A 113,544-nucleotide genomic window follows, 5' to 3' on the forward strand; every position below is an offset into this window, starting at 1 on the left:
GATACGCGCGGACCTCCACCTCGGACTGCTCCAACTCGCCTGCAGCATCATCTGCTTGAGACGACTCCGGACCTCATTCTGAAACGATCAGTAAGCCCGTGACTACGCGGATGGAGAGCACCATTCGCCGACGGTGAAGTCTGGGAGTGCCGCGCCAAGCTTCCGCTCCTGCGTAAACGGGTACTTCTCACCGCTGCCCGATGAGGGCCTGCTCAGGCAGGAAAACAACGTTGGAGTACGTACTCAGACGGCCAGCAGAGGGCCCGAACAACCATGCTGGTGACTACGAAGTACCCCGGGCTCACCCAACCGCCCTCTTTGCTCACAAGGCCCGGACCGTCCTCGCGGTAGTAGCTACGCAACATGCGGTGACGCAACGGAGCCCCAGCCACAAGCAGAACCGGAGCGACGACGACGGCACCAACCGACACGGCGAGCCGGACTGCCTGAATCCTGATGACGCTCTCTATCCGCATCGCTCCAGTCTGCCGATCAGAAGAGACTCGTCCACCGCTCTCACGGAATGTGTGCCAGAACTCGCTTGAGACCTACGCAGCCACTCAGCCGATTCCCTGAGAAAAGCACCGTGGAAAGCGGCATCAAATCACTGACGACTATTCACTCGTCGGCGCGGCCGCCGGTTCCGAGGGTCCGCCGCGGGGACGGGGGCGCAGCCGGGCGTGTGCCGAGTACGCCTCGGGCTCGTAGTTCGTCGAGGTCGGACAGGTGCTCTCCGGGGAGAGCGTCGAGGAGGTCGGCCTGGGCGGCGCGGATGCTGGGCGCGGGAGCCTGGGGGCCTGCGCCAAGGGCACGGCGGACGGTCACGCCGGTCATCGTACGGGCAGCACATCACCGGCCCCGCCGGCCGCCGGGCTCCTGTGCAACGGGGTGCCGGCGCGGCTGGCCGGGGTCGCGGTCCACAAAATGTGTTTGGCCTGGTCAGGCTCGCCTTCGGTCGTCAGTCCGTGGAAGGCGGTGTGTCGGCGTCGACACCAAGGGGCCACGCCGACATCGTCCCAGTTCAGGGGGCATCCGCGTCCTTATGTCCAGGCCCCGGACAGATCACTCATCGGTGGATTCTGGATCAGGCATCGCTCTGCTGATGAGCCGGTTGCGGTGCACGGAGTCCACACAGGCATCGATTGCAACGCCGCTGAGTAGGCGTGCACCGTCGAGTGCGGCCCGATCCCCTTCAGGGCCGCGCGCAGCTTTCGCGAACTCCCGGGTGTGCAGCACCAATCCTGCGTCGCCGAGGCCGATCATCGGGTGTATCGAGGGGAAGACCTGAGAGATGTTTCCCATGTCGGTCGATCCGCCGCGGGCCGCGACCCCGGAGGGGTTGCGACCGACCGAGCGTGCGTTGTCGAGATAGAGCTCAGTCAGCGGCCGATCGATTCGCAGGTCGTGGTAGGCCAGTTCGTCATGGGAGATGTAGACCTCGCAGCCTGCGGCCAGCGCCCCGCCGCGGAGGCAGTTCTCCAAGCGTTCACGCACCTCATGAAGGCTCGTGAGATCTGTGGCGCGGATCATCCACAATCCTGCGGTGGTGCCCGGGATGATGTTCGGTGCTCCGCCGCCGTCGACCACGGTGCCGTGGATTTGCTGCCCCGGTGCGAGCTGCTGCCGGGCGAGCCCGATGGCCGTGAGGGCGATGGTCAACGCGTCGAGCGCATTCACTCCCTCGTGCGGTGCGAGCGATGCGTGTGCCTCGCGGCCGGTGAACCGGGCCTCGACCACCGCGGAGGCATAGGGGTTCATGCTCGCCTCGTCGATGGGGCCTGGATGCACCATCATTGCGAGGTGGGTTCCCTCGAACGCTCCGGCTTGAAGAAGGCGGATCTTGCCGCCCTCGTTCTCTTCTGCTGGGGTCCCCAGAAGCCGGAACGTCGCGTCGAGGGCCTCCGCCATGGGAGCGAGTGCGAGAAATGCTCCGACGGCAGCGGCGGCGATGATGTTGTGCCCGCAACCATGCCCGACGCCGGGGAGGGCGTCGTATTCCGCGCAGAGAGTCACGACGAGCTCACCAGTGCCGATCTCAGCGACGAATGAGGTCGGCATCCCGGCAAGGCCGGCTTCGGTGCGCACCCCTGGGACGGTGCGCACCGCCTCGAGAAGCCAGGCAGCAGCGTGGACCTCTTGCAGCCCAATCTCTGGGTGATCGGAGATGCGGTGACTCAGTGCTAGGAGGGAGGCCGCCTCTCGTTCGACTGTTCCGTACGCGAGTGACTTCAGTTCCGCGGCTCTTCGCATCTGTTCCTCGTCTTCCACGCTGCATTTCATCATCGCCCGCATGTCCCTTTAGTAGAGGTAGGAGACCCAGCGCCTCAGCATGGGGATCCAGGTCTCGTCCAGTTCGGGATCGGCTGTCTCGAACGGCGCAGTGACAGACTCTGGGGTCAGACCGTTGCGCACGAGTGCAGCTTCATCGGCTGCAGCCCAGTTCTTCGCGCTCGTGGCATCGGCTTCAGGGTGGAATTGCAAGCCCCATGCTCTCGGCCCCACGCGGAATGCCTGGTTCGGGCAGACGTCGCTGGCCATGAGCGGCACGGAATTCGGGGGGAGTCTCGTGACTTCCTCGTAGTGCCACTGCATCGACCTGGTTTGCCGGGGCAGAGCCCCGATCAGCGGGTCCGTCTCTCCTGCGGGCGTCGTCCTTATCCGGCCGAGACCGAGCTCAGGACGAATCCTGACGGGGCCGACCGTGCCGCCAGACACGACGGCGAGCAACTGGCCCCCGAGGCAGATGCCGAGATAAGGCAGTTCCCGGTCCAGTGCTTCCTGGATGAGGCCACGGACTCGTGGCAGCCATGGAGCGGAGCCGTCGTCGTTCGGGCCGGGGGAGCCGCCAAGGACGATCAGGCCGTCCGCGTCGCCGAGGGTTGCAGGGACCTCGACTCCGACGCCCGGCCCCACGGCGGTCGTCGCGACGCCGAGTTCTTTCAGCGGAGCGGCGAATCGTCCGATTCCGGCGTCGTCTTCGTGCTGGACGATGATGACGGTGCGCTTCGTGCTGAAGGCTTGCGTGCTCTCGGCCGCTGGGATGGTCGTGTTGGTGCTCACAGTCGTCCTGCCTCCACGATCCGGTGAAGGAACTCGCGGGTTCTTTCCTCGCGCGGCGCAGTGAAGATCTGCTCGGGCGGGCCGCTCTCCAGGACGCGTCCCTCGTGCAGGAACGCGATGGTGTCGGCGACTTCGCGGGCGAAGCTCATCTCGTGGGTTGCCATCACGATGGTGAGCCCATCCGCGGCGAGGTCCTTCACGATGGTGAGCACCTCGGCGACGAGCTCGGGGTCAAGCGCTGAGGTCACTTCGTCGAGGAGGATGACGTCGGGGTTCATGGCTACAGCACGCACGATGGCCACGCGCTGCTGCTGACCGCCTGAGAGCTTGTCCGGGTAGGACTCCGCCTTGTCTGCTAGCCCCACTCGTGCCAGCAGCTTCATGGCGTTGGCGTCGGCCTCGGTCTTGGAGACCTCCAGCACCCGGCGCGGCGCGAGGGTGATGTTCTCGAGCACGCTCATGTGGGGGAAGAGATTGAAGCTCTGGAACACGATCCCGATCCGAGTGCGGATCGCGTTCAGGTCTACGCCTTCCCCGGAGACCACGTCGCCGTCGAGGGAGATGCTTCCGCCCTGGATCTCCTCCAGGCCGTTGATGGTGCGCAGCAGGGTCGACTTGCCGCACCCAGATGCGCCGATCAGGCAGACGACCTGGTGCTTCTCGACCTGCAGGGTGATGCCTTTGAGTACTTGGTGGTCGCCGTACGACTTGGTGACGTCGCTCAGTTCAAGGAATGTCATGGTCGTTCAGCTCCTGGTCTTCGCGCGGGAGTCGCGTTCGATCAGCCTGTCGACGAACCGGGTCTGCGGGATGGTGATGATGATGAAGATGATTGCGACGACCGTCACCGAGGAGAGGTTGAAGTAGTTGCCTGCGTAGATCTTCGCCTGGGTGAATGCCTCGACCGTGCCGATGATCGTGACCAGAGCGGTGTCCTTCTGGAGCCCGATGAAGTCGTTCAGCAGGGGCGGCATGACGCGGCGTACGGCCTGCGGTATGACCACGAAACGCATGGTCTTGCCGTAGCTCAGCCCGAGGGAACGAGAAGCAGCGACCTGTGACCAGTGCACGCTTTCGATGCCGGATCTGTACACCTCGGCGACGTATGCGCCGTAGATGAGCGTGAGTGCGAGCACCGCTGACCAGAACGGGCCGAGATCGCTGAGGAAGGGGACCTTCGCCAGCGGGAGGCCGAATCCGATGAGGTAGATCACGACGACGGACGGGACTGCGCGGAAGATGTCGATATACGTGGTCGCGATCCACCGGATCGGACGGCCTCCCGCGCCGGGAGTCAGCTTGGCCAGCGCAATCAGGAGTGCCCAGACAAGGATGAGGATCTCGGAGACGACTGCGATGCGGACGTTGACCCAGAACCCGATGAGGATGTCCTGGAAGCTGCGTGCCATGAACTGCACGTCGAAGAAGGTCGACTGCACTGCGTGATCGTTCGCGGCCAAGAACTGAGCGAAGACAGCGACTGTGATCAGGGGCAGCGACCAGCCAGCCGCCAGCCAGCCCGAGTGAGTGGCGCGCGATCGTGCTGCTCGTACTGCTGGGACGTCGCCGGCCGCTTGGGCGCGTGAGGCTTCCGTCCGGTAGCGGAGGCCGCGCAAGAGAAGCAAGCCGGTGACGAGGGCGAGCGCGACGACGAGCCAGAGGGCAGTTGCGGTCAGGATCCTCCAGCCCCCGGAAGCGATTTCCGGCAGCCCGAGCGCGGTCCATCCGGTGAACACGACGGTGAAAAGCCACACCAGGGTGCCAACCAGGATGGCCGATCCAGAGGTGTCACGGCGCGGAGAAACTGCGCGAATCTCTTGCCCGGAGCGGGTCAAAGTGTCCTGTTTCATCGGACGTTCCAGAGGGGGATGGTGGACGGATCGGTGCCGTAAGCAGCGCCGAGGTATTTGGAGGACAACTTGTCGAGAGTGCCGTCCTTCTTCATCTGCGCCAGGATCTTGTCGACCACGGCAGTGTTCGAAGAATCCTTGGGCAGCATCACGCCCATCGTCGCGCCGGTCTGGATCTGGCCGGGAACGGTGATCTTGCCGCCTGAGGCGTTCGCGGCACCCAGGGCGATCGAGAGGTCCTGGACGGCGGCGTCGATCTGGCCGGCGGCAACCGCGTTGTCCAGCTCGTTGTCGCCGGGATACACCGAGATCTGCTGAGTGGGCTTCAGCGTGTCCGTGACGAACAGCTGCTGGGTAGTGCCCTGCTTCACGCCGATCTTCGCCCCGGCGATCTGGTCTTCCGTCAGCTTGGAGCTGCTCTTGGTCACCACAGCTGTGGTGGCGTCGTAATAGGGATCGGAGAAATCGAAGATCTTCTCCCGGTCCTTGGTGATGGCGATCTGGTTGAGCGTGAGGTCCATCTCGCCGCCCTTGCCGGCGATGAGCGCATCGAATGAGGCGTTCTGCAGCGTGATCTTGTCGATGCCCGAGCGGTACGCGATGTTCGCGAGGATGCAGTAGTCGACACCCGAGTCGATCTCATCGATCGTGTCGCCGTTGTACCAGCCGGGGCTGGGCAGATCTGCTCGGACCAGAAGCTCATCGGGCTTGAGCGTCTTGAGGGTGAATTCGCCCTTCGTGCCGCCCAGTGGGCAGTCACCGTAGGGCTTCTTCGCCTCGGAGGCGGTGCCGGAGCTGCATCCGGACAGGGCGAGTGCGGCTGAGGCGGCGAGAGCGACGCCGGCCAGGAAGTGCTTCTTCATCGAAGTCCCTTCAGCTTGGGGAGTAAACCGGTTTACTTATGGGCAAGATCACTGGGGTGAACCGGTTTACTTGGGGTAGTTTTAACGGGGGGTTTACAAGGTGTCAACCCCTCCGGAGTGCACTCAGGGAGGGAGGGCGATGAAGGCGCAGAAGGTCACGATCCGCGATGTCGCGGAGGCCGCCGGGGTGTCGCAGGCCACCGTGTCTCTCGTCTACAACGAGAAGGGCAAGATCGCTGCGGAGACCCGCCGCAAGGTGCTGGAAGCCGGTGAGGGCCTGGGTTACAGGCCGGGGTGGATCAGCAAGGTGTTCCGTTCAGGTCGCACGCACGTGATCGGGGTCGCGGTCAGGCACAGCGAGAGTCCCATCTGGGAACAGACCTATCTCCCGTACTACCGCGGCATCATCGCGGGGGCCGCTCTGGAGGCTCTCAGGCACGGCTATTCGATCGCCGCCGTCCGCGCTGGCGGCTCAGGGCAGTTGGACGAGCCGATCCCTTTTGATGGGCTGATCGTGGTCGACCCGTCCCCGGCTGACCCGATCATCCGCCGGGCGCTCGAGCAGGGGCGAGCGGTAGTGGCCGACGGCGGATACGCTGACGCTACGCCCGGGGCGAGGCTGAGGTCCGTCAGGCCCGCACTGGAACAAGGCATTCCGACGGCGCTGGATGCTCTGGCGCGTCAGGGGTCATCCAGACCGGCGTTCTTCCGCGGGGAAGTCGATGACGAGTACACCACCAACTCTCAGCAAGCATATGAGGACTGGTGCATTCGGCAGTGCATCGAGCCCAATGTGTACCTTCTCGTGAACGGTCACAGCCCCATCGAAGGAGCCCGTGAGCTGATCGGTGGAACCCGAGGCGCTGTGGACGGCGTTCACTGCCTCAATGCCACCTACTCGAACGCGGTCACTGAGGCGGCAGCGGAGCTGGGACTCAGCGTCCCGGACGACCTCGCCGTTTCCATCGTCGGAGAGGCCGATGCTGCAACCGATCCGAGATTGGTCTACTTGAACCTAGATCCCATCGAAGTAGGAGAGCAGTGCGCCCGGACGCTCATCAGCCTCCTGGACGGAGAAGAGCCGGCGGATGTCGTGCTCCCGATGGAGGTCACCGTCCCAGGCGCTTGAGGTCTTGCGGGCACATCGCCGTCCGCGCACGGGTGCGAGGCGCCGCGTGGGCTCACCGCGCCAAGCCCCCCGCCGACACCTCACCAGTTGGCTGGCCTCGGACTGGAGTGGGCCACGGCGGCGCCCGTCCTGGGGATGTGTCCGGGGCGAGCGCCGTGTTCGTTGCTACGGCCAAGGGATCACGTGGCCGACCTTTTCGTGGCTAAGGGCTGTCCCGTAAATGATCTCCAAGCCGTCTCAGGCCTGGTCAGCTGCGGTGCGGCGCCAGCTGGTCTATCCGGCGAGGGCGAGGTTGTGCATCCGGGCGATGCCGAGCATGGCGTGATGGACGCCGTCGCCTTTGAGGCGGCAGTCGCGGAGGATCTTCCAGGTCTTCATGCGGGCGAAGACATGCTCGACGCGGGCACGGACCTGCCTGTGGGACTTGTTGTGTTCCTCTTTCCAGTCCGGGAGTTCGGCCTGGCCGCGCTGCCGGCGGTGAGGGATGACGAGTCCGGTGCCCGGGTAGCCGCCGTCGGCGATCGTGAGGGTCTTGCCGACTGCGGCCTTGGCTCCGGACTCCTCCCATGCCTTGCAGTCGTTGCGATTCCCGGCGAGCGGTCGGCCGACCACGACGACCAGGCGGGTGTCGGCGTCGATGACGACCTGGTGGTTGGTGGAGTACCGATAGTTCTTCGACCGCTCGGCGATCGTGTGGTCGCGGGTGGGCACGAGGGTGCCGTCGACGATGAGCACGGTGTCCTTGGCGAACCGCTTGCGGGAGCGCGAGCATCGGAGCGAGGTGGTCGATGATCCGGTCCGCAGCCGACTTCGACACCCCGAACAGCGGCGCGAGCTGCCGCATGGTGAGGTTCGTGCGCCAGTAGGTCGCGACCAGCAGTGCCCGGTCCTCCAGCGGCAGGCTCCACGGCCGACCCTTGCGGACCTCGTCCGCACCCTGGCGCCGCAGAACCGTCACCAGCTTCCCGAAGGCGCGAGGGCTCAGCCCGGAGAACGGGGCTATCCAGGAAGATTCCGACGCCGTGATCACACCAGCCATATCAAGATCGTTTCATGGGTGATCGGCGGCTCGGCCCGCCTCTCAGCTGCCGCTCAGCGGAGACGTCCACGTGGGGTCGTGGCGGGATCTCCTTGTGAGGTGGGCCAGAAGGTGTTCCGCCGCGATGGAGGCAGTGTCTTGCGGCGTGCCAGTTTCGGTCAGGGCGGTGATCAGCCTTGCTGATGCTGTTTCCTGCACGTCCGGGTCGGCGAGGAGGGGCAGCAGTAGCAGGAGGCGGGTGGCTGTGTCCTGGACGCCTTCGTCCGCAAGCGACGGATTGTCAGCGATCTGGGTCAGTTCGGACCAAGTCAGCCCAGAGCCCGAGAAGTCTCCGTCCCAGCTGGCGATCTGCTCGACACAGCTTCTGCCTGGATGGGTGAGGAGGTAGTCGGTGCCGTAGTCGCCATCCAGATTGCGGTAGATCACCACGGCTCCAGGGCCGTCATCTGCCGGCACCCTGAACACCGGCCAGCGATCAGGATCGAAGAGGACCTCGGACAGGGCATCGACATCGGCGCCGTCCTCACCGAACCACTCCGGAACCGGGCGCTCGGCACACCCCCCGTCGCTGCACAGCGCCAGGAGGTAGTTCGACCAGAAGCCCGGGTGGACCAGCAGCGACTCGCCCGGCACCAACGGGCCGACATCGTATCCCTTGATCAGCACCCCTCGATCCTGTCACCAGCCACTGACACGATCCGATCCGGGATCGGCAACGGGGCGCCGTCCAGTTACGGGACAGCTCTTACTCGATCCGAAGGGACGGTCAGACGTTCTCTTCGTTGCCGCTCACGCTGAGGGTCGAAGCCTAGACGGTGAGGGCCGGGCGGGGCAGTCCACCGCCCGGCCCTCTCACTGCCGTTCAGGCACTTACTCGTCCTCGCCGTCGTCCGTCTCATCGTCGCTGTTCGGGTCGCGCAGCCTTCGCAGGCCCGGCGCCGGCGGCCGGGTGAAGGCATACCGGCCCAGGAAATTGATGTGATCGAACTGGAGCGGGGAAAGCCGAGCGAGCAGCTCGTCGGTGACCGGGAAGCCGTCGGCAGCCAGCTGTTTGACGGCGGCGTCGATGTAGAGGCTGTTGAACAGCACCACGGAGTTCAGCGCCAGGCCGAGCGCGCCGAGCTGGTCCTCCATGCCCTCGCGGTAGTGCTGGCGCAGTTCGCCGCGCTGTCCGAAGAAGATCTTCCGGGCGAGGCGGTGGCGGGCCTCGGTGACGTTGAGCTGCGCGCCGATCATGCGCCGGTATCCCTCGTCGGAGACGAACTGGAGAAGGTGCAGGGTCTTGAAGATACGTCCGTAGTGGGCGAACGCGTCGCCCAGTCCGGTCGGTTTCCCGTCGCGGGAGAGCATGCGGATCAGGTCGTGTCCGCGGACTTCGCCCAGGGTCAGGGAGCCTGCCACACGGAGCATGTCGCCCCAGTGGGCGCGTATCCGGTCCAGGCTGATGGTGTGGTTGGAGACCGGCTGGAGCGGCCCGTAGTCGGCCGCGGTGTTCGTCCGCCACAGCCGGGCGTCGGAGATGTCGGCGGTCCTCGGCGAGAACTGGTAGCCGCAGATCGCGAACAGGCCGAAGACGATGTCGGAGTACCACGCGGTGTCGGTGATGACGGTCTCCGGCTTCGGGCCGCCGTCGCGGGCGTGGATGGCGTCCAGGATGAACAGCGAGTCGCGCAGCGTGCCCGGCACGACCACCCCGCCCAGCCCCATCACCTGGTCGTTTACCACGTTCAGCCAGGTGGCGCCCTTGTGCCGCAGCCCGAAATACCGGGGGTTCGTACCCGCGTACAGGGTCTTCACTGGCACGGTGAAGCGGCCCAGCTGAGGGCTGCCTGATCGGGCGAGCCGAGTCACCCTCATCGTTGCGGTGCGTTGGCGAGGGGGCACCCGAACCAGTGCTATACATTCCGTGATCAATCGGACACGAAGTGTGACCGCTTTAGTGGAGGAGTCCCTCATGCGCATCCGATCTGCGTGCGTCATGGTTGCCGTAGCGCTCAGCGCGACCGTACTCGGAGTGGGTACAGCCGACGCGACCGGGCCGCTGAGTGGCACCAAGGTCCGCACCTGGCAGACCGGTTTCGTCCTCGGTGTCGCCGGCAACTCAACGGTCGGCGGTGCACAGGTTCAATACCAGGCCGACACCGGCGACCTGGCCCAGAAGTGGGCCATCGATCCGGTCACCAGCGACACCTTCCTGCTGCGCAATCTGAACAGCGACATGTGCGTCACCGCTGTGGGCGGCGGCGACACGGAAGCCATCGAGCAGCGCCCGTGCGATTACCGGTGGGCGGAGCAGACCTTCACCATGGTGGACTCCGGCAAGCCCAGCCGGTACCTGCTGCGCAACCTGGGCCACAACAAGTGCATGCAGCAGTACCTGGCCACCGCGCCCACCTTCGCCCGCCTGGCCGCCTGTGCTCCCAGCAACAACTACCAGACCCAGTCGTTCGACGTCCGCTGACCCCTTCAGGGCGGTCGGGTACACCGGCACGAAGCAGCATCACGAAAACCCCCTGCCCCGGCCGAAGCCGGGCAGGGGGCGCTGTGACGATGACGGGAGTGGGACGGGTCGTAGATCGTGCCGCGCCCGGTGTGGCCACTACTACTTCACGAATTTGTCGACCTCAACGACCCCTTCACCGATGAAGTCGTCTACGGGCAAGGTGTCCCTGTCGTAGACCCGTGCTTGAACACGAGCACCGAGGGTCGACCGTGTCGTCACCAGGGCGTAGGCGCGGGCGAGTTCCGCCAGAGCCGCAGACGCCTGCCCCGCGGACTTCTCCGCGACGTGCTGGGCCTCTGCTCCGATGGCGGCCAGCAGCTTGTCCCGGGCCTCATCCGCGGCAGGCACCGGTGCTGCCACCTGGATCACTGCCGGAATCTGCTGGATACCCTCGTCGGCGGCGACGGGCGTGGGCTCTGCTTCATTGCTGGTCATGGGCGCCTCGTGAAATCGATTGGACTCGTTCTCGTCAGGCTAGAGCCACGACGGCTGCCCCATGGCGATCCTCGATCCATGCGCCTGGAACAGGCCATCACTCGGCGGGATACGGCGTGTTGCCATGCTTCTCATGTGGCGGCCTGGATCTCACGCAAGCAGCAGCAAACGGAGCGGACGAGGCGTCGTCCCATGCGCCGGGCTTCGTCCCAGGACCAGGCCCCGGGGAGCGGTGACTGCCGCAGCTGAGGGCTGCCTGATCGGGCGAGCCGAGTCACCCTCATCGTTGCGGTGCGTTGGCGAGGGACACCCAAACCAGTGCTATACATTCCGTGATCAATCGGACACGAAGTGTGACCGCTTTAAGTGGAGGAGTCCCTCATGCGCATCCGATCTGCGTGCGTCATGGCTGTCGTAGCACTGAGTACGACCGTACTCGGAGTGGGTACAGCCGACGCGACCGGGCCGCTGAGCGGCACCAAGGTCCGCAACTGGATGAACGGCTACGTTCTCGGCGTCGCCGGTAACTCGACAGTCGGCGGCGCCCAGATCCAGTACCAGGCCGACACCGACGACCTGGCCCAGAAGTGGGCCATCGACCCGGTCACCAGCACCACCTTCCTGCTGCGCAATCTCAACAGCGACATGTGCGTCACCGCGGTGGGCGGAGGCAGCACTGAAGCCCTCCAGCAGCGTCCGTGTGACCCCCGCTGGGACGAGCAGATCTTCAGCATGGAGGCCTCCAGCAAGCCCAACCGGTACCAGCTCAAAAACCAGGCCCACAACCTGTGCTTGAACCCCGGCTCCACCGGCGCCCCCGTCTACGCCCGAGTTATCGGCTGTAGCACCAGCAGTATCAACAACTACAACACCCACTCGTTCGACGTCCGCTGACCCCTTCAGGGGCGGCCGGGCCCACCGGCACGAAGCAGCATCACGAAAGCCCCCTGCCCCGGCCGAAGCCGGGCAGGGGGCTCTGTGACGATGACGGAAGTGCGACGGGTCGTAGATAGTGCCGCGCCCGGTGTGGCCGGAGCCACCGCACTCGGCACACCTGCCGTCAGCAGCCCAGACCGGCCCAATAGGCCAGGGGTGCGGGCACCGGCGCGCGCGGCCCCGCCGACGCGCGAAAGGGACTGGTCGGCCGGCGGACGCCGCGTCGACCATCACCATGCCGCTGACCGCCACCCTGGCATCACACAGGTCGTCCACCAGGGCGGCGGCGTGCTCCCGCGCCCGGCTCAGGGCGTCATGGGGACTGGCCAGCTGACCGTCTGTCTTATGAGCACCGTCCGTGCTCACCACCTCCCCGGTCACCTGGAGGTCGTGCAGCTGCTGAGAGATCTCGGCAGCTGCGCTCCGGACGTTCGCGGGCTAGCGCCCCAGCTGCCAGGCAGCCGCGTAGCCGACATCAAAGAGCCCGTGCTCCTCCTCATAGGTGAGGGCGTGGTCCGCGGTCGTGAAGGCCGCTCGTGCCTGCGGCTTCGTGATCGCTTCCGCGCTGTAGAGCGCGACCGGGTTCCCCTGCTCGTCCACCACCGTGACCTTTGGCGGGATCGCTGATCCACCGCTGACGGCGATCACGGGCTGACCGTCCTTGTACTCCAAAGCAAGCGTGCTTGCCTCCGTGCCTTCGGGCTGATTCTTCTCGCTCATGCCTTACCCCTCTCACCAAATGTCACTTAAAGGAATCTTGATGTTACGTACTGTCGCCTCGACTTGTTGGCTCTGTACGCGACAGGGAACAGCGTTTCGACAGAACGGATCCCCCGTGCGCCTCTCTGCATCGCGAACTCGGGCCGCCCCGGGCTAGGCGGGGATCCCAGTGCTCCGGCTCCGCCTCAGAAACAGCCGGGCACCAGACCCGGCCCGCGCGCGGCCCCGCCGACGCGCGAGAGGAACTTGGCCGGCCGCCGATCCCCGAGGCGCTCCCGCCCGCCCCGCCCCCACCCTCTCCATTTCGGCGGTTCGGGCGGCAGGGGGGTGCGCAGAGGGGACGTCAGCACCCCGACCACGCCTCTACAGGCATGGTGACCTGCATAAACACCCGACGCCCCGGGGAGAGGGTGCAACAGATACCGCAGGAGAACGTGCACGAGATCGCGCAAGGGATGTCGCAGGAGATCCAGGTCCGAGGATCCCGCCGGCCCTTCGCGCAGGCAGCTGCTCAGCGTCAGCAGTGCCCAGGAGCGCACCGTGCTCGATCCGCTCGGCGGACAGCAGCCGCGGGCGCGGCGTCGGCTCCGTGCTCCTGGTCGTGCTCGTCGTCGGTCCGGTGCCGGCGGGCGGCCGCGGCCCGGTTCAGGGGTGGCCCGGGCCGGGACCGGGCTCTTGGCCCGGGTCATGGTCGGGCCTGTGGTCGGGCCAGATGGTCCGACCACGGTCTGCTGGTCGGCCCGGCCACGGACCAATTGACCTGGACGGGTGAGCCCAGGGGCTCGCAGTACGCGGGCGCGGATTGGGAGCTCTCGCTTCTCTGACCAGGTAATCCTCACCCAGTGATCAGTCAATCCTCATTGCTTGTCCAGCAACAGCGCCCGGCCACCACTTCTCAACACCCCATGGAAACACCCGAATCGGCCCGCCCCACAGCGCCCAAGGCCGGACACCGAACTGAGAACCATCCCGGACACGAAAGCGAGAACTCCCAGCTCTTTTGCATGGATCCCTGTCAGAGGGAATTCGAAGTTGGACCACCGGAAATGTCGCCCGTGCGCCGGCCAGATCCGTGTTCAGGCCAAGGCTTTCGCGCCGGAGACCAGTTGACAGCAGGGGGTACGCGGGCGCGGGTGGCAGTGCGGGGCGCACCAGCTCCACCCATACCGCTGGTTTGGCCATAAAAAATAACAAAACAGGAGGTCGGGTTCCTACCGTGTGAGGTGTCGCTCCCCTGCTGAGCAAGGAGTAGCTAGTGGCCAATAGCTTCCAACTCGACCAGATCCCGCATGGCTTCGCGTTCACCGAGGCTGGTGGGCTCATCCATTACAAGCACACGATCATCCTGACCGTGCCTCCGCCCAACGCGGGCCCCTGGGGTGATTCGTGGCTCAGCTTCGGGTGCGCCTATGCAGACGTCAGGCTCGGCGTGAGCATCTACACCAGCGGCTCCTGGAGCGGGGTGACGCCTCGCAACGTCCCTGACAACGGCGACCGACTCGGGGAGAAGCTGCCGCCCGGCACCCGGAAGGTCCTCATCGGCCGCATGAAGACGGCTGCCGCCGACTCGGCGGACGACGTGCCGGTCAGCTGGCTCCTGGAATACCTCGGGACCTGACCCGCTCCGATAGCGCCCCGGCCTACCCCACTCCAGGGTCAGGCCGGGGCGCCTTTGCACACGGCCACCCATCTCCCACCGGCCGGCCAAGGAGCACGGGGCGGACGTCCGCGCAGGCAGTGCAGCGCGGGTCGTAGATGGTGCCGCGCCCGGCGCTGCCGGAGCCACCGCACTCGGCACACCTGACGTCGGCAGCCCGGACCGGCCCAACAGACCAGGGGTGCGGGCACGGCGCGCGGCCCCCGCCGACGCGCGGTGGGCGCGGCGGACGGGCCGGATCCGCGTGGTGCGGACCCGGCCCTCCGGGGCGGGGTTCGTCGGCTAGACGATGCCGGCGGCGCGCAGTGCGTTGGTGACCTGGGCGGTCTGGTTGGCGGCGCCGCGCTTGTTGGGGTGGAAGGTGGTGAGGGTCTCGTTGCCGCGGAAGACGCCGTCGCCGTTGGCGAGGATGCCCTGCATCCACGCTGTCCAGCCGGGGGAGAATGGCGGCATCTTCGCGCCGGCAGGGAAGCGGGCGGGCTTGTAGCCGTTCAGGGTGTCGTCGAACTTGTAGGCGGCGTAGAGGCCGAACATCCACTTGTCGTCGCCCTCGCGGCAGACGTGGTGGTCCCGGCTGGATTCGGCGATGTCGACGTAGGTGTGGCCCCACGATGTGGCGGCTTCGTGCACGATGCTGTCCACGAGGGCGAACTGTTCCTGGATGAAGGGCATGTCGCCCTTCTTGATGGTGATGTTCTCGTCCAGGCCGCCGTCGCAGCTGCCCTGGCCGGCGGCGGTGCTGGGGAAGAGGGTGGGGTAGCCGACGAAGAAGAACTGCGCCTGTGGGGCGCGCTCCCGCAGGACCGGCATCAGCTTCGCGAAGCCGTCGCGCAGGTCGGACTCCTTCTGCGCGAGGTCTTCCTGCCCCTCCTCGGTGTTGCGGTAGTAGTCGGTGCCGGGGCTGCCTGCGGAGGTGGCGCCCAGCGCGGCACACTTGGCGACGATCTGGCCGAGGTTGAACTGGTTGCCGCCGATGCCGACGGTCACCAGGGTGGTCGCATCGCTGAGCGCGTCGATCTGCGGCGGCCTGGGGGTGGGCGTGAACCGGGGGGCGCCGTTCTCGTCGACGGGCACGTACGGCGGACCGCCGAACACCGTCTGCGGGACGAGGAGCCCGCCCAGGCCCAGTCCGCGCCCGTCGATGTCCGCGCCGCCGCTGGTGGCGTCGATGAACTCGTAGCCGGCCAGCACCCCTCGGGACAGCTGCTGGGGGTAGCTGTCCTTGGACCGTCCGGTGTAGTCGCCGTCTTCTCCTCCGAGCCCGCCGTCGACGGGCTCGCGGACGAGGTTGGCGTCGCCGCCGATGAACTGGCCTGCGCTGTATGAGTCGCCGAGCGCGACGTACTCCATGAGAACCGCTCCTTTCCAGAAATACACACGTGAGGTAGTCGCGACGCTACGAAACGTGACGGCCTGCAACAAGCGCGGATCCGGCCGCACCTAGATCACAAAATGGCCAGACAGATCGCCGACGTGCTTGCCTCAAGGAGCCGCCCCTCGGGCCCAGGTCCGCTCTGCGTCGACCACCAGAATCGAACAGTTCGCTCGTCGCACTGTTGCGCCCCTGCCCCGGGGCGCCCGTACCTGTCAACGACCCAGTCTTGGCGACGGCACGCCCCGACGGGACAGCGGTTTCCCAAGCGTCCCGGCGACTGTCACGACCGCGCTGACAGCACTGCGAGATCGGTGAGGAGTCGTACTTCAGCTGCCCGGTCAGGCTCAGCTCGATCATCGGTCGCCCGGCCACCGTGCCGTCCCGGCCGGCGCCGGCCGTGGTCTTTTCGTACTCGTCAATCCAGGCGATGCCATGCCCTCGGTGTCCAGCAGCGGCACTGGGGTTGACGCGCTTGCGGTCAACACCGGCGGTCCGCCGTTGGCGGTCGGGGCGCGGGGCCGACCGGTAGCGCTGGTTCCGGTCGTCCCGAACATCCGTGGCGTTGTGTGCACGTTACGTCACGTTTAGTGTCGTTGATCGCCGTGTGCGGCGAACCGCACGGTTCCCACCACACCCCCAGGAGGCAGCCCGTGACCGACATCTTCGAGCCCGTGGGGCCGACCGCGTACGTCGTGCAGCAGAACCAGGCCGGTTCCGAGCAACTCCCGTCCGCTGATAACGACTTCCGGGACTCCCAGCACGGTCTGCTCGCCACCCCGCAGGAGTACGGCGTTTTCGCCCAGTACGGGGACCGCATGATCTGGGGCTTCAACTCCTTCGAGTTCCTGGAGGAGGACGCCCCGGGTTCGGCGGCGGCCGCGGTGTGGCGTCAGGGTCGACTGGACTCTCCCACAGGGCTGTTCTACGTGACCGAAGGCCTCTACCAGGTGCGCGGCTTCGACCTCGCCAACATGACGATCGCCGCCGGCCCCGACGGCCTGGTGGTGATCGACCCGCTGGGCTCGCAAGAGACCGCCCGCGCCGCGCTGGAGCTGTACCGCAGCAACCGCGAGGACAACCGGCCGGTGCGGGCCGTGGTCTACACCCAGAGCGGGGTGGACCACTTCGGCGGCGTGCGAGGGCTGTTCGACGACGACGCCGTACCCGCCGGCCTGAAGATCTACGCGCCGGACGGGTTCCTCGCCGACGCGGTGCTGCGCCAGGTCACCGAGGGCGCGCACAACGCCAAGCTGGTCGACTACGCCTACGGCACCCGGCTGGAGGCCTCCCCGCGCGGCCTGGTCGACTCCGGCCTCGGGCGCAGCGTCTCCACCGGGAACCCGACCTTCCTCGCCCCCACCGACACCGTCGGCGGCCCGCTCCCGGCCGCTACCGCCAAGGCCGGCTGGCCCGCCTCCACCGGCATCGCCTGGCAGGCGGGGCTGTATGTGGTCGAGGTGGCCGGGGTGCAGCTGGTTCTGCAGCCCGCCGGCGGGCACGCCTCCCCCGCCGAGCTGAACCTCTACCTGCCCGCGTTCAAGACGGTCCACCTCGCGGGCGCCGGGCTGCTCGGCACCCCGGGCAAGAACCGCGCCGACCTGCTGAACGCCACCATCACCGCCTTCGCCGCCGTGGCCGAGATCGGGACCAGCGCCTACGGGCACCCGGTGTGGCGCACCGAGGAGGAGCCGGACCAGGTGTCCGCGTGGCTGGCCGCCCAGCGCACCGCCGCCACCACCGTCCCCGACGCGGGCGCCGCCGCCCCGCTACTGGACACCCCCGGCTACCTGGACACCCCCTCCCGCACCGTGCGCGAGGTGTGGGCCCGCCTGACCGGCACGCCACTGGGCGCGGCCCAACCGGCCATCACCGCCCAGGAGGGGCTGCTGGCGTCGGGCAGCGCGGACAAGGCGGTGGACGCCGCGCAGCGCGCCTACGACGACGCGGTGCCAAACTACGCGGAGGCGGTGCTGCTGCTCGACCCGGTGGTCTCCGCCACCTCGATCCCGGCGGCCGTCCCCGCCGAGACCGAGCAGCAGGCCCGCGCCCTGCAGTCCAAGGCGCTCACCCAGCTCGGCTACCTCACCACCCACGCCAGGCTGCGCAACGCGCTGCTGACCGCCGCCAGCGACGTCCTGGACCCCGACTCGGCGGTGACCTACTTCACGCAGACCGTCACCGACCTGGACGCGTACATCAACACGCCCACATAACAGGGCCCCTGCGCGACCCGGCAAAGCGGCCTGGGGGGCGGCTCGGGCGAGGTGCAGGGGGCGGGGCAGGTGCTGGTCGGCGGTGAACCCGAGGAGTCGGGAGTGCGCGCACCAGACTCTGGCTTCTGGGCCGGTTCCGTTGGCGGCGTGGTACAGGGCCAGGACGTGGGCGGCGAGGGCGTTTTCGGCACCAGCTGCAAATCGCCACCAGTAGAGGGCGCTGTCGCGCCGGCCGAGGATGTAGAGCAGGCAGGCGAAGGCGCAGGCCCCGGTCGTGTACGTGAGCGCCCTGGTCACGGCTATGGCTTCGTGCGGCCTGCTGAGGCTTGCTGAGTGTCCGCGCCGGAGCCGGCGTCTTGCCGCTGGGTCTCCTGGGGGCCGTGCCAGTCCAGGCACATCACGGTGGCATCGTCTTCGAGCCGGCCGCCGGCGGCGTCCAGGACCGCGGACGTCAGCATCAGTGCGGTCTCCCGCGGATGCAGGTCCCGGGTGCGCTCCACCAGGGCGGACAGGTCGACATTCTCCCCATGCCGTTCGAGCATGCCGTCGGTCAGCATGAGCAGACGGTCGCCGGGGCGCAGATCAATGTCCTGGACGCGGTAGGGGTGGGGGGCGGGCACGGACAGGCCGAAGGGATGGTCTACCTCGCAGGTGATCACCTCCAGAGTCCCCTCGCGCATGCGCAGCGGCCAGGGGTGGCCTGCGTTGACGAGCTGGGCCTGGCCGGTGTGGAGGTTGATGCGCAGTAGCTGCCCGGTGGCGTGGCCGTGGGCGTGGTCGGCCAGGGCCTGGTCGGCCCGGTGGGCTTGCTCGGCCAGGTCGGTTCCTGCGCGGCGGGCGCTGCGCAGGGCGCTCACCAAGACCGTGGCGGCCAGGGCGGCGTCGATGTTGTGGCCCATGGGGTCGGTCACCGACAGGTGCAGGGTGTCGCGGTCCAGGGCGTAGTCGAAGGTGTCGCCGCTGAGGTCTTCGGAGGGCTCCAGGCTCCCGCACAGCGTGAACTGTGCGGCCTCGCACGACAGTGACATGGGCAGCAGTTGGTACTGGATTTCTGCGGCCAGGGTGGAGGGCCTGGAGCGTTTGCCCCAGGCGTAGAGGTCGGTGAACCGCCCGTTGGCGATCACGATGTAGGCCAGGATGTGGGCGGCTTCCCTGATCGCATCGAGGAAGTCCTCGCCGGGGTCGGCCGGCAGGAGCAATTCCAGCAGCCCGATAGCATCCCCTCGGTTGGTGACCGGCGCGATCACCCGCTGTCCCTGACCGGTCGCCTCCTGATGCAGCCGCTGGGTACGGATCACCTGCTCGTACACGCTGCCGAACAGGGGGACCCGCTCCGCTTCCCGCCCCACGGTGCCGGCGACGGACAGCCGCGCCACCGCCTTCCCCGTCAGGTCCACGATGAGAAAAGAGACCTTCGTAGCTTTGAAACGCCGCCGCAGGTCCTCCGCGACCACATCGACGGCCTCCACCGGCGCCGCCATCTCCGCAGCCGCCAGCAACCGGGCAAGTTCGCTGTGCTCAGCACCCACGACCACGCTCCCTACCAGCGCCCCTCATATCAGCTCGGGAACCGCCACAGGGAGCGTCAATCTGTGACCAGTCACAGTAAAGACCGCCCCGGCCTCATCCAGGCGCGATCAACACCCCGAAGCACAACAAGACACCCTGAAAGCCACAGGGCGCGCCGCCGACCGCGCCCACGGCGCGCCCCGGTCTGGACGATCCCTCGACCCCACCCACCTGCTATTGCCTTTGTACCTCTTGCCGATCTCGCCCTGCGGAGGGATCTCATCGTCGGTCCCGGGGGCCGGGCACGATGGCCGGGACACGTGCTGCGAGGAGCAGGTTCTCGTAGGTGTGGTGGCGGCGGGTGGTGGTGCGGTGGTGCAGCAGGCCGGCCGCGTGGGCGTGTTCGCCGGTGTCGATGAGGGCGCGGGCGAGGGTGTCCTGGATGATCTCGCGCTCTACCCGTACTCCGCCGATCCGCTCCGCTTTCTCGCCCAGGCCGCTGAGCAGGTTCACCGCTGCGCGGGGGCGGCCCGCGGTGATTTCCGCCAGTGCCTGCACCACGGGGGCCAGGACCTCGTGGAACTCGGGGCGTTCGTCGGCGGCGGCCCGGCGGGCCAGGGTGTACAGGTCGTCGGTCGCGCTCTCCACGGCCAGGGCGAGGGCGAGGTTGAAGGTGTGGAAGGTCTCCGCCATTGCGCCCGGTGCGGTGAGCAGTTCCCGGACGTGGTCCGGATCGCTGCGGCCGGCCGGTGACTGTCCGGCCAGGAGCAGGCGCCAGTTCGTCGCGGCCCGCATACCGACATCTGTACGCGCCAGTGCCGTATCCGCCCGGCGTCGCGCGTCGGGGAAGTTGCCGCAGGCGATGGACTGCAGAGCGGCGTGCCAGTTCAGGTGCCGTGCCTGCACCGCCTGCGGGTCCGTGCGCAGCCACTGGTCCAGGAAGTCGGTGCAGGCGTGGCCGGCCCCGAGTTCGTGTTCGGCGTGTGCCAGGGCGTGCACGGCCACGCCCGAGCGGGGATACAGGGCCAGTGCCCGCCCGGCCAGTCCGTGCGCCTCGCGTACCCGGCCCTGCTCCGCCCTGGCCGATGCCAGCCAGCTCATCCACGGCCAGCTCTCCGGGCCGGCCACCGCTGCCTGCTGCTCCATCAGAGCATCGCCGTGCGCGCGGTAGGCGGCGTCCCCGCACGCGGAGAACGCGCCGAGCATGAGGCCGGCCAGCTCATCGGCGGGCCACCGGTCGAAGTGCTCCACCAGGTGGTCGGCCGTCATCCGGTACTGCCGGTGCGTATGAAGGAACACCCCGTACACCAGGCTCGCCTCCCGCTCACCGGCCGCCGACGCGTCCCGGTGCGCGATCACCAGCTGTTCCTTCAGCACGGCGTCGTCCCAGCGGTCTCCGGTCGCCAACGCCAGCAGCGCCCGCGCCACACCGCAGCCCGGGTCCGACCCGACCCACTGGCGCAGCAGGGGCAGCGTCTGCCCGCTCAGGGAGAGCAGTGCTTCCACCGCCCGCTCGTCCACCGGCGTACACGCCGCTGCTTCGCTCATCGTGGTCCGTCCGGTCGCTGGCCCGTTCACCGGCCCTTTCACACGCTGGACATGAACAGGGCTGTGCAGACGATGCCGCTGTTGCCGCAGTGGTTGCGCGGCAGGCTCAACGGCAGCCCTGTCTGATTGCCGCTGCCCACCCCACTCCCGGCCACCGTGGCACCCACGGCCCGAGCGCCGCCCTGGTTGACACAGGTGTTGCCGAACACCGCGTTCCCGACCCCGATCACGCCGGCGTGAGCGGCACCGGCCGGGAGCAAGGCCGCCCCCGCTACCGCGCCCAGCACCGCGGCCCGCACACCCGCACGCCCCGCACCGCCGCCCACTCCCCGCATCTCCACAGCCATCGCGCTCCTCCTTTGTCCGGGACCAGTCCCGGTGTCCGTGCAAGCCCTTGCCCAGCCGGACGAACCCGGGCCGTACTCCCACCAACGAAAGAGTCCGGCTCCCGACACGCGCACTCCGTGACGTCTCGCCGCAGCCCGGCGATGTTGCCCGGTGTTCCGTGCCCGGGCGGGCCGCAATGTTGTGTCGGTGCCCACTGAACGGGTGAGTGGGCGTTGCCGGGGGTGACGGGTCCGGGTAGCTGTTCGTGATCAAATCGACGGCTCTTGCGCTGTAGCCACTGACGGGCCTTGATCGATGCATGTGCCCGGGTGGCGGCCTTGTGCCGCAGCAGTCAGCAGATTTTGCCCGCTCCAGCCGCCGTGGCCCGCAGCAGATCCCGAAGGAGCACAAAGTCGATCTTCTCCGGCTTACGGAAGCGCAGGCAGCCCTTGCCCATGTCCTGACCCGCCAGCCGCTCAGCGAATGCCTCGCGGACGTCGCTGCGCAGCAGATAGAAGGAGATGTACTGCTTCTGGCTCGCGAAGGCGATCTCCCCGATGCCATCCCGCTCATAGGCGGGCATCCCGTACGCCATCACCTCGGTGAATCCCTGCAGCTCGGCACGGCACAGCTCACGCAGCCGGGTCAGAGCCTCTCTGCGTTCCTCGGGCACCTCGGCGAGATAGCCGTCGACATCTTCCGCCTGGCTTTGCACCATGATCCGAGCGTAAGCGACACGAGGCATCGATCCACCGAGCACGGGTCGGAGATATCTGGAGCTGTTCGAACAGGTTCCCCGTGACCGCGGCCGTCCCGCATCCATCCGCCGCCGAGTGCTTGCCTGCATCAGGACAGCGCACGACCACCACCGTCACGACCAACTCGCCGTACTGCGTTCGCTGTTCAGCTGGGTTCCACAAGGTCGAGGACACCTAGTTCGGCGGAGAGACGGCTCGGCTCACCGACCCGCCCCGCGGCCGGCGAACAGCCCGCCGCACCAGGGCACAGGGCATCAGGTGCCACAGGAGATCGTCCGACAGACACCCCGGCTATTCAACTTTGACTAGAGTGACGGGTGTGAGCGAGAAGACCATTCCGATGCTGCCATGCCGGACCATCCAGCCTGTTCTCGATTTCTACACCGCCCTCGGATTCGAGGTGACCTTCCAGCAGCAGAGCCCCAATCCCTACGGAGTCGTGGAGCGTGGCGGCATTCAGCTCCACTTCTTCGCGATGAAACGGTATGAACCAGCAGAGTCGTACAGCACCTGCTACATCCAGACCGATGACGTCGACGGGTTGCACGCGGCCTTCCGCGCCGGGCTCAAGGCAGCGTACGGAAGAGTCCCAACCCGCGGGCTGCCGCGCATAGGGGCGCTGAAGGACACCTCGTACGGTGCACGGCAGTTCCTCGTGACCGACCCGGGCGGCAACTGCCTGCGAATCGGGCAGCAGACAAGCCAGGACCCCCACCACCGGCCTGCGCCCAAGGAAACTCTCGCCCGAGCCCTGCATCACGCGTCCCTTCTCGCGGACTCGAGGGACGATCCGGCCGGGGCGGCGTAGATCATCGACCGAGTGTTGCGTATGGAGGGCGAACGGCCCACCCCAGTGCAGTTGCTTCGCCTCCTGGTGCTCCGAGCGGATGTCGCCGGGCGCCTCGGTGACGATGAGACCGCGGCGTCCGCGCTCGCCGAGGCCGCCGCGATACACCTCACCGCGCGGGAGCGGGAATTGGTACACGACGACCTCGGGCGCCTTGAGGAGCTGAGGCAATAGGGTCTGGCACGAAGGTGCAGGTCACAGCCATTACTCGATGGAGGTGACCAGCCGTTGCTTCATGGCGGACGGCGCGAGTCCGTGATGCGCGCTCGCCGCAGCCATACGACGGTGCCTGCCACCGGGCGTGACAGGCGTGCGGGCCAGGACGGCCGGTCGCTCACGGGCGGCCCCGAGGACCTGGTGCGCGGACCGGGGCACCAACCTCCTCAACACCGCAGCCCGAGAGCGCCCCTGCCATTCCCGGTGGCTGTGATCCGCAAATGATCACGGCACTGCAAGACTTGGCTGTGGACCTGGTACCCCCATACCCAGTCGGTCGCACGTGAGGGTTGGACGGGCGATGAGTCGGCGCGCCCGCTGAGCCCACAGGGCCTGAGCCAGGCCGGCTCCCTGGCCGCGGTCATGCGGGACAGCATCGATGCGATCCATTCCAGCCCGGCGAAACGGTGTGTGCAGACGGTTGAGCCGCTGGCCCGGTCCTGGGCGCTACCGCGATGGCTTACGTCAAGATCCGCGCTCTGGCCGTCGCGGACGACTGCCGCCGCCGAGGCATCGCCTCCGCCCTCCTCGCCAGGGCCCTGACCGTCCACCGCGAGCACAGCGCGTTCTTCGCGTACGGGCAGTTCACCGACGGGGACGCCGCCCTGGCCCGGTTCTACCAGCGCCAGGGGTTCACCATCCACGCCCCGGGCGAGCCGGTCTTTCTCGCCGGCGGCTCCAAGCACACCGGCGTCGGTGCCTCGCCGCTCCCCGGCGAGCAGATGTTCCCGCGCATGCTCTGACCCCGTACCCGGCGGCTTCGGAATCCGGACCCGGGACCTCCCGGCCAGGCCGGCCCTGGCCGGGCAAGGACGTCCCGAGAAGCACAGCGGCGGCGCGCGGCGGGACGACGGCGCGGTGGGGAGCCCAGTACCGCATCGCTCGCCGGCCGGTCGCCGGGGTCCGGGCGAGGTCCACCTCCTCGGCGTTGATCACCGCCCCGCGCAGCCGGTTGGCGGCCGAAACTGCCGTTCCCCGCCCGGTCACACCCTGGCCGCCGCGCCGTGCCCGTGTGAGCCCGGTCAGTCGAACGCGCGCAGCACCAGGCGCGCAACTTCCGTGATTCCCCGCCCGATCCCCCCGAGCAGTCCCGTCTCCACCGCCACCTCGGCGGCATCCGCAGCCGCGTCCGCACGGTCCGGCCCGGAACGGCACCGCGAACAGGAACGAGGCCAACTGCGCTTTCGAGCACCGCACTTCTTGCACATCGCCATGCCCGCATTCTCCCCCGGCCGGGCTGCGGGCCTGCCGCCCCGGCACCGCGAACTCCTCGGCGCCGGCCACGGCAGGCAGCGTCACCAGGTCCTTCTCCGGTGCGACGGTCTGCTCGAACAGCACCGGGCCGCCGGCGCAACGAGGTCACAGCTCCCGCCCTGTACCCGCTCGTCCGCGAGCCGGCCGCCACCGTTATCCTGCATGCGCATCGGTAGAGCTCTCCTGGGCATAGCCGTGATCGCTCTCGTCACCGCGGGCTGCGGCGGGTCGGAATCGCATGACAACTCCTCCCGCCATGCGGACACCGCGCCGCCGAAGAGCCGCAAGGAACTCCCCGTCGCGATCACCTCGGCCGAGCCTGGACTCCTGACGGTGAAGACGCTGCTCGGCGCTCTGCCGCCGGAACCCCCCGACGACGCCGCGTTCACCGAGCGGATGCTGTGGACGATGCGTAAACACACCGTGGCCATGGCCGGGATACCCGGGAAGACCAGCGCCACGTGCGAGGGCGACAAGGTGAGTAAAAAGCCGGGCGTGACCACACGGTGCACCGTCACCTACAACGGCGTGAAGGTCCCCTGGTCATCCGTTTCGAGGAGCCGGCCGGTGAGTTGAAACCGCACGAAATCACCAACGCGGGCCAGGCCGCACTGACGGCGAAGTCTGTCTACGGCGAGTTCTGGAGGCAGTACAACCGGGTCAGCAAGCACCTACACTGTGGAAAGGTGCCGGGCCTCGAACTCGTCGCATGCGGCCAAGACACCGGTCACCGCTGCGAGTACGCCTCGCCCGTCGACGGCAAGGCCCGGTGGGTCAATGTCCCGGTGAGCGTGGGCGAGCGCGGGGTCATCTTCGACAACGGCCGCTCGCCGAAATCTCCTTGAGGTTGTTGACATGACGGGCCAGGAGCGGGACGGAAGCAGGGGACGGCGCGACGACGTCGCAACTGGGTGAAACACCGGCCACCTGGGCGCAGCAGAGGCGCTACCAGGCCGTCAGAACGCTACCGAAGGGCCGGTGGTGGTTCAAGCTCGGCACCTGGCTCGACAACGTCCGCAAACGCGCCGTCAGCTTCCCCGAACGCCTCCTCGGCCAGCCCCGGCTTTGCCGCCGCCGGCCCCGGTACGCCAGCGAGTCGAGCAGCGCCAGCACCCAGGCGTACGCGACGCCCAGCGCGGTGCCCGCCAGCAGCATCAGGCCGAAGCGGACCAAGAACGCCCGGACCCGCCGCCGGCCGATGCGACGGTCCGCCGCGGGCAGCCGCAGCCGCTCCCGGGACGGGACAGCCGTGATCCGGCCGAGCAGGGCCAGCACCGAGGCGTTACCGAAGGCGGCGGTCCCCAAGAGCAGTCCGACGAGCGCGCCCTGCAGCAGCACGATCCACGGGCCCGCGGATCGAGGAACCCGGTGGGCTGGGTGAGGAGTTGCACCAGCCAGGCGGCCGCCGCCATGCACACCGCGATCACCAGCGCGGCATGCAGGACACGCGTCGACACCCGCAGCGTGTGCCCGAGCCGCCACCAGGCCACGGCATGCCGGTCGTGCTCGCTGCGGGACAGACCGCGCGCCAGCTGGCCCAGCCAGTGCCGGGCCCGCAGCGGATCCCAGTCGTACCGTCGGAGCCCCGACTCGGCCCGCTCCGGCGCGCGCCGCTGGTTGAGGGTCGGTACGAAGCCCCCCAGCAGGTGCTCCTCCAGGTCGTGCAGGGTGGGGAAGCGCGCCGTGTCGAGGAGCTCCGCCGGACCGCGGCCGGAGGCCCCGCCGCCCGCGGTTCCCGCCCCACCGTTCGCCTCGTCGTGCAGGGTCCTGGCCAGGGTGACCATCAGCGGGGTGCGGAGGGCGTGCGCGAGTTGGCGCTCGCGGCAACTGCGGCCGTGACGATGACGCGTGAGCGGTCAGATCCCTACTGGCCGGCGTCGAGACCACCCAGACCTGATATCAGCTCGAAGCGACGTGCCCAGACCAGAGCAACTGAGACAGCACCCGGCATCCAACCGTCCAGGACCGGATCACCTGAAGTTCTCGGCCGCCCCGTGTCTCAGTTGAATTGGTCGCCGCAGCTCACAGCCCTACCCGCAGGCCAGATCATTTGAGACGGGACAGATGGTGACAGCTAACGTGCTTCGGCACAGCTGTGACTGAGCAGGATAGTTGGCCACCCTGGCGCTCAGTTTTGGCGTGGAGGCAGAACAGGGACCCGGTGCGGTGAATGCACCAATTTCAGGCGTACCTGGTCCGCTGAGGAGGCAGGAACGCGGAAGGCTGATCACCGGATCCTCTGTCAAGCCATTGGGGCCCCTCCCGGGAACCGGACCTGAGCGATGCCGTGGTGATCAAATCGTTGCCGCACCGTGTACAACCGCGTACAGCCCTCTCCTGTCCGACATTTCAGCCGCGAGGATGTACCTCCGGCCGGTGCGCCTACGCGTTCGGTCCAGGCTGCAGGGGAAAGGGCGAGCTCGAAGATGGGGAAGACGATGTGGAAAGCGGTGGTGGCCGGTGGAGCTGCGGCTGTGTTCACAGGGGTGGCGGCGGTGCCGGCTGGGGCAGCAGAGGGTGGGGTCTCCTTCACCCGGGTCTCGGTGAACGGCGGAAAGCCGATCGTGATCGGGGTCAAGGAGGAGGTCGAGGTGCATGCGGTCTTCCGGATGACGACCAAACTCAGATACGACTTCGGGCCGACGGCGTTCCCCTACCGGGGGAAGCCTGACACTGGGGACACCCTGCACAGCTCCGTCATTACCAGCGACTGCAAGGTCGTGGACAGGGCGAAAGGAATCTGCGACTTCGAGGAATGGCTGTACATCGACCCGCAGAACCATGACTTCGGGAACGAGGACGCCGGCACCTGGCGAACTGCTGCTCGGGTCTTTCTCGCCGGCGACGCCCACGACACTGACGACAAGGACCTCCCGCTGCAGGTCAAGCGGGCCACACGCGTCACTGTCAACGCCTCGCCGGAGCCGGTCGCGAAAGGGAAGACGATCACCGTGACCGGGCGGGTCACACGGGCAAACTGGGACACCCACACGTACCAGGGGTACGCGGGCCGCACAGTCAGCCTGCAGTTCAAGGCGGCGGGCGCCTCCTCGTACACGACGGTCAAGAAAGCGACGTCGAGTAGAACGGGGGCGCTCAAGACCACGGTGAAGGCCACCGGCTCGGGGACATGGCGGTGGACGTACTACGGGAACTCCACCTCCGGGGCGAAGTCGTCGACCGGGGATCACGTCGCCGTGCGGTAGGCGACGTGCGCGGACCGCCTCCCCCTCCAGAAGCGTCGTTTGGCGGTCTCTGCGATCTGCAGGGCGGCCTGGGCAGGCGTGAGAGGTGTGGTGTCGACGGCCTCGGCCTCGGCGTGCAGCTACGTGCGGGCCGCCTCGGCGTAGGGCTCGAGGTGTTCGAGTCGGAACCGCCAGGTGCTGGCGGGAGTGTCACCTTCGATGCGCCCGCGGAGGGTGCCCTGGTCGGTGTGGAGAACGAAGTGCCGTACCGGAATGGTGTGTCGGGCGAGGCCCGTGCTGATCTCGCGCCAGTACTCCTCGATCAGGACGGTCCTGGGGATCACCAGGGTGCCGCCGGTGTAGTCGAGCACGTGGCGGGCGGTCTCGATGACGAGAGGCCGCCACGGCGACCAGTGCTGGAAGTTGCCCGTCCAGGGAAGCCCCGGGGTGATGTGCATGAGCGTCCCGCGAAGCCTCTTCGCCGGCTGCGCGGCGGGCTGGAAGGTTCTGGGCCGAGGTGGCGATCAGGTCGGTAGGCGTGCAGTCGAGGATGTCGCAGAGGGTGGCCAGCACCGGCAAGGACAGCCGTTCCGGGATGCCGGAGACCATGCGGTGGACCTGGGAGGAGGACAGCGTGATGCCGCGTTCGGTCAGGTGCGGCATAAGGTCGGCGACGGTGAACATGCCGCGGGCGGCCATCAGCTCGCGCAGGCGCCATCGGTAGCTGATCTGGCGCGGCATCAGCGGGTCCTTCCCGGCCGCAGAGCTGCCTCGATGGTGGCGTCCAGGAAGCGGAGGAGGGAGCGGGTGCGGAATTCGAAGGAGACGCATAATGGTGGAGTCAAGTATTGGAACTCTCTGAAATGCCTCCCGCCCTCGGGGCTCCGCGCGGGTCCCTGGCGTGCTGCGGTGCATCAGGTCAGGTCGGTGCGAGGGTCGATAGTCCAGTGGTTGGTTTGCAGGACTCGACCGGCGAAGGGCATGTCTTGCTTGCCCAGGAATCGGAAGCCGAGTGTGCGGCAGATGCCGTTGGACGGGGCGTTGGTTGTTGCGGGGAATGCGTGTATCAGCCCCCACCGGCCGTCGTCGCGGGCCAGCTCAAGCAGCGTGCGGACGCCCTGCTTTCCGAGTCCCCGTCCCTGGTACTCCGGCAGCACCATCCAGCCGATCTCGGAGATGCGCTCGCCGTCTGCGTCGTGGGGCCACAAGGTCACGGTTCCCGCGACCACGTCCAGCTCGGCCTCCTCGGGCACGATCATCTTTGTCCAGTCGGTGTCTGCCACCCGTTGAACATCACGGTGGACCTTCGCCTCCATACCTTCGCGAGGCAGCGGGCCGCCCAGCTCGGCCATCATGACCGGGTCGCATCGCATCCGGACGTAGGCGTCGACATCTCCGTACTCGACATCACGTAGCAGCATATGTGTTGCTCCCTTTCCTTTGGGTTCAGAAGTCATGGTGGCGGCGGCTGACCTCGGCCGCATAGGCGCCCCAGTCCCCGGCGGCGGCTCGCTGCCATTTGACGGCGACGGTGATGTCGATGCCGAGGGTGTGGCGATGACGGCGGCGGGCAGCTCGGTGGCGAGCTGGAAGAGCGCGGTCGAGCGGGCTTCTGCGAGCCGGATGCCGAGTTTGCGAAGTCGTTCGCCCATGGCTCAGGCACTGATAGGACGGCCGGGCTGGCCGCCGGGGAAAGCCAGGATGAGTCTGTCTGGGCGAGTACAGCATGGCTGCGGCGAACCGCGACCTGTTGCAGGGCCAGGTCAGCGACGGGCGCGGGAAGCTCGCCCGCTTCGGGATCGCGAGCCGGTCAGGTTGCTCGGTTGCGCCAGGTGCCGAGGACGGCCTGGGTGGCGCTGGAGACCCGGTCCTGCTCGGAGCGGTCCGCCCACGGATACGCGTAGCCTCGGACTGTGACCAGCAGCGGCAGCCAGGCGACGGAGAACCCTCATCCCGAGCTACCTCACTTCCAGGAGCTCTTGGACGAGACAGACTGGGCGTCGCTCGCCACTCCGTACGGGACCGGCGAATCCCTGCCAACCGCGCTCATACGTCTCCTCGAGCCCAACCCGTCCATCAGGGCGCCCGCCGCCGAGGACACCCTCGGCGCAGTGACCCACCAGAACACCATCTACGAAGCCACAGTGCCCGTGGCTCTTTACGTGGCGGCCATCCTGAACCATCCGATCACCGCAGCAGCGAACACGCCCACGAGGCCGACCTCCAACTGCGCCACCCCACCCGCGAGACGCTACTGGACTGGCTCGGCTGCACCGCCTACGACGCCGATGACGAGCGCGTCGCCATGGGCGAACGCCATTTCGGTGAAGGCTTTTCTCGACGCATGCCCTGACATGCGGGCTTTCCGGGACCTGCGCCCGCTGATCTACTCCGCCGTTCAGTCGTTCCTCACCGACGACAATGCGAAGGTGCGCGACGCGGCCCTCGTCGCCGCCATTCCCCTCGCAGAGCACCACGCCCTCACCGAGCACCGGAACGAGCTGGCTGACCACGCCCGCCGCCTGCTCAGCACCAGCACAGACCGATACAAACGCGACCGCGCACTGGACGCGCTGAACGCCTGGGGCCAGGACACCAGCCCCCTGGGAAACGCGAAGGACACTGCCGCCCGTGAATCTCACGCCCGCATGGCCGATCACAATCTGTGGTGGGCGAGCAACGAGACAGGAGGCTGCGCCGAAGACCCGCCGTTCTGACACCGGCAGCTTCGAAGTCGTTATGGCGGGACGTCTTGAATGAGGGCATAGCGATCGGTTCGTCGTGCGGGGCCTGCTCGGGGCAGCGGGGTATGAAGGCGGACTCGACGTCTCTCAGACCACCGCCGACGACATCCTCAAGGACGCAATGACGCTGCTGCTGTCCGGAGCGATCTCGCGTGCGTCCTCGATTTGACGGCCGTTGCGGAGGGAAAGCAGGCACGGGGCGCCGATCAGGGCGAGGCGCTCGGCGCCGGCGGGGTCCTGCGGGCGTGCGTCCAGGTCATTTGGCGACCACCGCCAGGGTCGCGATCGCAATGGGCCCGGCCGAACTCCCGTCTCATCGACGATCAGCTCCGACACAGCACGTCCCGGCACAGCACCACGGCCGGACATAGATACCTCTTACCCGGCCAAAGCCCTGGACGACCCGTAACCACCTCGGCCTCGCAGACACACTGAGACACCGCGATCTGCCCGCCCGCGCAGCTCGGAACACCGCCATGATGGGCGCCCTGGTGGACAGCCGCCCGTGATCATCGCCGACCTGCTCGGCATCCACCCCAAGACAGCCGAACGCTGGGCCACCCTCGCTGGCGGGAACTGATCTGATGACTTGAACGCGACGGGCCGCTCCGCAGGGCAATACGCCTCGGGGCGCAACCGCGGTCCTCGGAGATCGGTGATCGTGCGGTGGCGTCTGGCCGATCAGGCACGGTCGTGGAGAGTGACTCGGTAGCCGTCGGGGTCGGCGAAGGTGAATGTCCGGCCGAAGGGGCCGTCGATCGGTGCGGAGACGATGGTGTGACCGTCGGCGGCGAGAGCATCGTGGATGGTCTGAACGTCGGTGGCGGTGATGAAGGTGCGGGAGAAGCCGTCGCTCGCGACACCTCTCGTGTGCGGAAGCCAGCCGTGTGAACGCCTCATGGCAGTCTCGCTGTGCTCGTTCTGGTGCCCCGTCCCGGCCGGTGAGTCGGGCCGGCGGAGACCCGTGCAGGGGCTCTCGGCTCACCCGCTTAGGCTCGCTGTGGCCCGTGCCGGAATGGAGTGTGCGGGACAGGCCCCGGTCCCCATGACGGGACGCAGTACGGCCGGGGCCGCTCCGCCTTCGTGGCGCCGCTCAGTGCCAGGCACCGCAGATCTGGCCGCCGTCGGAGTCCTCCTTGCACGCGCGGTAGGCGTGGCTGGTGCCGACCATGAGGGAGTACGCGGGGCGTGAAGTGGTCGCGTTCACGTGGTACAGCGCACCGCCCCTGATCTGGATCCAGCCCTTCCAGCCGTGGTCGCCCTTTTCCATGGTGACCCAGGCCGCACTGCAACGAGAGGAGGTCCGCAGTTGTACGGCGGGCCCGCCGCTGCCGCGGATCGGGCCTCCGAGGTTGCGGGCATCCTGGTCGCAACCGGTCGTATGGGGATTCTTCCCGTCGCAGGCATTGCCACGGCACGTCGCTGCGGCATCTGCCGGAGAAACAGCGATACCGCTACCGATGAACGCGAACGCAGCCACTGCCGCCATCGCCCAACGTCGGACGCTCATGGACACTCCATCTCTTCGGGCCCGCCGAGGCAGGCAAATGATCAGACACCTTTATTAGTGAAGTCCCGGGCCACCGTGCTAGACGTGCCGCGTTGAGTTCACCGAAACGAGTCACTCGACGACGTGGACAGGGACCGGCAACTCCGCGACGCACCCCTGCGCCAGGAACGTGAGAGCGCATGGCGGTAGTGACCTGAGTCAGAGATTCGTCGTTGGTTGGGTGTGAGTCGTCCTGGACCGAAGATCCCGCCGTTGTCCGTGACCGATGCGCAGCGGGCTGCGCTCGTGGGGTGGGTGTGCCGTCGTTCAACGGCTCAGGCCTTGGCGTTTCGGTCCCGGATCGTGCTCGAGTCCGCGGAGTGTCGGCGGAGGGACATTCGATCGCGGAGGTGTCACGCCGTCCGGGGATCGCTCCCGGGTCGGTCCGCACCTGGCGGCGCCGGTCCTCGACCGCGGCCTGGACGGCATGCACGACGACCCGCGTCCTGGTGTCCCGCGGAAGATCACCGATGCGGATGTCGGGAGGGTGATCGTCAAGACCCTTGAGGAGACACCGAAGAACGCGACGCACTGGTCGACCCGGTCGATGGCCGCGGCGACCGGGATGTCGCAGTCGGTCATCTCAAGGATCTGGCGGGCCTTCGCCCTGGCCCCGCACCGCTCGCAGACCTTCAAACTGTCGAGGGATCCGCTGTTCATCGACAAGGTCCGCGACGTCGTCGGCCTCTGTCTCGACCCGCCGGAGAAGGCCTTGGTCCTCTGCGTGAACGAGAAGTCGCAGATCCAGGCCCTGGACCGGTCCCAGCCGGTCCTGCCGATGATGCCGGGCTGGTTCGGAGCCGCTGCACGTTTCTGCGCGGATCTCCAGGGACTTCATGCGAGGGTCCAGAGCTGGATTTCGGTCGAGGTTCTCTTGCTTGTGGTGGCGAGGGTTGTGCCGTCCGGACTGAGCGCCAGCCAGTGGTGTGCGCTGTCGTCCAGTACGGAGACACGCCCGGTGGCCACGTTCCACACCTTGAGCCCGTCCTTGCCGGCACTGGCGAGCGACTTTCCGTCGCGGCGGAACGCCACGGAGTACACGATCTCCTCGGTGAGCGTGGTGGTACGGCCGGTAGTGACGTCCCACAGCCAGATGCCGCCGCGGCCGGTACTTGCCGAGGCCTCGTAGTTGGATCCGTCGCAGCTGGCGAGAGTCTTGCTGTCGGGGCTGAACGCCACCGCGTTGGTGTAGGTCACGGAGTCGCGAAGGGCGGTGACGCGGTGGTTCGAGCGGTCCCAGAGGCGTACTCCGGACTCGCCGCCGGCAGCGATGGAGCGTCCGTCGGGGCTGAAGGCCACGTGGAAGAAGGCCCCTTCGTGCCTGCCCTCAAGGGCCGTGCCGACGGGACGTCGTCCCGACAGGTCCCACAGCCGGATTTGACCCTCGCCTCCCGTGTTGTAGTCCTGGCCACTGACGGCGAGAGTCTTGCCGTCGGGGCTGAACGCCAGCGCGTTCGTCCAGGACCACGAATCGTCGTCGAAGTCCCACTCACGCTTGAGGGTGGTCTGGACTCGACCCGTGGCCATGTTCCACAGAGTGACACTGTCCGAACCGGCACTGCCAACGGCGAGGGTCCTGCCATTGGGGCTGAACGCCACCGCGTTCGGCAGGAAGTCCGATTCCCCGAGAGTCAGGGTGGAGAGCCGACGGGTCGCCGTGTCCCAGAGCTGGATGCAGCCGCTGTCCCCTTTGTCGCCCGATCCGTCGTCCGGCGTGTCTCTGTAGCTGGAAGCGGCGATTGTCCCGCCATCGGGACTGTACGCCGCCTCTACCACCGGAACCTTGCCGTTGAGCTCGCCTGCGGTGGGCCTCTTCGGTCCTGCCCTCTCAGGCGCCTTCCCCGCTCCGTTCTGCTGTCCCGGGTCCTTCTTGTCCCTGGGCCAGAAGATCACCGCGGGGACGACTACCGCGGCCGCCGCGACACCGCCGAGCAGGATGGCGCGCCGCCCCGGGCCGCGGCGCAGGCCTGAGTTCCGTGATTCCGGTAGGGCAAGCGGTTCCGTCGGTTTCGGGGTGGCTCCCGGTTCCGTGCGAATGTGGGGTGATGGTCCGGTGCGTCGCAGGATCTCGGCGATCTCCGGTCGATGCGCCGGTTCCTTGGCCAAGCATGCGGCGATCAGCTCGCGCAGTGGGTCGGCAAGGCCGTCCAGACGCGGTGGCTCATCGAGGATCCGCCGTACGATCGCGGGAATGTTCGGAGCGTCGAAGGGGCCATGACCGTTCGCGGCGAAGGCGAGCACGCAGCCGAGCGAGAACACGTCGCTCGCCGGGCCCACCTCCTCTCCTCGCACCTGTTCCGGGGACATGAACGCGTATGTGCCGATCGGTGCGCCCGTAACGGTCAGGGCGCTGGCGTTGCCGACCTGGGCGATGCCGAAGTCGATGATGCGCGGACCGTCGTCCGCCATGATCACGTTGCCGGGCTTCAGGTCCCGGTGGACGAGACCGCACTCGTGGATCGCGCCCAGGCCTTCGGTCAGCCCCGCACCCAACTCGCTCACCGCCTGGGGGGCGAGCAAAGTGCCGCCGTGCACCAAGTCCTGCAAGGAGGGACCGCTGATGTAGGCGGTCACCATCCATGGGGCCTCGGCATCCGGGTCGGCATCGATGACCTGCGCGGTGTGGAATCCGCCCACGCGCCGGGCGGCCTGCACCTCCAAGGCAAATCGCTCCCGGAATTGAGGGTTGCGGGCATAGTCGGGACGGATCAGCTTGACCGCGACCTTGCGGCCGCCGCCCGGGGAGAGTGCCAGGAACACCTGCCCCATACCGCCTGCGCCCAGCCTGGCTTGCAGGCGGTACGGGCCGATCCGGCGGGGGTCACCGGGTTGCAAGGGGTCCATCCATACCGCCCATCACCGAGGAGATCAGTTGCTCGCATTGTGTCAAGCAGCATCAGTTTCGGGAGCAGAACAGCAACGGCCGATCTGACGACCAGGAGAAGGGCAGGAAACCGGCCGCGCCGTCCCGGTCCGGGCCTCGGCAAACCTGCCGAACACCCTTGTGTGCTGCCCGGTATCCCGTCATGGAATCGCGACGTCCACTGTCTCGGCAACAAGGTCCTCCCCCAGCTCGCCGACGCCGTCTAGGACGAGACTGAGACCGGCTGTTCGGCTGGCCTGCCCGACGCCCCGTACTGGGCGGCGGCGGATGCTCCACGACGCGACTGCCCACAGTGCCGAGGCCCTGACGTGAACCAGAGCCAAGACGAACGCGCCTGCATCCGTGAGGCCATGGGTTGCTTCCTCGGCGAACAGGCCACTGCCTCCAACGGCAGCCTCAGCGTCGTCGCACTCGTTGTCGAAGCCGGACATCGCCCGCCGGGCCCTGGCCGCAGGCCACCGGGTCGTAGCCACCGGACGTCGCCCTGAGAAGGTCATCGAGGCGCTCGGAGGCGAGCAGGACAACCTGCTGGCCACCGCGCTGGACATCACCGACACCGCCACCGCCCGCGACGCCGTGCAGGCCGGCGTGGACCGCTTCGGACGCATCGATGTCCTGATCAACAACGCGGCCAACTTCTACGCCGGATTCTTCGAGGAGCTCTCCGAGCAGCAGGTCCGCGCGCAGATCGAGACGAACCTGTTCGGCCCGATGAACGTCACCCGCGCCGTACTGCCCGTCATGCGCGCCCAGCGCTCCGGGCACGTCATCACCCTTTCGTCCCTCGCGGGCGCGGTCGGCGTCGACTTCTGCGTCGCCTACTCCGCCGCCAAGTTCGGCGTCGAGGGCTTCATGGAGGTCCTCCATCACGACGTGGAGCCATTGGGCATCCACACCACGATCGTCGAGCCGGGCTTCTTCCGCACCGAACTCCTCATGGAGGCCTCCACCACCTACGCGGACGGCTCCATCGAAGACTACGCCGAACGGACCGCGGCGACGAAGAAGCAGTGGGAGGCGATGAACGGCCAGCAGACGGGCGACCCGGCCAAGCTCGCCAACGCCCTGCTCAAGGTCACCGAACTCGACCAGCCGCCCCAGAGGTTCATCGCGGGCGACGACTGCCTCGCCGCCGTCGAGGCCAAGGCCAAGCAGCTTCTCGACCAGGTGGAAGCCTCCCGCGAGCTGGGCTCCGACCTCGCCTACACCGACGCGACCTGACCACCCCAACCTCACCCCCGAGGAACACAGTCATGAAACACATCATCAGCACCCCCACCGTCAAGACCCCCGCCGACCGTTTCACCGGCGACGTCTACCTCAGCCTGATCGAAGCCCCCACCGAACCGGCCCGCCTGGCCATAGGCCTCGTCCGCTTCACCCCAGGCGCCCGTACCAACTGGCACTCCCACGCCAACGGACAGACCCTCTACATCACCGACGGCATCGGTCTCGTCGGTACCCGCGACGGCTACGTGGTGCGAGTGAGCGCCGGCCAGACTGTGAAGTGCCCCGCCGGTGAGGAACACTGGCACGGCGCCACCGACAGCACCCTCATGACACACATCGCCACGGTTGTCGGCGACGGAAAGGGCGACGGCACCACCTGGCTGGAGCCCGTCACCGACGAGCAGTTCGCGCAGGTTTTGGCGGCAGCGACCAGCTGACACCCTCCCGCCTCACCCCTCGTTGTCATCGTCCAGTTCCAGCGCTCTCTTCTCCGGCTGTACCGGTGCAGCCGGAACGACCGGCAGCGGTTGTGTCCTCGGGGGGCATCCAGCCGAGGCGTTCGACAACGAACCCAGCCGCACGAGGAAATGAGTCGGGACGCAAGCCGCTCAGGGTCGCTGACCAGTGGCTTTCGGGGCGGGGACAGGACGTTCGGCGGGCCGGGGTGCGGTCATGTCGAGCAGGAGCAGGGCGTCGTGGTCGGGGCTGCCGGGTTCGGCGGTGTAGACGCCGATCCGCTGGCCCGGGGTCCCCTCCACGTGCAGGGACTGCGCGGTGAGGGTGAGCCTTCCGACCTGCGGGTGCTGGAAGACCTTCTGAGCGGGCTTGCGACCGGTCACCTCGTAGCGTTCCCACAGGCCCGCGAAGTCGGGGCTCTTGAGGAGGAGTTCGCCGACGAGATTCGTCAGATCGGGCGCGTCGGGGGCGGTGCCGGCGACGGCGCGCAGCCGGGCGACGCAGGCGGTGATCTGCCGGTCCCAGTCCGGGAACAGATCGCGGGCTGCGGGGTGCAAGAAGAGGTAGCGGGCGAGGTTGCGGTGTTTGACGGGCCAGTCGTCCAGACCCGCGTACAGGGCGAGGCCGCCGGGGTTCCAGGCCAGCATGTCCATGCTGCGGCTGATGACGTAGGCCGGGTTCGGCCGCAGCGACTCCAGCAGCAGTCTCAGGTGGGGGCGTACGGTTCGGCTCGGTGCCGGGGGTGGTTCGGGTGCGTAGCGGGCGGCGCGGGCGGCGAGTTCTCGCAGGTGCTGGTGTTCCTGGTCGTCCATGTGCAGGGCGCGGGCGAGGGAGTCGAGGACGGCGGGGCCGGGACGGGTCTCCTTGCCGCGTTCCAGGCGCACGTAGTAGTCGATGCTGATGCCGGCGAGGGTGGCCAGCTCCTCGCGGCGCAGGCCGGGAGTGCGTCGGATGCCAGTGCCGACGGTGAGGCCGACGTGTTCGGGGCTGGTCTGGGTGCGGCGGGCGCGCAGGTACCGGCCCAGCTCGGCGCCCTCGCTGTTCGCGCTCTGGGATGCCATGGGTCCAGTCTCACCCGACGGGCACCCGCTTCGCAGGCGGAAGGGGGCCCTGTCATTACCCCTGAAGAGCCCGCCCTGCCACACCGGAGCAATCAGGGCGAAGGTTTATGAGGAAGACACCGGACCCCTCGCCGTCGCCCAGGCTCCGACCAGCACCATCTGCCGGGCCGGGTGAGAGTGCGGGACGGTCAACGCCACCAACCCGAGAAGGCGAGATGCGGTACATCAAGCTGCGTGCCCTGGAGGTTTCCCGGATCGGGCTGGGCGCCATGGGTATGTCCCACGGCTGCACCGGCTCCGGTACCGACGAGGCGGAGTCGATCAGGACCGTGCTCCGGGCGCTGGAGCTGGGTGTCACGCTCATCGACACTGCCGAGATCTACGGCCCTTACACGAACGAGGAGCTGCTCGGGCGGGCGCTGAAGGGCCGCCGGGAGCAGGTGGTGCTGGCCACCAAGTTCGGCTTGGTCTCCCACGGCGGCGACGGCGCGTGGAGCCTGGACTCCAGGCCGGCCAACATCCGCACCGCGGTCGAGGGCTCCTTGAAGCGGCTGGGCACCGACCACATCGACCTGTACTACCAGCACCAGGTGGATCCGAACACGCCGGTCGAGGAGACCGCCGGCGCTGTCAAGGAGCTGATTGCCGAGGGTAAGGTGCGTGCCTTCGGGCTCTCCGAGGCCGGTCCGGACACGGTCCGCCGCGCACACGCCGTCCAGCCGGTCACTGCGGTGCAGTCGGAGTACTCGCTGTGGACCCGCGGTGTCGAGGAGCGTGTCCTGCCCGTCCTGCGGGAGCTGAACATCGGCCTGGTGCCGTTCTCCCCGCTGGGCCGCGGCTTCCTGACCGGCACCGTGCGCTCCACCGACCAGTTCGACGAAGGCGACTTCCGGCGCGACAACCCGCGTTTCACCGGCGAGAACTTCCGGCGCAACCTGGCACTCGCCGGAGGTCACGTCACTGGCCACCGAGGTCGGCGCCACCCCGGCACAGGTCGCGCTGGCCTGGCTGCTCGCCCAGGGCGACGACATCGCACCGATCCCCGGCACCAAGCGCGTCAGCCGGGTCGAGGAGAACACCACTGCCGACGCCATCACGCTGACCAGCGAGCAGTTCCACAATCTCAGCAGCCTGCCGCCCGCCGCCGGCGACACCCATACCGAGGCCCAGGCGCAGATGCTCGAACGCTGATCATCCGCACCGGCCGACACGACCCCCGTTTGGAGTATTACCCCCTCATGCGTGCAGCAGTGATGTACGGAGCCGGCGACGTCCGCGTCGAGGACCGGCCCGACCCGAAGGTCGTCCAGCCGACCGACGTGGTGGTGCGTACGCTGGCCGCGTGCGTGTGCGGCAGCGACCTCTGGCCCTACGCTTCCATGCCGGCCACCGACCCCGGCCGCCCCATGGGGCACGAGTTCCTCGGCGTCGTCGAGGAGACCGGCGCGGACGTGACCGGCCTCAAGGCGGGCGACCTGGTCGTCGCGCCGTTCACGTACAGCGACAACACCTGCGACTACTGCGCCAAGGGCCTGCACATCTCGTGCCGCAACGGCGGCCGGTACGGCTTCGACGGCGTCGACGGCGGGCAGGGCGAAGCCGTCCGCGTCCCGTATGCGGACGGCACCCTGGTGAAGTTGCCGGTGGCTGCCGACTCCACGCTGCTGCCCTCGCTGCTGGCGCTGTCCGACGTGATGACCACCGGCCACCACGGCGCCGTCACCGCCGGCGTCAGTCGCGGCGATGCTGTGCTGGTCATCGGGGACGGCGCGGTCGGTCTGTGCGCGGTGATCGCCGCGAAGCGGCTGGGTGCCGAGCGGATCGTGCTGGCCGGCCGCCACGAGGCGCGCACCGGCCTGGGCCGCGAATTCGGTGCCACCGACGTCGTTGCCGAGCGCGGCGATCAGGGCATCGCCCGCATCCGCGAGCTCACCGGCGGCGTGGACAAGGTCATCGAGGCCGTCGGCACCCGCCAGGCCCTGGACACCGCGCTCCGCGCGGTTCGGGACGGCGGCACCATCAGCCGCCTGGGCGTCCCCCAGCACGAGCAGTGGCCGATCGGCCCGGCCGCGTTCATGCGCAACATCACCCTGACCGGCGGCGCCAGCCCCGCCCGCGCCTACATCCCAGAACTGCTGACCGACGTCCTGGACGGCACCATCACCCCAGGCCGCGTCTTCGACCAGAACTTCACACTCGACCAGACCCCGGACGCCTACCGGGCCATGGCCGACCGCCAGGTCCTCAAGGCTCTCATCCGCCCCTGAAACCCTCCCACCCGCACAGCGAAGGACATTCCGCTCATGCAGACCACCACTCTCAACAACGGCGTCGAGATGCCACTCCTCGGCTTCGGTGTCTACCAGATCCCCGCTGACGACACCGAACGCGCCGTCTCCGAGGCCCTGGCCGCCGGCTACCGCCTGCTGGACACCGCCGCCGCCTACGGCAACGAAGAAGCCGTCGGCCGCGCCATCAAGTCCAGCAACATCCCGCGCGAGGAGCTGTTCGTCACCACCAAGCTGTGGGTCCAGGATGCCCCCGCCCAGGACAACACCCGCCGCGCGTTCGAGATGTCCCTGACCAAGCTGGGCCTGGACCACCTCGACCTGTACCTGATGCACCAGCCCTTCGGCGACGTCTACGGCCAGTGGCGCGCCATGGAGGAGCTCAACCGCGAGGGCACGGCCAAGGCGATCGGGGTCGCCAACTTCTACCCCGACCGGCTGATCGACCTGATCGTCAACAACGAGATCACCCCGGCCGTCAACCAGATCGAGACCCACCCCTTCTTCCAGCGCGCCGAGTACCAGGACCTCATGCGCGAGCACGGGGTGCAGATCCAGTCCTGGGGCGGCTTCGCCGAGGGCAAGAACGATCTGTTCACCAACCCGCTGCTCGCCGAGATCGGCAAGAAGTACGACAAGTCCGTCGCCCAGGTCGTACTGCGCTGGCTGACCCAGCGCGGCGTCGTCGCCATCCCCAAGTCCGTGCGCGCCGAGCGAATGGCCGAGAACATCGACGTCTTCGACTTCCAGCTCACCGATGAGCAGATGGCCGCCATCGCCACCCTCGACACGGGCAGCTCCCTGTTCTTCGACCACCACGACCCCGAGATGGTCACCTGGCTGGCCAAGCGCCGCCTGGACGCCTGACCCGAAACCGCCACCCCAGGGGCGAACGGCCGCAGAACCGGCCGTTCGCCCCTCCCGCTGACAGATCCCTCGCGAAGGGCCTACCTGCTCTCGGACGTTATGCTGGACAGTCGCTTCGTAGCCCTCCGGGTAGGGGTCGGCGGGCTCGATCCGAGCGGAAATACGGTCCCGGCCATGGGCGCTGTCAGGAATAGTCAGTGGTCAAACCGCAGATCATCGACGGGGCGAAGAGCGTCAAGATCTACGGTGATCACCATGGAACCACTGCCCGCCCTCGTCCACCTGGACAGTCCTTTCATCAACTTCCGAGACTTCGACTTCGACTTCGAAGAGGGCTCCCACGGTTTCCGCTGGATTTCCGCCAAGCGTTTCCAGCTATCGTCCGAGCCGCTGGACGACCGGGACGTGCTGGCCGCTTTGATCGCGCATCCTCAGTTTCGGGACACGTACGACGGAGCCGGCGTTCAAGACTGGCCACGGCACGGCCAGTGGTGGCTTGACCGCATCGCCCCTGACGCCTACGAGACCGTCGATGCCGAGACGGCGGTCGATGTCGTCCGCTCCTGGGCCAACCAGCATGGGGACGTCCCGGAATCGCTCGCATCACGCCTGCGTCAGGAGATCTACACCCCGATCCGCAGGGCAACCAGCAGATACCTGCTGGGACGGCTTCCCGAGGACGCGTTCCACGACTACGGCCCGATCCACATCGACTACCACGAACTCGTCCTCATCGACCGCCCGGCAACAGCACTCACTCTCCTCGTCGCAGCTGACGACTGACGCCGCTCCGATCAACGCCACCATGGCGTGAGGTGGCTCCTGACCTGGCACGGCCGGGGCGACGAGGCGATCGCAGTGATGCGCGCCCAGGCCGACGCCCGCCACGGCGACGACTGAATTCTCCACGCCCTGTCCAAGCTGTGCCTCGACCAGGGTCGCCCTGCTGACGGCCTGGCCCATCTTGACGCACTCGCCGTCCCCGAACGTCTCGACCAGCAGAGGCATCGGAAGAACCAAGGTTCCCGAGGCGGTCGACCCACCAGTTTCGACAGTGACGTTACAAGAAGCGCAACACCGTCGAGCGCACCATCAACCGTCTCAAAGGCTTCCGCGCCGTTGCCACCCACTACGAGAAACGCGCCTACATCTACCTCGGCGCCGTCGCACTCGCAGCCCTCGCTATCTGACTCCGAACATGATCCGAGAAACAGTGCCCATAGGAATCGGTGACACGGGAAAGCAGCCCGGCCGTCACCGCGCAGGCCCGCGCAGGCCCGCGTGGGGACTCGCGGCGAAGGTGAAGGAGGCCGAAGCGTTCGCGGCCGGCCTCCCCCTATGCCGCCGCGCATCTACACGCCGCCGATCCGGAGCCGGCGGGGCCGGAGCCGATGACGTCGAGTATCTCGCTCACGGCGTAGCCTTCGGTTTCGCCGGGGCGGTCTCCGCGATAAAGCCCTCGACCAGGGTCTTGTCGTCGCGGATCGGGTGGACGGCCTCGACGCCCTGCGGGGAAGGACGATCACCTCCCAGCCACTGGACGTCGCCCGGATCACGCTGCCGCTGCTGGTCTGCTTCGCGGTCATGCTCTTCGGCACGTTCCTCCTCGGCAAAGGGCTGGAGCCGGCCTACGACCGCACCGCAACCCTCGCCTTCACAACTGCGGGCAACAACCTCGAATTGGGCATCGCGGTCGTCATCGCGACCTTCGGTGTCACCTCCGGCCAGGCGCTGTCCGGTGTCGTCGTCCCACTCATCGAGGCGCCGGTGCTGGCCGGCCTGGTCCATGTCGCGCTCTCCTGGCGAAGGAGGTTCACTGCCGACGCGGTGACGACGGCCCCATGACACAGCACACGGATGATCCGTGAGCGGGAGGGCGGACCGGCTGGCGCGCACTCGGGTCGTCAGGACAGCACCTGTGGGCGTCACGGTGCCGCAAGTACGCGCCGTACGAGGGCCGGGAGAGTCGACAGGTCCGCCGGGCAGGTGCCGCGCCAGGCGATGTGTCCGTCGGGGCGCACCAGGAGTGCGGCATCCTCGTGGTCGGAGCCGATGAGGTGTGCCCACTGCCCAGGCTCGGCCTCCCGCTGCGCGGCGGTGCGGACGCTGCGGAGGGTGAGGGGGATGCCCGCCCGTTGTACGGCTTCGGCCTGCCGCTGCCATTCCAGGGTGTCGTGGGCTGCGATCAGAGTGAAGCCGGGGCCGATGAGGTCGATGGTGGATGTCACGTGCGCGGGGCCTCCGGTGAGGCGGGCGTGGGGTACGCGTTCTCCTGGCCGGCCGCCGGGGCGGGAACCGGACGTGTCCAGGGTGCTGGGGTGATCGGCATCCTCCGGGTCGGAGATGACGGCGGCGGATCGGTAGGCGGCGGTCAGCAGGAGTTCGTCGTCGATGCGGTAGCCGGTCCGGTGCGCCGCGTTGGCGGTGGAGATGTCGATGACCTGGCGTGCGAGGGGGCGCCGCTCGGTCTCGTAGGTGTCCAGGAGGGCTTCGCCGGCGTACCCGGCGGTGACGGCGGCGAGTTTCCAGGCGAGGTTGTCGGCGTCGCCGATACCGGTGTTCATGCCGTGCCCGCCGGTCGGCGGGATGACGTGGGCGGCATCGCCCGCCAGCAGGACGCGTGAGTGGCGGTAGGTGTCGGCGAGTTGGGCGTCCATGCGCCAGGTCATCGTGTCGCGGACCGTCACCTCCAGGTCGGGGATGCCTGCGGCCGTGCGGACCAGTCCTGCCAGGAGTTGGTGGTCCGTCGGATCCACCTCGGCGCTCGCGTCCGCGGCAAGGGGGTACTGGTAGATCCAGTGACGGTCGTTGTCGACGGCCATGAACCCGCCCCGCCCCGGGGCGGTGAGGAAGTACGAGGCGCTGGCGCGGTCGGCCACCGCCCGGCCCAAGGGTGCCTCGAAGCGGATGCTCAGGTATCGCCCCAGACCGGTTGGGCCTTCCATCCTGATCCCGGCCCCGGCGCGCACGGTGCTTGCGGCGCCGTCGCAGCCGACGAGCCAGTCCGCCCGCAGGCGGTGCCGGCGGCCGGTGGCCCGTTCCTCGATGACGGCTTGTACGCCAAGGGCGTCATCGGCGAAGGAGGCCAGCCGACTGCCGAAGCGGACCCGGGAGCCGGCCCGCTCCTCGGCGTGCCGCAGCAGCAGGGGTTCCAGAGCGTCCTGGGAGCAGATGAGGCCCGGCGACGGTGTACTTTCGGGGCCCTCGCCGGGTTCCCGGGCGAGGCCGGTGCGGACGTAGTCGGGGTCGACGAGGTCGCGACCCCGGTAGAAGTGGACCTGGTCGGCCGACAGCCCCGCGGCGCGGACCGCTCCCTCCAGCCCGATGCGCCGGAAGATCTCCATGGACCGGGCCGAGACACCCCGGGCCTTGGGATGGCGCGAGGTAGTGGGGTGAGCCTCGATCAGGACGTGGTCCACACCGTGGTCCGACAGCAGACAGGACAAGGTCAGACCGACGGGTCCGCCCCCGACGACCAGCACGGACGTATGCGTCTCGGACACGGCGAGCCTCTTCCTGCCTGCACGATCAATCGCGTAACGACTATGAACGATTTAGACGTTACCATGGTGAGGTGATGCCAGCTCACCGAGCGGAAGAGCCCATGGACCAGCAGTTCACCGACGACAACCCACGCGGCCTCTACTTCCTGGCCGATCTGATCAATGCCGTACAGGACGGAAGCGGAGCCACATCGGCCGGACTCGAAGCCGTGGTGGAAGCACACGGCGGCCCGCCTCTGCGACTGACCGAGACCACCACGGAAGAGGTGCGCGAGGCCGTGGCGGTCATCGTCAGCATCTTCAACACGAAGGACGAGGACAGCGCCGCAGAGGCGATCAATACCCTGCTCGACCGGTACCCCGCCCAACCTCGACTGGCCCGTATGCCGGAACGCCGCTGGTCACTCCATACTCAGGCCCCCCACGACGCACAGCCGGCCCAATGGCTGCTGTCCACCGCCGCGCTCGCCCTGGCGCTCTGGCTCAGCGAACGCGGATACTGCGCATGGGGCCGCTGTGCCGCGCCCGGATGCGACCGCTATTTCATCGACACAGGGCGACGCACCCCGCAGCGCTACTGCTCGACCCGCTGCGGAACCCGGGTCCGAGTCGCCGCCCACCGCAATCGGAGCCAATGACCTGCACAGGCACCACTGCCGACGCCGGCCATCAGGGCCTCGCGGCGCAAAACTGGCCGACCGACAAACGACCGAAGGCACTCGCACTGACCACGCCCGCGTGATCAAAACGCCAACCACAAGCTCAGCACGCCCTCACCCCAACCTCAACCATGCACGAGGCCGTAAGGGCTCGCCGAGAATCAACATGCTGATTTGATCTTCGTGGAGCTGCTGTTCGCGAGGACACGGTGACGTCGGCGGGCGTGCGGAAGCCGGCTGTCGAGGGTGGGATGGTGTAGCCGTGCTCGGCCAGGAAGGGCTGGACTCGGTGAACGGCCCTGGTGAGGGTCTGCCGTTGACTCCGAAAAGCTGGGTGAGCAGGTCGGTCCGGCCGGACCGAAAGCCTCAGGTCGGACAGGTGCTTCGACCGAAGCACCTTCCACGAGGGCCGGCCGACGATCTCGAACGAGAGTCCACGAAATGGCTCGGCCGAACCATTCCGGTATATCGCGGGCGCCCGGGAACGGGCCGATCCAACATGCCTCGCCAGCCGAAGAAGCCCTCACAGGCCCGGCCCTCACTCCGCGCCACCTGACACAGCCGCCTGTAACCGGATATCAAGCAGGCCGTCGTGCCCTCTCAAGCGCGGCCTGGACTTCCGCGAAACGATTCGAACCCTGCACTTTGCCCTCGTGTCCCGCCATGCCGCTGAGGGCATACGCCGTGGTCTTGAACCCGTCAGCCCGGTGGAACTCGGCACCCCAGTTGCCGAGCGTCACATGCGTGACCTGCTCCACGGGCAACCACTGAGTACCCCACGGGTTGACCGCGACGACCAGTTCAGGGCCGATCTCGAGCCGGACTCGCAATATCACCCACCAGAAGAAGCAGCAGGCACCCACTGCCAGCCCCGTCCACACGCCTGTGAGCCGGACACCCGCCCACGTCGGTGCCGGCACCCACCAGAACCGGCACTGAGCAGCTACGAACACGACAACGGCCGACATGACATACGCCGCGGCACGTGAACCCCCTGCGACGCGCCACGCCGCGACCTCGTCACCGCCCAGGTCTCCCATGGCCCCGTTGTGGCTCCCACCAACCGTCAGCGGTCCCGATATCCGGTTCCTAGAGGGCTGCCGCATGTCATGAACAGCTCAGACGCAGGTGCTCGGCTTGTCTTTGAACCTCTGGTGGCTGAGCGTCCCAGTTGGCCTTTGAGTGCTCCGGTTGGCCAACGTGACGTTCACCGGCACAGCGCGTGATGGGCCGGCACTGTGTCGGTGGGATATCGGCCGTCTGGCGGGACTGTCGTTGATCCATAGGCGATGTGTCGGTGGCCGCTGAAACCGTGGGTGTCGAGTGGCCGGCAGAGCAGCCGCAGCCGCCTTCAACAGCAAGGGAGCCCCGTCGCCATGTCGTCCGCATCCTCCACTCCGCCCTGGAATGTCAAACGGCTGCCACGTGCCGACGGCAGCATCTTCCTGGTCACTGGTGGCAACGCCGGCATCGGGTACTTCGTCGCGGAGCAGTTGTCGGAAGCCGGAGCGACCGTGGTACTTGGCAGCCGGAATCCTGCGAAGGCCGAGGTCGCCATGGCCTCGATCCGTGCACGCGTTGCCGGTGCGCGGGTGCGGTCCGTACGGCTGGACCTCGCCGACCTCGGTTCGCTGCAAACGGCAGTGGAATCACTGGAGGTTGAACGCCTCGACGCGGTGGTCCACAACGCCGGCGTCGCGCTCGACGACCCGCCGCGCAGGGAGACCGAGGACGGTCACGAGCTCATGTTCGGCACGAACCACCTCGGGCACTTCGCATTGACCCAGTGGCTGATGCCGCTGCTGTCGGCTGCGCCGGCGGCTCGCGTTGTGACCATGGGCAGCTTCGCAGCGAAGTCGGAGCGGCTCGACCTGGACGACCTGCAGTCCTGGAATGACTTCCAGCCCAAGCGCACCTACGGACGCTCCAAGTTGGCGCAGATGTATTTTGGCCTCGAACTCGACCGCCGCCTGCGCGCTGTCGGCAGCACGGTGACAAGCGCGGTGGTCCATCCCGGCGGCGCGCTGGACTCCCTCACGCCGTCACGGCCGCCGGTTCATGTGAGAACCATCAGCGCACGGCTGAGCGCGGTACCTGCGGCTCTCCTCGTCCAGGGCAAGCATGCCGGCGCATGGCCCGCGGTCCGGGCGGTGCTCGACCCGGCCGTGCATGGAGGTCAGCTGTGGGGACCGCGCGTCTTCGGCCTGCGCGGCGAGCCCCGACATGAACCGGTATGGAACCACCTTGCCGACACCCCCGTCGCGGCGCAGTTGTGGGACGCAAGCTGTGATCTGACCGGCGTCGACCCCGGAGCCATCTCTGGATAGCCCCAAGCACGCGCGCTTGCGAACAAGTGTGCTCAGGTTGACCCGCCGGTGGTGCTTCGAGTACACCCCTGGCCTCGAACGATGCCCCGAACGTGATCGCTCGTACGAGGATTGCGGGGACCTGAGCACGGCCTTCGTCTGATCCTGCGCTCCGACCAAAGAGGCGGCACTTGACCAGTACAAAGGCTGTGAGGGGTGAGTCTGCTGCATCACGATGTCCGGCGGAAGGCATTCGCGGTGGCGTCACACTTCCGGGACGACTTCTTCGACTGCCTGCCTGTGCGCGGGGAGGCACCGAACTGACCGACGCGTTGCTGTGCGCGGATGGGCCGGTGACCACGCCGGTGGACCTCACCCTGACGGCCGAGCACCGGCGCGGGAACGTCGCAATGTACGACGCGCTGAACTGCCCATCATCGCGGGCCCTGTCATCCGCCCAGCCGTGGAGAGACTGCCCAGCAGCGGGGTCAACAAGCCCGTGTGGCTGTGATGTTCGGGCACGAGCGCCACCCCGGACGGCGTCGACCGCTGTGGCAGTCCTTCCTCCGACGCTTCGACCTGGAGCATGCGTTTCGACTGCTCAACAGACCGTTGGACGTGGCTGGTGATCGCTGCTTATGCCCAGCTCCGGCTCGCCCGCCCGCTGGCCACCGACCTTCGGCGACCATGGGAGAGGCCGACCTCACCGAACAAGATGACGCCGGCCTGCGTCCGAAGGGGGCCCAGGACCCTGTGCGCGAGGCCGGCTCTCCGACTTGTGCACCGAAGCCGTCGAGTCCCGGGCCCGGACGGCCCCCTGGTTCGAAGACTCGCCGCCCCACCGCACGTCATGATGCGGGCAGGTCCTCGCAACAGCAGCACACTCGTATGCTCCTAGACTCACCAAGTTGAGGTCAGATCTTAAGAGCCAAGCCAAGCCGTCAATGTGGACGAGCACTGCCCTACCACCGATAGTCAGATGCAGGGCCGGTAAGCGTGACCGTATCCTCACGCAGGTGGCCGGCTTTGAGACTCATCGTCGACGCGTGCACGACACGAGCCAACCCGTTCGTGCTCGTCATGCCGCATTCCGGACGTGTATCACCACTTTCGCCCCATATGGTTTTCGCGCCACGTATCAGCACCTATGCCGTAGCGCACGAATTCCTGCTGATCCGGAGAAGGACCCGGCCTCGCTGGTCCGCACGGTGGTGGAGCTTCACGCAGCCCGCCGGCATTGGCTGGCGGGCAAGGCCGCCTTCGTGGCTCGCCGTCGGCAAGAGAAGGCCACTGGGCTTCGCCATCCCAGGAGCGATGGCAGCTGGTGGGACAAGGGACGTGGTTCACAAGGGAGCCTGGCCTACTGTCCCAATCCGGAACTCCACCCCACCGAACCGCTCCCGGAAGTTGTGGAGCGCATACTCCGTTCCGTCATCCTGCCCACAGCAGCGTCCTCGTTGTGCCGTGCCTGCGGCACAGACAGGGGGACGACTCATTGGAGGTCTGGGCACTTCCTGCACCAGCTATGCACTCGATGCGGGGGTGAGTCTCAGCGCGCACCCGACTGCCGCCGAGCGGATAGTTCTTCTGGCTTGGGCCGAGCGGTGGAATGAGATTTGGAGGCGCTCAGCCTGAGCAAGATCACTGCGTCGCCGCCACCTCTGTTCTGGAAGCTGTTGGGGCTCCTTGAATCCGGCTCTGACCGGATCTGCGTGAACACTCCTGTATGTTCTTCCGGACTCGCGGAAAGCGAGTCCTCTTGGGGGCGACGAGGTCGATCGTGGCTGATGAACAGCTTGAAGCCGAATGGGTCCGCGGCTGGTGCGAGCAGGCGGACGCGGCACTCACGGAACTGATGCAGTCGTTCCAGGCGCGGCACGGCCCCGGTAGGAACGTGGTCGCGCGGGCGACGAACGAGAGCCGCAGGGCGACGGACAAGCTCGTGGAACTGACACCGATTCCCTCGGACTTGACGACGATGTATTGGGTGATCGGCGAGGTCTCCCTGCCTGATGTGGACAGCGGCTACTTCGTCCACCCGGCCTCAACGGTCGCAAGCGACTTCCGCGAGTACGGGGCCATCCAGATCGACGGAGAAGAGCCTGCCCTGGTGTTCGCCAGCGATGGCGGTGGCCATCTGTTCGCGCTGGCGGGCTCCGGGCGGGTCTGGAGGTCCACCACCGCTTCATGGTTCGACCAGTTCGACCTTGCCGCCGCCAACCTCCGAGAGTTCTTCGCAGAGCTGACTGGACGGATCATTGGTCAGCTCTGACCGGCAGCCGCAGACGCCGAACAGCGGGCCGGATCACGACCGGGTGAGGATTCGGATCCGAAGGAGTCGGAACGAGGCCCGTCCGTACATGGCTGGCTTGATCGTTTTCACACGGTTGACGTTGCCTTCGACCTTCCCGGAGCTCCACTCGTGCGTGAGTCCGGCGGTGACGGTGTCGAAGTCCTGAGGAGGAACGCGGCGCACCTGGCGACCGGCGGCCGACGTCTCCCTTGCCCGCGTTGTCTGCGGGCGGCGGACTACTACCTGCCGCGTCGTACGGGCGTTCAGAGCCGCTACAGCGTGGTCTCCCGTCGGCGACATGCGCGGGTGTCATGAGGAGCCGGACAGGTTGCCGGGGTCACACGTGGGCCAGGGCTCCTGTCTGCCCGGGATGACCGGGGCCCTTCAGTCAGGTCAAAGTTCCGCTCGTGGCGGAGGCCGGCGTGGTGGATCTGCCCGGCCAATCAGGAGCACATGCCCCGAAGGGTGATCAGGGCGGCCTCGATATGGCCGTCGTCCTCGGCCAGGTGCAGGCTGCGCTGTATTTCCTTCGCCGGGGGCAGGTCGTCGGTGAGCAACGACCGGCGCAGCAGTCCGACAAGGTCGGGTGCGCGTTCGCGGTGCTGTCGGTGCAACAAGAGGTCGCACCGTTCGGCGTTGCGGCGGGCGAAGGCGTACATGTTCTGCTCGATGAGTGTTCTCGTATGCCTCGCCAGGCCCTGATGCTCGCAGTGCTGTGTTCCGGCGAGGTCGGTTCTGTTTTCGGCGTGCGCCGCGCGCAGCACTCCCAGATGACGTTCGAGACGGTCGAGCCGTCGCCATCTGAGTGTGCTCCTGTTCACCTGCTTTGGCTTGATCGAGCAGCGCCTCGTCGCCCAGACCTGGACTCGGGAGGAGCGATGCCACGGCCGCTGCCCGACTGGAGATCAGCCTGCGGACCATGCAGCGCAGGGTCCGCAGGCTGATGGATCTGGCCGACACCGAATCCCGGGTGTTGCTCGGCTGGCACACGCGGGACCGGGGCCGCCTCTGAACGCCTTCGTCCCGTCGAGCCACCGACTGCGGTGGCTCGACGGGACGAGGTGGCACCGGGGCCTAGTTGCCCAGACCTGCCGGGATCCTCAGCATCACCGAGCTGGACCAGGCGGCGTTCGGGCCGCCCTCGCCGTAGACCATGAGCTGGTGGTGATCGTTGATGTCGAAGCTGTAGGTCGGCGTGAAGCGATCACCGGCAGAGAGCGGCACCATGCCGGACAGATCCCAGAGCCGTCCCTGCGGGTCCCACATCGCCGACACCGCGACGTCCGGGAAAATTTCGACAGTTCCGAGGATCCACCCGTCGTCGGTGACTTTCTCACCGGTCGCGTTGTATCCGTAGTCGGCAAGGCGCTGCATTCCGCCGGCCTTGGTCCACACGAACGCGTCGTCACCGCTGGTTCCCACGACGGTCCCGGAGGTGTTCACATCGTTCGCCTGGGCCGAATGCTGTCCCGGAAGCGTGCCGAGATCCTGAACAGCACCTGACGTCGCATCCCAGGCGACCGCGTGCGGCACATGGCCATCGGTGTGCGAGGCACCGACGATCATTCCGGCATCGTTGATGGCGCGCGGCTGGGTTACCGTCATATCCGAGGACAGGTGGGCCAGCTTGCTGAACGTCCCATCCGGCGTCCGCACGAACCCGTCACTGTAGCTGTGGTTCTTACCGTCGGGCTCCTTGACGATTGCTTCGGAGAATCCGGTGACCACCTCCTTGTTGTTCACGGCGGTCGCGTAGCCGCTGGAATAGGGCCGCCAATCCGGGACGCCGAGCACGGTGAGCGATCCATCCTTGGCCCATTGGGCGGGAAGATAATGCAACGCACTGTCCGTCGCGATACCGACGGCGATCTGGCCGTCATTCAGGTCCAGAGCCGATCCGTACCTGCCCCCGGCAAGATCCAGGTTGGTGAACCCGTCGGCGGCCGTCCAGATGGTCGGCGTCATCCTGGCGTTGTACTGGCGATCCCCCGCGACTACGCCGCTCTCATTGAGGGCCGCGCCGACGAATGGCGGGGTCCACGCGACCAGATCGAGTTTGGGGACATCGACAGTGGCGATCGTGACGTCCGCCGCCCCGATGATCGTGCCGTACTTGTTGGCCACTCGGACCCGGCCGACCATGGGATCCTTGGTCAACTGCCGAGCGCTGACGATAATTGCCCCGTCGACCGGCATCGACTGGCCCGTGGCAACCGTGTACTTCGCGTCGGATTTGGGCGTGATCGTGCCGAGGCCCTTCGAGTACATCTCTTGGTGGTAGTCGAACGTGACGTTGTCTCCGGGCACGGCGACTCCCGCGACCACGATGAAGTACGTACCCGGCTGTGGATCATCGATGACGATGTGCTCGGGCGAGTCCCCGGTCGTGGTGCTCTGACCTATCGGCCTGCCGTTGAAATACACATAGAAGTCCAGATCGGCAGTGTCTCTGGGCGTCAGCGTCACGTCGAGCCGGGTCGTCTGACGCGGAACATAGAGCATGTTGGACGTGATTTCGCCTTGCGAGACCGTCGAGAACAAATTGCGGACATCGCCGATCTCGCCAGTTGCGACGTGGGCGATCGCGGGGCCAAAGGTGTTCGTCCCCGTCGAGCCGACTTTCGTCGGCGAGTTCATCGTCACCTTGTCGACTGCGACGGTCCCCGGATCGAACGACATGCCCTGCAGCGAAACCGTCGCTGTGTACGGGTTCCGTTTGACCGGAGACGTCCTGCGAGACTCGATCACGAACTCCCAGATGCCGGGTTTGGGTCGGTACACCGGTCGTGCGGTGGCGTTGCAGTTCGCCGGGTCGGTGTAGTTGGTGTAGCAGTGGTAACTGGCGTTGGAGTCCGCGGGCATGCCCTCGGGGTCGATGGGCAATGCGCGGACCTGGCTGCCGTCGGCAAGCCCGCCCAGTGTCAGCTGCAGTGCTTCGACGCCCTTGGGAACGGGCACCAGCAGCGAGGTGGTTCCGGTTCGGCCGAGCGTGCCGGAACGGGTGACCGCGTAGTCGGGTTTGGCCAGCGGCTTGGTCGCCAGCACGGTGACGGCGACGAACTGGTCGATGCCGCCCGTCGCCGGGTCATCAATGGTCAGGATCGCGCTATGCACGCCGGAGCTCGTCGCGGTCGCGGTGACCGTGATGTCGGCCGCCTTTCCGAGCTTCAGGGGCATTGCCGCGTGGGCGCTGAACGTGCCGTCGTTGCCGATCCATCCGATCCGGTGCACGACGTTCCCTGCGGCACCGCTGGTCCGGGTGACGCCGACCTTGTAGGTCTTCCGCGCACCGGTCACCTGGCCGCCATCCGTTGGCAGACAACGGTTGTAGATGCCGACGCCGGTGTTCGGGGTCGCGAGCAGGCCGGACAGCGAACTACAAACGGGAGCCGACACAGTGAGCTCATTGGTGTTGATGCCGGCACGGAGCTGCTTCCAGGCCGCGACGGTGTCGATGATGCCGGCGCCCTGCGCGACGGTCGGGACGCCGGGGATCGGGTCGGCGGTGCCGGTCAGGGCGGTCTTCAGCGCCGCCGAACTGACCGTCAGCGAATGGGCCTTGGCGGCCGACAGCAGCAGCGCCGCCGCTCCGGCGACCTGCGGGGCCGCCATGGAGGTGCCGTTGGCCATGCCGTACCCGACCGGCAGCGAATACCCGGCCTCGGGGACGGCTTCACCGGAGAGCCACATCGGGATCGAGGAGATGGCGGCGCCGGGCGCGGACACCTGCGGCGCCAGCGCCCCGTTCTCAGCGGGGCCGCGGGAGGAGAAGCCGAAGATGCCCTGCTTGGTGGCGACCTTCGACCCGTAGCCGGCCCACCAGGTGTCGGAGCTGACGGATGCGGCGACCGAGATGGCCTTGCCCGCCACGGACGGCGAACTGACGGTGTTGGTGCCGAGGCCGTCGTTACCGGCGGCGATGATGATCTGCACGCCGAAGTTGTCGATCAGCTTGTCGTAGAGCGCGGCGATCACGTCGGAGCCGTCGTTCAATGCAGGAAGCCCACCGAGGGACAGGTTGACGACATCGACATGGCGATTGGTGACCAGGTCGATCATGCCCTCGGTCAGTGCCGCCTGGGTGCAGCCACCGCCCCAGGTGCAGGCGCGGGCGGACACGATCTGCGCGCCCGGTGCGGCGCCGTGCATCCGGCCGCCGAACATCGACGTGCCGGCGGTGATCCCCGCCACATGGGTGCCGTGCGAGGCGACCGGCAATCCGATAGACACGTAGTTCGCGGTCTTGCCGACGTTGCTGCCGCCGAGCGGGGAGAGATCGACGTTGTCGCGGTACTCGACGACGAACGGGATGCGCTCGTTCTTTGGTGTTGCGGGGTCGTCGCTCCCTAAGTGGCCGACCTGGCGGTCGACCGCGAACGGGGCCATCGGTGTCTCGTCGGTGAGGTCCTGGTTGTTGTTGCCGTCGACCCAGATCCTGTGTGTGGTCGGGTCGTACAGAACCCCGTGGAAGTCCAGGGTGTCGCCGTCCCGGTTGAGGTCGCCCTCGAAGTCGCTCCCGGCCGTCGCACCCTCGTAGAAAACGCCGAATTGGAACGTGCCCTCCGGGATCGTCCAGGTCTTGCCCAGGTAGCTGAACGTCGGACCCGTCTTGGTGGTGGACATCCGCACCCAGCTGCCGTCGCGGTCGGTGACCGGATCGGTCTCGGTTACCCAATCGACAATCTTGGGCTTGCCGTCGCTGGTCGTCTGTAGTGCGGGATGCTCGACGTCGACGCCGGTGTCCAGCACGCCGATGACCGTGCCGCGCCCGTCCCAGGCCGGGTTGTTCTTGACGAAGGCCTCGGCGCCGGTTTCGTTGACCGGTAGGTACGGGTTGTCGGCGGGCGTGTTCGCGCCGGGCGCGGTCGGCCTCGCGGCCTTCGTTGCAGCCGGCCTCGCACCCGCGGCGCCCAGATCCGGGCCCGGGATCTTGTACGTCCGGTTCAGGTCGATCGCCGCGACCGACCGAAGGCCGGCCAAGGCGGTCACGCTGCCGGTCGGGACGGTCGCCCGGACGTAGCCGACCTTTCCGGTCACCGACCCGACAGTCCCGCCGGCCTTCTCCACCGCGGCGACGACGTCCTCGGTCGCGCCCTTCCGGGCCAGCATCAACACCGTGACAGACTTCTTCTTCGACGCCTGCGCCTGCTGCAGCAGCCTGGTGTCGGCGTTGCCAAGCTTCTCGGCCGCAGTGTCCGACAGCAAATCGTCGGCCAGCGGCTGGAACCTGTCGGTCTTCCCCTCCCTGTAGATGGAGTCCGGGTTGTCGCGCCCGGCCCGGTCGTCGAGCCCAGCGACGGGCGACCGACCCGGTCCCTGTGGCCCGTCGGGATCAGCGGGTTCGACCTTGCTCGCGCCGGCACTCCCGGAGCCGGTCCGGTTGGTCGGGTCGGCGGCTGCGGCCGCAGGCGCCATCAGCGCCGCGGCGATCAACACGGCCGACGCCGCGGCAATCACACCTGTTCGTCTTCGTCGCGCCATCGTGCTCCTAACCAAGGAGTGAAACATCACCGTGCGGCCAAGCCCGCAGACACGAGAACGGCCGAGCCGCCTGGCCAATCTCGCAGTTGGGTCCGGGCAGGATCAACGGACCGAGCGGGGCGGATGTCCGCCATGGCGCATGCCCGCCACGCTCGGCGCAGACCCACCGCTCCCAGTCGGTCGACCAGGCCGGCGAGGTCCCTCAGCACCCGCCATCGGTGCGGATTGAAGGAGCGGGAGACAGCGGCCCGGGTGCGAGTGGAAGGGCTGCGGGAGGAAGTCGCGTGACTGGCCGGGGTGTTGGAGGCTGCGGCGATCGAACTCGGCCGGTGGGTGATCGCGCGGGAGGAACTGGTCGAGGCTCTGCAGGCATGCCGCCCGGCCCGAGTGTCCGCCGCGGTGTTCTCGGCAGTCTTCTTGATCGGTTCGGGATCGGTCTCATTGGCCGGGGGCAGTGCTACGGACAGGCGGCCGCGGTGGGCGGAGGCGATGTCCTGGACGCGGTGGGAGAGGCACTGACAGAGGGGGAAGCGATCGCTGACCTGCACGGCGTCGGGTGCGCCAGCGGTGATGCCCTGCCAGTAGATGAGGGAGCCGTCGCGGCAGGCGTCCTCGACACCTGGGTGCCCACGGAGCCAGTAGCTGAGCTTTCCCGCGTCGCGCCCTCCCAGAGGGTGAGCGGGAGCCGGGTGGTGGCGTCGACCAGGAGGGTGCCGTAGGTATCGCCGTAGAGCGCGAAGTCGTCCACACCGAGCACCCGGGGGGTCTCCAGTGGCGGAAGCGGCACCCGCATCAGCTGGGCCATAACGGTGCATCGCGAGAGCGTGACGTTCAGGATCCGCAGCATCCGGGCACCACCTCGGCCGGCCGGCACCACACCGATAGCCTCTACCAGGTGCTGCAATTTGGGTGTGCGCCGCTGGTAGCGCACGGTCAGCCCCGGCACTTGCTCGGCGAAGGTCACCTTCGGACAAGCCGCGTTCTCGCAGTACAGGCAACGCACGGACAAGTCGATGCACAGAGGCCGACCTCCGAGATTAATCTCGGCGAGGCGCCGTACATAGCGGCTGTGACACCACGCGCTGAGCCGGCCGCAGCCCGTACATCCCGCTGGAGCACCGGACCTCGCGCGGGCGCAAACCGCCACGACAGCGTAGGAGACGTCGGCCGAGACCACCAGCACATCGACCAACTGTGGTAACAGATTTGCCAGTTCAACAGAGCACAGACATAACCGGTTCGGTGAGAGCGAGGCGCGCCCCGTACGTATCTGTCGTACGGGGGAGCAGGCGGCAGGAGCGTCGTCGGGGCGCAGGGCAAGCGGGGCGTACCTCGGTGGCAGCACCGGGTCTCCGAGCGGCGGCCAGGCAGCGTGTTGCAGCTGGATGCGGCAGCTCGTGTACACCCTCCACCTCCGGCTGGGCCACACAGCATCCTGACGGGCCCGTCACAAGCTCTGCTGGAGTCGCTCCGCAGCCTGAGCTGGGGTGTCGCAGTAGCCAGGCCGTGCCAGCAGAACCGAGTTGAAGAAGTAGCCCTGCTCTTCCTCTGGCTCGTCGTCGGCTGCGAACGGGCGCCAGAAGCTCAGGAGCAGGTCAGAGGCGATGAAAGACGCTGGGTCGTCGGGGTCTGCCTCGATCGAGGTGTACTCGCTCATGCGTTGCACCAGTTCGCAGGCCGGAATCGCGAACACGTCCAGGTCCCGGAAGGTGACTCGGTCTGTCTGCGTCGACGGCCTCCCGAGCTCAACAGCTTCGAGCATGTCTCGCGTGCAGTGGATGCTGATCATCAGTCCGCTGGGACGGAAGACGTGCTGACCCGGCCGGTCAAACTCCGAGACCGCGGAGAGATCGCGGAGCGAGTCCAGCGCCGTGTTGGCCGATTGCCGAGTCATACCGATCCGCAACGGGCCAACGCCGATTGGTGGGGCGAGGTCGAAGTCCATGCGGGCATGATCCCAAAGAGGTCTGTCAACGAGTCACGAAGGGCCATCCAGTCCCGAGACGTTACAGAGCGTGAGAGCTCCACAGAAGTTGTGCCGGAACCTGAGTTTGAACAGCAGTTGGCGATCAACGCGCTCGCAGATGTTCACGGGAAATGACGGTGCTGTGGTCGGTGATGGCGTTCACGTCGGTCACAGGGATGACCGGCACCTCCGGGGAAGCAGGCGCGGTAGTCTCGGGCCATGCCCGGAATATCGGTGGCGCACTTCTACGATGAGCTGGCCAACGACTACCACCTGATCTATTCAGACTGGGACGCGAGCGTCCGTCGGCAGGGGGGCGCCCTGGACGCTCTGATCGGCCAAAAACGTGCGGCGGTCCTCGACTGTTCCTGCGGCATCGGCACGCAGGCCATCGGCCTGGCGCTGCGTGGGCACCGTGTCACCGGGACCGACCTCAGCCCCCGCGCCGCAGCCCGCGCCGCCCGTGAGGCCGCCCGCCGGAACCTGAGCCTGCGCACGGCCGTCGCCGACATGCGACGCCTCCCGATTCCTGACGGCCGGTTCGACACCGTCGTCTGCGCCGACAACTCGCTGCCTCACCTGCTCACTGAGCAGGACGTGCACGCCGCCCTGACCGAGATGCGCCGCGTGCTACGTCCCGCCGGCCTGCTACTGGTCAGCACACGTCCCTACGACGACCTGCTGCGCGGCCGCCCGGCTTCGACGCCTCCACAAGTCCACCCGACCGCCGACGGCGAAGAACGAACCGTCACTTTCCAGCTCTGGCACTGGCACGACGATGGCGAGCTCTACGACCTGGAGCACTTCCAACTCCTTCCGGCAGGCGGAGAATGGCGCGTCCAGGTCCGCCGGACCACCTACTGGGCACTCGGTCAGGACAAACTGGCCGGCCTCGCGGCCAAGGCCGGGTTTATCGACCCCGAGTGGCGGATGCCTCAGGAGACTGGCTTCTTCCAGCCGCTGCTCGTGGCCCGCGCCGGTCCGTAGGTGATTCCACCTCGGCGTGGGAGGGCAGGTATCAGCCAGTCCTGGCGGGTTCCTCGGCTCGGGCTCGGGTGGTGGCGAGGTGGTAGACACCTCACGGGGTCAAGCGGTCGAGCCTGGGTCGTGGGAGGCCGGTGCAGCCTTCTGGCTGTTCGATTTCAGGCGGGGTGTGGGGATGCAATGGACGTAGCGCGGGTCATGGAGTCGTTGGCAGAGCAGGGTGTGACGGTGTTGTTCAAGGTCGACGCCGAGCGCATGCGCGATGCGACGAAGCCCTGGACCTTCGTCGCGAGCGGGGCTCCGTTTCGGGATGATCTCCTGGTTCGCACGGACGCCGTCTCTCTGGAGGCGTGCCTGGAGGTCTGCCTTCCGCGACTGCGTGAACTCGGCTTGGTGATTCCCGATTGACGGCGCGGTCCAGGGCGGGCAACGAGCCGTGATCGAGCTTCCCGAAGGGTCATGGTGGGACTGGGACATTGTTGCCTGGAACCCCGGGCGGTTGTGTCTGGGCGCCGGGCACGACATTTCGTATGCCCACGGCCTGGAGCTGGTGTTCAGCGACCCGGTCTTCGTCACGTGCCCGGCCGTTTTCCAGGACCCGGTGTTTCGTGCGCCGACGCCTGACGAGCTCCTGTTCATTGCCCGGCAGGTCGGTGAGACACCTCCCGTACTGATTGCCTTCGAGGCCGATGCGGGCGGGTCGAGTCTCGCCTCCGGCCTGGTCGCGGCCGGGCAGCTCGACATCGTCCAGGGAACCGTCTTCCGGTACTGGCGCGAGAATCTGGCAGTCGGGGAACGTCTGGCTCCCTGGGTGGAACCTCCGGCTTGATCGGTCCTCGGCCTATGCGGCCGCCGCACCAAGGGCGTCGCCCGAAGGCGGGAAAGCGGCGAACTCGTTGCGCTGGGCGGCGGCGTGCCAGTCGGAGTGCTCGTCGCGTCGGCGCCGGTAGTGGGCTTTGGCTCCCATGGAGGCCGTCAGGGACGCGAAAGCCCATAGATATCCCGCATGGTTGAGACGGTCGTTCTTCACCCAGCGCCGGGTCGTACTCGACTTCTTCCCCGAGGCCCGGGTGATGGGTGAGGCGCCGGCATATGCCTTCAGACCACGGGCGCTGGCGAAGCGGGTGCGATCGTCTCCGATTTCGGCCAGCACACGGGCACCGAGCTGGGTGCCGAGGCCGGGAAAGCTGAGGATGATCTCCGCGCCAGGCTGCTGCGGGAAGACTTCCTCCACCCCCTGCGCAAGTTCATCCGCGGCGGCGCAGGCGGCCGTGAGCTGGCCCAGGAGAGCGAGCATTTGCCTGCCCAGCTCGTCCTCGACCAGGGGCCGCTGGTGGGCCCAGTCCTGGCGGAAGGCCTCGCGGAGCCGCTCGGCTTCGGCCGCGATGCCGCGCTTGCGGCCGGGTCGTTCGAGTGCGGCCGTGATCTGCGGCTGCGTCAGGCGGGCGGCCCTGGTCGGTGTGGGAACTGGCTTGAGGAATTCGCGAGGTGCGGAGGTCTGCACGGAACGCCGGGGTGTCGTCGTGGCCGCTGATGCGTGCGTAGGTGCGCACGAAGTGGCCGAGGGCCTCGGCGCGTCGGGTCGGGCAGCCGGAGGCCAGGGCCTCGGCGGCCAGTGTGCAAGCGTCCGTGATGCCGGAGTAGAACGACGCGACGTGGCCGGCCTGGTGGCTCTGCGGTTGGCGGCGCCGGTCGTCTCCGCTGGTCAGGGCGTGGAGTTCGGCGTAAGCCAGGGCGGTCGTGCTGGTCGGGGTGGCTGGCGGTACAGGCACCGCGCCTTCGATGACGGCCCGGGTCAAGCGGTGCGGCAAGCTGGTCGGAAGCGCCCAGAGCCAGTATCGGACCAAGCGGTCGTGAGCCTCGTCGAGCTTGCCCACCTCGGCGAGCAGTGCGAGGCGGCAAAGGCGGGCGAAGGCGCCGCGTTCGCTTCTACGTGGATGTCTTCCGGGCTGTGGCCGTCCTACGCCCTCTTCGTGACCCGGACACAGTCGAACTCGACTAGGACGACGAGAGGTAGTGGGAGCGGACGCTGGCCAGATACGTGCGCAGGCGAGGCCGTACCACTCCCCTGCATAGACGCGCTTGAATCGGTTTGCGCCCGACGATACTTTCAGCGCTTGACCTTGACGCAACGGCAGCGTTTCTACTGGCGGCATGCGAATCGGAGAGATCGCCGCGCTCGTGGGGCTCACCACCCGGGCGATCCGGCACTACCACCATGTCGGGCTGCTTCCGGAACCGGAGCGGCGCCCCAACGGCTACCGGGCCTACAGCGTCCGTGATGCCGTGCTGCTCACCCGGGTGCGCCGGCTCACAGGACTCGGCCTCAGCCTCGATGCAGTGCGTGACGTCCTCGCCGACGATGCCGGGCGCGAACCGGCCAAGGCATTGGAGGAACTCGATGCCGACCTGGCCCGCCAGGAGGCCGCCGTCCGGGAGCGCCGCTGCCGGCTCAGCACACTGCTCGCCGAGCCGCCCGGCGCGACCGGGCCCGTCTCACCCGCCCTCGCCGCGCTGCCGGCACAGGCCCCCCGAACAGGTTCGCCAAGCGCAGCCAAGGACCGCGAGTACCTCACGCTGGTGGACGCCACCAGCACCAGTAACCAAGAGAGTTTCGCGCTGCTCGGAACGCTGATCGCCGATCCTGCGGTTGTCGAACCGTATGAGCGCCTCGACGCGCTCGTCGAAGCCCCCGCCGACGATCCGAGGATCGCACCCCTGGCAGCTGACCTGATGGCAGCCGTCCCCGAGGAGTTGTTCGCCGCGATCCCCGAGGACGGGGTGGTTGTGACCGGATTCAAGGAGGCGTTGCCCGCCGAGTACGCCCCCGTGCCGGCGGAAGTCGTGGGCCGTCTCATGGGCGCGTTCGTGGAAAGGGGCCGGGGATGAGCGGCCGGCCAAGGGGCGTACGAGCGGCGCGGCTCGCGGTAGCCGCTGTGCTGCCGGGGGAACTTGCCCTGGCGGCCTGCCTGATGGCCGGGGTCCGGCCTCCCGGGTGGGCGCTGGTGGGCGCCGAGGCGCTGGTGCTCGCGGTGCTGCTGCTGGATGCCTGGGTGCTGCGCTCGCTGTACATTGCCGCGCGCGCCTGCGGCGCAGACCGCCGGGCGGCGCGGCGGGCTGCCCTGCAGGAGGCGGTGCCGGTGACGGTCCGCCGCCTGGTTCTCCACGAGCTGCGCGCCCTCGCCTCCCTGGGGCAGTGGCTCCGGCGCGGCACGCACGGGGTGCGCCCCGGGGACCTCGCTGCCACGTACACCGGGCCCCAGACCGCGATGATGTACGGGTTGCTCTTCGTGATGGTCATCGAGACGGTCGGCCTGGCCTTCCTCATCCCTTGGCCGGTGGTCCACCGGGCGATTCTGGTACTCGACCTGTACGGCGTCGTCCTCGTGCTGGCCCTGCACGCCGCCTGCGTCACCCGGCCGCACGTCGTGCACCCCGACGGCTCTCTGCGGATCCGCTACGGAGCCCTTTTCGACCTCGCCGTACCGCAGGACGCGGTCGCCTCGGTACGGGTCGACCGGCGCTACCCCGAAGGCCGCCTGATCACTCTCTCCGAGGACGGGGTCCTCGACCTGATCGTGGGCAGCCAGACCTCAGTAACCCTGGAGCTGAACCGGCCGCTCCCCTTCACCCGCCCGCTCGGCGCAACGGAAAAGGCCCACACCATCCGCTTCCACGCCGACGATCCGCGCGCACTGGTCAGCGCACTCCGTCAGCCCACCTAAGACCATGTCCTATGTGGTGATTGCCCGTTGGGCTGTCCATGGGGCGGGGTACGTGGAGTCCACGACGGCGTCCCACCGAATCCGTTCACGTGTCATACCGCATCCCGGCCTGTCAGCCGGGCACCGGATCGCGGCCTCCTCGCCGTTGGGCAGCTCCCGGCCGACACCGCAGAAGACGCCCCAGAACCAGCCGGCCACCACGCAGCGCACCATGCTGGTGCAGCGCCTTGACTGCGTAGGTGGAGCAGCTCGGCGTGTAGGGACAGCACGCGGGCAGCAGTGGACTGGCCTTTGTGCGGTAGCGCCGGACGGCCTCATACAGCGCGCCCGCCGCCCGACCGCTCGGACGGGGCGCCGCCGGGTCTTCACCAACGGACCTCGGGAGTCCGGCCGCCCGGGGCAGGACAACGAGGAGAAGGGAGACGAGCCACAGGTCGGGGCAGCCCGTGCGGCTCCAGAAGCAGCTGTCGGCACACATGTCGCCGCAGTTCTCCTTTCGGCTGCTGTCCCTGCTGCCCTTGCGTCGCCGTGTCATCTGACCTGCCCCCTTCTTCGACTTCGCCATGATCCTACGGACGGCCGAGGATGCGCCAGAAGGACCCTGGCGACCCCGGCGGAACACGTTCGGCAAGCCCAGCCCGCCGCAGCGCCCCGACGCGTTCCGGGGGCCGGGTACAAGCGGCTGGAAATCATCGCATTACCGGACCTGCGGGGTGGGGAGGCTCGGACCGTCATTAACAGAAGGTGATCGGACGGATATATGAGGAAAGCGGACTTCGGGAATGCCCTGCAGGAGCTTCAGAAGGAGTGGGCCGGAGAGCTGGAGGCCCAGCTGAAGCCGGTGACGGACGGGCAGGAAGCGATACGCCAGCAGTACCTGAAGATTCTGGAGACCGTCCAGGCAGGCACCTCCGGGCTGCGCGAGGAGAACCGGGAACTGCGACGCCGCCAAGAGCGACTGATCTCGGACGTCACCGAAGCACGGCAGGACGTGTCAACAGTCCGCACCGAACTCGCCCAGGCGCTGCTCGCCGCGCCTACTCCCCCGCCGGAGAATACCGCCGCACCGACGGCAGAGACCCGCCCCCTGCCTGGCACCGAAGCGCCTGCCGAATCCGAAGAGGAGCCCATGAACCACACCGAGCCCGGCCCGGTCCCCCACGCCTCCGCCATCCGTCCCGCCGGGGCCGACCCCGAGAACGGAAACGGCCAGCAGGCGCTGAAGCGGGCGGCGGCGGCCGCGTACCGCGGCACGGCACCCGCCGCGCAGTCCGGGCCGGTGATCCCGCAGCAGGCCCGCCGTCAGGAGCAGCCCGCCGCCGAGGGGCTCGCGCCGGAGGTGCAGCACGGTGTCCGGCTGATGAAGGCTGCTGGTGTCGCTCTGGCGGAGCTCGTGTGCCACCGCGACACGTGGGAGTACCTCACCGGCCTGAGCACCAATCAGACGCACTTCCGTACCCCACCCAACGTCGATGACGTCAAGGACGGGCGGGTACGTGTCGCCCTGTCCGGGCGGTCGCTCATCGCGCTCCTGATCACCCTGTGGAACACCCGGGACAAGGCCGAGTTCCTCACAGCCGACTGGGCCCTGGCGGCCACCGCGTACGACCGGTTTGCCGCCGGGCTCGACACCGTCGGCAGGGGAACCCAGCATACGGTGCGCATCACGCTCGACGACGGCGCACCTGTCGCGCAGCCCGAGCCGGCCGGGGCCGGCTCGGAGACAGGCACACCAGACAAGTGACGGTGGCGGGGCGGTGATGGTGGGCGGTGGTGCCGACCGCCGTCCCACAAGAGCGGGCGCTCTCCGGCCTGGAGCAGGCCGTTCTCGCCCACCGACATCGCCCACTTCATGGCCGCCCCGCCCTCAGCGCCCGACGCTTCATCCAGGAGCCTCGATGAACAGGCAGCCCACCGCCCACGTTGTGATGAGCGACGCCATCGCACCGCCGTTGCCACCACGCTCGAAGAAGCTGAGACCACGGTCCTGAAAGCCGTAGGCCTGCCCCCTCAGCCAAAAGCCGTCCGACTTTCGGTATCTACGCAACGACTTCACAGACTTTGTGGGATGTTTCCTTCCCAACTGGTCATCCGAGGTCGGTCAGCCCGTTCTGGCCCCCGGGCCCCGCAATGCGGCGATCCGGCTGCCCTACCTTGCCGCGGGCCGCGAAGCTGCCGGACCACCCGGCCCACCCGGCCCACCCGGCCAATCATGGCGGTGTTCGCCGCGGCCGATGCCCCGCTGCGGGAGCGGGCGGTGTGTGAGGCGATGGACTTGGAGATCGCTCCCAGCAACATCAACACAACGTCCGTCTGAGGCTCAAGCGGCTCGCCGAACAGGGGGATCCTGGCCGAGACCGAGCAGGGGCTGTTCACCCTGCCACGGCTGTAGCTCCTCCTGCGGGCCGCAACCGGCCTGCTCAGCCCGACCGTAAGGCCAAACCGGGCATCACCTCAGGTGCCACCCTCTGGGGGCGCTCGGTCGCGCCGATGAGCGCACACGTCTGCCGGCCCGCCGAGAAAACCCGTTGCGAGTGACCCGCATCGGATGTCTGATTGATCGGTCACCGATCAGGAGAGGGACATGAGGACGTCACTGCCCACCCCCTCGTTGCATACCGCTCGCCTTCGACTGCGCGCCTTCGAAGATGCGGATGCGGACGACCTCTTCGCACTGCACAGCAGCGCCTACGTGCTGCGCTACTGGGACGCGCCACCGTGGAGCGAACGTGTGCGCGCCGAGAAGTTCGTCACGGCTTGCCGGAAGATGGCACAGGAGGGCACCGGAGCGCGGCTGGCCGTAGATCGTGTCTCCGACGGGGCCTTCATCGGCTGGTGCAGCCTGACCGGGTGGAATCCGGACTACCGCAGCGCGTCGCTTGGCTACTGCTTCGACGATGCAGCGTGGGGCCACGGCTACGCGACCGAGGCCGCGCGCGCTCTGCTGCGGTGGGCATTCGACACGCTGGACCTAAATCGCGTCCAAGCTGAGGCCGATACCCGCAACGTGGCTTCTGCCCGCGTGCTGGAGAAGCTCGGCTTCGTGCGTGAAGGGACGTTGCGGGAAGACTGCGTCGTCAACGGCGACGTCTCTGACTCGTGGGTCTACGGGCTGATCAGGCGGGAGCGGCAGCCGTCGTCCGAGCCGGTGCCCGCCCGCTGAGTTCCGTCGCTCGGCACCCGGTACCGGCTGACCCCAAGCAACTGATCACTGCGTCTCATCCACACGCAACGGCGAACTGGATAGAGAGTCGCATACCGTCCTCCAAGAACTCGTAACACGATCTTGTTGAGGTTTCCTGGTTGGGTGTGTCCAGTGTGACGATACGGCTGTTCGTGATGCCGTTACGCTGGGGTCGTGATGGTCAAGGGGACAGGCGGACGGTGGCTGGTCGTCACACTGGCCGCTTCTGCGGTACTCACCTCAGGGTGTACGGACTCGGTCGACACCGAAGAATTGCCCGGCGTGTACCGCAACGACGCGACCGGCAGCGAGATCCTGCTCGAGTCCGACGGAACGTTCTCTGCCACTGATGTGTCGACAGGCTCGCTCTCCGGCCCCGCCGACTTCAGCGGTCGATGGGAGTTCGTCGACAGCAGCTCGTCCAGCGACTTCATCTATCTGACGGTCGATGACGGACTAGGTAAGACCGCTGGCATCCAGCTCTACACGAGCGGTCGAGGGACGGTGGAGTTCCGCGCTCCGGACAAGCCGCCGTCCCTGGTGCTCACCAGGGTGGCCGCGCCGTAGAGCCTGCGGGGCGGGCACCGCCGCACCGGAGGCTGGTGGTGACTGGTACCTCTCGATCTCCCCCAACCGGTTGCACCATGGCCCCGGAAGCATGCTGCGCACCTGATAGACGGAGGACGGCCTGAGCAGCCGTCAGGACGGCGCTGCCGGGCGTGTGGTGGTCAAGCTCGTCACGTGGCTCGACAACGTCCGCAATCGCGCCGCGAAACTCCCCGAGCAGCGCCGGGCGGCCCTCCGTTGAGCTCGGGACGCGTTGGTAACCGAACGGGAGCGGGGCGGTCCGGGAAAGCGGGCGTGGCCCCGGCTGGCTTGCCCCTGAGCCGCGCCCATACACACGTACCGGCAACACTCAGCGCCACGATGCGCCGGCCCAGCTGGGGGCCGGGCCGGCGCAGTGTGCGTTACGGGCGCGGTATCTCTGTGGTGACCTGGTCGTACCGGACGAGACGAGGGGTGAAGGAATACGAGGGATGTCTCTCCTGGAGGCGTGCCGTGGCATCGTCGAGATACGCCCACATGTCGGCGGGGTCGGCGCCGACGCCGAACGTCGCGTCGTTCAGCACCTCCATGTCGGGACTCGCGATGTATGCCACGTACTTGAGGGTCTGACTGCCGCTGGCCATGGTTGCCTCGGTCTCCTTCGAAGTGCTGTGTGGTGTGTTCCCGTCCTTGCCGCCCGTGGTGTCTGCGGCCTGTGCTGTTCCGGTTGTCGTGAGAAGTGTCGATGCGGCAACTGCGCCGGTAGCACCCAAAAGTGCTCGCCGGGAAATGTCTGACACAGTCCCTCCCCCTGCCTTGATGACCCTCCCTGCGAGGGCTCGCGGCTGACGTTACAGCCACGTCTTCGCGGTGGAACGACCATTGCGGTGACTAGGGTCGCGGTGCCGAAGCTCCGCTGCGGGGTGGGCCCTTCGGTCTGCCCAGGATGCCGGAGCCGTAGGCCGCCACGGTACCTGTTACGGAATCCGGCGAGCATTAGGGGCCGACGCCCTCATCCAGGCCACGCCGGTGTCGTGCGGATAGAGGCTGAACACGTAGCCGGCCAGCGGTGGCGAACCACCTGGCCTCGCGTACGGACCCGTGCTCGCTGAGTACGAGCGGCTGCTCGACAACGCACACCCCGACACTCGTTCTGCTCGTGATGCCCAGTCCCAGTTTCGGTCGGCAGGGGGTGGTTCTGGGGAGCCTCCGTTGCAGACGGGTGTCTCCAGCTCAGCCAGCAGCAGACCTGTGCGGAGGGCCGCAGGACGTCGACCGGCATCGGACCGACAGTATGAAGCGCCCTCTCCGGGACGCTCCCAGCGTTGGCGAGGACGATGTCGGCGAGGGCTCCGCGGCCGTCGTTCTTCGGCAGGGCTGTGCCGAGGCGAAGGAAACGGTCACCACCTCACCCTCAGGGCGGCGGCCTCGACTCCACTGCGGCAGCCGTCTTCGTGGAACCCCCACCCTTGGTAGGCACCTGCGAACACGGTTACTCTCGTGTTCAGTTCGGGCAGCCGGCGCTGGGCGGCGACCGGCTCGGTCGTGTACGCCGGATGTTCGTACGTCATACGGGCCAGCAGCCGGGCCGGGTCGAAACGGTCTTGGCCGCCGAGGGTGACGATGTACAAGCTGCGGGAACCGCCGGTGACGGTCCACCACACGGGTGCTCCGCTCACCGAGAGCATGCCGTGGTGGGCGAGGAACCGGAAGAGGAAAACGGCGGGGTACCGCAGGGCTGTTTGCGCGTTGCAGGACCACACGACTGAAACCACCGGTGTCATGAAGTGGCCCTGAAGCAGAGCGAGAAGGCCGTTTCGTCGAGGGACCGACCGAGGGTGAGGGTGCCGTCGGCCTCGCCCTGGTCCAGCAGGCGGCGTGTGCGGCCCGGTGGAAGCGCGGCACCTCCGCGAGCATGCGTCACAACATGGCGCTGCGCAACGGAATGGCTGAACACGGTGGTCGGGCGGGTGGCGCTGTCGATGACGAGCGGTTCTGGCTCAACTTCCGTGATGCGGTTGCTGTGCGTAATGGAGGCGATGTGATCCCGATCCTGACGGTGAAACAGTGATCCGAAGCTATGGTGCAATGGTGAGCAACGACTCCCTCCTCGGCCGCACCGTCCGTCTGCTTCCGCTGGCCGTCGGGCATGCAGAAGCGCTGTTTCCTTCAGCGTCGGATCCCGAGGTCTGGCGGTGGATGCCGCGGCCCCGTCCTGGCTCCCTGATTGAGACTCGGGAGATGATCAGCCAGATGGTGGCGGATCGGACCAGGCGGTGCTTCGCCGTCCAGCGCCTGACGGACAAGGCGGTAATCGGCTCCACCAGTCTGTATGAGCTTGACCTCGCCGAGGGCCGCGCTGAGATCGGTGCGACCTGGTTTGATCGTTCTTGCTGGGGTGGCCCCTACAATGCCGAGTCCAAGCTTCTGCTGTTGGCCCACGCCTTCGATGATCTGGGCCTTGCCCGAATCGCCTTGCGCACCGATAACCTCAACATACGGTCCCAGCAGGCGATGACACGGCTGGGGCTGGTCCATGAAGGGACGTTGCGCAGCCACATGGTGCGCCAGGACGGCTCGCGTCGCGATTCGCTGTACTACAGCGTCCTCGTGGATGAGTGGCCGTCCGTGCGTGACAAGCTCGTCACCCGGGTGGCGGCCAAAGCCACTGTCTGATCGTGTAGTGGCCTGTCACCATGCACTTCACCCGGAGTGACCGCATCACGCAAGCTCTGCCAGAACCCCTGAGACCAACGAAGCCACTGCCGCCGCACTGCGGGAAGCGGCCGACGGGACCGCGGCGTTCCGTGCCTGGCGCGATGCCCCGTACCACCGGACAATGAGCGAACTACTGAGCAATGTCGACCTGCTGGCGGCCCTGAACGCCTCCGTCAAGGCAGCCCGGGAGAACCGCGGCCCGGACGCGACCAGGCACACGATGCAGCCGCGCAAAAAGGACCGCGGTCAAGAAGGCCGGCACGGCCGGGAAGAGGCGCACGGTGAAGAAGACCACTACGGAGAAGACTGGGTCCGCGAGGAAGCGCAGCGCGTCCTGAACGGACGGGTACGGAGCGGGATGGTCATGGGGTTGCCGCGGATCGCTCCGATGCTCGCGACGCCGGGCAGTCTGCCGCCCGCCGACGTGGAGGACCGCTGGGCGTTCGAGGTGAAGCAGGACGGGCAGCGGGCCATGGTCTACCTGCCGGGCGACGGGAGCACGGTCTTGCGGTCCCGGTCCGGGGCGGACATCAGCGCCGTCTACCCGGAGTTCATGACACTCGGGTCCGTGCTCGGCCGGCCCGCGGTCCTGGACGGCGAGATCGTCGCACTCGACAGCGAAGGGCGCAGTGACTTCGAGCGGCTGCAGCCCCGCATGGGACTGACCTCGGCGGTGAAGGCCGCCCGGATGGCCCTGTTGGTGCCGGCGCATCTGGTTCTGTTCGATGCCGTGTACCTGGACGGCCGCGGCCTGACCGGGCTGCCGTACACCGAGCGCCGTACCCTCCTGGAGGGCCTGGGACTGGACGGGAAGCACTGGTCGACGCCCGCGGCGGTCGTCGGGCACGGCGAGCAGGCGCTGGAGATGACCCGGACCTCGGGGCTGGAAGGCCTGGTCGCGAAACGGCTTGCATCGGTCTACGAACCCGGGGTCCGGTCCCGCTCGTGGGTCAAGATCCGGCACGTCCGGACCGTCGATGTGATCGTGGGCGGGTGGGTGCCCGGCCGAGGCCGGCTCACCGGCCTGCCCGGCGCCCTGCTGGTGGGAGAGGCGTATGCAGGCGGGCTGCGGTATGTGGGCAGCGTCGGCACCGGATGGAGCGACACCGAACGCACCACACTCGCCGAACTGCTCCGCGTCGCCGCGATCGACGAGTGCCCCTTCGACAACGCACCGGGCGTGGCCGGAGCACGATGGGTCCTGCCACGCCTGGTCGGCGAGGTCCGCTACGCGAGCCGGACCAGAGCGGGGCTGCTGCGGCAGCCCTCCTGGCACCGGTTGCGCCCCGACCTCGCCCCGGACGACATCACCTGACCTGGGCACCGCGCACCCGCTTCCGCCGCTGGGTCGCGGACGGCACGTCCGACCGGATGCCGCTCAGGTCACAACGGTCTGCGGCCCGGTCGGTCGCCTGCTCGCGGATCGGGCTACGGCTGAGGACGGGCCGGCTGGAGGGCCGAGCGGTGCAGCCCCCGGCGGTCGTAGAGACGGGTGAGGACGAGGCCGAGGACGAGCGACACTGCGAAGCCGATGGCGGTCATGGTCCAGGCGCGCCCGAGCCCCGCGTCGGTCCGCGCTCCGAAGTAGAGGATGGACCTGACGCCGTCAACCACCTGACGGAACGGCTCGAATTCCGCCAGGAAGCGGTAGAAGTCCGGGAGTGCCTGGAGTGGGATGGTGGCGCCGGCCGACGGGATGGCCAGGCCGATCAGGACCAGCATGGAGACGATGGGGCCCGGGGTACCGAAGGCGGCGAGCAGGGCGAGCGCGGTGATGCCCATCGCTGCCGTGGCGCATGCTCCGAAGATCCACAGCAGGCCCAGGTGCGAGGCGTCGATGCCGACGACGCCGACCGCGCCGGCCATCGCGAGCGCGGAGGTCAGCATCGACAGGACGACCATGAGCACCGAGCAGACCACGAAATGGTGCAGCCGCGTCATGTGCTGGGCGGGCTTGACGAAGCGGAACGGGCCCTTGTCGTTGGCCATGTATCCGAGCGCCGTGTCCACCTGGGTGTGGATCACGTTGGCACCAAGCATGCCGCCGAGAACCAGGACGAGGGCGTAGAAGAAGGCGCTCAGTCCGAGGCCGCTGTGGGAGCCGAGCGGGTGCCCCTCCTCGACAGTCGCGTTCACGGGGTCGGCGATCACCAGCTGGGCAGCGGCGCCGGGTGCGGCGGGACCGCCGGTGTGCGCGGAGTCGGCGCGCCGTCCGAGCTCCTGGGTGAGCCCGCGGCCCACCTGCGCAGAGGTGGTGGCGACGACCTTCTGGTTGATCTCGGCGGCCATACCGGAACCGAAACTTCCGGCTGCAGGGTTGGTCAGCACCGTCATGGTCGGCGGGTGCGGTTCGTGCTGGGGCGGCCCGGCGAGTGCGGCCACGGAGGCAGAGAAGTCCTCCGGGATGACGAGCGCGCCGAACACCTTGCCCCGGGCGAGCAGGTCGTCGGCGGTGCGGCGGTCGACTGTCTTCCAGGAGACCTTGTCCTTCATCTCGGCGGACCCGGTGATCTGCGTGGCGATCTGCGCGCCCAGGTCGATCCGCTCTCCGGCCGCCTCCGCCCCCCGGTCGCTGTTGACCAGGGCGATCGGCAGGTCCTTCGTCGAACCGACCGGGTCGTTGTTGGCGCCCAGGTAGAGCATGGACAGGACGAGCGACAGCAGGCCGAGGATCACCGCCGACGGCAGCCACACCCCTCGGCGCCGCAGCAGACTGCGGGCGCTCGCCCGGGGCAGGTAGGTCGGTTCGGGCATGACGAGGGGCTCCAGCTTCAGTGGCGCGCCGGCAGGACGCTTGGATCGACAAGTGAGATGGATTTGCCGTCTTCGCATATGGACGACGCATTGGAAAGTACCACTTCCTAGCTAACAAGTGACACTATCCAGTCGTGGCAGCCATGGGAGCGTCTGGGAGACTGATCACACACAGAAACAGACCGAGCGAGAGCGCACATGAGAATCTCTGACCTGAGCCGTCTGTCCGGAACACCGGTCGGGACGATCAAGTACTACCTGCGTGAAGGCCTGCTGCCGCCCGGTCGACAGCTGGGAGCCACGCTGAGCCTGTACGGGGACGAGCATCTCCAGCGCCTGCGCCTGATCCGCGCCCTGACCGCCCGCGGTGGCCTGTCGATCGCCGCCACCCGCGACGTCCTCACAGCCATGGACGAGCCCCTCGATCCGCTCGCCACTCTCGGTGTCGTGCACTACGCACTCCCCACGCCGGTCGACGCCGCCGAGACAGACGCGGTGGACGAGCAGGCGCCACGGGTCGACGAACTGGTGCGGGCTATGCGCTGGAACGTCTCCGAGGACTCGCCGCACCGCCGCGCCCTCGCCGCGAGCCTCATGGACCTCGGCCGCATCGGAGCCGACTACGGCACCGAGGACCTGCTGCCCTACGCCGAACTGGCGGCAGCCGCCGCGAAACTCGACCTGGACCGGATCAAGGAACTCGACGACACCGAGGACCGCTTCAAGCTGGCCGAGCACGCCGCCATCGTCGTGCTCCTTCTGGAGCCGGTGCTGGCCGTCCTGCGCCGCCTGGCCCAGGAGAACGAGACCCGGCGCCGTGGCGTCTGGACCCGTACGGCCGAGGCCGCCGACACGCACCCCGGTCCGGTCCCCACGGCCGATCCCGAGGGCACTCCTTAGGGGTTGCTCGGCGAATTGTCGGCGTTGCACGAAGCCGGCCTCGTCCACGGGTATGTGCGGCCTGGTGCCGGTCACGCGGTCCGCTCAGGTATTCAGCAGCCGGTTGAAGAACGACCGGTAGCGTTGCAGAGCGACACGCAGTTCCTCTGTCGGTACTTCCTCGCCGCGCTGCCACTGGCCTTCGAGCCCTTGTTTGTGGTCGGAGAAGGTCCGGGCGAGTGCCTGCATCACTTCCGCGACCAGGGTGTCGGCAGCGCTGACCGCTTCGCGGGGGTCATCCACGAAGTCGCCCTGGATCCGCTGCCACCGGGCGCGGAACGCCTCCTGCTCCTCGCCGAGAAGGGGCTCACTCCCGTTCCCGTCCTCGTCTGCGCCTGTGGCGGCCGCGGCCGTGTCGGACCCGGCGGTGGCCGCCGGTGCGTGCTGTGTCTCGCCATCACCGCCCGGAAGGTCACCGGGGTCAGCCGTCGTTGCTTCGCCCGGGAAGGTCGGTGGAACTTCGGTCGGGGTATCGCTGGCTTCCGGAGCCGGGGCACCCCCACCGCCGCGTAGATCGTCAGTGGACAGTTTGCCTGCATCGGACCCGCCAGGGTCCCGAGGTCCCGTCGCCATTGCTTCCTCCATCCATTACTCCCGCGGCCGCCCGCCGTTGTGAAGCAAATCGTCGAACAGAGCCCGGTAGTGGACCATCGCGCCCCGTAGTTCTTCCGTGGTCGCCTGGTGACGGCTGCTGCGGTCGCTGACTTCGTGGGCGGTGCGGTAGCTCTGCAGAGTGCGGCCGTGCTCGACCGACAGGTCTCTGGTCTGCTGCTCGAACCCCTTGGTCGGATAGCCGCGCTCGCTCATCAGCGCGGTCACGAGCCGGTCGGCTTCGTGGACCGCGTCGTCGGGGTGGTCGACGAACCGCTCCTGCGCCTGACTCCAGCCCTGGGCGTACTTCTCACGGTCCGCCGCCGAGAGCGGCTTGATCTCCAGAGCGTCGTGGCGCTGTTCCCGTTCCCGCAGTTCGTGTTCCGCGGCCGGGCGACTCTGTTTCTCCTCCACGAGCCGCTCGTACTCCGGGCCGAACTGTTTCTTCAGATGACGTCTGCGCGCGACCTGCCATGCCACGAGTGCGCACACCAGCAAGACGACCACTATCGCGACAATGATCGCTATGAGGGTTCCGGTCGACATGGCTCCTCCGCTCGCCAATTGCCGAGAAACGAAGAATTGGCCAGAGATGCCATGCCCCCGTCACCATCTCCGGCGGAAACCGCCGATGGGTGAGGCCGACCAGCCACCAGTAGGCACGCGAGCCATTGCCCGGTTGTTCTACCAGTAGTGCCATCGCCGGGAGACCGTGTTCGCCTTCGTCCCCAGGCCCGGATCGGAACGGTAGCCTGCACACTCCCATCTCGTGTGTGCTCCTTTTCAACTGTGTCCCCCATGAGCCGGAGCGGCAACTGCCGACGGTACGTTGTGATCGCGTTCGGGCGCCTGGTGCGCCTGCTGCGCCTCGGCGTGAAGAAGTCGTACCGGGAGCCACAGTGTCTGGTGGTGAGGAGGCAAGCGTTCGGCCTCCGTCCCACGAGCGGGGGCAGGCCGGCCAAGGAGGCCGGTACCTCGCCTGCGCGTCGGAGCACCGTTCCGTGCACACGGCTCAGCCCTTCGTAGGCGTGGACTCGTTTGCGTGGAGCAGTGTCTGGTGGACCGACCAGAGGACTGACACGAGCGGTACTGCCACCACGGCTCCGAGCACTCCCGCCGCGATGGCGCCGCCGATCACCGAGAGCGCGACCACGACCGGGTGCAGGCGAACGGCCCAGCCCATCACGAGCGGATGCAGCAGGTGGCCCTCGATCTGGCCGATGACCACGATCAGGACGAGGACGACGGCTGCCACGATCGGGCCCTTGGCCGCCAGGGCTACCACGGCCGCGACCGCGAGGGCGATCGGTGAGCCGATCAGCGGGATGAAAGCGGCGAAGAACTCCAGCAACGCCAGAGGCAGAGCCAGTGGCACTCCGAGTGCGAACAGGGCCAGTCCTACGAATACGGCGTTGGTCCCTGCCACCAGGATGATGCCGCGGGTGTAACCGGTGAACGTACGCCAGGCTGCCCGGCCCGCGATCGCCCCCCGGGCCCGGACGTTCTGCGGGAGTTGACCGCAGAACCAGTCCCACTGCCGGTCGCCGGAGTGCATGAAGAAGACCGAGCAGAACAACGCCAGGACGAATACCGTCACGACCTCGACCAGTCGGCCCACACCGCTGACGGCCGTGCTGATGAGGGCGGAGCGATGGCTCGACAGGTACTGCCCGATCCGGGACTGGAGGTCGTCGAGCGTCCTCGGATTCAGCCGGAACGGCGGCCCCTCCAGCCAGTGTTCGATCCTCCCCAGCCCGTCACCGAACTCCCGTTCCAGCCCGGCGCGTTCTCCGGCGACCGCCTCGCCGACGAGTGTCAGGACACCGAGGACGAGAACGATGCTGCCGAGCAGCGCGACGGCGACGGCGAGCGGCCGCGGCATCAGGCGGGCCAGGAGGTCCGCAACCGGGCGCAGCACCGCGGTCACGACCAGGCCGAGGAAGACGGCTACCGCCACCTCGTGAAATCGCCCCAGCGCCGAGAAGACCGCGTACACGACGGCTCCCACCGCGAGAATCCGCCAGGCGTAGGCGGCGGCCGTCTGGAGCGTGGGGTTCACGTGTGGCGTGTACCGCGGGTGAATCGGCGCCTGTCGTGCGCCCGGGTTCCGGGCCGCGGTACCGGTCGTGCCGCGCAGCGCCCGGCGTGACGCGGCGCGGATCCGGTGCCGTCGTCCTTCGGACGGAACGCCGGGGTCCGTATTGTCGGGCTGCGGATACGAGGGCCTGGGCATTCCCTGCTGTTACCAGGAAAGGCCGCGTCGTTCCTGGCTCCCGGACCGACGTGTGCAGGATTTCACCCCATGGGCGGAGGAGCCACCTGGTTGCGGAGGCCTGCCTCGGAAGCGGATTTGTGTAAGTCACTGACAGGCCAGGAAGGGTGATGAGCGGACCGGGGTCGTCGACCTGATGGCGGCCCTGAATTCCTCCACCAAGGCGGCCAGGGAATCGCTTGAGCAGAATTCACTGATCAGTAAATTCATGAGAAGAGGAATTGGAGAGACGGATGCGATTGACGTCGCACGCCCGGTTCGGTGGGGGACGTCGGAAAAGGCCTGGTTACAGGCACCTCGCCGGCGGCCTACCCGACCGCACGGCGGGTTCGGCGAGATTTCCGCGAACGCGCTGGTCAGTTCGGTGGCGAAGGCCAGTTCCGGGATGCGGTCGAGGATTGACTTGCGGTGGAGTTTCTCCTCTTCGGTCAGGGTGGCAGGGTGCCGGGTGAGCCAGCCAGTCACCTGTCGTACCGACGGTGGTGGCGGGGCGGGTGTGAAGCCTTCCCGCTGAGGCAGCTCGCTTCCGAACGCCGGTGCCGGTGCAGTTCGCGGCGACCCAGCGGCCCTTGCGGTGGTGGGCACGGACCAGTTCTACGCCGTTTCCTTCAGGTCATCTCGCGAACCGGATGAAGATTCCCGCGATGTGGAGGGCAGCAAGGCAGATGGTGGCGGTCTTGTCGTAACGGGTGGAGAGGCCGTGCCATTGGTCGAGGGCCGGGTCGCGGCGACGTGACCCGGCCGCCCTCAGAACCGGACCAGCCTGTTTCCAGGCACCACGGCTCAAGCAAGCCCGGAGGCTTCACAGGTTCTGCTCTTTTCCGATCGCTATCGCCTGAATGATGTCGGCGCTGTCAATCCGAGTGGACGAGCCGAAGGTTCTTGCTCTCGTCGGATCCACCATGCCGTCGGTAGGTGAAATGGTGTTTGTGCAACCGCTTCTTCATCGCGTCGAACCATTCGATCCACTCGCGTGGACTGTCGGGCTCGTATTCCACGCCGACGACGAGCGCTTGACCACACGGAGGACAGATTCCCTTCTTGCGGCTGCCAGAGGGAGGCTGATCTTGTCCATCGGTGGCGGTGTGAGCGCTTGGCGGCGTTGACTCCGGAAGTCACGGAGTTCAGGGTCGTCGGGTGACGACTTTAGGCATCCGCGAACCAGGAGCGGCCCTGGGCCCAGTGGGTCACCCACCCCGCAAAACCGGGCGTGCCCGGCATCAAGGAGGTGTCCGGCCGGGTACCGAAGGGCATCGCGCCGTTCTCGCCGATCAGCCAGACGTGACCGCGCTGCGAGCCGGTGACGATCAGGTGCCAGTACATGCCGCAGCCGTCGGTGCCCAACAGCAGTGAGCCGTGGTCGAACACGGAGTCCATCCGTGCCTCGAACTCCTGCTCCGGCAGTGCCTCCTTGTCCTCTTCTTCCTCCTCCCACAGCCATGCCGCCATGAGCGGAAAAGGCTCGGCAAGGAGGCGCTCGGGGCGGTCCGAGCCCCAGTCCGAGGGCGTTTGCGCGAGGGGCAGCAGACCGTAGTAGGGCGGTCCCGCGCGCAGTCCGTCGCAGATCTCCGCCACGAACGTGCGGTACGGCTCCGGGAACACGACGCCGTGTTCCGCCTCGAAGGACCGCACCGCCTCCCAACCGGCCGGCGGCACCGCCTCGGGACGGGACGTGAAGATCTCGCGGAGGGCGGACAACTCGGCTGGGTCACAGGTTTCCGTGTTCATGCCCGTCATCATGCAAGATCCAAGAGACAGCCCAGGCCCCGCCCGTCCTGGGAGGCGGCGCCGGCGCCGATGCCTCCGGGGATGTGCACCAGCACGCCGTAGACGTTGCGGCCCTCAAGCTGGACACCCGGTCTACCACGTCAGACCAGGCGGGCCAGCTGTGTACCGGCTCGTCCCCGAGGGTCGGTCCGGAACGGGGTAACGGGCCGGCCGGGCTGATGCTGGTCTCGTCCTCGACGGCATCGGCGTCGGCGTCGGCGAGCCATGGCAGGCCCGCTGCGAGATCCTGCGCGGCGGGCCCTGTGGGTGTAGACCGGGCTTATGGGCTTCAGACACCGGCTTCCGCGCCGACAACGCTCTCGGCAAGCGTCCGATGCCCTGCTGGCGGTCCCGCTCGGGCTGATCGTGACCATCGTGCTGGCCGATGTACTGAGCCCGCGCGGTGTGCCGCTGGGGCCGCTGCTGGTCGTGGCGCCCGCGATCACGGCGTCATTCGCCGGTCCCGTCCTGACCGGGGTGATGGGTGGTACCGCGGTGGCGGCGCTCGTGGGCATCGGCCTGACACACGAGAACCTCCTGGGGACGCTGTACTTCGATTCGCAGATCATCGCCCTGCTGGTGGTCTCGGTGATCGTGACCGTGTTCCGGTACCTGCAGGTGCGCCACGACCGTGAGCTGACGCAAGTACGGACGGTGTCGGAAGTCACGCAGAACGTGGTCATGCGACCCCTGCCACGCCGGATCGGCCCCCTACGGGTGGCGTCGATGTACCTGGCGGCGCAGGAAAACGCCATGATCGGTGGCGACCTCTACGCCGCCGTCCGCACCCCTACCGGCACCCGGCTGATCATCGGCGACGCGCGGGGCAAGGGCCTGACCGCGATCAGCGACGCCGCCCTGCTTCTGGGCGCCTTCCGCGAGGCCGCGCACCGCGAGGCCACGCTGCCCGCCCTCATGTCCTACCTGGAGCACAGCGTGTGCTGGAACCTGGCCGAGCCCGCCGAAGAGGAGACAGCCGGGGAATGCTTCATCACCGCCGCCGTCCTCGACATCCCCGACAAGACCGCACGGGCACAGATGGTCACGTGCGGGCACCCACCGCCCTTGCTGCTGCACCACGGGCAGGCCACCGCGCTGCCTGCGCCAAGGCCCGCGCCGCCGCTGGGCCTGGGCGGGCTGAGCCGCCCCGACTACCGTGTCGACACATTCACCCTGGAGCCGAACGATGTGCTGCTGCTGCACACCGACGGACTGACCGAGGCCCGCGATGCCCGGGGCGTCTTCTACCCGCTGGCCGAGCGCGCCGCCGCGTGGACGGACGAGAGCCCCCCGGCTCTGATCCGCCGCCTGCGCACCGACCTGCTCGCCCACGTCGGCGGGCACCTGGCCGACGACGCCGCCGTGATCGCCCTCCAGCACACCCACAGCCAGTTCCCCACCGAGGCGGACCGGCAAGTACACGAACCTGACCCGTGCGAGGAGACGGCGACGACGGTCCGCAGAGGAATCACTACCCTTTGACGCACGTCAGGTAGAGGAGCGCCGAAGCGGCCGAAGGACCAGCGCACCGCGGGGAGAAGGACGGTGCGGCAGCGGTGGGCTGAAGCCGTAGCGGATTACCGCTGTCAAAGCTTCTGACGGCAACGCCTGTTCCATTCCTATGATTGGCGGTATGTCCACAACCTGATCAGCCCTGGTGACGCACCTTTCCCTCGACGACGTCCGTGCCGAGCAACTGCTCACCCTGCGGAGTTCAGCGCCGTACGTCGGGGTGCACGTCCCCGAGGTCGCGTCCGTTTCGTCCGCAGGCGTCCCGCAGGGACATCTCTTACGGTCCTGTGACGCGCCGTGCCGGAACCGGTCATGTGACCCACCATCTGCCTAGCGTGGGCACCATGCGCGTACTGGTTACCGGCGGAGCCGGATTCATTGGGTCAGAGATCGTCCGTACCCTCACGTCGGCCGGGCATCAGGCAGTCGTGTTCGACGCACTGCTGCCTTCGGTACACGGTGCGGCAGCAGACTTCGCGGACAGCGACGCGGACCGAATCATCGCGGACGTTCGCGATCGGGAGGCGGTGGACAGGGCCCTGCGGGGTATCGACGCTGTGTGTCATCAGGCAGCGATGGTCGGCTTGGGAAGTGACTTCGCGGACGCGCCTGAGTATGTCGGTTGCAATGATCTCGGGACAGCAGTGCTGCTTGCGGCGATGGCCGATGCGGGTGTGCGAAGCCTGGTCCTGGCTGGTTCGATGGTGGTCTACGGCGAGGGACGCTACGAGTGTCCCCTCCACGGCACGGTCCGGCCGGGGCCGAGGGCGGTGGCCGACCTGGACGCGGGCCGGTTCGAGCCGCGCTGTCCGTGCTGTGGTGCGGAGTTGGCACCTGGCCTGGTCACCGAGGAAGCGTCCACGGACCCGCGTAACGTGTACGCGGCCACCAAGCTCGCCCAGGAACATCTCACCGCGGCCTGGGCGCGCGCGACGGGCGGGTCCGCGGTGTCGCTGCGTTACCACAACGTGTACGGACCGGGGATGCCGCGCGACACACCGTATGCCGGTGTCGCCTCCTTCTTTCGGTCGGCTCTGGCCCGTGGAGAGGCCCCTCGGGTCTTCGAGGACGGTTGCCAGCGGAGGGATTTCGTCCACGTGCGGGATGTGGCCGCCGCGAACGCCTTGGCGCTGGAAGCCGTCAAAGGACATGGGCCGGGCGGTTTCACTGTTTACAACACCGGGAGCGGGGATCCCCGCACCATCGGCGAGATGGCCTCGGCGTTGGCTTCAGCACATGGTGGCCCTGTTCCTGAAGTCACCGGCGAATACCGGCTCGGTGATGTACGGCATGTCACCGCGGACTCACGACGACTGCGGGACGAGCTGGGCTGGAAACCACAGCACGGGTTCGCCGAGGGAATGGCGGAGTTTGCGACGGACCCGTTGCGGGGGATGCGCCCGGACACCGGAAGACTCTGAACATTTCGCTCCGGTGAGGTCCTGCCCGAATGCTGGAAGTGATGGCCCCTCATGTGTATGCCAGAGGGAGTGTGATCTCGAAGCAGCAGCCGCCGGCCACGTTACGGACGCCCGCTTGCCCCTTGTGCGCCTCGACGATGCCGCGCACGATCGCGAGCCCGAGGCCCGCGCCGGCCGGGGGCGTCCGGGCATGGCTGCCGCGCCGGCCCGTGTCGAAAACCCTGGGCAGGTCCTCCTCGGGAATCCCGCCACAGCCGTCGGTCACCGAGAGGACCACGGTGTCGTCCCCGCGTTGCGCTGTCACCGCGACCGTCCCGTCGGCGGGGGTGCGGCGGATCGCGTTGATCAGGAGGTTGTCCAGGACCCGGCTCATCTCCTTGCTGTCGACCTCCACGGGAACGGCGTCGATACGGCTCCCGATCAACCGCACACCGTGCTCGAGCGCCAGCGGGCCGGCGCCCGCGAGGGAGTCACCGACCAGTTCGTGGACGGAGGTGCGGGTGGGCGACAGGGTGAGCGTTCCGGCGTGGATCCGGGAGAGTTCGAAGAGATCGCCGACCATGTCATTCATGCGCTCCACCTCTGTGCGGATCTGCCGCAGGTAGCGCCGGGAGTCTGCGGCCATGCCGTCCTCCAGCGCCTCGGACATGGCCCGCAACCCGGCGAGCGGGGTCCGCAGGTCGTGCGAGATCCAGGCAACGAGCTCACGCCGCGATGCTTCCAGTGCGCGCTCCCGGTCGCGGGAACTGTCGAGCCTGGCGCTGGTGGCAGCCAGCTCCTTCGTCAGGGAGGCGAGTTCGGCCGTTGCCTGCTCCGCGGGGGCGGCGAACGTACCGCCGTCACCGAACGAGCGGGCCGCGAGCGTCAGTTCGCGGCTCCTGGCAGCGACCCAGCGCCCCAGCAGCACCGCAGTGATGAGGGAAACCACGGCGGCCATGGCGGCAACGGTCGTGACAACCGTCAGATCGTGCGGCGACAGGAACATCGCCCAGGCGACCGCGAGCGTGCCGGCAAGCATCGCGGTCACGGCGACAGCAGCAACGACAGAGACCGACACCACGAGCGAACGATGCCGGAAGAACCGCAGAGCGAGCGCACCGAGCAGTCCGGCCACCGCGGCACCCAGAAACGCCAACAGCGCGATGAGGAGTATGTCGGTCATGACACGCCCGCATCGGCCGTCGCACCAGGAGGCGGGCCCGGGGTCAGGTCCAGGCGGTAGCCCACACCCCACACCGTCTGGATCAGGCGTGGACGGGCCGGGTCCGTCTCGATCTTCCCGCGCAGCCGCCGCACGTGGACCGTCACCGTCGACAGGTCACCGAAGTCCCAGCCCCAGACCTCCCGCATCAGTTCCTCCCTGGTGAAAACCTGGGAAGGGTGACTCAGAAGGAAGCCGAGAAGGTCGAACTCCCGCAGGGTGAGGGATAGTTCCCGGCCCTCGCGTGTCGCGCGGCGGGCCGCGAGGTCCAGGCGGAGCCCGGCACCCTGCAGCGGGACGGCAGTCGGTACCGCGGCGCGGCCCCGGCGCAGCACCGAGTCGACGCGCAGCACCAGTTCGCGCGGTCTGAACGGCTTGGTGACGTAGTCGTCCGCGCCCGTCTCCAGGCCGAGGATGCGGTCGTCCTCGTCGCCGCGCGCCGTAAGCATGATGACCGGCACGTAGCCATGAGCCCGCATCCGGCGGCAGACCTCGATCCCGTCCATGCCGGGCAGCATCAGATCGAGGACGACCAGGCCCGGCCGACGGCCGGCGAAGCACCGCAGTGCCGTCGGGCCGTCGTCCGCCCGCCCGACGTCGTACCCCGCCCGGACCACGCAGCTGATGACGACCTCGGCGACCGTCGGATCGTCGTCGACGACCAGGATGTGACCGCGTTCGGTATCGGTACCGGGGCAGGAGTGAGTACCTGGGCCTGAACCGTCCGGGATGTTCGCCATCTCACCACCCTGGCACGCAGGTGCGGCGCGCGTGGGCCCGGTCCGCTGCCACTGGGCCGACGTCTATTTTTCGTAAGAAGATGGAGCCCGGAATGCCGGTTTCTGCTCCGTAGGGTGAGAGCCGTGACCGACTCCCCCCTGACGGGCCCTCCCTATGCCCGTATCCCTACGCCGAATGCCGATGTCGTTCTGCCCTGTCTGGACGAGGCCGCGGCACTGCCCCGAGTACTGGGCGCCGTCCCGGACGGCTGGCGCGCGATCGTCGTCGACAACGGCTCCACCGACGGATCGGCCGAACTGGCCCGCTCGCTCGGCGCCACCGTCGTGCACGAGCCGCAGCGCGGCTTCGGTGCCGCCTGCCATGCCGGACTGCTTGCCGCCGAGTCGGAGTTCGTCTGCTTCTGCGACTGCGACGGCTCGCTCGATCCCGGCCTGCTCCCCTCCTTCGTACGCCGGATCGCCGACGGCGAAACCGACCTGCTGCTCGGCCGCCGCCGCCCCGCGGGCCGTGGGGCTTGGCCGCTGCACGCCCGCGTCGGCAATTTCGCGCTGGCCCGGATGCTGCGCCGCCGCGCCGGTTTGCGGTTGCACGACCTCGGCCCGATGCGGGCCGGGCGCCGGGCGGATCTGCTGATGCTCGGTCTCACCGACCGGCGCAGCGGCTACCCACTGCAGATGGTGGTCCGCGCGGCCGACGCCGGGCTTCGGGTCTCGGAGACCGACGTCCCGTATTTCCCGCGCAGTGGAAAGTCGAAGGTCACCGGCACCTGGCGGGGTACTTGGCAGGCGGTGCGCGACATGCGCGCGGTGCTGCAGTCACCGGCCGGGACGGCTCCGGGACCAGTGCGTCCGGAGGTGCCCCGGTGAGCGCCCCGGCCGGCCCCGGTGCGGCCGAGGGCTTGTCGGGCCCTACGACCGTGCTGGTCATCGCCAAGGAACCGGTGCAGGGCCGGGTCAAGACCCGGCTCACCCCGCCGTTCACGCCCGCCCAGGCCGCCCGGCTCGCCGAGGCGGCGCTCGGTGACACTCTGCGGACCGTGTGCACCCTGCCCGCCCGGCGCCGTGCCGTCGTCCTCGAAGGACAGCCGGGACCGTGGCTGCCGCCCGGCATCGAGGTGTGGCCGCAGGGAACCGGCCGTCTCGACGAACGGCTTGCCGCGGCCTTCGCCTGCTGTACCGGCCCGACTCTCCTCATCGGCATGGACACCCCCCAGATCACCGCCGCCCATCTGGCCGCCGCGCTTCGTCCTGCCGCCTGGGACGGCTGCGACGCCTGGTTCGGACCGGCCGACGACGGCGGCTTCTGGGCGCTCGGGCTGGCGGTCCCCGCCCCGGAACTGCTGCTCGGTGTTCCCATGTCGGTGCCCGAGACCGGCGCGGTCCAGCGCCGGCGCCTGGTCGACGCCGGGCTGACCGTGCGCGACCTTCCGCAGTTGCGTGATGTGGACACCGCGCAGGACGCCGTCGCTGTCGCCGCCGCGGCGCCGCACGGCCGGTTCGCCGCGACGCTTGCTCTGCTGGCCCCGGCGGAGGCCCGATGAACCCGGTCCCTCACCGCGGCAGGCTGGTCGCGGCACCCCCGCCGCCCGGCCGTGACGCCACGTCCTGGGGCACCGATCCGTACGCCGACGCGCTGCGCAACGGTCATGGACCGCTCTTCCTCCGCCGTACCGACGGTTGGCTGTTGCCCCTGGACGTCGAACGCTGGTGCGCGAACGCCGACGCCGCGGACCTGTCGGCACTGGGCCGCTGTGAAGGCCCCGTTCTGGACGTCGGCTGCGGGCCGGGCCGGCTGGTCGCCGAGCTCGCCGTCCGCGGTCATCGCGCACTCGGCATCGACATCAGTGAGACCGCTGTCGCCCACACCCTTCGACTCGGTGGCGCGGCGCTGCACCGCTCCGTCTTCGATCCGCTGCCGGGCGAGGGCCGCTGGGGCACCGTCCTGCTCCTCGACGGCAATATCGGCATCGGCGGGAACCCGCCTCTCCTCCTGCGCCGCACGGCCGGCCTGCTCGCCCCGGGTGGTCTGCTCATCGCCGAGACGACACCGCAGGACATCGACGAGAGAGTCCAGGTCCAGCTGGACGACGGACGCGGGACGGCGGCCGCCGACACCGGCGTGTTCGGTCCCGCGGCCGTCTCGCCCTTTCCCTGGGCCCGGCTCGGCACACCGGCCCTGCTGCGGTACGCGCAGGCGTGCGGCTGGCAGCCCGTCGATCAGTGGGAGGCGGACGGCCGCCCCTTCGTGTGCCTGCGCCGCGACCGGGCGGTACGGAGGACGAGCAACAGCGCCGAGCCCGCGAACAGCACCCCTGTGATCAGCAGCCAGTTCCCCAGGAAGACATCGAGGGACAGCCCGCTGTAGGGCTCGTACCGCACCGCGTGCCGGGTGATCAGCGGCCACCACATCAGCAGGAGCAGGCCGGAGAGGAAGGCCGGTACGCGGATGTAGTTGACCAGCCGGGTGCGGGGTTTGAGCGCCCGGCGCAGGACCAGGTCCGCCGACGCGTACAGCGGCAGCAGCACGAGGTCGTGCAGGAGCGCGGAGCCGATGAACCACACCGCGATCGCGAACGTGTCGCCGGCCAGCAGCCGTACGCCCGCATAGCCCGCGAGGGCGAATGTCGCGGCCAGCAGGAGGAGATGCAGCGGCCCCTCCCCGTACCAGCGCCTGAGAACCACTCGTGGATCCACCCGGTTGCCCGCCCTCCCTCTCACAGTGCCCCGAAACTCAGCCGGGCCACCCATTTGGTGTTGAGCACGCCTGGGGCCGCCGGGACGATGACCCGTGCCGGATATCCGTGATCGAGCGAGAGGGTCTCGCCGTTGACCTGCAAGGCCAGCAGCGCGCGCGGGTCGCGTACCTGGTTGTCGCGGAGGGCCACCTTCCGGAACGCCCCGCTGTGCTGGACGGACTCGACCAGCACTCCCGGCGGCCGGTCCGGATACCCCGCGAGGGCCGCCAGATCTCTCAGACGTACTCCGCGCCACCACTGGTCCGACGTCGACCAGCCCTCCACGCACGCGATCGGCAGCGCGGCACTGTACTGCTCCATGGCCAGCAGCTGTTCCCTGCTGAGCCGGATCTTCCCGGCGGGCCCACTGACGGTCAGTCGCCAGTCCCGTCCCGTGTCGGCCGCCGTCACTCCGGCGGCTGCGGCCGTCTTGTTGATCTGGAAGCCGTTCGGACCCGAGCCCGGTTCCGCCGCGCCGCGCGGGGTGAGGAGGGCGACCTGCCGCAGCGGCCCGTCGAAGCTCCGGCCCGCCGACGTGATCAGCAGCAGCAGCGACCCACCGCCCGTCATGGCGAGTGCTCCGCGCCGGGAGATGGTCGGCACAGCGGGGTCGGGTGCGGCCAGTTCATCCGCCTCGCCCGGCGCGGAGCCCTCCAGCCGCCCGCCCCGCAGCACCCGGACGGCCCGCGGCAGCTTCAGCCCGGTATGGGCGAGGAACGCGGCGAAGAACACCCACGCCCCGTAGAAGTGCAGCGGATAGAACGACCCCGGGAACACGTACTCCAGTTGGATGTTGAGCAGTCCGGTGATGAACTCGAACAGTGCTCCGCCGACGAGCAGCAGCAACGACACCCGCTCCAGCGCATGCCCCGCCGACCGGACCGGCGGCAGCACGAAGAGTTTCGGGATCACCGACCAGAGCTTCGCCAGCAGTACGGGGACGAGGGCGATGCCCACCGTGACGTGCAGCCCCTGCGTCAGCCGGTACAGCCAGTGCGGGCCGGTCGGCCAGGCGAAGAGATAGAACCCCAGCAACCCCTTGTCCGGTGTCTTGTCGTTGACCGGCGCCAGGTCCGGGTTGTACGCGGCGTACGACAGCAGGCCGGTCACGAACAGCAGGGTGAGTCCGGCGAGCAGAACCAGCCCGAGCACCGCCGTGAACCGGACGCCGCGCACCGGGCTGCGCCAGAACCCGGGTGCGGAGGGGAGCCGCCCGGCGAAGGCCATGCCGCGACCCGACGCCGAGTCCGTAAGCGAGGAGGGGGAACCTTTTGCGAACCGTCTGTCACCCATGTCCCGAAGTTATGCCCGCGACGCCCGAACTCAGGGCGTACGACTCCTGACGAATCTCTGACGTCACGCCCCGGACCGGGCAGCCGGAGCAAAATCTGACGGTTCGGTGACACGATCCCGTGGCATCACACGCAACCGCCCTGCTGTGCGTAGCGTGCCTGCGTGAAAACCGAGGACCGCACAGAACAACCCGCCATCAACGAAACCGGTCACCGCACCGGCCGCCGCAGCGACTTGATCGCCGCCGCGGTGGGCGTTCTGCTCGTCAGCGCAGCCGTCCTCGTCGGCCGGTCGATCCAGGACGCCGACGGAAGCCTCTACGTCCACTGGCCTCCCCTGCTGGCCTCCTGGTACCCGCACACCGGCCCCGGCACCCCGGCCGCCGTCGCCGTGGCAGCGGCCGTGATCGCGTACGGGCCGCCGCTGGCCGACCGTATCCGTCATCGGGCGCTGCTCCCGGCCGCCTGGGCGGCGTCGCTCGCCTGGGTCTTCTCACTGGCGCTGATCGACGGCTGGGGCCGGGGCATCGCCGGACGGCTCACCACCAAGCATGAATATCTCCAGGCGATCGACCGTTTCCAGGACATCGGTGCAGCTCTGCGCGGCTTCGACGACCACATCCTGATCGGCTCGCCGGACAACTGGCCCACCCACGTCGCCGGTCATCCACCGGGTGCCACACTCACCTTCGTCCTGCTTGACCGCATCGGGCTGGGCGGCGGGTCCTGGGCCGGGAGCTGGTGCATCGTGATCGGCACCTCCGCCGTCCCGGCCGCCCTGATCGCGCTCCGGGTCCTGACCGACGAACGCCTCGCGCGCCGCGCAGCCCCGTTTCTGGTCCTCGCACCGGTCGCGGTGTGGACCGGCGCCTCGGCGGATGCCTACTTCGCCGCCGTCGCCGCTTGGTCCGTGGCATTCCTCGCCCTGGCCGCGACCCGTTCGGTCCGGTTCCCCATGGCCGCCGCATTGGCCTCCGGTCTGCTGTTCGGGCTGACCTGCTACCTCAGTTACGGTCTGACGCTGATCGCGATTGTGCTCCTGGCCGTCCTCGTCCTCACCCGTAACGCCCGCCCTGTCCCCCTCTTCCTCGCCGGAGCGCTGGTCGTCCCGGTCCTCTTCACCCTGGCGGGCTACGACTGGTGGGAGGGTTTCCGTCTGCTGGTCGAGCGCTACCACCAAGGAGCCGGAGGTGTCCGCCCGTACTCCTACTGGGTCTGGGCGAATCTCGCCTGCACGACAATCGCTGCGGGCCTCGCCACGGTCGCCGGAATCCGCCGCGCCGCGGCCGGTGCTCCCGGAGCCGTGAGCGCCCTGCGCGCCGGCACCACCCATGCGTCCCAGCGGCTGATTCTGCTCACTCTGATGGCGCTCCTGGCACTCCTGGCCGCCGACCTGTCCGGGATGAGCAAGGCGGAGACGGAACGCATCTGGCAGCCCTTCATCCTCTGGCTGCTGCCCACCACCGCTCTGCTGCCCACCAGCACCCGGCGCGGCTGGCTGACCGCGCAGGCTGTCGTCGCCCTGCTCGTCAACCACCTGCTCTGGACTGAATGGTGACGAGAAAAAGACCGTTGAGCTGTTCCGCCGCCCGCAGCCGCGACAACTCCTACTGGTTGACGGGCCCTGGCTCATCGGAGTACCGGTCCAGGCCCGCTTTCCAGCGACGTTGCTCCTCGAGCCAGTGGACGTAGCGCGGTGATGCGTCTCGGAGGTCGATACTGAGTGGATACGGGTCGAACTCGTCCAGGAGCAGCTTGCGGAGGAATTCGACCAGCCCGCAGGAGAACAGGGTGAAGTCGTCGCGGGTATGTCTGCCGCAGACCACGACAGGCCACTTGTCGGGGTCGGGATCGGTGGTCAGCCAGCAGAGGATGTCGGGGCCGGAGGTGATGCCCCAGGCGAGGATATGGTCCGGGTCGATGTCCAGGCCTTCCTGGCCGCCCAGCATCTCCCAGGTGCAGCGGGCGTTCTCCGTCTCCTCCTCGAAGGTTCCGGGGTCCCACTGGATGTACTCCTTCGGCAGGGGCATAAGGATGCAGACTTCCGCGAACGAGCCGGCACCGTACACGGACATGAAGGCCATGTAGTCCCGCGGAAGCCTCGTACCCCACCGCGCTTCCGCGGCCACCCAGTCGATCTCCTCGTCAGCACCATGATCTGGAGGCAGGATCTTGGCCAGCGCTGCGATGCCCGTCGGGTCTTCCATGGCAATCCCTTCGATCAGGTCGCCGAGAGCCTACGAGAATGCACTGACAACCAGCACTGCGGAGCCAGACGTTGTTGATTGTGACCAGCACTTCCCATGGAACAGTCCCGCAACTGCGGTTGTCCGCACCGGAAGGGGCTGGAAGGATCGGAAGGTCAACTCTGGGCGGTGGGCCGGACGACGATCTCGTTCACATCGACCGCGGCAGGCTGTTCGATCGCGAATGCGATGGCCCGGACAATCGCGTCGGGCGGGATCGCAATGTCGTCCCGCATCTTCGTGATCCCGGCCCTGACCCGGCTGTTGGTTGACGCCTCGGCGAAATCGGTCATGGTCGCACCGGGTGAGACGGTGGTCACCCGCAGGGAGTCGCCGGCTTCCTGGCGCAGCCCTTCGCAGATGGCCCGGACCGCGAACTTGGTGCCGGCGTAGACGGCCATGGCCGGCGCGATGCGAAACGCGGCCGTGGAAGCGGTGGTGATGAAGTGGCCGGTCCCCTGCGCCCGGAAAACCGGCAGCGCGGCGCCGATCCCGTGGCCGGACGGCCGAGCCGCCCGCAGGACGCCAGGGGCCTCGGCATCCAGCTCACCAGCTTCGAGGAATGGGCGCAGGAGCGCATGCGGGCAAAGACCTGACGCAACTCCGGGCCTCGTTCGATTCGTCAGGAGGGCCAGGTCCTCCCCGGCTACGACGCCACCCTCTCACCACAAACACAGTCCTGGTTCCCACGCAGGTCGCCCACAGAATTTGGCAATTCCCCGTCAGGAACCAGCCAAATACCAAGTACAGCACGTAAGTCGGGATCACTCCGCCCGACTTCCCCTGAGTACCGTCCTTGCATGAACCTTCTGAATCCGGACGATCCGCGTGTGATGGGGCCCTATCGACTTCTCGGGGTGCTCGGAGAGGGAGGCATGGGCCGGGTGTACCTCGCGCGGTCCGAAGGGGGGCGGACCGTCGCCGTGAAGGTCGTACGGGCCGAGTTCGCCAAGCAGGACGACTTCCGGCAGCGGTTCGCGCGTGAGGTCGACGCCGTGCGGCGCGTAGGCGGTGACTGGACCGCGCCGGTCCTGGACTTCGACACGAGTGCCGCGACCCCCTGGGTCGCCACCGGCTACGTGCCCGGTCCAGACCTCCACACCGTCGTCGCCGACGACTACGGCCCGCTGCCCGAGCGCTCGCTGCGCACCCTCGCGAACCGGCTCGCGCTCGCCCTGGGGGCCATCCACGACGCCGGTCTCGTGCACCGGGACCTGAAGCCGTCCAATGTCCTCGTCACCGTCGAGGGCCCATGCATCATCGACTTCGGCATCGCCCGTGCCCTGCACGCCGTTTCTGGCAACAGCTTCCGCACCCACACCGGCGTCGTCATCGGCTCGCCCGGCTTCATGTCGCCCGAGCAGGCACGGGGGCTCGAAGTCGGGCCGCAGAGCGATGTGTTCAGCCTGGGCGCCGTACTCGCGTACGCGGCGACCGGGCGGCCCCCGTTCGGCAGCCACTCCATCGGACTGCACGCGCAGTTGTTCAGGGTGGCCGAGGAGGAGCCGGACCTGGAGGGCATGCCTGAGGAGGTACTCGGGCTCGTACGCCAGTGCCTGGAGAAGGCGCCCGAGAATCGGCCCACTCCTACGGAGCTTGCGGCCCGCACTGCCGCCGGGCAGGTGCGGCCGTGGCTGCCGGGCGAAATGCTGGAGCAACTGGGGCGGCATGCGGCGTGGTTGCTGGATCTGGATCCGCAGGGACGTACGTCGGGTGTGCCTGTGGATGCACAGCCGGACGTGCCGGTGGAGGTTCCACTGGATGCGCGGGCGGAAACGCCGGGGGACATTCCAGTAGATGCGCATGAGGAGGTACAGCCCGACGTGCCGATGGGCGGCGCCCCGACACAGCCGAGTACCCAACCCGCGGCATCACGGCACAAGAGGGCCCGAATCCTCGGCGCTGTCGTCGGTGTACTGGCTCTTGCCGCCGGCGTGCCTATCGCGGCGAAATCCTGGGACGGCAATGACGCGGACCCCGGCGGAAGCGGCGGTACGAACGGTGGTGCGGAGGCCACCCCAGCGGTGGCCATGCCGAAGATCTTCCTCGGGGCATGGGAGGGCGTGCCGTTGAGCGACACGCGCGTACGTGTCGAGTTCAAGAAGGACGAACAGCACCGCACGGTAGCCAGGTCCTTCTTCCTGACCGGCACGTCGCTCTGTGTTGTGAACAAGGAACCGAAGAAGGCGTCCAACGGCTCGGTTTCCCTGGGGGACGCTCACAGCGAGAACGCCTTCGCGGGCGGCAAGTGCAAGTTCCTGCCGTCGTACACCCTCAAGACCCGTAAGGACGGCAACCTCAACTTCGCTACCGACAACGGCCAGTACAAGGCCGTCCTCTTCAAGGCCAGGGCGGGCGAGGCGCCCGTGCCCGAGAAGTACGTGGGGCAGTGGGTGCCCAAGGGCGAGGCGGAGAACCCGACGGCTCAGATCACCATCGAGCAGGCGAAGACCGGGGATTTCTTCGTCCGGGGCTGGGACAACTCCCCTCAGAAGCACTGCGCTTGGAAAGAGGTCCTGGTGTTCGTGAACGACACCGGCCTCATCTCCAGGCCGGTCTACCGGCGCGGGTCGGCAGTCCCCTGCGGCATGGCTCCCACCGGCGCCCGCGGGTACGTCCTCGCCGGCTCCGGAACCCTGTCCATGGGCCATGCGGCGCAGAAACTGGAGTTCGTCCGCAAGCCCGGCACGTAACGCATACGTACGGGGCGGCACCGCAGGTCGAGCCGTGCCCCGGCGCCGCTCACCAAGCAGCCGATCACCCGGTGCGACACGACAAGCCGGCCATCCGCTACGAAGCCACAGTCCTCGCAGGCCAATCACCCGCGGACACCGCACCGGTGGAACACCGAACTTCCCGCAGGCCGAGTCCACGAAGTCCTGCGGCAATACGTCGAATGGGCTCTGGGGCCGGAAAGCAGTTGGCCAATCGGCTTCTCTCCCCCCGCCTCTGCGGCCGGGGCGCGGGCACCGGCTCGGCCCGTCCGACGCGCAAGGCAGACCGGCCGAGAGCCACTGGGACCACCACCTGGCGGTGGGGTCCAAAGCGATCTCGCCGGTCCGTGCGAACAGTGCGATCTCTTCGGCATCGTCGCCGATGCCGTACTGGTGGCGCATCCCAGGTGCAGGGCGCAGTGCATTCCGGGTGATGCTGTGGTCGTGATCGAACGGGATGACGCGGTACGCATTGTTGAGGAAGAGCTGGCACGTGGCCATCAGGAGTGGGTCGCCGCCGGCGTCGAGCAGTTCCCGCGCAGCGTGGTAGTGCGCGTAGTCGAGCACGAGCTCGTCTGGAAGGTCTATGTCCAATCCGAGGAGTATGCGCGAACGCGCAATGTATCCGCGATGCTGGTGGGACACGGTCCGTATCTGGTCGACCGCGCCGATGGCGGGCTCCACTCGATCGGAGTGCTCTCCGCGAGGGACGGGGCTTGGGAGGACGACTACCGAAGCCGTATCCGAGGGCTGCCCGTCCGCACTCCGGTGGATGATCTCCACGACGAGCTACGGACGGCAGCCGAGGCATCGGGCGGACGCATGGCTGCTGTCAGTACCCTTCGTCGGAAGGTGACCGGGCTCTCCCCGGCGCATGCCCTCGCCTACGTATCCGGGCTGCTCGCAGGTGAAGTGCCGCCTCAGCTCCTTGCCATCGCTCACAAGGAACTCGTGAAACCCCTCGACCGTGTGCTCGCCGTACGTACCTTCGGCGTTGATGCTGATTTCTGAGATGCGACCGGTCGAAACCGCGGTAGGCACGTGGTTGACCTTGTTGCCCCGTTCTGGGCGCATGCGCGGCCGGCACGATCGTCTTGCCCATCCGGCGACTGCCTGAGTGCGGTGCCGGTACGGAGTCGTCAGGTGTTCCACCTGCTCCGCGACGGTCCGGCGCTTGCAAGCGGCGCTCTCACAGAGGATTCGGCCACCTCCACACCGTCCACCACGGCCCCGTCGACGTCAGGCCATACCGACTTCCAGAACTGCAGGTCATCCCCCACGAACACCATGCTGGGGAACAGACATCGGGGGCTGCACGGGATGTTGGGAACTGGCCGTCACGAAATGTCCGGCACAGCCTTGAAGCTACCCAAGCGGTACTCGGAGGACGACCGGAATCGCTCGCCTCGGTTCCTCGCACGCGTGCCCGATACGAAGGGGCGAGCCGTAGAGTGATCGGATGGCTGCCCCAGAGGGATCTTCCGGGTCGATGTGTTGCAGAACCTCTTGACCGACCTCTGCGCCTCGCCAGTCGCCGTCGACCGCGTGGAGCGACTGGAGCCGTGGGCCGTAGCCCGGGTCTGGCTCCAAAGTACTTCCGCGCTTCCATGCTCCGTCGTCGTCAAGTGGCTACCGGACGGACAACGCGAGGCTCTTACTGCCCCATGGCGGCTGCGTAACGAACTGGCTGCGCTTCAGTTCCTCAGCGAGGATCTGAGGATCGGCCTCGCGCCTCGCGTCATCGCCGCCGACACCGCTGCCCGATTCCTCGTCCTGGAAGACCTCGCTCCGCGCGTCTCCCTGGACCGGCTGCTTCGACGGGACGGAGCGGCAGCGCACGGCGACCGACTGGCCGCATTCGCCCGCGCACGCGGCGCGCTGAGCGCGGCCACCGCGGGGCGGGCGGAGACCTACTACGCCCGCCGAGCCAAGCTGGGACCGGTTGATGCTGCGGCCGATCAGGCTGGACGGCTCGCCCCTCTCCGGGCGGGAGCGATCGAGCACGCCTCCTCGCTCGGTGTGCCCCTCGGCGGCCGGCCGGCCCACGAACTCACGTCAGCCTTGGACGAATTGGCTTCCCCAGGCCCCTTCCTCGCCCTGAGTAACGGGGACGCGGAAGCCAACAACATCCTGCTCCATGCCTCCGGCCCTGCCGAGGCCCGCCTCATCGACTTCGAATTCGCCGGATACACCCACGCGCTGACCGATGCCGTTTGCCTGTATGTGCCCGGCCCGGCCTGGCTGACAGTGGACGATCCAACTGCCACAGGTCTCGCCGACCAATACCGCCGCGCCCTGGCCCGTGGCATCCCGGAGGCCGAGGACGACCGGCGATATGGAGACGGCCTCGCCGCTGCCTGCGTGTCCTGGACGCTGGTCCGTCTGCAGAGATTTGCTCTGCTCGACACCCGCTCGCCAGGTGACCACAGCCGACTCCAGCTCATCGCAACGCTGGAAGCAGCCGCCCACACTGCCCAGACCTGCAGAACCCTGCCCCACCTCACCTCCTGGATCCGTCGTATCGCCACCGTGCTGCGCCATCGCTGGCCCGACGCGGACCAGGATTTCGCCGACCCGGCAAGCTTCCCGCCCTACCGGGCCCGGCACTGAGCCCATCCTCATCCCCCCGTTCCCCGGCATGGACAACAGCCCGGCCCAGCCCCGTCCCTGGCTACACGGCTACAGGTCGGCGACCTCACGGAGGACGCCCCGATCCGGATCGACTTCGGTCAGATGTCCGCGCGGGACAGAGCCGCACCGACCACCGGCACCAGGATGTCCACGGAGCGACCTCGTGCTTCACGACAGTGCCGGAGCAGTCCTCGGCGAGGCTCTCCAGCACGGCACGCTCCTTGCTGTCAGCGCTGAGCCTCCACTTCAGCTTCGTGGCAGTCCAATCATCCAGGCAGGTGTACTTCGCGAGCCCGGCCGACGGCATGCACTCCGACGGGTCCTCATCGTCCTTGGACCGATTCGTCTTCGCGGTGACGGCGACGGGGCTGCGCTCGGCACCGAGATCAATGGAACGGATCCTGTGTCCGTGCCACACGAGTGTCGTGCCGGGTGTGGCGGCACTCCAGCGAGACAAGAGTGGCCGCCGGACCCGAACGGCGTCGAAGGAGCTGTTCCCTTCACCGCTGCCAAGCCCGTTGCCCTGCTACGCCGACTTCGCAGCCCCGCAGCAGCAACTGCTGCGCGCCCTGGCCGAACACGAGTACCCATGGGTCGTCCGGGCTGTTGAAGAAGAACTCCGCAGCCCACGAGGCTCGGTCGACAGCACGACCTGACCGGCCTCAGCATCGAACCCGAGCACCGCACGACTGTGGTCGCCGTCCCCGGCATCCAGCAGTACCGGCTTGCCCGGCCGTCGCCCGACCACCCGCAAGAATCCGCAGAGCACATCCAGTCGCTCCTGGCCCCGGAGCTCCCGCAGACGACACCGAAGTCGATCTCCTCCACTGCCCAGAACCGGAAAAACCGCCAGCCCATCGGCAGCCGATCCGCTCCTCAGCTCCGGGCACACTGCGTCAGCCCGGCAAGACGGAACCGCCTCCGCCCGAGGCACTGGCAGCGCCCTCACGGCGTACGGCGTCGCGCCAGGCGTTTGACCTGGTACGAACCGAACCCGGCGTGGGCAAGGGCGATCAGCTTAACGGCCGCCAGCAGCACCAGCGTTGTCGTGACGTGGCCGAGGAGTGTGAGGACGTACGGATTGAACATGCCGAGGTCGCCGCCGTCCAGAACCGGGCCGTCCAGCGGGCGAGCTGGTGGAGCGGGGCGAGGGCTGCGGTCAGGGTGAGGCCGTAGGTGAGCATCAGTCCGTAGCCCGCGCCGAGAACGATCGCGGCGAGGAGGGCGAGGGGCTCGTTCTCCGTCGCGGCGGCGATGGCGGCGGTCGCCGTGCCGGCCGCGACGGCCAAGAGGCCCTCGGTGGGCGTGGACCGGGCTCGCCGTGCGGTGAGCAGACCGGTGCCGGAAACGACGGCCGTTGCGATGCCCGTGGCGACCGGGCGGAGTGTCTGTGGCCGGAGAAGAACATGATGAGTACGGAGACATCCACCCCGTTGCGCGAAGCGGCATTTCGTGCCCTGCTCCAGAGGCCAATACGGTCGGTTTCATGGAGTGGAATTTTCAGACGGCCGAAGACCTCGCGGCTGCCTTGCGTGCCGGTGAAGTGACCTCGGCTGAACTGACTGACGAGGCGATCGTCCGTATCGAGCGGGACGACAAGGCGATCAACGCGATCTGTGTGGCGGACTTCGACCGCGCACGGGCCGCCGCACGCGGTGCCGATCAGGCGCGCGCCCGTGGTGAGGACCGTCCGCTGCTCGGTATTCCGGTGACGGTCAAAGAGTCCTACGACATGGCTGGGTTGCCCACGACCTGGGGCATGCCGCAACACCGGGACTATGTGCCGGCCCAGGACGCGGAACAGGTGTCGCGGCTCAAGGCCGCGGGCGCGGTGGTGCTGGGTAAGACCAATGTGCCCTTGGGGCTGCAAGATATCCAGAGCTTCAACGAGATCTACGGCACCACTAACAATCCGTGGGATCACGATCGCACGCCCGGCGGATCCTCCGGCGGATCAGCGGCGGCCCTGGCGTCCGGATTCTGCGCGCTGTCGATCGGCTCCGACCTCGCCGGTTCGCTGCGGACCCCCGCGCATTTCTGCGGCATCTATGCGCACAAGCCGACACTCGGACTGGCGGCAACCCGCGGCATGGCCGCGCCGCCGGCACCGCCATTGCCGGTCGACCTCGACCTCGCCGTCGTCGGTCCGATGGCGCGCACTGCCCGCGACCTCACGCTCCTGCTCGACGTCATGGCCGGGCCGGACCCGCTGACGCTCGGCAAGGCATACGACTTGACGCTGCCGCCCGCGCGCCACGAGCGGCTCGGCGACTTCCGGGTCCTGGTCGTCGACGAGCATCCGCTCATTGCGACCGGGTCCGCTGTGCGGGCGGGCGTGAACCGGGTGGCCGACGCGCTTGCCGACGGCGGCGCCCGCGTCGAACGGCACAGCCGGTTGCTGCCCGATCTGGCCGAAGCTGCGATGCTCTACACGCAATTGCTGTTCTCGGGCTCCGTTGCGCGTTTTCCCGTCGAAGCGTACGAGCAGTTGCAGACCCGCGCCGCCGGACTGAGCGCGGACGACCGGAGTCTCGATGCGGCGCGGCTGCGCGGCATGGTGTTCAGCCACCGCGACTGGATCGAGGTGAACAGTCGTCGTGAGCTCCACCGCCACGGCTGGCGGCAGCTCTTCGCCGAGTTCGACGCCGTGGTGTGTCCCATCACGCCCACTCCCGCGTTCCCGCACGACCACAACCCCGATCCGATGCAACGCCGGCTCGACATCGACGGCGTCGGGTACGCGTACTTCGACCAGCTCGTCTGGGCCGGTCTGGCCACCATGCCCGGCCTGCCCGCCACCGCAATACCAACGGGCCTGTCCCCCGAGGGTCTGCCGGTGGGAGTGCAGCTCATCGGGCCGATGTTCGAGGACCGCACCCCGCTGCGGCTGGCCGAACTGCTCGAACAGAAGATCGGCGGCTTCCAGGCACCGAAGTAGGGCGCACTACCTGGTATCCGTCGAGGACGAGGCGCGGATCACGACGAGACCCCCGAATGCGCGCAGTCGCCGACCGGAACGCGCATGTCACCCGCCTCCCGACCGCCACAACGCTGCGGCACAGCCGTCCCAGTGGAAGTTCACCACCTCCGACCCGGACAACCCTGGAGCTCGACTACGACGGACCGAGCCGGCTGCCGAGGCACGTTGGGCGGCCCAGGGATTCGGCCGTCCCGTGCCCTCCGTGCCCGTCGCGGCCGGAGGCCCCCGGACCGTCGTCGTGCTGCGGTCCTTGCCCGACCTGAACTTCTACTTGGGCCGCGCGCCGCCGTCGAAGGCGTGCACCGTTCCGTCGTCGCACCCCACGAACACCTGGGAGCCGGACGCCGCCAAGGAACCGGCCTGCTTGAGGGACCCGGTCCACAACCTCTTGCCGCTCGTCGGCTCCACGGCGTGGAGCCCGTCGTAATCGATGGCATAGAGCACTTCTCCGGCCGCCACGGGGGTGGTGGAGATGGTGGCGTCGAGCGGGATCGCCCATCCCGGATCGGTGGCTGGGGGACGGGATCTGGTGGTGGAAGCGCTGGGCCCGGTCCTCCCGCTTCCCGGCTCGTGGCCGGAACGCAGCAGCGCGGCGACACTCGTGGCCGCGGCGGCCACCGCTCCGGCTCCGAGCCCGAGCCGCAGGACCCTGCGGCGGGTGGGCGATTGGGGCCTCCCTGGCCGGGGGTGACCGGCCGCCGACCGGGCAGAGACGCAGGCGCCGTCTGGGTGGGCGGGGCGTGGGGACCACGGTCCACAGGCCGCACGGCCGTGCCTGCTTCGCGGGGCGGCTTGGGCAGGTCCGCAACGGTGGGTGTGGCGTTGGACGCGAGTGTCTCGGTGCGGGCTGGGACTGTGGTGTGGAGGGACTTGTGGAGGGTGTCGTGAACTTCGGCGGCGGTGGCAGGGCGGTCGGCCGGATCTTTGGCAAGGAGTCGTAGGACGAGGGTGTCGAGGGTGGTGGGGATGTCGGAGCGGTGGTGGCTGGGTGGAGTGGGCGGGGTGTTGAGGTGAGCGGTCATCATGGCGACGGGCCCGGTGGGCTGGAAAGGCGTGCGACCGGTGAGGAGTTCGTGCAGGACGCAGCCCAGCGCGTAGAGGTCGGACAGGGCCTCACCGGGGTGTTCGTTGAAGCGTTCCGGCGGCATGTAGGCGAGGGGGCCCATGACCTGGCTGGATTTGGTGGCGGAGGCCATGAAACGGGCGATGCCGAAGTCGAGGACTTTGATCTCACTGTCGGTGGTGAGCATGAGGTTGCCCGGTTTGAGGTCCCGGTGGACAACATCGGCGGCGTGGGCGGCGGCCAGGGCCGCGGCGGATTGCGCGGCCCAGTCCGCCGCCCGGTGGATGGGTGGTGGACCGTCTCGTCGCAGGAGTGCGGCAAGGTCGTGTCCGGCGATGTACTCCATGACGAGACAGAGGGTTCCGTCGGCAGGGTCTTCACCCATGTCGAAGACCGTGACCACGCTGCGGTGGTTGAGCCGGCCGACGGTGCGTGCTTCACGGAAGAAGAGCTCCGCACCGCTGCTTTCGCCTTGCTGATGGGAGAGGAGTTTGGCTGCGACGCGGCGTCCGATGACACGGTCGCGGCCTTCCCAGACCTCACCCATGCCACCACGGCCCACGAGCGACGCCAGTTCGTGTCGGCCCGCAAGTACCCGATCAATCATGCTTCCCCCGTCACCTGCCCTCGCACACCAGAGCCCCTTGATCCCACCGTTGAACCGCAACCCGCTCACCGTTCTCCGACGGCCGGGACTCCATAGCGACCGGTGCAACTCCTGATCAAGGAACATGCATCGATGACCAGCGACAACGTGGCCAGGGCCGGGCCCGTCCGGGCGGATGATCCTCAGCCCGGCGACGAGGCGGACGAGTTGGCCGCGCAGGCACGGGGGCGTGCAAGCGTTGCCGGTGGTCTGTGAAGTTGCGGGTGATCGAGCCGGAGAGCGCGCTCGGACGGCGCAGCATCAAGGCGTGCGTGCGGTACGTGAGCAGTGCGGTGCGGTGCGGAAATGGCCCCCACGACCATCCTCATGGCCGCCGCAGGTGGGCCGTCGCAGGGCTGAGCCGTTCACGAGCGACCTTCTGCATGCGCTTCGGCGGTATCGACTGGACAAGGCCGGGAATAGCCTCGGAGTGCCGAGCTGTCTCGGCGAACCGATGGGTAATCATCAGAGCGGCGATAGCGGGGGCGGACATGTGGCTGAACGTGTCGAACGAGGAACTTCCCGCGCAGGAGCGGTTGCCCTTCTGGGCCGACATGCTCTCCCGCGAACCGGTCCCTCTCACCGTGACCAGCGCAAGAGCCGGTGCCGACTTCCCCGCAAGGGGCTGCCTGCTGGACCTCGGTCTCGTACGGGTGGCCGTGTTCGACAGCCCACCTGCGCATCTCAAACGCACCTGGGCCGACGTCCGGCAGGCCGGCCCGGCAACGTACCAGCCACCATGTCAGGGACGGGGCACTGGGCTCTGCCACCGGGCAGAGCCCAGCTCGTCCTCACCCGTCGCAGTTGCCAACCTTCCATGGCAGAGGGAGAGTGTGCTGCCGGCGGCACACGATCGCAATGTCATGGCGTGCAAGAGCGTTGGAGGCACGCCCATGAGTAGTCCTCTCCTGCAGTTCCTTCTGCGCGTGACCGTCCATCCCTGGACTTTGCGTTCGTAGTGGCGGTGCAGGCGGAGGCATCCGGCGAGCCAGGACGCCGTCCGCTCCACGGCCCAGCGGTGGCAACCCAGCCGTGCGGAGGAGCCGGTGCCCTTGCGGGCGATGGGGTGACGGATGCCCCTCCTGCACACCCGTCGCTGGCGGGGTGTGCGGGGTCGAGTCCGCAGCGGTCAGCGAAGGGCCGGCCCGGGGACGTGATCGAGGACGAAGGGGCTACGCATGGGTCACGGGGCACCTGCCACATACGCCATACGCTTCACGACGAAGGCCAACTCGACTTAAAATCAGATGACTTGCACAACCTGGGAGAGTGAGGGACCCGCATGGAGATTGTCGTCCTGGCGTTGTGCGCCCTGGCCGTGTACGGACTTTTCCTGAAGACCCGGACCGTGCTCCACGCCTGGCGGCTCCCCGCCCTGTCCATCAGCATGGATCGGCTGGACATCTACCAGAAGCAGGCGTTCCAGGAGATCTGTCGAAGATCCCCGAGCCTCGGCACCCGAGTCCGCCTGGCACCGTACTTCGACGAGCAGCAGTGGAACCGCGCCGACGCCATGCTCGTCCTCGCCGAACCCGTCAAACACAAACTCGTGCGTATCGAGGGGTGGAAGTTCGGTTCCTACGCCCTCACCCGGAAAGGCTGGGTCGAGTACCGGAAGCACTTCATGTGGACAGGGATCAGTGACGAATCCATGCATATAACAGCCTCTGAAGGCGGCCTCGCGGCGGTCAACGTCAACAGCCCTCATGGGGTGGCCCAGAGCAGCGGGCGTGACAGCAGCGCCGACCTGTCCGGCATCTCGTACCACCAGCTGGCCACCGCCCTCAGGGCCGACTCGGAGAGTGCCCCGCCCGAGGAGGCGGTCAGGGCGCGGGAGTATGCCGAAGACCTGACGGACGCGGCCGGTGCGCAGGACACCGACCGGGCCAGCCGCGTCCTCGGCCGCGTCAATACCTTTCTCGCAACTGCGAGTTCCGCCTTCAACCTGACCAGAGACCTGCTGCCGCCCGGCAATTGAAACCGGATGCATCGCGCGCGGCTCGGCTACCGCCCCGGGCCCGACGCTCCCAGCGCGTCCGGGCGGAGGCGGCCAGGATGTCGTGTAGACGGCTGGTGCGGCCATCGCTGCCTTGTGTCTGTTCACGGTCGCCCAGTGGCTGTGGCATCTGCCGCACGCCGCTGTCCAGCTGTGCGTGGTCGCGGTCGCCGTGGTGCTCTTACCGTTGCGGAGGCGCCGGCCCGGGGCCGTGCTCCTGGTGCTCGCCGTCCTTGCCGGGGCGGCGCCCGTCGTCGGCCCGGTGACGGCGGCCGCCGCGTACGCAGGAGCGCTCACACGGTGCGGCCACGCCACCGGATCCGGCTGCTCGGCGGTGCGAGCCTGCTGATCACGGCATCCGCGACCACGACCGGCGCTACGCTCGGCCCCGGCTCGGCCGTTCACGGTTTGGAGCTCGGGTTGGTTCTGGCGGCGACCGCCGTGGTCGTGCCCTGCCTGGTCGGGACGGTGTACGGGCAGCAGGCCCGATTGCTGCGGGCACTGCGCGAACGCGGCGACGCAGCCGAACGGGGCGGCCCCGGCCTCGATGCGTGCCCGGCGCGGGTGCACGTGTGGTGCACCGGGTCGTGCGGGAGGCTCTGACGAACGTGCACCGGTACGCAATGGCCGCCCATGTCACCGTACGGGTCGAGCAGGACGACCGGAACGTGCGGGTGCAGTCCGCAACAGTGCGTCCCCCGCTTCGGCCGGCACACCGCCCGAGGCCGGAACGGGGCGCGGCCTGACGGGCCCGCGCGAGCGGGTCGAGCTGTCTCCCTCCCCTGGGGCACCCTCGCCCTCGTGGTCCTGCTCTCCCTCGCCTTCGGCGCGCTCGCGGCCGCCCTGCCCGCCCGGCGGGCCGCCGCACTCAGCCCGCAGGAAGCGGTCGCGCAGACGTAGGAAGGCAGACCGCACCCGACACCTCCACCGCAAGTGCGGGAGGGGCGAGACTCGTTCGCCCCTCCCGCACGATTTGACCGAGGTGTCTGCGTACAGGGGTACGCCAACAGCGCGACGCCAAGGCCGGGTTCGTCCCCTACGCGGACCATTGCATCGCGAGTGTGCAGCAGGCCGAACCGGCTCCCACCCGCCTCTCACGCAACCATGGCCAATGGCTTGCGGGCGGGGGCATCTCCCCCACGCGCTCGACCTGCTGACGCTCTCATGCCGTCCAACGGGAGCGTGACGGCCCTGCCCCGTCATGGATGGAAATTCCCATGCACCAAACAGTTTGGCGGTGCCCGATCAGAGAGACGGGATCGGAACCGTGGGCAGGAAGGCGCCCGGCCCGGAGCGGGACTACCGGACGTCGAGGAGGGCTACGGCCTCGGCGAAGTCGGCATGAGCGGGCTCAAAGGTCCGCGCGGCAACGAGGAACATCGAGCGGTCGGTCAAGGCCCGGGCGAGGCGTGCAGGGTCGTCGGGCAGACGGCGGGCGAGAGCCACGCTTTCATCGAAGTACGGCCTGAACCGCTCCTCGAACCGGTAGGGGCGGTTTCCCTCACGGAGGGCCGCGCGGATGCTGATTCTGCGCTGGACGTCGACCAGTTCAGGCAGTCGGCCGGCCTCGCGCAGTCCCGCCGCCTCCGTTTCGAGCTCTGACAGAGTGCCGAGAAAGGCATCCCGCGTGTCGCTCGACCATCCGAGGTCGGTGCCGAACGGCGGCATTGGGGACTCAACGCTCGCAGCTGGTTCGTCGCCCCGCCCCGAGAGGGCGAACAGGGTGACCCACCACGCGAGGATGCAGCTCCAGTCCTTCGGCTCGCCCGTCGTCGCCAGCTCCTCAAGGACGGTCAGGGCCTCCCGCCGGGTGTCCGCGGCGTCCGCTCCGTGCCCGGCGGCCTCGCGCATCCGGGAGAGGTGAACCAGCTCCCAGGTGAGTATGGCCAGCGCCGTGCGCTGGCCGACGACCTCGCGCCGGGTCTCGTCAAGGAGCTCGCGGAAGACGGCTGATGCCGCGTCGTGCAGGCCGGCGCCCTCCAGGTTCGCCGCCCACTCGACCATGTTCCAGAAGGAGTGTTCCGATATGCCGTTACGGACTGCCTTCTCGTTGAGCTCTGCGGCCTCTCGAAAGCGCCCCTCCTCGGCCAGGATTCTCGCCAGCTGCCCACTCTTTCCAGCCTCGGCCATTTCCTCGCAGGCCGCGCGTCCCTCTGCTCGGCGTCCGAGGGCGAACAGGGCCGACTGGTAGACGTTCAGCGCCCTGCACAGCCTTTCTGCCCGCGCTGGCACCCCGGCCTCGATCCTCCGGCCGGCCTCGACCGCCTCGGCGGCCAGCACCAGGTCCACCTCCGGGTCCCGGTTGCGATAGCTCATCGAGAGGAGCGCGTCGACCAGCTTCGGGAGATACGCCTTCGGGCTCACCTCCGCCAGAACCCGGTACGCGTGGACCTGTTCGAGCAGGCTCAGTCGGCCGGAACCCAGCAGCAGCACTCGCGCCCGCAGCACTGCGTCGTGATCGATCTTCCCCATGTTCCCCCTGTCTCCGGGTGATGCACGAAGGAGATTCTGGGAGTCAGGGAGCGGATCGGACAAGGCTCGCGAACTGTGCGTTCCGTCCTACGAAAAACGCCGCTGACCTGTCATGATGGACATGCTCTTGCAGTAGTCCGCCGGATACATGGCCGAAAGGGCGGGGAACCCGATCACCGGCGGGTCGAGAATCTCTGAGGCGATCGACAGCTACGACATCCTGATCGTGCACGTCGACCAGCAGGGTCTCTTCGGCGGTCACCGGCAGGGAACCAGCGGCCTCGCCGGCATCTTTGACGGAGAGCAGAACAAGCTCGTCGTCCATGCACCGGCCTGACGGGCCCTTCGAACACCTTGCTCAGCGCCGGGTTCGGATGAGGATGGCAGCACGGTGCAAAGCTGCCTGGCAAGCGATGGCAAGCTTGTCCGCCGGCACAGCAAGACCGCACCACTGCATACGTCGAGCGATGCACCGCTCGACGGCATTGCGCTCCTTGTACGTCTCAGCGTCGAAACCGGGCAGGCGGCCTCCCCCGCGCCCTCGCCACGGACGGTGGCTGATCTGGTCGGCGGGATGCGGGATGTGGGATGCGGGATGACAGCACGGAGGCTCCCCAGCCGTGACAAGCTACTGACCGCTTGTGGGGCACAGCACCCGTCCCGCTGTGCCCCACCGGTCCCACGTTGTGTTCGGAAGGAGAAGGAGAAATCGGCAATGACCGAAAGTCTCGCATGGGTCGCCGATGCCTGGCAGAGCGCGAACCTGAGCGCCTCCGACCTGTACATCACCTGCGCCCTCGGCCTCAGCCCTCAACAGCTGGCCGAACGCATGGCCGACCATGAACCTGTCGAGGTCGGACCTTCCCTCACCGTCCAGGAAGCATCCCGCATGGTCGACCTCACACAGACCTACTGCGTCGGCCGCATCGGCCGAAGCGGCGACTGGTCATTCATCGTGGAGTGTGGAGGCAGCGAAGGCTGGTCCCTCGACCCGGCAGTGTCCCGCGGCGGCGCCGAAATACTGATACTCGACCCACGGCCGGACGATCCGCCCTCCTTCTTCAGGTACCTCGTCGACGGTGAGCTGCGACTGCACTTCGAGTTGGGCTTCGGCTACGACCCCGCCGGAACCCAGCCTGACCTGCTGCGCCCAGCGCTGGAAGCGGCCGGAGTCATCCCGCAGGAAGACCGCGTCGATGTCCTGCTCGGCAAGGACGAGGAGCTGTCGCCTCTCGAAGAGAAGCGTCGAGTGTTGGAGGTCGCCGGTGAGCACTTCGGGCTGTCACTACCCCGGAAGGTGATCAAGCACGGGCGCCTTCCTGCAGTGGTCACCCGCACGTCACCTCCGTCGTCCTGGTGACCACGAGCCTACGAAGTGCTGCTGCGCCGGAACGGTTCGCTCCCCGGCTCTCCTTGCACCGACCACCGGCGTTCCGCCTCGCCGGCCGGCCCATCCGAACCCCGAGCGGTTGCTCGCACTCGCCTCCTCCAACGCTCAAGACACGCACGGTGCCCTTCGGGATATCCGGTCGCACCACCGGATGCATCGGAACCACCCTGACATCCTTTCAGCAGCAGTGTCTGTCCTGTATGTCCGGCACTTTGGGCAGAAGTTGGAGGTCGATGGGTTCGGAGATGTCCACGCGACGAGCTTCGAAGCCATTGATTGGGTTCGGGAGGCGCCGATTACGTACGTTCGTCGTCGGCGAAGGAGGGTCGCAAATCCACGACCTTTCCTGCGAGGGTGTATCCATGAACACGACACCGGATGGACGGCCTGTCCCACCTGCACATGCCGACGAGCGCGCCATGCTGGAAGCGTGGCTGGACTTTCACCGTGCGACTCTCGCCCTGAAGTGTTCCGGCCTGAAAGACGATCAGTTGCGACTGGCCTCTGCGGCACCGTCGTCGATGACACTGCTCGGCCTCGTCCAGCACCTGGCCGAGGTGGAACGCAACTGGTTCCAGCGTGTATTCGCGGGCCAGGACCTGTCACCGGTCTTCGGGCAGAACAATGGCGACGGCTTCGCCCTTCGACCGGACCGGGGACTGGACGAGGTGATGGCCGTCTGGCAGGCGGAGGTCGCCCGTGGCCGTGAACTGATCGCCGATGCGTCGCTGGACGACTCCGGTCGCCTTTCCGAACAGGAATCGGGTCACGTCGGTGACCAGGGAGTCTCGCTGCGCTGGATCATGGTGCACATGATCGAGGAATACGCACGTCACAACGGTCATGCCGATCTCATCCGCGAGCGCATCGACGGGGATACCGGCGCGTGAGAGACGCACTGGCGCGGCCACAAGGCCGCGCAAGCGGCCGCCTCTCCCTCCAAACTGGTGGCAGCCGTCGGGCCGTCAGCTACTGATCCCCGGCATCTCCTGCCGAGAGAGGAGAGCATTCCGCAGCGATAACGAAGCGACAGCAGCCGTACCAGGTATGCGTTGTATGCGTTCTGTCTGGCAATCAGCCGTGGACGGAGGGTGCCACCTGCCTCCCAGGACACGTTCGGTCTCCTCGGCAGGGCCGCTGAGGTAGCTGAGGGCCGGTACGCCCCGCGGATCGGTACGTCCTGACCGCCTGACCTACCGCATCTCCGAAATCGCGATCGGCCGTATCAAGGGCAACGTCCTCGGCCGGGAGACCTGGCGACCGGGAGACCCACGGTCCACCTGCTCGTCGTTCCTGCATTTCAGCTGGACGTCCTGTGAAAGGTCCTGTAGGTCCTGCGGTGCGCGCGGGACGGCGTAGCGGGCGCCGCTGGGGTTCCGGAGCTGATCGAGGGTTTGGGCGGATGCTTCGCGTCTTCTCGGACTGCCGCAGCCTTCATCGCGGACGTTGAGTAGGTACTGACGTTCCTCCCCCTCGGCACCCCGGCCGTCCGGGACCTCACCACCGCGGTACGGAGGACCGCCGATGTCACCCCCCTGATCCGCTGCCAGGTGGCGCAGGACATGGTCTGAGGTGTACCGGCCGGGCCGCTGAAAGAGGCCGGCGGGTTGTGTCATCGCTGCTCTCCGGCAGGCTTCTGCCCTCCCATTCTGCTGGTCGCGGCTCTTCTGGATCTCGCCTGTCCGTGCCGGCCTGGGCCGCCGCGGGCGGCCTGCCCAACTCACGGATGGGGGCAGCGTGGGAGACTTTGCAATTGTGCTCTGCCAGGGAGACATTCTGCTGGTGACGTGCGACCCGGTGCAGCCGAACGCGAGCCGGCGAGGGGGACGAGTCACATCATTGGCCCGGTCTCCGCCGTGCGGGGGGCGAATGTCTGTCAGTATCGGCGGCCCGAATCGAGATACCAGAGGTGGCCGCGGCGGGTGCTACCGGCGCCGAGTTACGCCGGACCGCCGAACACCAAGGCCCCCGCACATGACACAAGGAAAAATCCTTCACGCGCAGCCATACAAGCCTCAACGACCAGCACGTCCAGCCGTAATGACAGGCGAGCCTTCCCGGGCCGCCCCGCTCCCGCTCGCTTATCAGCGCATCCCGAGTTGGCCGGGGTCCGCCCGTCACTGCCCGCGAGCCTCCCCAGCCCCGGCCCACTGTCACGACGCCCCACTGCGGCTCCCCGTACGACTCCCCACCCGTGCGGGTGACACCTTCCGGGCAGCAACGATTCTTCCGGTGCCGGGCCCGGAGCCTGATCGGCACGATTCGTCATCTGCGCCGAACCGCGCTCCTCACAGCCGTTTCGGCTCTCGCCGGGATCGCGCCGACCGCCGCACCCGCCACCGCTGCCGCGGTCCCCTCCCACACCTCGCCCGTCAGGCCCCCGCCGGCCAGGTTCCATCCCTGCGCGAGCTCCCCGAACCGCCGGACGCGGTGCCCGTGAGCTGCGCCGTGCCAGAAAACTGAGCCGGGTGGACATCGGTAAGGAACATCACCACTGCGTGGTGGTTGGTCCAGAAGGCGAACGGTTGTTGTCCCGTCGGGTGCTGAACGACGAGCCAGCGTTGCTGGAACTGATCCGGGACGTCCTGGCGCTCTCGCAGGACGCGCTGTGGGCGGTCGACATCAACCACGGCGGAGCTGCCCTGCTGATCGGCCTGCTGTCCCTCACACGACCCTGATCCGCAGCCTGACCGGCACGGGTCCCATGCTCGGCGCCGAGTTCATCGCCGCGACCGGCGGCGACCTCGATACCTTCGGCACGGCCGACCGCCTCGCCACGTTCGCCGACCTGGCGCCAGTCCCACGAGACTCCGTCCGCGTCAGCGGCAACATGCGCTGGCCTCACCGCTACCACCGCGGCTTGCTCAGAGCCTTCTACATGTCCACCATGGCCGGCATCAGGTTCTGCCCCGTCTCGCGCTCCTACTGCTACCGCTAGCACGCCGAGGGCAAGAACCACAAGCAAGCCGTGCTCTCCCTCGACCGCCGTCGAGACAACGCCAACGTCCTCTGGACCAGGATTCGTTACGGATCGCGCTATCAGTCGTCACAACGTGTCATGACATCGGCTTGACAACGACACTGGAAGCTCCGGGAACTCGGCGCCTGCACGGTCTACCGGCTCGCGGAGCAAGCTCGGGCGGCGGGCGGGGCGACGGCACCGATGGTCGGCCGTACACCCACAGGCGGACGGCACGTCTCGCAGAGTGCTGCCCAGATCCGTTCCCGGCCGGGGATCTGCCCGAGCTGAGAGAACAGGACCAGCGGGGGAAAACCGATATCGAGGCCGGCACCAGGCAAAAGCAGGCGGCCTCGCTGTCCGAACCTCTCCCCGCCCGTCGGCCAGCATCCCCTGACGGTACGGCCACATCCCCCGACTTCGTCAGGACCGTTCCCGACACCGGCGTCTCCTGGATCGGGCCGACCACTGCTTCACCGTCCTGCTGCGACACGACGGTGGTGTAGGTATCTCGCCCCGCACGATTGAGCAACGCCTCATGTTGCACGGGTACGGCTACTCATGCGGCACACAACATCGGCGCCTACCGTCACATGCATGTTCAAGAGCCCTGTACGCAGAACACGAGTCTCCGGGCGGTCCGTCCTGTACGCCGTTTGGGGACTTGTGACGGCAACGCTGCTGGCTGCCGCCGTGGTGGCGGGGAACGCCGTCTGGAACGGCGCCGCGTACCCTTCGGCCGACCCCGACGCGGTCGCGCGACGGCTCAAGGCACAGTCCGTCGAGGTGTACGACGGCTTCGCTCTGTCTGAGAAGTACGCAGCAGGCACCAGCAGGTTCGACACCAGCGCCTGCTACTACCGCGGGCTGAGGAGCATCACCCACATCGACAGAGCACGAAGCGACGTCCGTAGCTTCGGACTCGACTGGAGCATACCCGGCGTCCCTGAAGCCACAGCCCGGGACGCGCAGCTGCGCGTGCGCCGGCAACTGGAACAGAAGGGCTGGAAACTCACCCTTGAAGGCGACCGCGCAGGCGCGCACTTCCGCGAACTTGGCTTCCGATTCGAGGACCCGGAAGGCGTCGACCAGATCGATGTGCGGTGGAACGACTCGACCACAACCCTGTTCATCAGCGTCTACGCGCCCTGTGGGCAGGTTCCCGACAGTTTCGTGGACTACGGCTGGGGCGAGGCGGACTGGCATCCTAAAAAGTAACCCACCGGGATCTGATGAGAGGCCCTCCACCCTTGAGGACGGGAAGCGATTCACCCCGGCCGAATCGACGGGTTGGGCGTCCAACTTCAAGCGGCAGCAACGGCCGACCGGCGCGCCCGAGTTTCGGGGCAGGAGTTGTCCGCTTAGGGTACGCCGCACCGTCCGCTACAGCGACGGTTCGACCGCGGACGCTGAATTCCCCCATCGCAAGCAGGCCCTGGCGGCGGCGGAGAAGGCGACAGAGCCCAGGTGACGCTCTTTGAACGTGGGATCGGGGCAACATGACGAAGCCCTTCCCTGGTGCAGGGAAGGGCTTCGCGAGTGAGCGCTGGGCAGGCCTTGCACCTGCATTTCCCCACGGGAAGCGGGGCGTCTTTCCTTGGACCACCAACGCAGCGTCAGCCACCGCAAGTTCAGGTGAACTGTCAAGATCAATCATAGCTCATACAAGCCGTCGGCCGGACACTGTGCTGCACCTCCGGCGCAAGCCCCTCGGAGACGGGCTGCTCCTGGCGGCGGGCCTGCTGCGGGACCACCGGCCCAGACGCGCGGCAGGTTCCGGGCATCGACCGGGACACACACCGCGCCGGACTGCGCGCCCTTGGTCTGACGCTCTCCGAGCGTTGGCCTGCCCCGCACGAGCAGCAGCCCGAACCTGACCGGCTGAAGGACCTCAGCTTCGTCCAGCGGTACCAACCCATCGCGGAGCGTCTGAATGGAGACGCCCGCGCGGCGGACACCACGGTTCAGGACGTGGTGCAGTACGCCTGGATGAAAAGCTCCTGGGGCCTGTCGGTGTGGTTCTTGGCGTGCACCCCCCAGCCGGTGGGCTCGGGCAGGCCGCGGTTGGTGTTGATGGCGACGCCGGGCGTGGGCGGCACTCCGGCGGCGGAGCCAGGTGCGTGTGCGCCGCCGCCGGTGATGCGCTGGCCTGGCAGGCAGACCGCGGTCACGTGGTTCTGCTCACGGGGCGCGAGCACGATGCTGGTCTGCCGGATCGTCACCGGGACGGTCGTACAGACGACGAAGGCGCTCGCGCTGTGCACGGGGCCGTCGTTGTTGGCCAGGTCGACCCGCCATCGGCCGTTCGTGTCGACGTCCATCCTGCTGGCGGAGAGGAAGGGCTCGTCGGTGACGAAGCCGCCGCCGGAGGGCCGCCGTCCGGCGGGTCAGTCAGCGAAGCCCGTCGCGGTCCCGGCACCGGGCACGGAGACCCGGGTGCCCGTGATCCGGGTGTGCGTCGCGGCGGTGCAGACCGCGTAGGCGGCGGCCTCCTTCGGGGTGTCGGTGATGTTGCTGACCTTGATGGCCCAGGCGTTGCCGGACGCCGCCGAGCTGGAGATGAAGGACCCCTGGCCCGTCGTCCCGCCGCCACCACCGCTGGGCACGGTGCCCGAAGGACAGGGGACAAAGTCGTCGACGGTTCCCTTGGCGGGGACGGCTACGATCGGGCCCGTCACGCCCTGGTGGTCGAGAGGGAGCCTGAGCAGTGGCATCCCTCCCCCCGGGCCGCTCCTGGGGTGGTGGCGCGGCAGCGGTACCGGCGAGCGCGAGGACCGCGGCGGACAGCAGGGCTACGAGTGGGGCACGGGCGGCCATGAAACCTCCGATGTGAGGGACGTTCGGGAGCCAGATCATCCCCGCCCGCGGCCCTTCGTGAGCCCCTGCCTGACGTACAAGCACCCGCCCGGCGCGGGCAGGATTGAATATTCGCTTCCCAACGGCCGACGCGCCCCCATACGCCGGACAGGCCTCGGCTGCAGCGGCTGCCGACACGTGCAGACTGCCAACTGCCGCAGTCCGCTGCCGACGTCGTGAACCGGCTCAGTCGCGAGTCGTCATCAACGCGGAGGTGGACACTGCCGCCGTCCCGCGGATGGCCAGAAGCTTGCCGACGAAGCGTCGGAAGCGCCACAGAGATCGCCAAGGGTGTGTCTCCCTGATGGGCCGGGTCCACGATCGCTGCGACTGCCAACAATCTGGATGGCCGCGCCCTGCGAGCTCGTGCACTGCTGGCGATGGCGGGCTCAGGGCTCCCTGATGGCAGGGTGTCCTCTCAGCCGGTGAATCCAGGGGTCCCCAGCGAACGAGCGAAATCAGCGAGCGTCCGGAAGTCGTCCTCGCGTAGTCCGATTCGCGGGTTGACGTGGTGCAGAAGCCCAGGAGCACGGTGGTGGGCGGTTACGTAGGCCTCGTCGAGGTCGCTCTGCTCGTCGTCCACCCAGGCGAAGGGACGGCCATTGGCGTAGCGCACGAGGGGCACGGTCTTCCAGTGGACCCCGTCCGGGCGCTCCTGGAACAGGGCGTCGCCGAAGTCGACGAAGGGGAGTTCGGGAAGGCCGAGCACCGGGGCGATCCACCGATTGGCGTCGTCCATCCATGTGGTGGCCCAGCACAACTCGTAGTCGAGCCCGAGCAGGGCTCGCCCGTGCTCAGGGTTGAGCCAGACCCTCAGGGGCCGCCGCCGGACCGGGAGTCCTCCGTCTTCCATGAGGGTCCCGCTGCCCCGCGGCACCCTGAGTGTGGTGTAGCCGTCCGGGCGCTTCTGTGGCTTGGCCGCGTAGGGGTTGAGCGGCCCGTCCACATCGAGGAACAGCAGTGGTCGGTTCACGGTCTCACCTTTGCTCAGTATCGGCTGTGTCGTGGAAGTCTGGTTGCAACGATCGTCTCGGCGCTGCGGCGATCTGATGTGGTGATCCCGGTACAGCTGGTGCGATCACGGCGTCGGCGCCGTCCTGGATATCGCCGTACATCGATCCGGATTGGTGCTCAGGGCGGCGTCCCGATGTCCTGCCGTCCGGTCGTCAGTTGTCCGATCGGGAACCGTAAGGTGCGGCTGGACAGATCAATCGAGGACGGTTGGGCAGGCACGCGAGGCTCCTGGTGGAAGTGGGTGCAATCGGTCGAGAGACCGTCCAGCAGGAGCTTCTTCGTTGCGCAGGAGTGTCCAACTCGTGGTGAGCTCTGCGAGGTCGGGAAGGCTGCTCACTGTCCCCGCCGGTCATCCGTTCAGGATCACTGGTAAGTGGCTGGAACCGTGCTTCCGTGAGGCTGCAGACGTCAACCGGCAGGCGTCGGTGGCGTGGTGCTCCCCTGCTGCTTCAGGACCGTCGCCCGCCGAACTCCCAGTGGTGCACCTCGATTTCGGCGTACGCGTCCGGGGCAAGGACGGCGCGTGCCGTGTCCGGGTTCGGAGCACTGAGCAGCACCGCAGTGCCCAGCCAGGTGTCACCGTCGTCGGACAGCAGCGGCCCGAACGCAATCAGTTCGTCCCGGTCGGGCGGCAGGACGAGATCGGCGGGCTGACCCGAGCCGAGGCCGAGTACCAGGTACCTGTTGTCACCGGTCGGGCCGCCCGGGAAGTCCCACATGGTCCGTCCGAGCATGTTGCGCCACCGGCGCAGCAGCACATCACGGTACGCGCCGGCCTGGTAGTTGGGCTCATTGAAGGCGAACGCGCGGGCAGCGACGTGATCCGACAGGTCGACGATGTGCACGCTGCCGATGGGCGTTTCGCCGTCGGCGGCAAAACCCGGGCCGCGAGCGATCATCTCCTTGGCGTACTGGTCCATGTACGACCAGTGCTCTTGCAGCAGCTCGTTGCGCAGGGCGAGGGAGTCGGGCCGGTCGCGGTGGTAGCAGAAGAACTCCATGCCCATGACCTTCTCCGACGTACGGCCGCATCACAACAGGCTTTCACAACGATGCACAGCGCCGCCTGCGGTGCACGCCAAGGCGCCGCGCCTGGACCGAGCCCTGAGGAAGATTGCCAGGCAGTGCGGAGAGGTGGTGGTCCTGACAACCGCTGACGGATGGCTCGTAGGCGAGAGGAGGTTCCGGCTCAAGTCGCAGAGTGCGGGCTCACGCAGTCAGCTCGGGCCGAGTGGGTGGGTGGCAGGGCCCGGACGTGGTCGGGTGAGAGGTGCAGCTCATACGGCAGGCAGCAGTCGGAGCAGAGGGTCGCGACCAGTGTTCCGCAGGCGCAGACCTGGTTCATTCCCCCATCAGGAGTCGCCCCGCAGCATGCGGCGGAGGCGTGCCGCGTCGTCAGCCCATGGGAGTCATCCGGGTTTACGACGATATTGCCTCGCGGCCCCTGGGAGACCGACGGCTGCCCGTCGGTGTTGTGGAGAGTCCCACGGCGTGGCATCACAGGGCCGGGCGCCTCGGCAACGACGAGAGGCGGGCCGTACGGCTCCGTCTCGATCGCGTAGCAGCCCGACGGCACAGTTGCCGGCGATGGCCCCATTTCCTCCGCCTCCCACCACGCGTGGTAGGGAGCCCCGGGCACTGTCGGCAATCGCTTCAGCGGGCCGGTAAGCGCAGCGCCGCAGGCGGCGCACGCGAACACGGTCATCTCCGGCGCGGCCCCGTCGACCATGACGGAGTCAGGTACGGCGGCCTGCTCGCTGCCCGGTCGGACACCGGTCCCATCCTGATGACGCTGATCTTCCATGGCGGAACCGTACTGACACGCGCTGATCTCCAGCAGTCGCCTCTGCCGAACCCTGACGGACGGTCTACTGCGCGGACTGCCGCGCTCGACCGGAGTGAGCAGCCCGGGAGTCCATCACGCCGGCCCGTCGACCCGCGACTTCAAGTTGGCGAAGGCTCACTGAATGTGTGCCGGAACCATTTCTCGTGAACACTCCCGAGCCCGTCGCTCCACGTCTGCTGCCCGAAGTGCTGGACGAACGCTGCTGCTGAAGTGAACGAAATCAGCGGCTCGTACGGTCGGACCTGGGTGCCCTGACAGGACGGCGCTCATGGGCCGTCCCACTCGGGTGTGCCCGGATGCCGCCGGGCAGCGGCGTCACGCGCTCAGTGCCGCCTCCACCTCCGCGAGCTCCTTCTCCGGGTCGACCGTCCGGGACAGTACGTCCAGGTCGTCCCGGCTGTAGCGGGCGCTCACATCGTCGTCCCAGCGTGCGGCGGCGGTACGCAGCGGCTCGGTGGCTTCGGCGAGGCGGCCCAGCCGGTGCAGGACGAGTCCGTAGTATCCGGCGGCCTCCGTCCTGTACGCGGAGTCGCCGCCTTGTTCCCAGGCCATCCGGAGAAACGGCTCCGCCTCGGCGTACGCGCCGCGCTGGGCCTTCAGTTTGCCCGCGAGCATGCTGTTCAGCGGGGACCCGTCACCGGCCGCACGCACATACCAGCGCTCGGCTTCCTGGTAGTCCCGGTGGTGCTCGGAGAGCCACCCCATCTGGTTGCACGCGTCATCGTGGCCTGCCTCGGCGGCCGTCCGGTACCACTGGTCGCGCAGCGCGGGCCTGCGCAGAGCGCCGTACAACTCCGCGAGATCGTAAGCCGCCTGTGGGTCCCCGGCCAGCGCGGCGGGTTCGATCCAGCGGACCAGGTGGCGGTCGTCCGCGCCACCCCAGTCGCCGAGGATCTTCCCGTACGCGTACGAGGCGTGCACGTCGCCCGCTTCGGCCCGCTCGCGCAGCCCTGGCAGCCGGCGCAGGTCTTTGCCGGGGGCGACGGCGCCGCTCGCCCGGATCGCGGCGATCCGGGCGAGTTGCTCGACGACGTCCTCGTCGTCCTCGCCGACCTCCCGGAACCAACGTTCGGCCTCCTCGTACCGGCGCTGCCGCTTGCACAGGATCCCGAGGTTCCACTGGGCCGACTGATGCCCGCGGTCGGCCGCGAGACCGTACCAGTGCCCGGCTTCGCCGAGGTCGCCGCGCCGCTCGTGCAGGATGCCGAGTACGTACGCGGCGCCTGCGTAGCCCTCCTCGTGGGCTTGGAGCAGCAGGCTGCGGGCCGCGGGCCAGGACGCCTCGCCGCCGGTCTCCGTCAGGAACACGGCGTGGTCCACGCGGGCGGAGGCGCTGAGAGCGGAGGCCCTGCGGTAGTAACCGGCGGCCTCGGCCGTCAGGCCCGGGTATTCGCGGAAGCGCTGTTCCAGGGCGAAGAGCGGCTTCAGCGCCTCTGCGGCGGCGGCCCCGTCCCCGGCGGCCTCGGCGGCATCGAGCCCCGCCGCAACGCGGTCGAAGTCCTCTCGGACCGACTCGAAGAGCTGCGCCCAGCGAAAGACCGCGATGTCGCCCAGTTCGATGTCGCTCATCAGGAACTTCGCCGCCTCGTCGAGTCTCCCCTCGGCCGCGAGCAGCTTGCCGAGCTCGATCTTGCAGTCG

97 protein-coding genes and 16 pseudogenes (1 of these 113 only partly in view) are annotated in these 113,544 nt (G+C 68.0%); 57 read left to right on the forward strand and 56 right to left on the reverse strand.

Going from position 1 to position 113,544, the window contains the following annotated elements; all coding sequences use genetic code 11:
* Positions 1-618: 618 nt before the first annotated feature.
* From ACFYY7_RS23710 to ACFYY7_RS23735, 6 genes are all read right to left on the reverse strand, one after another.
* Positions 619-825, reverse strand: a complete 207-nt coding sequence (locus ACFYY7_RS23710; protein ID WP_388664242.1) for a hypothetical protein — start codon at positions 823-825, stop codon at positions 619-621.
* Positions 826-1,062: 237 nt separating this feature from the next.
* Positions 1,063-2,292: an amidohydrolase gene (locus ACFYY7_RS23715; RefSeq protein ID WP_388664243.1), complete on the reverse strand. Its 1,230-nt coding sequence runs from the start codon at positions 2,290-2,292 to the stop codon at positions 1,063-1,065.
* A 6-nt stretch (positions 2,293-2,298) separates the two neighbouring features.
* The gene (locus ACFYY7_RS23720; protein ID WP_388664245.1) at positions 2,299-3,060 is read right to left on the reverse strand and encodes a type 1 glutamine amidotransferase; all 762 of its coding nucleotides are present in this window, start codon (positions 3,058-3,060) and stop codon (positions 2,299-2,301) included.
* Positions 3,057-3,800 carry an amino acid ABC transporter ATP-binding protein gene (locus ACFYY7_RS23725; RefSeq protein ID WP_388664247.1) on the reverse strand — a complete coding sequence of 248 codons (744 nt, stop codon included), beginning with the start codon at positions 3,798-3,800 and terminating at the stop codon, positions 3,057-3,059. Before ACFYY7_RS23725 ends, ACFYY7_RS23720 begins: the two co-directional genes overlap by 4 nt.
* Positions 3,801-3,806: 6 nt before the next feature.
* Positions 3,807-4,910 (reverse strand): amino acid ABC transporter permease, encoded by a 1,104-nt coding sequence (locus ACFYY7_RS23730; protein WP_388664249.1) that lies wholly within the window; start codon positions 4,908-4,910, stop codon positions 3,807-3,809.
* Positions 4,907-5,773, reverse strand: a complete 867-nt coding sequence (locus ACFYY7_RS23735) for an ABC transporter substrate-binding protein (protein ID WP_388664251.1) — start codon at positions 5,771-5,773, stop codon at positions 4,907-4,909. Before ACFYY7_RS23735 ends, ACFYY7_RS23730 begins: the two co-directional genes overlap by 4 nt.
* A gap of 139 nt (positions 5,774-5,912) precedes the next feature.
* Here ACFYY7_RS23735 and ACFYY7_RS23740 point away from each other — a divergent pair, with 139 nt between their 5' ends.
* Positions 5,913-6,902, forward strand: a complete 990-nt coding sequence (locus tag ACFYY7_RS23740; RefSeq protein WP_388664253.1) for a LacI family DNA-binding transcriptional regulator — start codon at positions 5,913-5,915, stop codon at positions 6,900-6,902.
* A 273-nt stretch (positions 6,903-7,175) separates the two neighbouring features.
* Here ACFYY7_RS23740 and ACFYY7_RS23745 read toward each other — a convergent pair.
* The 3 genes and pseudogenes from ACFYY7_RS23745 to ACFYY7_RS23755 all read right to left on the reverse strand — a co-directional run.
* Positions 7,176-7,941, reverse strand: a pseudogene (locus ACFYY7_RS23745) (transposase).
* Between the two features lie 42 nt (positions 7,942-7,983).
* Positions 7,984-8,607: a hypothetical protein gene (locus ACFYY7_RS23750; protein WP_388664255.1), complete on the reverse strand. Its 624-nt coding sequence runs from the start codon at positions 8,605-8,607 to the stop codon at positions 7,984-7,986.
* 204 nt (positions 8,608-8,811) lie between these two features.
* Positions 8,812-9,753: pseudogene (locus ACFYY7_RS23755) on the reverse strand (Tn3 family transposase); the annotation flags it as partial.
* Between the two features lie 142 nt (positions 9,754-9,895).
* On the opposite strand from ACFYY7_RS23755, the gene ACFYY7_RS23760 reads away from it, so the two are divergent.
* Positions 9,896-10,402 carry an RICIN domain-containing protein gene (locus ACFYY7_RS23760; RefSeq protein ID WP_388664256.1) on the forward strand — a complete coding sequence of 169 codons (507 nt, stop codon included), beginning with the start codon at positions 9,896-9,898 and terminating at the stop codon, positions 10,400-10,402.
* Positions 10,403-10,543: 141 nt separating this feature from the next.
* Here ACFYY7_RS23760 and ACFYY7_RS23765 read toward each other — a convergent pair whose 3' ends face one another.
* Positions 10,544-10,879 (reverse strand): hypothetical protein, encoded by a 336-nt coding sequence (locus ACFYY7_RS23765; protein WP_388664258.1) that lies wholly within the window; start codon positions 10,877-10,879, stop codon positions 10,544-10,546.
* Positions 10,880-11,260: 381 nt separating this feature from the next.
* Between ACFYY7_RS23765 and ACFYY7_RS23770 the strand changes: the two genes are divergently transcribed.
* The gene (locus ACFYY7_RS23770; protein WP_388664259.1) at positions 11,261-11,773 is read left to right on the forward strand and encodes an RICIN domain-containing protein; all 513 of its coding nucleotides are present in this window, start codon (positions 11,261-11,263) and stop codon (positions 11,771-11,773) included.
* 480 nt (positions 11,774-12,253) lie between these two features.
* Here ACFYY7_RS23770 and ACFYY7_RS23775 read toward each other — a convergent pair whose 3' ends face one another.
* Entirely contained in the window at positions 12,254-12,535 is a 282-nt protein-coding gene (locus ACFYY7_RS23775) for a hypothetical protein (protein ID WP_388664261.1), read from the reverse strand.
* 1,255 nt (positions 12,536-13,790) lie between these two features.
* On the opposite strand from ACFYY7_RS23775, the gene ACFYY7_RS23780 reads away from it, so the two are divergent.
* A complete protein-coding gene (locus ACFYY7_RS23780) occupies positions 13,791-14,153 on the forward strand; it encodes a hypothetical protein (RefSeq protein ID WP_388664263.1) in 363 nt (120 codons plus the stop codon).
* Between the two features lie 321 nt (positions 14,154-14,474).
* Here ACFYY7_RS23780 and ACFYY7_RS23785 read toward each other — a convergent pair whose 3' ends face one another.
* Complete coding sequence (locus ACFYY7_RS23785) at positions 14,475-15,542, reverse strand: hypothetical protein (protein ID WP_388664265.1); 1,068 nt, start codon at positions 15,540-15,542, stop codon at positions 14,475-14,477.
* Positions 15,543-16,217: 675 nt separating this feature from the next.
* Here ACFYY7_RS23785 and ACFYY7_RS23790 point away from each other — a divergent pair.
* A complete protein-coding gene (locus ACFYY7_RS23790) occupies positions 16,218-17,780 on the forward strand; it encodes an alkyl sulfatase dimerization domain-containing protein (RefSeq protein ID WP_388664266.1) in 1,563 nt (520 codons plus the stop codon).
* Between the two features lie 299 nt (positions 17,781-18,079).
* On the opposite strand, the gene ACFYY7_RS23795 is transcribed toward ACFYY7_RS23790, so the two are convergent.
* The 4 genes from ACFYY7_RS23795 to ACFYY7_RS23810 form a co-directional block, all read right to left on the reverse strand.
* Positions 18,080-19,261, reverse strand: coding sequence for a PP2C family protein-serine/threonine phosphatase (locus ACFYY7_RS23795; RefSeq protein ID WP_388664719.1), 1,182 nt, complete (start codon positions 19,259-19,261; stop codon positions 18,080-18,082).
* A 307-nt stretch (positions 19,262-19,568) separates the two neighbouring features.
* The gene (locus ACFYY7_RS23800; protein WP_388664268.1) at positions 19,569-20,837 is read right to left on the reverse strand and encodes a hypothetical protein; all 1,269 of its coding nucleotides are present in this window, start codon (positions 20,835-20,837) and stop codon (positions 19,569-19,571) included.
* A gap of 38 nt (positions 20,838-20,875) precedes the next feature.
* Entirely contained in the window at positions 20,876-21,184 is a 309-nt protein-coding gene (locus ACFYY7_RS23805; protein ID WP_388664269.1) for a chaplin family protein, read from the reverse strand.
* A 332-nt stretch (positions 21,185-21,516) separates the two neighbouring features.
* Entirely contained in the window at positions 21,517-21,882 is a 366-nt protein-coding gene (locus ACFYY7_RS23810; RefSeq protein WP_351262134.1) for a DUF1801 domain-containing protein, read from the reverse strand.
* 359 nt (positions 21,883-22,241) lie between these two features.
* Between ACFYY7_RS23810 and ACFYY7_RS23815 the strand changes: the two are divergent.
* From ACFYY7_RS23815 to ACFYY7_RS23835, 5 genes and pseudogenes are all read left to right on the forward strand, one after another.
* Positions 22,242-22,943 (forward strand): annotated as a pseudogene (locus ACFYY7_RS23815) (bleomycin resistance protein).
* A 288-nt stretch (positions 22,944-23,231) separates the two neighbouring features.
* Positions 23,232-23,528 carry a histidine phosphatase family protein gene (locus ACFYY7_RS23820; protein ID WP_388664721.1) on the forward strand — a complete coding sequence of 99 codons (297 nt, stop codon included), beginning with the start codon at positions 23,232-23,234 and terminating at the stop codon, positions 23,526-23,528.
* Positions 23,441-23,728 (forward strand): GNAT family N-acetyltransferase, encoded by a 288-nt coding sequence (locus ACFYY7_RS23825; protein WP_388664271.1) that lies wholly within the window; start codon positions 23,441-23,443, stop codon positions 23,726-23,728. The genes ACFYY7_RS23820 and ACFYY7_RS23825 overlap by 88 nt, the downstream gene beginning before the upstream one ends.
* A 673-nt stretch (positions 23,729-24,401) precedes the next feature.
* A complete protein-coding gene (locus ACFYY7_RS23830; RefSeq protein ID WP_388664272.1) occupies positions 24,402-24,815 on the forward strand; it encodes a hypothetical protein in 414 nt (137 codons plus the stop codon).
* On the forward strand, positions 24,812-25,084 hold the full coding sequence (locus tag ACFYY7_RS23835) for a hypothetical protein (RefSeq protein WP_388664274.1): 273 nt from the start codon (positions 24,812-24,814) through the stop codon (positions 25,082-25,084). Before ACFYY7_RS23830 ends, ACFYY7_RS23835 begins: the two co-directional genes overlap by 4 nt.
* Positions 25,085-25,184: 100 nt before the next feature.
* On the opposite strand, the gene ACFYY7_RS23840 is transcribed toward ACFYY7_RS23835, so the two are convergent.
* On the reverse strand, positions 25,185-25,577 hold the full coding sequence (locus ACFYY7_RS23840) for a hypothetical protein (protein WP_388664276.1): 393 nt from the start codon (positions 25,575-25,577) through the stop codon (positions 25,185-25,187).
* Positions 25,578-26,665: 1,088 nt separating this feature from the next.
* Here ACFYY7_RS23840 and ACFYY7_RS23845 point away from each other — a divergent pair.
* Complete coding sequence (locus ACFYY7_RS23845) at positions 26,666-27,445, forward strand: hypothetical protein (protein WP_388664277.1); 780 nt, start codon at positions 26,666-26,668, stop codon at positions 27,443-27,445.
* Here the strand turns inward: ACFYY7_RS23845 and ACFYY7_RS23850 are convergent.
* From ACFYY7_RS23850 to ACFYY7_RS23860, 3 genes and pseudogenes are all read right to left on the reverse strand, one after another.
* Positions 27,427-27,882: pseudogene (locus ACFYY7_RS23850) on the reverse strand (ATP-binding protein). The gene ACFYY7_RS23845 and the pseudogene ACFYY7_RS23850 overlap by 19 nt on opposite strands.
* Positions 27,883-27,952: 70 nt before the next feature.
* Positions 27,953-28,339 (reverse strand): annotated as a pseudogene (locus ACFYY7_RS23855) (helix-turn-helix domain-containing protein); the annotation flags it as partial.
* On the reverse strand, positions 28,339-28,845 hold the full coding sequence (locus tag ACFYY7_RS23860) for a GNAT family N-acetyltransferase (protein WP_388664723.1): 507 nt from the start codon (positions 28,843-28,845) through the stop codon (positions 28,339-28,341). The pseudogene ACFYY7_RS23855 and the gene ACFYY7_RS23860, both read right to left, overlap by 1 nt.
* 492 nt (positions 28,846-29,337) lie before the next feature.
* Between ACFYY7_RS23860 and ACFYY7_RS23865 the strand changes: the two genes are divergently transcribed.
* Positions 29,338-30,141 (forward strand): hypothetical protein, encoded by an 804-nt coding sequence (locus ACFYY7_RS23865; RefSeq protein ID WP_388664279.1) that lies wholly within the window; start codon positions 29,338-29,340, stop codon positions 30,139-30,141.
* A 708-nt stretch (positions 30,142-30,849) separates the two neighbouring features.
* Here ACFYY7_RS23865 and ACFYY7_RS23870 read toward each other — a convergent pair.
* Both ACFYY7_RS23870 and ACFYY7_RS23875 read right to left on the reverse strand, forming a co-directional pair.
* Positions 30,850-31,083 (reverse strand): annotated as a pseudogene (locus ACFYY7_RS23870) (VOC family protein); the annotation flags it as partial.
* 178 nt (positions 31,084-31,261) lie between these two features.
* Positions 31,262-31,678, reverse strand: a complete 417-nt coding sequence (locus tag ACFYY7_RS23875) for a DUF2690 domain-containing protein (protein WP_388664281.1) — start codon at positions 31,676-31,678, stop codon at positions 31,262-31,264.
* A gap of 466 nt (positions 31,679-32,144) precedes the next feature.
* Here ACFYY7_RS23875 and ACFYY7_RS23880 point away from each other — a divergent pair.
* Positions 32,145-32,252 (forward strand): annotated as a pseudogene (locus tag ACFYY7_RS23880) (IS630 family transposase); the annotation flags it as partial.
* A gap of 299 nt (positions 32,253-32,551) precedes the next feature.
* Here ACFYY7_RS23880 and ACFYY7_RS23885 read toward each other — a convergent pair.
* Complete coding sequence (locus ACFYY7_RS23885) at positions 32,552-34,561, reverse strand: WD40 repeat domain-containing serine/threonine protein kinase (protein WP_388664282.1); 2,010 nt, start codon at positions 34,559-34,561, stop codon at positions 32,552-32,554.
* A gap of 180 nt (positions 34,562-34,741) precedes the next feature.
* The gene (locus tag ACFYY7_RS23890; protein WP_388664284.1) at positions 34,742-35,032 is read right to left on the reverse strand and encodes a hypothetical protein; all 291 of its coding nucleotides are present in this window, start codon (positions 35,030-35,032) and stop codon (positions 34,742-34,744) included.
* On the opposite strand from ACFYY7_RS23890, the gene ACFYY7_RS23895 reads away from it, so the two are divergent.
* Together ACFYY7_RS23895 and ACFYY7_RS23900 are read left to right on the forward strand one after the other, a co-directional pair.
* Entirely contained in the window at positions 35,016-35,822 is an 807-nt protein-coding gene (locus ACFYY7_RS23895) for an SDR family NAD(P)-dependent oxidoreductase (RefSeq protein WP_388664285.1), read from the forward strand. The genes ACFYY7_RS23890 and ACFYY7_RS23895 overlap by 17 nt on opposite strands.
* Before the next feature lie 32 nt (positions 35,823-35,854).
* On the forward strand, positions 35,855-36,268 hold the full coding sequence (locus ACFYY7_RS23900; RefSeq protein ID WP_388664287.1) for a cupin domain-containing protein: 414 nt from the start codon (positions 35,855-35,857) through the stop codon (positions 36,266-36,268).
* A 171-nt stretch (positions 36,269-36,439) separates the two neighbouring features.
* On the opposite strand, the gene ACFYY7_RS23905 is transcribed toward ACFYY7_RS23900, so the two are convergent.
* Positions 36,440-37,348, reverse strand: a complete 909-nt coding sequence (locus ACFYY7_RS23905; RefSeq protein WP_388664288.1) for a helix-turn-helix transcriptional regulator — start codon at positions 37,346-37,348, stop codon at positions 36,440-36,442.
* 215 nt (positions 37,349-37,563) lie between these two features.
* Here ACFYY7_RS23905 and ACFYY7_RS23910 point away from each other — a divergent pair.
* From ACFYY7_RS23910 to ACFYY7_RS23930, 5 genes and pseudogenes are all read left to right on the forward strand, one after another.
* Positions 37,564-38,539: pseudogene (locus ACFYY7_RS23910) on the forward strand (aldo/keto reductase).
* Between the two features lie 47 nt (positions 38,540-38,586).
* On the forward strand, positions 38,587-39,615 hold the full coding sequence (locus ACFYY7_RS23915) for a zinc-binding dehydrogenase (protein ID WP_388664290.1): 1,029 nt from the start codon (positions 38,587-38,589) through the stop codon (positions 39,613-39,615).
* Positions 39,616-39,651: 36 nt separating this feature from the next.
* Complete coding sequence (locus tag ACFYY7_RS23920) at positions 39,652-40,503, forward strand: aldo/keto reductase (RefSeq protein ID WP_388664292.1); 852 nt, start codon at positions 39,652-39,654, stop codon at positions 40,501-40,503.
* 255 nt (positions 40,504-40,758) lie between these two features.
* A complete protein-coding gene (locus tag ACFYY7_RS23925) occupies positions 40,759-41,286 on the forward strand; it encodes a hypothetical protein (RefSeq protein WP_388664294.1) in 528 nt (175 codons plus the stop codon).
* Positions 41,287-42,000: 714 nt separating this feature from the next.
* Positions 42,001-42,348, forward strand: a pseudogene (locus tag ACFYY7_RS23930) (arsenic resistance protein); the annotation flags it as partial.
* 80 nt (positions 42,349-42,428) lie between these two features.
* On the opposite strand, the gene ACFYY7_RS23935 reads toward ACFYY7_RS23930, so the two are convergent.
* The gene (locus ACFYY7_RS23935; protein WP_388664296.1) at positions 42,429-44,006 is read right to left on the reverse strand and encodes an FAD-dependent monooxygenase; all 1,578 of its coding nucleotides are present in this window, start codon (positions 44,004-44,006) and stop codon (positions 42,429-42,431) included.
* A 101-nt stretch (positions 44,007-44,107) separates the two neighbouring features.
* On the opposite strand from ACFYY7_RS23935, the gene ACFYY7_RS23940 reads away from it, so the two are divergent.
* A complete protein-coding gene (locus ACFYY7_RS23940) occupies positions 44,108-44,644 on the forward strand; it encodes a CGNR zinc finger domain-containing protein (protein WP_388664298.1) in 537 nt (178 codons plus the stop codon).
* Between the two features lie 182 nt (positions 44,645-44,826).
* Here the strand turns inward: ACFYY7_RS23940 and ACFYY7_RS23945 are convergent.
* Positions 44,827-45,019: pseudogene (locus tag ACFYY7_RS23945) on the reverse strand (ISAzo13 family transposase); the annotation flags it as partial.
* Positions 45,020-45,243: 224 nt separating this feature from the next.
* The gene (locus ACFYY7_RS23950) at positions 45,244-45,705 is read right to left on the reverse strand and encodes a hypothetical protein (protein WP_388664300.1); all 462 of its coding nucleotides are present in this window, start codon (positions 45,703-45,705) and stop codon (positions 45,244-45,246) included.
* A gap of 336 nt (positions 45,706-46,041) precedes the next feature.
* Between ACFYY7_RS23950 and ACFYY7_RS23955 the strand changes: the two genes are divergently transcribed.
* The 3 genes and pseudogenes from ACFYY7_RS23955 (at position 46,042) to ACFYY7_RS23965 (ending at position 49,243) form a co-directional block, all read left to right on the forward strand.
* On the forward strand, positions 46,042-46,992 hold the full coding sequence (locus ACFYY7_RS23955; protein ID WP_388664301.1) for an SDR family NAD(P)-dependent oxidoreductase: 951 nt from the start codon (positions 46,042-46,044) through the stop codon (positions 46,990-46,992).
* A 406-nt stretch (positions 46,993-47,398) separates the two neighbouring features.
* A pseudogene (locus ACFYY7_RS23960) lies at positions 47,399-47,883 on the forward strand (transposase); the annotation flags it as partial.
* 868 nt (positions 47,884-48,751) lie between these two features.
* Entirely contained in the window at positions 48,752-49,243 is a 492-nt protein-coding gene (locus ACFYY7_RS23965) for a hypothetical protein (RefSeq protein ID WP_388664303.1), read from the forward strand.
* Between the two features lie 464 nt (positions 49,244-49,707).
* Here the strand turns inward: ACFYY7_RS23965 and ACFYY7_RS23970 are convergent, their stop codons facing one another.
* The 3 genes from ACFYY7_RS23970 to ACFYY7_RS23980 all read right to left on the reverse strand — a co-directional run bounded on the left by ACFYY7_RS23970 (position 49,708) and on the right by ACFYY7_RS23980 (position 56,690).
* Entirely contained in the window at positions 49,708-50,085 is a 378-nt protein-coding gene (locus ACFYY7_RS23970; RefSeq protein WP_388664305.1) for a hypothetical protein, read from the reverse strand.
* Between the two features lie 253 nt (positions 50,086-50,338).
* On the reverse strand, positions 50,339-54,745 hold the full coding sequence (locus ACFYY7_RS23975) for a S8 family serine peptidase (RefSeq protein ID WP_388664306.1): 4,407 nt from the start codon (positions 54,743-54,745) through the stop codon (positions 50,339-50,341).
* Positions 54,746-56,192: 1,447 nt separating this feature from the next.
* Positions 56,193-56,690, reverse strand: a complete 498-nt coding sequence (locus ACFYY7_RS23980) for a hypothetical protein (RefSeq protein ID WP_388664308.1) — start codon at positions 56,688-56,690, stop codon at positions 56,193-56,195.
* Between the two features lie 240 nt (positions 56,691-56,930).
* Here ACFYY7_RS23980 and ACFYY7_RS23985 point away from each other — a divergent pair, with 240 nt between their 5' ends.
* The 3 genes from ACFYY7_RS23985 (at position 56,931) to ACFYY7_RS23995 (ending at position 58,524) form a co-directional block, all read left to right on the forward strand.
* Positions 56,931-57,698 carry a class I SAM-dependent methyltransferase gene (locus ACFYY7_RS23985; RefSeq protein WP_388664310.1) on the forward strand — a complete coding sequence of 256 codons (768 nt, stop codon included), beginning with the start codon at positions 56,931-56,933 and terminating at the stop codon, positions 57,696-57,698.
* 195 nt (positions 57,699-57,893) lie between these two features.
* Positions 57,894-58,103, forward strand: coding sequence for a hypothetical protein (locus ACFYY7_RS23990; protein WP_388664312.1), 210 nt, complete (start codon positions 57,894-57,896; stop codon positions 58,101-58,103).
* Between the two features lie 28 nt (positions 58,104-58,131).
* Entirely contained in the window at positions 58,132-58,524 is a 393-nt protein-coding gene (locus tag ACFYY7_RS23995; RefSeq protein ID WP_388664314.1) for a hypothetical protein, read from the forward strand.
* Positions 58,525-58,536: 12 nt separating this feature from the next.
* Here ACFYY7_RS23995 and ACFYY7_RS24000 read toward each other — a convergent pair.
* A pseudogene (locus ACFYY7_RS24000) lies at positions 58,537-59,181 on the reverse strand (transposase); the annotation flags it as partial.
* Positions 59,182-59,849: 668 nt separating this feature from the next.
* On the opposite strand from ACFYY7_RS24000, the gene ACFYY7_RS24005 reads away from it, so the two are divergent.
* Both ACFYY7_RS24005 and ACFYY7_RS24010 read left to right on the forward strand, forming a co-directional pair.
* Positions 59,850-60,584 (forward strand): MerR family transcriptional regulator, encoded by a 735-nt coding sequence (locus ACFYY7_RS24005; protein ID WP_388664316.1) that lies wholly within the window; start codon positions 59,850-59,852, stop codon positions 60,582-60,584.
* Complete coding sequence (locus tag ACFYY7_RS24010; RefSeq protein WP_388664318.1) at positions 60,581-61,420, forward strand: hypothetical protein; 840 nt, start codon at positions 60,581-60,583, stop codon at positions 61,418-61,420. The genes ACFYY7_RS24005 and ACFYY7_RS24010 overlap by 4 nt, the downstream gene beginning before the upstream one ends.
* A gap of 112 nt (positions 61,421-61,532) precedes the next feature.
* Here ACFYY7_RS24010 and yidD read toward each other — a convergent pair whose 3' ends face one another.
* Positions 61,533-61,985, reverse strand: a complete 453-nt coding sequence (yidD, locus tag ACFYY7_RS24015; RefSeq protein WP_388664319.1) for a membrane protein insertion efficiency factor YidD — start codon at positions 61,983-61,985, stop codon at positions 61,533-61,535.
* Between the two features lie 195 nt (positions 61,986-62,180).
* Here yidD and ACFYY7_RS24020 point away from each other — a divergent pair, with 195 nt between their 5' ends.
* The 3 genes from ACFYY7_RS24020 to ACFYY7_RS24030 all read left to right on the forward strand — a co-directional run bounded on the left by ACFYY7_RS24020 (position 62,181) and on the right by ACFYY7_RS24030 (position 65,171).
* Positions 62,181-63,164 carry a hypothetical protein gene (locus ACFYY7_RS24020; protein ID WP_388664321.1) on the forward strand — a complete coding sequence of 328 codons (984 nt, stop codon included), beginning with the start codon at positions 62,181-62,183 and terminating at the stop codon, positions 63,162-63,164.
* An 840-nt stretch (positions 63,165-64,004) separates the two neighbouring features.
* Positions 64,005-64,583, forward strand: a complete 579-nt coding sequence (locus ACFYY7_RS24025; protein WP_388664323.1) for a GNAT family N-acetyltransferase — start codon at positions 64,005-64,007, stop codon at positions 64,581-64,583.
* A gap of 198 nt (positions 64,584-64,781) precedes the next feature.
* Positions 64,782-65,171, forward strand: coding sequence for a hypothetical protein (locus ACFYY7_RS24030; RefSeq protein ID WP_388664725.1), 390 nt, complete (start codon positions 64,782-64,784; stop codon positions 65,169-65,171).
* Positions 65,172-65,572: 401 nt separating this feature from the next.
* On the opposite strand, the gene ACFYY7_RS24035 is transcribed toward ACFYY7_RS24030, so the two are convergent.
* Both ACFYY7_RS24035 and ACFYY7_RS24040 read right to left on the reverse strand, forming a co-directional pair.
* The gene (locus ACFYY7_RS24035; RefSeq protein WP_093895341.1) at positions 65,573-65,794 is read right to left on the reverse strand and encodes a hypothetical protein; all 222 of its coding nucleotides are present in this window, start codon (positions 65,792-65,794) and stop codon (positions 65,573-65,575) included.
* A gap of 756 nt (positions 65,795-66,550) precedes the next feature.
* A pseudogene (locus ACFYY7_RS24040) lies at positions 66,551-67,070 on the reverse strand (amine oxidase); the annotation flags it as partial.
* Between ACFYY7_RS24040 and ACFYY7_RS24045 the strand changes: the two are divergent.
* The 3 genes from ACFYY7_RS24045 (at position 67,066) to ACFYY7_RS24055 (ending at position 69,183) form a co-directional block, all read left to right on the forward strand.
* The gene (locus ACFYY7_RS24045; protein ID WP_388664325.1) at positions 67,066-67,221 is read left to right on the forward strand and encodes a hypothetical protein; all 156 of its coding nucleotides are present in this window, start codon (positions 67,066-67,068) and stop codon (positions 67,219-67,221) included. The pseudogene ACFYY7_RS24040 and the gene ACFYY7_RS24045 overlap by 5 nt on opposite strands.
* Before the next feature lie 20 nt (positions 67,222-67,241).
* Positions 67,242-67,826: a GNAT family N-acetyltransferase gene (locus ACFYY7_RS24050; protein ID WP_388664326.1), complete on the forward strand. Its 585-nt coding sequence runs from the start codon at positions 67,242-67,244 to the stop codon at positions 67,824-67,826.
* Positions 67,827-68,256: 430 nt separating this feature from the next.
* Entirely contained in the window at positions 68,257-69,183 is a 927-nt protein-coding gene (locus ACFYY7_RS24055; protein WP_388664727.1) for an ATP-dependent DNA ligase, read from the forward strand.
* A gap of 113 nt (positions 69,184-69,296) precedes the next feature.
* Here ACFYY7_RS24055 and ACFYY7_RS24060 read toward each other — a convergent pair whose 3' ends face one another.
* Positions 69,297-70,622: a DUF3533 domain-containing protein gene (locus ACFYY7_RS24060; RefSeq protein ID WP_388664328.1), complete on the reverse strand. Its 1,326-nt coding sequence runs from the start codon at positions 70,620-70,622 to the stop codon at positions 69,297-69,299.
* Between the two features lie 198 nt (positions 70,623-70,820).
* Here ACFYY7_RS24060 and ACFYY7_RS24065 point away from each other — a divergent pair, with 198 nt between their 5' ends.
* Complete coding sequence (locus ACFYY7_RS24065; RefSeq protein WP_388664330.1) at positions 70,821-71,522, forward strand: MerR family transcriptional regulator; 702 nt, start codon at positions 70,821-70,823, stop codon at positions 71,520-71,522.
* A gap of 84 nt (positions 71,523-71,606) precedes the next feature.
* Here ACFYY7_RS24065 and ACFYY7_RS24070 read toward each other — a convergent pair whose 3' ends face one another.
* The 5 genes from ACFYY7_RS24070 to ACFYY7_RS24090 all read right to left on the reverse strand — a co-directional run bounded on the left by ACFYY7_RS24070 (position 71,607) and on the right by ACFYY7_RS24090 (position 76,164).
* Positions 71,607-71,804: a hypothetical protein gene (locus ACFYY7_RS24070; protein ID WP_362453520.1), complete on the reverse strand. Its 198-nt coding sequence runs from the start codon at positions 71,802-71,804 to the stop codon at positions 71,607-71,609.
* A gap of 345 nt (positions 71,805-72,149) precedes the next feature.
* On the reverse strand, positions 72,150-72,698 hold the full coding sequence (locus tag ACFYY7_RS24075; RefSeq protein ID WP_388664332.1) for a hypothetical protein: 549 nt from the start codon (positions 72,696-72,698) through the stop codon (positions 72,150-72,152).
* A 466-nt stretch (positions 72,699-73,164) separates the two neighbouring features.
* Positions 73,165-74,211, reverse strand: a complete 1,047-nt coding sequence (locus ACFYY7_RS24080) for an AI-2E family transporter (protein ID WP_388664334.1) — start codon at positions 74,209-74,211, stop codon at positions 73,165-73,167.
* 300 nt (positions 74,212-74,511) lie between these two features.
* Positions 74,512-74,889, reverse strand: coding sequence for a hypothetical protein (locus ACFYY7_RS24085; protein ID WP_388664336.1), 378 nt, complete (start codon positions 74,887-74,889; stop codon positions 74,512-74,514).
* Between the two features lie 681 nt (positions 74,890-75,570).
* Complete coding sequence (locus ACFYY7_RS24090) at positions 75,571-76,164, reverse strand: SMI1/KNR4 family protein (RefSeq protein WP_388664337.1); 594 nt, start codon at positions 76,162-76,164, stop codon at positions 75,571-75,573.
* A gap of 309 nt (positions 76,165-76,473) precedes the next feature.
* Here ACFYY7_RS24090 and ACFYY7_RS24095 point away from each other — a divergent pair, with 309 nt between their 5' ends.
* Both ACFYY7_RS24095 and ACFYY7_RS24100 read left to right on the forward strand, forming a co-directional pair.
* Entirely contained in the window at positions 76,474-77,673 is a 1,200-nt protein-coding gene (locus ACFYY7_RS24095; protein WP_388664339.1) for a PP2C family protein-serine/threonine phosphatase, read from the forward strand.
* A 374-nt stretch (positions 77,674-78,047) separates the two neighbouring features.
* Positions 78,048-79,124 carry an NAD-dependent epimerase/dehydratase family protein gene (locus ACFYY7_RS24100; protein WP_388664729.1) on the forward strand — a complete coding sequence of 359 codons (1,077 nt, stop codon included), beginning with the start codon at positions 78,048-78,050 and terminating at the stop codon, positions 79,122-79,124.
* 49 nt (positions 79,125-79,173) lie between these two features.
* On the opposite strand, the gene ACFYY7_RS24105 is transcribed toward ACFYY7_RS24100, so the two are convergent.
* Positions 79,174-80,286 (reverse strand): sensor histidine kinase, encoded by a 1,113-nt coding sequence (locus ACFYY7_RS24105; RefSeq protein ID WP_388664341.1) that lies wholly within the window; start codon positions 80,284-80,286, stop codon positions 79,174-79,176.
* On the reverse strand, positions 80,283-81,065 hold the full coding sequence (locus ACFYY7_RS24110; RefSeq protein WP_388664342.1) for a response regulator: 783 nt from the start codon (positions 81,063-81,065) through the stop codon (positions 80,283-80,285). The genes ACFYY7_RS24105 and ACFYY7_RS24110 overlap by 4 nt, the downstream gene beginning before the upstream one ends.
* 123 nt (positions 81,066-81,188) lie before the next feature.
* Between ACFYY7_RS24110 and ACFYY7_RS24115 the strand changes: the two genes are divergently transcribed.
* Genes ACFYY7_RS24115 through ACFYY7_RS24125 form a run of 3 tightly spaced genes read left to right on the forward strand, consistent with a single transcriptional unit; the run spans position 81,189 to position 83,430 of the window.
* Positions 81,189-81,932, forward strand: a complete 744-nt coding sequence (locus ACFYY7_RS24115; RefSeq protein ID WP_388664344.1) for a glycosyltransferase family 2 protein — start codon at positions 81,189-81,191, stop codon at positions 81,930-81,932.
* Complete coding sequence (locus ACFYY7_RS24120; RefSeq protein WP_388664346.1) at positions 81,929-82,606, forward strand: DUF2064 domain-containing protein; 678 nt, start codon at positions 81,929-81,931, stop codon at positions 82,604-82,606. The genes ACFYY7_RS24115 and ACFYY7_RS24120 overlap by 4 nt, the downstream gene beginning before the upstream one ends.
* Positions 82,603-83,430 (forward strand): class I SAM-dependent methyltransferase, encoded by an 828-nt coding sequence (locus ACFYY7_RS24125; protein ID WP_388664348.1) that lies wholly within the window; start codon positions 82,603-82,605, stop codon positions 83,428-83,430. The genes ACFYY7_RS24120 and ACFYY7_RS24125 overlap by 4 nt, the downstream gene beginning before the upstream one ends.
* Before the next feature lie 349 nt (positions 83,431-83,779).
* Here the strand turns inward: ACFYY7_RS24125 and ACFYY7_RS24130 are convergent, their stop codons facing one another.
* Complete coding sequence (locus ACFYY7_RS24130; RefSeq protein WP_388664350.1) at positions 83,780-85,093, reverse strand: molybdopterin-dependent oxidoreductase; 1,314 nt, start codon at positions 85,091-85,093, stop codon at positions 83,780-83,782.
* A 162-nt stretch (positions 85,094-85,255) separates the two neighbouring features.
* On the opposite strand from ACFYY7_RS24130, the gene ACFYY7_RS24135 reads away from it, so the two are divergent.
* Positions 85,256-86,650 carry a hypothetical protein gene (locus ACFYY7_RS24135; RefSeq protein ID WP_388664352.1) on the forward strand — a complete coding sequence of 465 codons (1,395 nt, stop codon included), beginning with the start codon at positions 85,256-85,258 and terminating at the stop codon, positions 86,648-86,650.
* Between the two features lie 49 nt (positions 86,651-86,699).
* On the opposite strand, the gene ACFYY7_RS24140 is transcribed toward ACFYY7_RS24135, so the two are convergent.
* Together ACFYY7_RS24140 and ACFYY7_RS24145 are read right to left on the reverse strand one after the other, a co-directional pair.
* Positions 86,700-87,299 (reverse strand): SMI1/KNR4 family protein, encoded by a 600-nt coding sequence (locus tag ACFYY7_RS24140; RefSeq protein ID WP_388664354.1) that lies wholly within the window; start codon positions 87,297-87,299, stop codon positions 86,700-86,702.
* A gap of 155 nt (positions 87,300-87,454) precedes the next feature.
* Positions 87,455-87,835, reverse strand: a pseudogene (locus tag ACFYY7_RS24145) (SDR family oxidoreductase); the annotation flags it as partial.
* Here ACFYY7_RS24145 and ACFYY7_RS24150 point away from each other — a divergent pair.
* From ACFYY7_RS24150 to ACFYY7_RS24165, 4 genes are all read left to right on the forward strand, one after another.
* Positions 87,785-87,934 (forward strand): hypothetical protein, encoded by a 150-nt coding sequence (locus ACFYY7_RS24150; protein WP_388664355.1) that lies wholly within the window; start codon positions 87,785-87,787, stop codon positions 87,932-87,934. The pseudogene ACFYY7_RS24145 and the gene ACFYY7_RS24150 sit on opposite strands and share 51 nt — an antisense overlap.
* 204 nt (positions 87,935-88,138) lie before the next feature.
* Complete coding sequence (locus tag ACFYY7_RS24155) at positions 88,139-90,031, forward strand: serine/threonine-protein kinase (protein WP_388664357.1); 1,893 nt, start codon at positions 88,139-88,141, stop codon at positions 90,029-90,031.
* 465 nt (positions 90,032-90,496) lie between these two features.
* Positions 90,497-91,063, forward strand: coding sequence for a YrhB domain-containing protein (locus ACFYY7_RS24160; RefSeq protein ID WP_388664359.1), 567 nt, complete (start codon positions 90,497-90,499; stop codon positions 91,061-91,063).
* 480 nt (positions 91,064-91,543) lie between these two features.
* Positions 91,544-92,662 carry a hypothetical protein gene (locus ACFYY7_RS24165; RefSeq protein WP_388664361.1) on the forward strand — a complete coding sequence of 373 codons (1,119 nt, stop codon included), beginning with the start codon at positions 91,544-91,546 and terminating at the stop codon, positions 92,660-92,662.
* A gap of 966 nt (positions 92,663-93,628) precedes the next feature.
* On the opposite strand, the gene ACFYY7_RS24170 is transcribed toward ACFYY7_RS24165, so the two are convergent.
* Complete coding sequence (locus ACFYY7_RS24170; RefSeq protein ID WP_388664363.1) at positions 93,629-93,772, reverse strand: hypothetical protein; 144 nt, start codon at positions 93,770-93,772, stop codon at positions 93,629-93,631.
* Positions 93,773-94,169: 397 nt separating this feature from the next.
* On the opposite strand from ACFYY7_RS24170, the gene ACFYY7_RS24175 reads away from it, so the two are divergent.
* The gene (locus ACFYY7_RS24175) at positions 94,170-95,621 is read left to right on the forward strand and encodes an amidase (protein ID WP_388664365.1); all 1,452 of its coding nucleotides are present in this window, start codon (positions 94,170-94,172) and stop codon (positions 95,619-95,621) included.
* 309 nt (positions 95,622-95,930) lie between these two features.
* Here ACFYY7_RS24175 and ACFYY7_RS24180 read toward each other — a convergent pair whose 3' ends face one another.
* Both ACFYY7_RS24180 and ACFYY7_RS24185 read right to left on the reverse strand, forming a co-directional pair.
* A complete protein-coding gene (locus tag ACFYY7_RS24180; protein ID WP_388664367.1) occupies positions 95,931-96,281 on the reverse strand; it encodes a PQQ-binding-like beta-propeller repeat protein in 351 nt (116 codons plus the stop codon).
* Between the two features lie 338 nt (positions 96,282-96,619).
* Positions 96,620-97,459 (reverse strand): annotated as a pseudogene (locus tag ACFYY7_RS24185) (serine/threonine-protein kinase); the annotation flags it as partial.
* 6 nt (positions 97,460-97,465) lie between these two features.
* Here ACFYY7_RS24185 and ACFYY7_RS24190 point away from each other — a divergent pair.
* From ACFYY7_RS24190 to ACFYY7_RS24205, 4 genes are all read left to right on the forward strand, one after another.
* A complete protein-coding gene (locus ACFYY7_RS24190; protein ID WP_388664368.1) occupies positions 97,466-97,588 on the forward strand; it encodes a hypothetical protein in 123 nt (40 codons plus the stop codon).
* A gap of 1,066 nt (positions 97,589-98,654) precedes the next feature.
* Positions 98,655-99,350 carry a hypothetical protein gene (locus ACFYY7_RS24195; protein ID WP_388664369.1) on the forward strand — a complete coding sequence of 232 codons (696 nt, stop codon included), beginning with the start codon at positions 98,655-98,657 and terminating at the stop codon, positions 99,348-99,350.
* A 112-nt stretch (positions 99,351-99,462) separates the two neighbouring features.
* The gene (locus ACFYY7_RS24200; protein ID WP_388664371.1) at positions 99,463-99,717 is read left to right on the forward strand and encodes a hypothetical protein; all 255 of its coding nucleotides are present in this window, start codon (positions 99,463-99,465) and stop codon (positions 99,715-99,717) included.
* On the forward strand, positions 99,669-99,971 hold the full coding sequence (locus ACFYY7_RS24205) for a hypothetical protein (RefSeq protein ID WP_388664373.1): 303 nt from the start codon (positions 99,669-99,671) through the stop codon (positions 99,969-99,971). The genes ACFYY7_RS24200 and ACFYY7_RS24205 overlap by 49 nt, the downstream gene beginning before the upstream one ends.
* Positions 99,972-100,667: 696 nt before the next feature.
* Here the strand turns inward: ACFYY7_RS24205 and ACFYY7_RS24210 are convergent.
* Positions 100,668-101,840: a hypothetical protein gene (locus tag ACFYY7_RS24210; RefSeq protein ID WP_388664374.1), complete on the reverse strand. Its 1,173-nt coding sequence runs from the start codon at positions 101,838-101,840 to the stop codon at positions 100,668-100,670.
* Positions 101,841-101,988: 148 nt separating this feature from the next.
* Here ACFYY7_RS24210 and ACFYY7_RS24215 point away from each other — a divergent pair, with 148 nt between their 5' ends.
* The gene (locus ACFYY7_RS24215) at positions 101,989-102,177 is read left to right on the forward strand and encodes a hypothetical protein (RefSeq protein ID WP_388664376.1); all 189 of its coding nucleotides are present in this window, start codon (positions 101,989-101,991) and stop codon (positions 102,175-102,177) included.
* Positions 102,178-102,198: 21 nt separating this feature from the next.
* Here ACFYY7_RS24215 and ACFYY7_RS24220 read toward each other — a convergent pair.
* Positions 102,199-102,423 (reverse strand): annotated as a pseudogene (locus ACFYY7_RS24220) (IS5/IS1182 family transposase); the annotation flags it as partial.
* A 132-nt stretch (positions 102,424-102,555) separates the two neighbouring features.
* On the opposite strand from ACFYY7_RS24220, the gene ACFYY7_RS24225 reads away from it, so the two are divergent.
* The 5 genes from ACFYY7_RS24225 (at position 102,556) to ACFYY7_RS24245 (ending at position 107,407) form a co-directional block, all read left to right on the forward strand.
* On the forward strand, positions 102,556-103,200 hold the full coding sequence (locus tag ACFYY7_RS24225) for a DUF6461 domain-containing protein (protein WP_388664378.1): 645 nt from the start codon (positions 102,556-102,558) through the stop codon (positions 103,198-103,200).
* 392 nt (positions 103,201-103,592) lie between these two features.
* On the forward strand, positions 103,593-104,120 hold the full coding sequence (locus ACFYY7_RS24230; protein WP_388664380.1) for a DinB family protein: 528 nt from the start codon (positions 103,593-103,595) through the stop codon (positions 104,118-104,120).
* 1,578 nt (positions 104,121-105,698) lie between these two features.
* Complete coding sequence (locus ACFYY7_RS24235) at positions 105,699-105,908, forward strand: transposase (protein ID WP_388664382.1); 210 nt, start codon at positions 105,699-105,701, stop codon at positions 105,906-105,908.
* A gap of 26 nt (positions 105,909-105,934) precedes the next feature.
* On the forward strand, positions 105,935-106,168 hold the full coding sequence (locus ACFYY7_RS24240; protein WP_388664384.1) for a transposase: 234 nt from the start codon (positions 105,935-105,937) through the stop codon (positions 106,166-106,168).
* A gap of 687 nt (positions 106,169-106,855) precedes the next feature.
* Complete coding sequence (locus ACFYY7_RS24245) at positions 106,856-107,407, forward strand: hypothetical protein (RefSeq protein ID WP_388664386.1); 552 nt, start codon at positions 106,856-106,858, stop codon at positions 107,405-107,407.
* A gap of 746 nt (positions 107,408-108,153) precedes the next feature.
* Here ACFYY7_RS24245 and ACFYY7_RS24250 read toward each other — a convergent pair.
* From ACFYY7_RS24250 to ACFYY7_RS24270, 5 genes are all read right to left on the reverse strand, one after another.
* Positions 108,154-108,510 carry a hypothetical protein gene (locus ACFYY7_RS24250; protein ID WP_388664388.1) on the reverse strand — a complete coding sequence of 119 codons (357 nt, stop codon included), beginning with the start codon at positions 108,508-108,510 and terminating at the stop codon, positions 108,154-108,156.
* A 66-nt stretch (positions 108,511-108,576) separates the two neighbouring features.
* Positions 108,577-108,867 carry a hypothetical protein gene (locus ACFYY7_RS24255; RefSeq protein WP_388664389.1) on the reverse strand — a complete coding sequence of 97 codons (291 nt, stop codon included), beginning with the start codon at positions 108,865-108,867 and terminating at the stop codon, positions 108,577-108,579.
* Positions 108,868-109,463: 596 nt separating this feature from the next.
* The gene (locus ACFYY7_RS24260; RefSeq protein WP_388664391.1) at positions 109,464-110,018 is read right to left on the reverse strand and encodes a hypothetical protein; all 555 of its coding nucleotides are present in this window, start codon (positions 110,016-110,018) and stop codon (positions 109,464-109,466) included.
* 490 nt (positions 110,019-110,508) lie between these two features.
* Positions 110,509-111,060 (reverse strand): YciI family protein, encoded by a 552-nt coding sequence (locus ACFYY7_RS24265; RefSeq protein ID WP_388664731.1) that lies wholly within the window; start codon positions 111,058-111,060, stop codon positions 110,509-110,511.
* Positions 111,061-112,220: 1,160 nt separating this feature from the next.
* Positions 112,221-113,544 carry the 3' portion of a sel1 repeat family protein gene (locus tag ACFYY7_RS24270; protein ID WP_388664393.1) on the reverse strand. 347 nt of this gene lie beyond the right edge of the window, so 1,324 of the gene's 1,671 nt are visible here — the last part of the coding sequence; its start codon lies beyond the right edge, outside the window; it ends in the stop codon at positions 112,221-112,223.

Source organism: Streptomyces sp. NPDC001933 (assembly GCF_042890955.1).
Classification (GTDB): domain Bacteria; phylum Actinomycetota; class Actinomycetes; order Streptomycetales; family Streptomycetaceae; genus Streptomyces.

Excerpts from the sequence above, each read along its gene's own strand:
- ACFYY7_RS23715 (WP_388664243.1), bottom strand. The coding sequence starts at position 2,292 with ATGCGGGCGATGATGAAATGCAGCGTGGAAGACGAGGAACAGATGCGA.
- ACFYY7_RS23725 (WP_388664247.1), bottom strand. The coding sequence starts at position 3,800 with ATGACATTCCTTGAACTGAGCGACGTCACCAAGTCGTACGGCGACCAC.
- ACFYY7_RS23730 (WP_388664249.1), bottom strand. The coding sequence starts at position 4,910 with ATGAAACAGGACACTTTGACCCGCTCCGGGCAAGAGATTCGCGCAGTT.
- ACFYY7_RS23735 (WP_388664251.1), bottom strand. The coding sequence starts at position 5,773 with ATGAAGAAGCACTTCCTGGCCGGCGTCGCTCTCGCCGCCTCAGCCGCA.
- ACFYY7_RS23740 (WP_388664253.1), top strand. The coding sequence starts at position 5,913 with ATGAAGGCGCAGAAGGTCACGATCCGCGATGTCGCGGAGGCCGCCGGG.
- ACFYY7_RS23760 (WP_388664256.1), top strand. The coding sequence starts at position 9,896 with ATGCGCATCCGATCTGCGTGCGTCATGGTTGCCGTAGCGCTCAGCGCG.
- ACFYY7_RS23765 (WP_388664258.1), bottom strand. The coding sequence starts at position 10,879 with ATGACCAGCAATGAAGCAGAGCCCACGCCCGTCGCCGCCGACGAGGGT.
- ACFYY7_RS23770 (WP_388664259.1), top strand. The coding sequence starts at position 11,261 with ATGCGCATCCGATCTGCGTGCGTCATGGCTGTCGTAGCACTGAGTACG.
- ACFYY7_RS23775 (WP_388664261.1), bottom strand. The coding sequence starts at position 12,535 with ATGAGCGAGAAGAATCAGCCCGAAGGCACGGAGGCAAGCACGCTTGCT.
- ACFYY7_RS23785 (WP_388664265.1), bottom strand. The coding sequence starts at position 15,542 with ATGGAGTACGTCGCGCTCGGCGACTCATACAGCGCAGGCCAGTTCATC.
- ACFYY7_RS23795 (WP_388664719.1), bottom strand. The coding sequence starts at position 19,261 with ATGGCGGCGCCGGTGGAGGCCGTCGATGTGGTCGCGGAGGACCTGCGG.
- ACFYY7_RS23800 (WP_388664268.1), bottom strand. The coding sequence starts at position 20,837 with ATGAGCGAAGCAGCGGCGTGTACGCCGGTGGACGAGCGGGCGGTGGAA.
- ACFYY7_RS23805 (WP_388664269.1), bottom strand. The coding sequence starts at position 21,184 with ATGGCTGTGGAGATGCGGGGAGTGGGCGGCGGTGCGGGGCGTGCGGGT.
- ACFYY7_RS23810 (WP_351262134.1), bottom strand. The coding sequence starts at position 21,882 with ATGGTGCAAAGCCAGGCGGAAGATGTCGACGGCTATCTCGCCGAGGTG.
- ACFYY7_RS23825 (WP_388664271.1), top strand. The coding sequence starts at position 23,441 with ATGGCTTACGTCAAGATCCGCGCTCTGGCCGTCGCGGACGACTGCCGC.
- ACFYY7_RS23830 (WP_388664272.1), top strand. The coding sequence starts at position 24,402 with ATGCGCATCGGTAGAGCTCTCCTGGGCATAGCCGTGATCGCTCTCGTC.
- ACFYY7_RS23845 (WP_388664277.1), top strand. The coding sequence starts at position 26,666 with ATGGGGAAGACGATGTGGAAAGCGGTGGTGGCCGGTGGAGCTGCGGCT.
- ACFYY7_RS23860 (WP_388664723.1), bottom strand. The coding sequence starts at position 28,845 with ATGCTGCTACGTGATGTCGAGTACGGAGATGTCGACGCCTACGTCCGG.
- ACFYY7_RS23875 (WP_388664281.1), bottom strand. The coding sequence starts at position 31,678 with ATGAGCGTCCGACGTTGGGCGATGGCGGCAGTGGCTGCGTTCGCGTTC.
- ACFYY7_RS23885 (WP_388664282.1), bottom strand. The coding sequence starts at position 34,561 with ATGGACCCCTTGCAACCCGGTGACCCCCGCCGGATCGGCCCGTACCGC.
- ACFYY7_RS23890 (WP_388664284.1), bottom strand. The coding sequence starts at position 35,032 with ATGTCCGGCTTCGACAACGAGTGCGACGACGCTGAGGCTGCCGTTGGA.
- ACFYY7_RS23900 (WP_388664287.1), top strand. The coding sequence starts at position 35,855 with ATGAAACACATCATCAGCACCCCCACCGTCAAGACCCCCGCCGACCGT.
- ACFYY7_RS23905 (WP_388664288.1), bottom strand. The coding sequence starts at position 37,348 with ATGGCATCCCAGAGCGCGAACAGCGAGGGCGCCGAGCTGGGCCGGTAC.
- ACFYY7_RS23915 (WP_388664290.1), top strand. The coding sequence starts at position 38,587 with ATGCGTGCAGCAGTGATGTACGGAGCCGGCGACGTCCGCGTCGAGGAC.
- ACFYY7_RS23920 (WP_388664292.1), top strand. The coding sequence starts at position 39,652 with ATGCAGACCACCACTCTCAACAACGGCGTCGAGATGCCACTCCTCGGC.
- ACFYY7_RS23925 (WP_388664294.1), top strand. The coding sequence starts at position 40,759 with ATGGAACCACTGCCCGCCCTCGTCCACCTGGACAGTCCTTTCATCAAC.
- ACFYY7_RS23940 (WP_388664298.1), top strand. The coding sequence starts at position 44,108 with ATGGACCAGCAGTTCACCGACGACAACCCACGCGGCCTCTACTTCCTG.
- ACFYY7_RS23950 (WP_388664300.1), bottom strand. The coding sequence starts at position 45,705 with ATGGGAGACCTGGGCGGTGACGAGGTCGCGGCGTGGCGCGTCGCAGGG.
- ACFYY7_RS23955 (WP_388664301.1), top strand. The coding sequence starts at position 46,042 with ATGTCGTCCGCATCCTCCACTCCGCCCTGGAATGTCAAACGGCTGCCA.
- ACFYY7_RS23975 (WP_388664306.1), bottom strand. The coding sequence starts at position 54,745 with ATGGCGCGACGAAGACGAACAGGTGTGATTGCCGCGGCGTCGGCCGTG.
- ACFYY7_RS23980 (WP_388664308.1), bottom strand. The coding sequence starts at position 56,690 with ATGGACTTCGACCTCGCCCCACCAATCGGCGTTGGCCCGTTGCGGATC.
- ACFYY7_RS23985 (WP_388664310.1), top strand. The coding sequence starts at position 56,931 with ATGCCCGGAATATCGGTGGCGCACTTCTACGATGAGCTGGCCAACGAC.
- ACFYY7_RS23990 (WP_388664312.1), top strand. The coding sequence starts at position 57,894 with ATGGAGTCGTTGGCAGAGCAGGGTGTGACGGTGTTGTTCAAGGTCGAC.
- ACFYY7_RS24005 (WP_388664316.1), top strand. The coding sequence starts at position 59,850 with ATGCGAATCGGAGAGATCGCCGCGCTCGTGGGGCTCACCACCCGGGCG.
- ACFYY7_RS24010 (WP_388664318.1), top strand. The coding sequence starts at position 60,581 with ATGAGCGGCCGGCCAAGGGGCGTACGAGCGGCGCGGCTCGCGGTAGCC.
- yidD (WP_388664319.1), bottom strand. The coding sequence starts at position 61,985 with ATGGCGAAGTCGAAGAAGGGGGCAGGTCAGATGACACGGCGACGCAAG.
- ACFYY7_RS24020 (WP_388664321.1), top strand. The coding sequence starts at position 62,181 with ATGAGGAAAGCGGACTTCGGGAATGCCCTGCAGGAGCTTCAGAAGGAG.
- ACFYY7_RS24025 (WP_388664323.1), top strand. The coding sequence starts at position 64,005 with ATGAGGACGTCACTGCCCACCCCCTCGTTGCATACCGCTCGCCTTCGA.
- ACFYY7_RS24030 (WP_388664725.1), top strand. The coding sequence starts at position 64,782 with ATGGTCAAGGGGACAGGCGGACGGTGGCTGGTCGTCACACTGGCCGCT.
- ACFYY7_RS24035 (WP_093895341.1), bottom strand. The coding sequence starts at position 65,794 with ATGGCCAGCGGCAGTCAGACCCTCAAGTACGTGGCATACATCGCGAGT.
- ACFYY7_RS24045 (WP_388664325.1), top strand. The coding sequence starts at position 67,066 with ATGCGTCACAACATGGCGCTGCGCAACGGAATGGCTGAACACGGTGGT.
- ACFYY7_RS24055 (WP_388664727.1), top strand. The coding sequence starts at position 68,257 with ATGCTCGCGACGCCGGGCAGTCTGCCGCCCGCCGACGTGGAGGACCGC.
- ACFYY7_RS24060 (WP_388664328.1), bottom strand. The coding sequence starts at position 70,622 with ATGCCCGAACCGACCTACCTGCCCCGGGCGAGCGCCCGCAGTCTGCTG.
- ACFYY7_RS24065 (WP_388664330.1), top strand. The coding sequence starts at position 70,821 with ATGAGAATCTCTGACCTGAGCCGTCTGTCCGGAACACCGGTCGGGACG.
- ACFYY7_RS24075 (WP_388664332.1), bottom strand. The coding sequence starts at position 72,698 with ATGTCGACCGGAACCCTCATAGCGATCATTGTCGCGATAGTGGTCGTC.
- ACFYY7_RS24090 (WP_388664337.1), bottom strand. The coding sequence starts at position 76,164 with ATGATGACGGGCATGAACACGGAAACCTGTGACCCAGCCGAGTTGTCC.
- ACFYY7_RS24095 (WP_388664339.1), top strand. The coding sequence starts at position 76,474 with ATGGGCTTCAGACACCGGCTTCCGCGCCGACAACGCTCTCGGCAAGCG.
- ACFYY7_RS24100 (WP_388664729.1), top strand. The coding sequence starts at position 78,048 with ATGCGCGTACTGGTTACCGGCGGAGCCGGATTCATTGGGTCAGAGATC.
- ACFYY7_RS24105 (WP_388664341.1), bottom strand. The coding sequence starts at position 80,286 with ATGACCGACATACTCCTCATCGCGCTGTTGGCGTTTCTGGGTGCCGCG.
- ACFYY7_RS24110 (WP_388664342.1), bottom strand. The coding sequence starts at position 81,065 with ATGGCGAACATCCCGGACGGTTCAGGCCCAGGTACTCACTCCTGCCCC.
- ACFYY7_RS24125 (WP_388664348.1), top strand. The coding sequence starts at position 82,603 with ATGAACCCGGTCCCTCACCGCGGCAGGCTGGTCGCGGCACCCCCGCCG.
- ACFYY7_RS24130 (WP_388664350.1), bottom strand. The coding sequence starts at position 85,093 with ATGGGTGACAGACGGTTCGCAAAAGGTTCCCCCTCCTCGCTTACGGAC.
- ACFYY7_RS24140 (WP_388664354.1), bottom strand. The coding sequence starts at position 87,299 with ATGGAAGACCCGACGGGCATCGCAGCGCTGGCCAAGATCCTGCCTCCA.
- ACFYY7_RS24155 (WP_388664357.1), top strand. The coding sequence starts at position 88,139 with ATGAACCTTCTGAATCCGGACGATCCGCGTGTGATGGGGCCCTATCGA.
- ACFYY7_RS24170 (WP_388664363.1), bottom strand. The coding sequence starts at position 93,772 with ATGTTCAATCCGTACGTCCTCACACTCCTCGGCCACGTCACGACAACG.
- ACFYY7_RS24175 (WP_388664365.1), top strand. The coding sequence starts at position 94,170 with ATGGAGTGGAATTTTCAGACGGCCGAAGACCTCGCGGCTGCCTTGCGT.
- ACFYY7_RS24190 (WP_388664368.1), top strand. The coding sequence starts at position 97,466 with ATGACCAGCGACAACGTGGCCAGGGCCGGGCCCGTCCGGGCGGATGAT.
- ACFYY7_RS24195 (WP_388664369.1), top strand. The coding sequence starts at position 98,655 with ATGGAGATTGTCGTCCTGGCGTTGTGCGCCCTGGCCGTGTACGGACTT.
- ACFYY7_RS24210 (WP_388664374.1), bottom strand. The coding sequence starts at position 101,840 with ATGGGGAAGATCGATCACGACGCAGTGCTGCGGGCGCGAGTGCTGCTG.
- ACFYY7_RS24215 (WP_388664376.1), top strand. The coding sequence starts at position 101,989 with ATGGCCGAAAGGGCGGGGAACCCGATCACCGGCGGGTCGAGAATCTCT.
- ACFYY7_RS24225 (WP_388664378.1), top strand. The coding sequence starts at position 102,556 with ATGACCGAAAGTCTCGCATGGGTCGCCGATGCCTGGCAGAGCGCGAAC.
- ACFYY7_RS24230 (WP_388664380.1), top strand. The coding sequence starts at position 103,593 with ATGAACACGACACCGGATGGACGGCCTGTCCCACCTGCACATGCCGAC.
- ACFYY7_RS24240 (WP_388664384.1), top strand. The coding sequence starts at position 105,935 with ATGCTCGGCGCCGAGTTCATCGCCGCGACCGGCGGCGACCTCGATACC.
- ACFYY7_RS24250 (WP_388664388.1), bottom strand. The coding sequence starts at position 108,510 with ATGGACGTCGACACGAACGGCCGATGGCGGGTCGACCTGGCCAACAAC.
- ACFYY7_RS24265 (WP_388664731.1), bottom strand. The coding sequence starts at position 111,060 with ATGGAGTTCTTCTGCTACCACCGCGACCGGCCCGACTCCCTCGCCCTG.